Here is a 115,343-nt window from a genome sequence, read left to right as displayed (position 1 = left end):
TATGTCCTTGCATTATTCAGAGTCAGAATGTCTCAGCCACAGATCGTCGTTCATTGGTTTACTCTTTTTGCGTTTCTTTTTGCCTGTTCCTTCAGCTTTTGCCATCGGCTTAATCGCTTCTAGCAGCGCGTCAGTGATCTCTTCATCCACTTCAAACCCTGCTACTTGTTCACGTTCAAGGCGTATCTTGTTCTTTTTTTCAATGACTATAAAGTGATGGTAATCTTCATAATCAATCAGCGACAGCGCCAAACCCACTTCACCAGCACGACCACTTCGACCAATGCGGTGCATGTAATCTGAAGGGCTTCTCGGTAAGTTAAAGTTGATCACCACTGGCAGCTTTTCGATATCAAGACCACGTGCAGCGATGTCTGTTGCAATCAATACCTCTATCTCACCCGCTTTAAAGGCTTCTAACACACGGCTACGTGCCCCTTGTCCTTTGTCACCATGAAACACATCCGCTGCAATACCACGTTTAGCAAGCTTGTCCGCTAGGTGCTCACAGTTGTTTTTTGCATTAACAAAAATAAGGGCTTGTCGCCATTGATGCTCGGTAATCAAATGTGCCAACAACGCCGTTTTTTCACCTTTATTCACGGTAAAAACACGTTGTACTAAAGTACTGCTATCCGCACTTTGCAATTGTATCTCAATCGGATCGGTAAGCAGCTGTTCAGTAAGAGCTTGTACTTGCTCAGGAAACGTCGCTGAAAAGAGTAACGTCTGCTTTTTCGTTGGCAATAGTGCTAATAGTTCAGACAACTCCTCGGTAAAGCCTAAACTTAACATTCGATCCGCTTCATCAAGCACTAAGGTTTTTACTCGATCGAGCTTAACGGCATTACTGGAGATCAAATCGAGCAGACGACCTGGCGTTGCCACCAAAATATCAGTGCCTCCTCGTAGGGCGAGCATTTGGGTATTGGCTGAGACACCACCAAACACGGAGACCGTTTTGATCTCACCATTGAAATGCACCGCATACGATTTAATACTGTCAGCAACTTGTTTGGCGAGCTCACGTGTAGGCACCAAAATCAGATCAGTCACATAGTTACCTTTACTGCTTTTGTTACGTGCTGAATGGTCAAGTTGTTGAAAAAGTTGCTGTAAGAGAGGCAGTGCAAAGCTGGCTGTTTTACCTGAACCTGTATTGGCCCCTGCAATGACGTCACGTCCCGCTAATATGCTTGGAATAACCTTCGCTTGGATTGGCGTAGGCTGTTGATATTCCAACTCAGTTAATCGAGCAAGTAGAGGAGAAATAAGGCCAAGTTCGGTGAAACTGGCAGACATTGTGGCAGAGGTCATGACGATAAAGGGCTCAAAGCTAAGATAATAGCCCGCTATGTTAGCGTATTAAGATAAAAAATACCCCTAATTAAGAGGCACAATTATTGTTGGGATTACAGTACTCCACGTTCCATCTGATCAAGCTCAATCGAATCAAACAGTGCTTGGAAGTTCCCTTCTCCAAACCCGCTGTCATTCTCTCGTTGGATCAGCTCAATGAAGATAGGTCCAAACAGATTTTTAGTGAAAATTTGCAGTAAGTAGGTTTGATCCGCTTGGCTATCGACTAAGATTTGATATTTTTTAATCTTCTCTTTGTCCTCTTTGACCCAAGGTACGCGATCAAAAACCGTTTCATAATATTCAGGAAGTATATTAAGCGTCTGTATCGAAGATTTGTCCAGTTTCTCAACCGATGAGACTAGATCACGACTTAAAAAGGCTAAGTGTTGCACTCCCGGTCCTTTATATTCATCAAGGTACTCATCAATCTGATTATTGTTATCATCTTTTCCTTCATTGATTGGAATACTGAAGGTTTTGCAAGGTGATTGCAGTGCATAAGAGATTAAAGCCGTCTTCTGTCCTTTGATATCAAAGTAACGAACTTCGGTAAAACCAAATACCTCTTTGTAGAAATCAGCCCAATATTGCATGGTGCCTTTTAAGACATTATTGGTCAGGTGGTCTATCGCTAAAAAACCTTTCTCTTCGACATAATTTGGATCCGCTATCTCTTCAAAATCCTCTTCATAGATGGAACCTTTCTCGCCCCAATTATCAATGAAATAGATCAAACTATCACCAATGCCATAAATTGCTGGATAAGGGAGGTCTTTATGAGTCGCATCGCTGGCGGGTTTCGCGCCACGTGTTACAGCAGTATCAAACGCATATTGGGCATCATCAACACGCCATCCCATAGAACAGATAGCTGGACCATGCTGTTTTGCAAATTTATCAGCAAAGCCCCCCTTTTGATTGTTCAACAAGAAGTGAATGTCATTTTGATGATAGTAACTGATCGCTTTATCTTTCAGTTTTTTCGTTTTTGAAAAACCAAAATCGGTAAACACACGATGCATAAATGCAGTGTCTGGGGTGGCGTACTCGGTAAACTCAATTCCGCATAGCCCTAATGGATTATCACTATTCATCTAGTTTTCCTTTCATTCAATAGTAGTATCAGTTGTTACTAGTATTGATGAATTAACGGTGAAATAGTAATTATCGGCCAAAGTAGACACGAACAACTTAGCAACATTTTCGTAACATTAACGGTACGATTTTACAGGTAAGTGATGACATTCTTAATTTGTATTGCGTGCAGCGTGCTCTGGTGACGTTAAGTGTACGAAATGGTTTACATCCCCGTTAAATGACAAAGTCAGTCGGCTCAACATCGATGTCACCATCTTTTAACTCAATCACTTCAATTCGGTTTCTTCCTGAATATTTGGCCTTATAGAGCACTTTATCCGCTGCGGTAATGATCATACTCGGATCGGATCCTTTTTTAGGCGCACAAACACACAGCCCAATACTGATGGTGACAACATCCGACACTTCTGAAAATTTATGTGGGATCTGCAGGTCCTCAATGGCTCGGCGACACATTTTAGCCACAGGCATGGCATTTTCAGTTTCCGCTAAAATCAACGCAAACTCTTCACCACCATAACGCGCCAAAAGGTCACTCGGGCGATGTATTAGTTGGTTCAAACGATGTGCAATGGCTTTTAAACACTCATCACCTTGCGGGTGGCCATAGTGGTCGTTATAAGGCTTAAAGAAATCAACGTCTAACAAAATAAAGGCAATATGACTCTTATTTCTAATCGCTCTTTTCCACTCTTTGCTTAACACTTCATCCATGTACCTGCGGTTAGAGATCCCCGTTAAGCCATCGACTCGGGTTAATATCCTCAGTTGTTTATTCGCTTCGTTCAATTCACAGGTCTTTTTTATCACCACTTTTTGAATCAGAGCTGCTCGATTAACCATGATATAGATGTAGAGAGCAACAAGTCCTGTGAACACAACCCCTACAATAAAGATGGTTTCTGGCAAGATAGTGCGACGGTCACTGACGTATTTAATGGTTGGTTTAGCAATGATGCTCCATTTTCGTCCCCACAACTCTGGTAACTCTTTGCGATAACGAATACTTTTGTGTTTTGCTATTCCGGTGCGGGATTGATAGCTGATTAAATTTTGCGGCTCAGAAACCGTTTCATCCACCAGATCCATATCGATACCTAACGCACTGCCTGATAAAGCTGAGCGTTGAAAAATATCATTAATTCGATATACCCCTATCACAAACCCTCTCAGGTTCTGCTGGCGATGCTTTCCTGTGTCATAACTTCCTCTGTATACAGGATAAAATGCTAAAAAGGCGACCTTAGAATCACGGTCTTGCACCAGAGTGACCTTCTCGGATGCGACCGGTTTTGCTCTGCTTGCCGACTCCTCTAATGATTTAAAGCGGGTCGGATTTGATGCTAGATTAAAACCTACCGCTTTTTCGTTACCAGCATGCGGCTCGATATAATAAACGGGGTAGTACTCTTCGGCATCTTTGGTTGCGACCATTTCTCCGTTTTCTGAACGCTCTGTCAGTTGGTAGTCCGGAAGGTAGATTTGAATTTCATCGATATAGCGTTCTTTGTCTGATGCATGAATCCTAGGAACCCATTCGACAGCATGAATAGAGGGGTGTCTGGTTAAGATGCTTTGCGCTTCTGTCTTAAAACGAGTGTACTTAGCGCTGTCACGCCCCTTAAATAGGATCGCGAGTGAACGCAGAGCTTCAAAATTGAACAGCACTTCTCGATATAATGAGGCGGCTCTTTGATCGACATCTTTACGAAATTCAAGGGTGATAGCTTTCGACTCGGCACTATAAAAAAGAAAGCTACTCACCGTCGTTAACGTCATGCCAACAACTACAACAAAAATGAGAAAAAAACTGATTTTTTTATCTGAAGCCATGAAAACCTTACTCGCAATGACACTATTATTACTATAGCAGTTAATTTGGTACTAGATACCTACTGTACCAGTAATCAAAAGGTTAGGTATAAAAAAAGCCAGTATTTCTACTGGCTTAATGGTTTATTTTATTGTCCTGTAGCTATTCTACTTCGATTGGACCACCAAATGACGTTACTGGCGGAACTTTCCCAGTGAATTTCTCAAAACTGACCAAACAGGTATTTGCACTTGTTGCCTGCGCGAGTTCTGAACTTGGGATATCTTGAGTTAAGGTATTTGGATCGCCATAGGTATCCATTGCGCCTACTTTTTCACTCATCGGCCCATACCATGCCCCCTCTTCGATACGAATAACCCCTTGAGAATAGCTGTCAGTCACCACTGCGCCCGCTAACAGTTGTCCGCGGTCATTAAAGACACGAACCAGATCACCACTCTTGATCCCTTTTGCTTTAGCATCAATCGGGTTGATATAGACAGGCTCACGACCTTTCACAGCGTACGTGGCACGTATCTCTTCCGATTCACACATCTGCGAGTGAAGGCGCTTGTCTGGGTGGCAAGACTGTAACCAGAATGGGTGCTTCTTCGATCCCGGTCCACCATGCGAACGCTCACTTTTCTCAAACCACATTGGGTGACCTTGGCACTGCTCATAACCGAAACGGTCAATCTTACGACTGAAGATCTCGATAAAGCCAGATGGTGTACCCAGTGCATTGATCTCAGGATCTTCGCGGAAATCAGCGTGACGAACCCAAGGTTTACCTTGACCAAAGTCGAGAACACCCAATTTCCAGAATTCCGCAAATTCAGGCATCTCAAACTTGCCTTTGTTCGCAGCACGACAGTCGTCATACAGTGATTTAACCCACTCCATCTCGTCCATACCACGAGTATATTGCTCCTGCTTACCAAAACGGCGTGATAACTCAGTAAAGATATCAAAGTCAGATTTCGACTGGTATAGCGGATCCACCAATTTCTGCATGGCCAATAGACCACGACCAGAATAGGAACCGTAGATATCAATATCGTTACGTTCCCACTGCGTACAAGCTGGTAGCACGATATCAGAGAAACGACAGGTTGCCGTCCAAGCAAAATCAACCGTCACGACCGTTTGCAGCTTTTGGAACGCCAGCTTCATACGGTTGCGATCTTGGTGGTGGTGCCATGGGTTATTTCCACTGATCACCATCATTTTGTAGTCCGGAAGTTTCACTTTAGAACCGTTGTACTTAATCTCTTTACCCGGCTCTAACAGACAATCAACCCAGCGTGCGACAGGAATCGTTCTGCTGTAGCCGTTGAAGTCATTATTATCCCATTTTGGCTTCTGTCCTTGGTCAACGTTTCGAGGGAAACCACCCGGTGCAGCAAAGCCAGTCGATGGGACACCAATACCGCTATAGTGGTGGCCATAAGAGACACCACCGCCTGGAAGACCAATTTGTCCAACCATGGCAGCAAGTACCGCTCCCATCCAGTATGGCTGTTCACCGTGCTCTTGGCGTTGAATACACCAGCCAAATAGAATTTGTGTACGTTCTGCAGCCATCATGCGGGCAAACTGACGGATCTGCTCAGGCGTTACCCCACAAATTTCAGCGGCCCACTCTGGAGTTTTCTCTACTTTATCTTTGGTGGTTCCCAGTACATATGGCATGAAGTCATCAAAACCTAAACAGTAGGTATCAATGAATTTTTTATCGTAAAGATCTTCAGTGTATAGCGTATGAGCCAACGCCAGCATGAAGGGTACATCAGTTTGCGGGTTGATGTAGAAGTGCTCATTCTCTAAATAACGCTGAGTTTTGTTCTTAACCGGATCCACAGAGATAACATTAATCTCACCTTGAGCTACTTTCTCTTTCAGCTGCTCAAGGTATGGGTAAGACTCATGCGTTTCACAGTTCCAACCTACCTGTAGGTTTTTCACTGGATCGGTAGCCCAGAGAATGACGTTTTTACTGTTATCTAGAATCTCAGACCAAGAGGTTCCCTGTGCATAGACTTCCGTTGACCCTAACACATACGGTAAGATCGTTTGACCTGCACCCGTTGAGTAGTCGCCTACTTTAGTAATGAAGTTACCATGCATACCAACAGCACGTTGCATGTGACTGGTGCAGCTGTGGAACTGACCCGTTTGACGCCAGCCAGTTTGACCAGCATGCAACGCCCAAGGGCCATAATCTTTTTGAACTCGCTCAAGTTCACGGTAGAAAAGATCTAACGCTTCATCCCAAGTCACACGAATAAAACGATTGTTACCGCGAGTTTCTCCGCTGTATTTATGCTTCTTTAACCAATCTAAACGAACCATAGGGTAACGAACACGGCTTGGGCTATAGATAATGCCTTTAATACCATTGATCATCTCTGTTGGGTGCTTATCCAACTCTAGCGGCTTAATCTCTTGTACTTTACCCGCATAGATATGGGCACGAAATGCCCCCCAATGTGAACCCGATACTTTCCAGGTACCCGTTGTTTCTGCTGCGTTGGCTTTTGAAGCCATTAATAGACTTGGACCGATAACCGACACAGCACTGGTGGTAGCAACACCTTTTAAAAAACTTCTTCTGCTTATAGACATATTCTGTTTAACTCCATCAATGCTTAGTGTTGGTCAGAGAAATCTGACGAGTGCTTTTGAAGGTACTTCAACACTAACGCTTTACTGTCGGTATCAAAGTTAACGAATGCCATCATACCGTTGAACATACCCGGCCAAGTGTTGGCGTCAAAATGCGCTTCTGCTGGTTGTGTGTGACACACTGAACAGTTGGTTTTGTAAGACTGCTCCGCTTGGTCCCAGATAGGCTGCACATCGCTAAGCAGTGCCTCTTTCTTCATCCAAAGTTTTGCTTGAATACGTTGCCAAGGTAGACCCGTTAAATCATCCTCTTTGGTTTCAAACTTCTCAATAATCGCATCGTTTTGCGCTGTCTCTTTAAGCAGAGAGCCGACGGCAATGTTCAGACCGAAATCTTCTTGAATAACACGGCCGAAACCTTTCAGTTTACGCCAACCTGCTACTTCAACTTCAATGGCATCTTTCGTTTCAGATATCACAGTGACACTTGAGGCTGGGTTCAGTAAACCTGCTTCTACGGTCATTGCTTTATCTTCATATAGTGGAAGATGACGAACACTGACGTAACTTTCACCATCACTGTATTTAGTATTACTGGCCAATTGCTCGAGTTCGCCAATCATGCCTCCAGAGCTGTCCATATCTTTAGGAAGGTGGTGAGCGATACCTTTGTGGCAATCTAAACAGCTTTGATCTCGCTCTTTAGCTTGCTTCATCTGAATACGGGCGGTTGGTTTCATTTTATCGAAATCCATACCATCGTAATCATGACAGTTGCGGCACTCCAAAGATTTGTTGGCACTAAAACGTTCCCACTCATGTTGAGCTAGGATAATACGGCGTTCTTCGAATTTCTCTTGGGTATCAATGCTTCCAACTAGGTGAGCAAACACCTCTTTGCTCGCTTGCATTTTACGCGCAATTTTTGATGTCCACTCGTGTGGAACGTGACAATCAGGGCACGTTGCACGAACACCAGAGCGGTTTTTATCGTGAATGGTACCTGCGTATTCTGGCGCGATATTATCGGCATGGCAGCCTACACAAAACTCTTCGGTGTTAGTGGCTTCAAGCGCGGTGTTAAAACCACCCCAAAAGATGACACCTGCAACGAAGCCGCCAAGAGTTAACACACCTAAACTGATATGGACACTTGGACGAGCAAACGTCTGCCAAGCTTTGACTAAAAAGGATTTCATTATGTTCTCACTTCTAAAATGATTATCAATGTAATAGAGATCAAGTAGGGATTAACCGCCATGCCCAGGAAGCCCGAAGAACAGCTCCTGCATAAACCAGACGGAAAAACCATAAGCGCCAACGACACCAACACTAAGAATGGGGAAGAGGATCACGGTAATGAAAAAGAAGGCACGCCATTCATTGGCGCGTGTTTCAGAAGTTACATTGCTCATTATCTAACCTTTTACTTACGCTTTTATGAAGCGTTTATAGATTTACTAACTCTAAACAGTGGCGTTTAAAATTAACTTTATTCCGTAAATATAGACACCCTGTCCAACTCTTGTCTGTATTTTTAAGAAAAATTAGATAATTCTTATGATAAAAACAGAAACCGCTCATAAATGAGCGGTTTAATTAGTCCTTTATAGCAATTATACCATTAGTTTATAATTTTAGAGGTATGATCTAAATCAACATTCTCGTGATTGATTTTAGCTGTAAATCCTTTCAATCCAACTACATGGACATGCTCTCTGTCTTTAAAGATCTTACGAACTAGCTTATAAGTGGTTCCCTGTTCTGGGCTGATGTTCTCAGGTGCTGCAATCATGAGCTGCATGTCTAAGCGATCACAGAGATCAAACAGCGTAGTGATGGACTTACCATCTAAACGTGCGGCCTCATCCAAGAAGAGTAGACGACATGGAAGCAGTTCTTTACTTCGCAACCGGCGAGATTCTTCTTCCCAACTCTGAATCACCATTAGAAGAATCGATTGACCCGTGCCTATCGCTTCCCCCGTTGAGAGTGCTCCAGACTCGGCCTTTAACCAACCATCTGTGCCACGGTTAACTTCGATACCTAAATCCAAATAGTTACGGTAATCGAGTAACTCTTCACCCAACACTTGTGGAGAGCGTTGCCCTACCTCTATGTGCGGATTCAGACGTTGGAATAACTTAGCCATCGCTTCAGAGAAAGTGAAACGTGCATTGTTAAACAGATCTTGATGCTGTTCACGGTTTTCGGACAGTCCCGCTAATAACGTTAAATGTGTTTCACGGATGTCTACATTCAAACGTACCCCGGTAACTTGACCAAAGCCGATACTTGAAAGCCCTTGGTTTAGCATGCGGATACGGTTCTGCTCGCGCTGGATGGTTTTGCGGATAATCAAAGCTGCACTCTCTGAACTGATAGAGAGGCGGTTCTCACGTTGAGTCAGCTCTTCTGTCAACCTTGCTAGTTCTACTTCCATCTCTTCAATCGCTTCAACCGGATCATCAGTGTGAATGATGTCTTGTCTGATGCGTTCCCGAAGGTGTTGATAGACGGCGATATAGAATAATACTTTGCGTTCAGGTCTCGCATTATCTTCAGATTGACGCAGTGCATCGCGCAGATCATCATTATCTGACACCGCAATTCGTAGCGCCCCTAATGATTTATCCGACATAGACCGCAGCTCACCTGCAGATAAATAAGCCAGTTCGCGGCGATGTAGGCGGCGCTCAACATCATTAGCTCGTGCTAATTTCAACACTGAGCACCAACTCGCTTTGGCGTTCACCACAAATTTGCGATGTTCTTTATACTCTTTTTCTACTTTACGAAGCTGTTTCAGTGTCGATTTGATCTCTAACTCATGTGCCGTATTGCTCTTTTCTATCTCACTACGACGTGCTCTAGAGCTGTGTAGGCGCTGATTTAATTCATCACGCCGCTGCTGAGCACGATCTTGGGCTTGATGATCAGCGTGTACTCCGAGCTCTTGAAGTTCGCGACTAAACTCTTGAATGGTTTCTAACTTGGCTTGATGCGCACTTTTTAACGACGCCATTAACTGGCTGTATTGGCTGTTTTGACTGCGAACCTGTTTTAACTGCGCGCGATTCTGAGTACGAGTGAGCTCGGCCGTTACCAATTTACGTTTAAGCTGTTCATTCAGTTCGCTGCTCTTTCCAACAAGCTCGATGGAATCGGCATAGGTAAAGTGCTGGCGACGTTCAACCACATCAGCAAGTGCAAACAGCTGAGCTTTACGTGTTTTTAACGCCGTTTCCGTATTTCTATAGTTTACTTGCAACGCGTCAAACTGCTCAGGATCGGTATCCAGAGCATGTAATAGGTGCTCAAGTTCCCTCACTGACACTGCGTGCTGTTTGGTGAACTGCTCAGCGTCACTTAAGGTATCGAGCTGGCTCTCTAGCGCTTTAAAACGTAACTCTACAGACTCATCTTCAAGCAGACCAACCACAGGAGCAAGTTTACTGAGCAGAACCAACGCGTCACGACTGGCCACTAACTGACTGCGGTGTTGTTGCTCTTTACTGACAAGTTCACTCATTTGGCGTACGAGTTTACTCTGTTTTTCATACACCGATTTCAATTGTTGCTCGGGATCTGGAGTAAAAGCTAACGCCAAATGGGTTGAGACAAAACGGTTGAAACTCTGATAGAGACGCTGCATTTTTTGTGAATCAAACGCCGCTTTTACAAACCGCTCTGCCACGTCATCATGCTCTTCGCGTAGCAGTTCTAAACGCTGTTCACGCGCGGCACGACCAAAAATAGGTATCTCAGGGAAACGAGAATAGCGAAGCTGACGATCATTGAGATGCACACAAACAGCATCTTCCAGTTCGACCACATCAAACACGCTATCATCAAAAGCATCAACATCCCCTTCGATGACATAAAGATCATCAGGGCAGTCATCCAAGTCCCCCAGTTTTTCTTTAATTCCTTTAAGATCAGATACAATGACCGCATGACGAGCTGGGCCGTACATTGAACTAAAATAGGCAGCATCATCAATGCTTATATCATCATAAATCTCAGATAACAGAACACCGCCTAAAGAGTCTGCAACCCCTTTCAGGCCGGCATCAGCGCTGCCTCCCGGTGCGGCCAAACGTTCAATCTCTCTCTCTAACTCACTCTTTGCAATGGATAAACGATCTTTTTCACTTGATAGTGTTCGCTCTTTTTCTGAGGTGAATTGCAGCTGCGTCATGACTGACTCACTGTCAGGAAGGTCACTGCCACACTGTTCGGTTAACTGTTGTAGACTGTCATTGGCGGCGATCCATGCTGGAGCATGTTGTTGTAACGTCTGGATCTGTTGCTGAAGTTGTTGTTCTTCACGCTTCATATCGCTACGTTGCTCAATGATTGTCTCTTGCGTCTGTTGCAGAGTAGCAACTTTCTCTTCATGACCTGCTTGCTCTTCCGAAAGCTGCCATTCACTGTTGATTTCAATATGAAAGCGTTTGTTATACTCCGCTGAAATTTCTGTCGCTTGTCGAGCGTTTCGAACGGAGCGTTCAAGATCACGGTACTGTGATTTAAGCTGCTCAGCGTGCTCCGTTACCCCTTTAAGCTCTCTGGCTTTGTCAATAATCGCCACCGCAGCCTCTTTCGCTTCTCCACGCTCTATCGAGCCTGTGATCGAAATAATAATCTCTAAACCGCGCTCAAATTGACTTACTGCAGCTGAAGACATGTCAACTTTATGCTTAAGTGCTAATAAGGCATTGGTTTGGATCCCCTCTTGCTGCTTAAACTCCGCTTGAAGCGATCCTACGTTGTCCTGATTTAACTTGTGACCCTCACACAGTTGCTGAGCGTTGTGCAGTGCATTAACCGCTTGTTGATATTGCAATGCTCGAGTCTGCTGTACATCAAGCGCTTGCTGATAATCGGCCAATTGCGTTTTGAGGCTGTCGACCTCCTCTTCACTCATTTGCGACTGTTCTTCGGCGGCAAGAAGTTGCTCTGTCGCCTCTTCAACAATCATCACCTGCTCTTCAAGTCTCTCAGTTAATTCTTCAAGATCCTCTTGGTAACGCTCAACTTTCTCTTGTTGACGCACTGCCGTTTGAACCAGTTGTAAATGGTCAGACGCGGCTTGGTGATCTTGCTCCAGTCCTTCCTCTTGTTCCATCAATTGCTCAAGCTCTGTCTGCCCAACATCGAGTTGAGAGCTGTGAGAAAGCAGGCTGTCACGAGACGCCATTAACTCAACACGATGGCCAAGGGTTCGGTCTAACTTATTGCGGCGCTCGTTAGCATGACGCATGTAGTCTGCGGCCACATAATGGGTTGATTCAGTAATCAGATGTTTAAACAGATCGCGATCTGATTGGGTCACTTTAATCGCTTCAAGCGTCATGCGGTTTTCGCGAAGCGCCGCTTCCATATCTTGAAAGGCCTTTTTCACCCCACCATTCTGTGGCAACAGGTAATCACGCAGTGAACGCGTTATCGCACTAGAGATCCCACCATACAACGAGGCCTCAATTAGGCGATAGAACTTAGAACGATCCGACGTATTTCGAAGTTTTTTCGGCAATACACCAAATTCGAACATCTGCGCATGGTAGTCCGCGACTGAATTAAACGCTTTAAATTGCACGCCTTCATAGTGAGCAACCACCTCTTTCACTTCATTAAGCTGACGGACTCTTGCTTGATTGTTTGATACCGTTTCAATCAGTACTTCCGTGGGTTTCACATGACTGGGTAATCCATGAATCACAAATGGCTTGATATCAACTTTTTTATCTCGTCCCGCCACTTGCTGCAATTTAACAGCAAACAGAATGCGCTGTTTTCTTGAGTTCACAATATCTAATGTGGCGTAACAAGCTCCCGGTTTTAGCTTGCCATGCAGTCCTTTATCTCGTGACGCTTGCGAGCTACCAGCTTCAGTAGTATTTCGAAAGTGAAGTAAGCTCTGATCTGGGATAAGGGTTGTAATAAACGCCGCCATGGTGGTCGATTTACCCGCACCGTTACCACCAGATAGGGTGGTAACAAGGTTATCGATATCAAATGTGCGGGCAAAAAAGCCATTCCAATTGACCATCGTTAATGATTGATATTTACCACGTTCAATCATGCTCATGCTTCACCTTCCACTGCGTTTTTTTCTGTTGTGTCTTCTGCTAAATAGTCTGTCTGTTCAAGCAGATCTAACTGGTCTTCTTGCTCGGCATTCTCTGTTTCGAGCTCATGGTGTAAATCGAGTGTTGATTGGCTGTGCGGTTGCTGATGAACAACCACGGCTTCTCCGTCTCGGATAAGGCGTAATTGCGCATCACGAACATCGTCTCCAATTCTCACATCGGCCCCAAAGCGAAACACCGCTTCACTGATTCTAAATTTTCCATTTTCACCAACCGGCAGTACCATTCCTAATCGGCGTAAGCGGCGTAACGACGTTTTCACTTTGTCGTACAACTTCTCACGATCAAGATCTGATCCGGTGGCACGGTTGGTGACCAATCTCATTAATTTCTTTTCATCAGAGAGTGTTATTAGTTCATCAAATAACTCTTGATTGGTGAAAATACCTTCATGGGCCAATCGCTCTGGGCTTAAGTATAAAAAGCAGAGCACTTTACCCACTAACATATCTAACTCAGCCAATACACTTCGACTGATCAATGAGGTTGAACGTGGACGTAGATAGAAAAACCCTTCTGGTGCTTTGACGAGTTCAGCGTGGTAGCGTTGATAGAAAAGCGCTAATTCACTGTCAAACTCAACTAAAAATCCATGATTATCTAAGTCATCTGTTGAGATATGTCGACCCGCACGTAATAAGCTGTCTAGCTCTGGGAAAAGCGGGTTTGCAATTGCTTGTGCCAGTTTTTCAGGCATGAAATCTTCAATATTTGTCAATGACATTTGCTTGTACCTTCGCACCAAATTTATTAATAGATTGCCAGATTGGCTGTATCGCTTTCAAATCAGACTCGGAATAGCCTAGGCGCACAGCATGATCAATAATAATTCTAGCCAAATCAAAATGTTGGCTTTGTGGGTGCTGGTTTAAGTAATCCTTTAACACCCCACTTAACTCAATAGGAGCACCGGTTAACTTGTGCTGCTCTAACCTCTGCTCAATCTGCAAGGCGAGCTGTTCATTCACCACCGTTAGCTCTTCATACTCAACCTCGTCGGGAAGGATTCCCGTCACCTCTTCATCTCGTAGGATCAACGCATCATCACGCAGGTCTCTGAGTCTTTCCGCATCTGCGTAGGTTAAATACCATGGTGCCTCAAGGTAATCACCGATCGATTGTCTTAATCTTTGGCTAAACGCTCTATTTTTATCCATGTCGATAGCAGTACGAATAAACTTATGAACATGACGGTCATAACCTATCCAGAGATCGATTGCTTGTTGTCCCCAACTGACAATTCGATCCAGCTTCATCTGGAGTGAATAGAGTAAGGTTTCAATAAATTCCAGCTCATTCACACCATAAACGAGTTCTTGGATATCCAAGAGTTGAGTTTGTAGTTGATCACCCGCCGCTTGTAGAGAGTCTTGCAGCTCTCTTAACGTACCAGACGTTTCATTAAGCAGATGTTCACAGCTAGAGATCGCTTCGCGCCAGTTTTGATTAAGCAGCTCGGCGATGTCATTTTTGACCTCTTGCTGCTGTTCGTCCATGACACGTTGGTTCAGATCGATACGGTCGAAAATCTCACCGACGCTGTATTTCAGCACCGCATAGACGTTAGTGCGCCAAAACTGCTCCGACCCACCAGTAGTGGCAGAGTTCACCGCTTTTTGAATCTCGTCAGCCGCCATAGTTAACTGAATCGACAGTTTTAATGTTGAGAACTGACGGTGTCTAACGTAATAATCGGTAATACCAATCGCCAGTGGCGTGAGTCGATAGATACTTGCACCTTCTGTAGACTCACCACTAAAACGGCTAACCAAACGCTGACGAACTAACTCATTAATGGCGTTGTTTGCTCTAAACACTAAGGTGTCATTAGATTGTTCAAACATCTCACTCACGATCTTAAACGCGTCATGCAGCTCGCCTTCGCCGAGTTCTTCGTCATACCTTTCATTACTTAATACTGCGATTGCTAATAGAAATGCCAATCTCTCTGGGGGCAAATTCAATGAGAGATCTTGTTGCTTAACCCAACCAACCATTTCGTCAATGGAGTGATCAGGCATAGCCGTCGAAAACTGACTCATTCTGTTTCCTTTACACACTTATTTGTTATTTTTTATTACTCTCATGCGGCTTTTGAGCCCACACATGAATGTAACGGCCAAGAGACAGATACGGCTCTTGACGACAAAGTTTTTGCTCTAATAACAGCACATCGTCTGCAGTATAATCGCCGTTATACTCCATATTGCCGATATAATCATTAAAGCACCGGATCCCTGATTTTCCTTGAATATCAAACCCTGCGTCTTCAATCCACGAATACACATCTTCAGGTTTTAATCCTTTTTGCGGCTGTAATTTAAACCGTTTTCTATGTGGCATATCATCCAAAACATGCGGAATATTACCGCAGACCACATTCTTGAAAACCAATCCATGGTGGTTGTAAAACATAATGGAGATAACTCCACCAGGTTTAATGTGTTGCAATAAAATATCCAACGCCTCTTTTGGTGAGGCGAGCCACTCCATAACCGCATGAAACAGAACGAGCTCAAAAGGTTCGGAAATATGCTCACTGATCCCTTGTACCGGGCTGTGAATAAACTGATATTGGTTAAGCAGCCCATTTTGCGCAATAGATTGCTGCGCCAACTTAATCATTTCAGAAGAGAGATCACATAACGTAACCTCGTGCCCTCGTGCAGCAAGTTTTTGAGACAATTGCCCTATCCCGCCGCCGGCGTCTAAAATACTTAGGGGTAAGGGTAGGTGCTCTAATTGCGACAGTATTTGCTCAATATCTTGCCAAACAATCGTTTGGCGAATATCACCCTTTTCAGAGCCATAAATGTTTTTGGCAAATTTGTGCGCAATATCGTCGAAATTTCGGTCTATAATCAAGGCAGTTAAGTTATGATGTTCTATTCGGTCGCTTATTGTCTCATATGCTCTGTAGGAATACAGTCTTGTAAGCTCTTTTCGCATTCAATTGATGGATTTTCGGTCTACGTAGTATGTTTGAACTAAAAAAAACGCTCTCTTCACTTCTTATGCCCCTACCAGCACTATTAATTATAGGTATTTTAGGGTTATTACTGCTGTGGTTTACACAGCGAAAAACCATGGCTTCTTGTTTATTGTCGCTCTCAATACTCGGCCTCTTTGTTCTCTCTTTTCAACCCTTCTCTACCAGTATGTTAAAACCACTAGAGAGAGAGTTTCCAACGTTCTTACCTACCGATGAACCTATTGAGTACATTATGGTACTTGGAAATGGCCATGTTGTAGATGATGAAATATCACCAGTCTCAGAATTGAGTCGAGCCGCATTGATGCGTTTAGTCGAAGCGATACGAATTTATCGCATGTACCCAGGGGCAAGATTGATCCTCTCTGGTTACGATGGTGGTTCCAGTGTTAGCCACGCGAGAATGATGGCTAAGGTCGCGTTATCACTTGGCGTAACCAAACAGAGTATCGTTCTTCTTGAAACGGCTAGAGACACTTGGGAAGAGGCTCGTCAAGCGGCAGTATTTGTACAAAATAGTAGAATGGTTCTGGTCACTTCGGCCAGCCATATGCCACGTGCTATGTATGAATTTAGAAGTGCAGGGATCGAGCCTATTCCAGCGCCAACTAACTATCTGGCCCATTCGGCCATCAATCAACCTTGGGAGCGATACTTTCCTAAAGCACTCTACTTAGAGCAATCTGAACGGTATTGGTATGAGAAGCTTGGTCAATGGTGGCAGCAGATGCGTGATTCACTGAGTGATGCCAATGACATGCAGACAGAGGTAGTTGAGATTGCCCCTCAGGCTGACACTGCGAACATCATCACAGAGAGTAATTGATCACTCATCACTGCCAGCCAAATACAAAAAACCAGAGCAAAAGCTCTGGTTTTTTTATGGCATAATCACCTATCGCTGACTAATGATTTGGCACACTTGTGCTAAATCTTCAGGAGTGTCCACACCTGCTGGAGGCGCTTCACTGGCAACCGCAACATGAATTCGCTCTCCATACCATAATACCCTTAGCTGCTCTAAGCATTCGATCTTTTCAAGAACACTCGGCTGCCAATTGATGTAGGTATTAATGAAACCGGCGCGATAAGCGTAAATTCCGACATGTCTTAATAACGGTGAGCTTATCTGAACAGGTTGTTGGGAAAAATTATCACGATCCCAAGGTATCGTTGCGCGACTGAAATAGAGCGCAAATCCCTGTTCATCAGTGACCACTTTCACTGCATTTGGATTAAACACTTCATCCTGATGCTCAATCTCAACTCCTAACGTAGCCATAGGTGCTGAGACAGCAGCCAAATTATCGGCGACTTGACGAATAATAGCGGGTGGAATTAACGGCTCATCACCTTGCACGTTCACCACGATTTGATCGTCGCTGATATTAAATTTTTCGATCACTTCCGCTAAACGTTCAGTTCCAGACTGGTGATCTGGCGAGGTCATGCAGACTTCACCACCAAAGGCGCTAACCACCGACGCTATTCGTTCATCATCAGTAGCAATAATCACTTGCTCTGCTCCAGCTTGGCAAGCTTGCTCGTACACCCACTGGATCATAGGTTTTCCGCAGATATCAGCGAGCGGTTTTCCAGGCAGTCTGCTAGATTGATAACGAGCAGGAATAATGACAGTAAACGACATTATTTAACCTCTTCAGCAGTAAGACGGCGTGCTTCAGGTTCTAACATCACCGGAATGCCCTCTTTGATTGGGTAAGCCAGTCGATCGATATTGCAGATTAACTCTTGATTCTGTTTATTATAGTTGAGTTTACCTTTGCATACCGGACAAGCCACAATTTCAAGTAGACGATGATCCATACTGTTCTTTTACCTCTAATATCCGGTTAATAATTCGTTGTGAGTCTTGTTCAGGTAATACTGCATCAACGGGCAGATACCACCAACTGTTTTTTGCAAAATGTCGACATTTAACGGCATCTTTTTCAGTCATGACTAGGTGTTGTCCATACTGCTCAAGCGCTTCTATTTCTGACTGCTTAAAAGCCTGATGATCAACAAAACCCTGTGTATGTACCACATTAGCTTCTAACCGTTTAAGGGTAGCAAAAAACCGAGGCGGGTGGCCAATACCCGCAAAAGCAACAATCTCATTAAGATCGGTTACTTTCTTTTTCTCGCCTGTTTTCAAATTGATCAACTGACTCGGTGCCAACGTCATTGAGACTTCATCATCGATAGCATCAACGCCATTACAAATTGAAAAATCGACCTCTGCTAAACGGTGTATTCCTTCACGAAGTGGACCCAGTGGAATATGGTGTTGGTTACCAAAACGTCGCTGGCCATCAATAACAATAATTTCGATATCACGCTGCAGAGCGTAATGCTGAAGGCCATCATCAGTAATCACTATATCAACACCCTGTTGTTCTAACAGCTTCACTGCCTCACTTCTCACTGGTGCAACAACGACCGCAGCTTGTGTACGACGTTGGATCAATACTGGCTCATCACCGGCAATATCTGGAGTTGTCTCTTCATTCACAAGGTAGGGATAATAGGGTGCTTTTCCGCCATAGCCACGTGAAGCAACACCAACGTTTAATCCGAGTTGGGATAACGCTTCAACGAGCCAAATCACCACGGGCGTTTTACCATTCCCCCCTGCGGTAATGTTACCGACCACAACCACGGGTACTGATGAGCGGTAAGAGGCCTTTTTTCCACACTGGTAGTCACGGCGCCTACGCACCGCAATGTAACCATACAGCTTACTCAAGGGCCATAACAGTGGCCATAGCAACCAACCTAGTGGGTGATTTTCAAACCAAATTTTCTCTATCATTCGCCAAACTGAATTTTATGTAATTGGGCATAAGCACCGTCTGACTCTATCAGTGCTTGATGATTACCACGCTCGATAATTTCGCCTTCATCGACCACCAATATCTCATCGGCACTCTCAATCGTTGACAGTCGATGTGCAATGACTAGCACGGTACGATCCTTTTGTAGCTCCACCAACGCGGATTGAATCGCTCTTTCCGACTCCGTATCAAGTGCCGAAGTCGCTTCATCCAATACCAATACCGGAGCGTTTCGCAATAGTGCTCGAGCAATGGCCAAACGCTGGCGTTGCCCGCCCGATAAGCTGGCACCATTTTCACCTATCACGGTATCAAAACCAAGGTCCATCTCATTGATGAAACCACTGGCTGAGGCAAGTTCCGCCGCTTTTTCTATCTGCTCGCGACTGTATTGCTCAGTAGCGGCGTACGCAATATTGTTGGCAACCGTATCATTAAACAGGTGTACATTCTGAGAGACCACGGCAAAGTGTTCACGCAAATTAGCTAACTGATACTCTTTTATCTCATGGCCATCCAAGTAGATCCCGCCAGAGTCTAGATCATAAAAGCGAGTGAACAGGTTGGCAATGGTGCTTTTTCCTGAACCTGAGCGCCCAACTAGAGCGACCGTTTTGCCTGAAGGTATATCAAAACTAACGTTACGCAGCGTCGGTGCATCTTTTCCTGCATAAGTGAAGGTAATATCATCCACTTTAATGTCACCTTTAGCTTTCTCAACCGATAATGTGCCACTGTCTTTTTCAGGATCCAAATCCATTAAACCAAACAAGGTACTACACGCAGCCATACCTCGTTGAAATTGAGACGTCACATTAGTCAGTGATTTTAGCGGTTTTAACAGACCAAACATTGCAGAGAAAATCACCGTAAAGGTTCCAGCCGTTAGCTCCGTTTTTATTGAGTCATTGCTGGCTAAAAATAGAACCACGACCAAAGCCACTGAAGCGATCATCTGAATCACGGGGTTAGCTACAGCTTGTGCGGTGACCAACTTCATGGTCTGTTGACGCATCTCGTTACTGACTTTATCAAAACGACCGCTCTCAACGTCTTGTCCGCCGTAACTCAATACCACTTTGTGTCCTTTAAGCATCTGCTCTGATGACGACGTAACATGCCCCATCATATCTTGCATATTTTTACTGATCTTTCTAAATCGTTTAGAGACCACGCCTATAGTGATTGCAACGATAGGGGCGATCACCAACAGCACCAAGGAGAGCTGCCAACTGCTCCAAAACATCAACGTCACCAAGCCAATAATGCTGGCACCTTCACGAACAATAGTCACTAAAGATCCACTGGTTGCCGCGGCAACTTGCTCTGAATCGTAGGTAATTCGTGATAACAGTGAACCGGTTGATTCACGATCAAAAAAACTGACCGGCATTTTCATGAAGTGATTAAACATTTTTCGACGAATTTTCATCACAACATTGCCAGAAACCCAGCTTAAACAGTATGAAGAGACAAAACCACTTGCCCCTCTTACTGCCATCATGCCCATCAGAATAAACGGCATCACTTTCAAAAAATCTGATTCCGCATTACCAAAACCTTCATCAAGCAGAGGCTTTAACAAAGAGATCATGTAGGTATCGCCGGCCGCATTGATGATCAATGCGATGACAGCGACCACAAGCCCTTTTTTATACTCTTTAATAAAAGGCCATAAGCGTTTAAAAGTGGTTAGTGTTGTTTCATCTGTTTGAGTCGACATGAGTTACTTATTTTCTGAAAACAATTTGTCTATTCTACTCCTTATCACCCATCGCGCCAAATAACTTCCGATACCAATTTGCGGCTAACTGCTCTCTGTGCTTAATAATTGTACGCTTCTCTTTGTTATAATGTATTGTGATTTGGCCAGCCTTCGCTGTTTCTACCCACTCCATATTATAGTGCAGGTACTTAGCTTTCACTGTCGACGCGGGCAGTGACCATGGATTGTATTTCGCGACGGATACCACCGCTACTTGAGCACCAATTTGCGTCAGTAACCTATGGGTAGACGAACTTCGGCTACCATGATGCGGAACCAGCAGTAGATCAGCGCGCAATTCCGGGTGATTATTTAGCATTAACATCTCAGAGAGACTGGTGATATCTCCAGTTAACAGGAGCGAGTGAAATGAATCGGATATTTTAATAACGCATGAATGAGGATTATACGCTCTCGTTGTTTCTTTTGGCGGCCACACCACCTGAAAATCAAGACCTTGCCACTGCCACGACTCTCCATCCGTACAGGGTTGATGCTTTCTTTGTTCTTCCCAATCTTGCGGATACTCGCTGCTTTTAATCCACTTAGGCTGCATTACCTCACGGATCGACTGTTCTCCCCCTGCATGGTCATTATCGCTGTGACTAATGATTACTCCCTCTAACTGCTCAATTCCTCGGTGGCGCAAAACTGGAATCACTACACTTTCAGCCATAGACCCCCCTTCCCACGCACTACCTGTATCGTACAAAATAGCCTCCCCTTCCTTTTCAATTATCACCGCCAACCCATGACCGACATCCAATAAATCCAGCCGCCACCCTCGATGCTTATCCTTAGGATACAACGCAATAGTCAGTAGTACGGTGAGCAGAATCGTCACCCGTTTAAATGGCATTAACCACAAAACCAACACCATGATTCCCATCGATGTCACCATACGCAGATAAGTAAAGTTCAATGGCAACCAAGCGCCGCCAGCCAACTCTGCTAACCACCACACGGGAAATAGGGAATGATGGGCTAGGCTCCAGAGAAAAATAGCCACGTTATCTGAAAATAGTGAGACAAAAAGGGCAACAAACACCAGTGGTACCGTCACAAAACTGACCCAGGGCACTGCAATCAGATTAATAATGGGAGAGGCTAAACTAACGCCCCCAAAGTGAGATACCTGTAGAGGGATCAGAAAGAGTGAGAGCGCCAGCTGCAGCAGTACCAGTTTTTTTATTTTCTCAACTAGAACGGAGACCCCCCCTAAATCGGCATCTCCTCTACCTTTACGATAAACACCCAACGTCATAACCAGCAGTAAAACCGCCACTACTGCAAACGTTAACCAAAAACTTAATGACAGAGTTGAAAATGGATTCAGCAGTAAACAACAGAACATAACCACAATAAATAGATACCATTTGGGCCATGACGTTCGATACCAAAGTAAGAGAGCGGCAATCAAACAGGCCATTAATGCTCGCTGTGTCGGAATGGAAAAACCGGCTAACCATGCATAACCCAAAGCAGCACTACACGCTATAATTAAGGGTAACCACGTCAGAAAGGGGGCGGTTGACAGTGATCGCAGTGCGATGCCCAATATCCAGCCAAGAGAGAAGGCCAAACCGATATGCAGACCAGAGATTGCCATCAGGTGGGCTAAACCACTCCGCTGTAATATTGTCCAATGCTCTGCTTGTAACCTGTCTCGTTGACCAAAACTCAACGCCAGCAGTAAAGGGTGAAGTGAAAGAGGCTCCGTCAATTGAACCGTTTTGTCATAGAGATGTTGCCGGTAGGATTGAGACTGACTCAGTAGAGTACCACTAATGATCTTGCCGCTGCCATTGAGCTGATTCGCGACAAAATAACGTTCATTATCAAACCCAGCTTCATTAACACGGCCATACGGGGGTCTGATTGTAACGGAAAATTGCCATCGTTGATTAAGCTTGATTGCGGGTGCTAAAGGAGGCTCAGGCCAATACAGCTTTATCTTGGGCAGCCAACCGATAGGCTGAGGCTGCCCATTAATTTGATTTACAACAAATTTAAATTCAACAGTATGCTTTTTTTCACTTAAAAGGCTGTCCACGACGCCATTTATGATAATATCTTTACCACTAAAGTTTAGTGACTCTGTTTTTACAATGTAACTTTGTCCATTTAGAATAACGATAATAATACCCGTTAACGCGCCTTGAAGAGGCTGGGACCAAGTGATTCGAAACGAGACCAGTATTATCAGAAATAGCAACACTGCCCATTGATACCCAGGCATCTCCGACCAAAACACTGATGATACAATTCCGATAATAGTACCGGTAATAAACAGAGTATTGCCCCGTAAGAGAAGCATCCTCATATGCCTAAAAAGCTAATACAAAGGTTCTTACCTGACCACGAGATGATCAGACGCCAAAAAGCGTTAAGAATTTTTGGTAATATTTTATACAACCCAAATCTGTGGGTATTAAATCGTCGTTCAGCTTCGGGTGCCTTTGCTGTCGGTCTTTTTATGGCGTTTGTTCCTCTTCCAAGCCAGATGATAATGGCTGCAGGTTTAGCCATTATCTGTGGCGTAAATCTACCGCTATCAATGGCCTTAGTCTGGGTCAGTAACCCAATCACCATGCCCATTCTTTTTTACGGTGCGTTTAAAGTCGGTACTTGGTTTATTGACACCCCAAAAGACACCTTCCACTTTGAACTCTCTTGGCATTTTATCACCCATCAGATGAGTCAAATTGCACCACCATTCCTATTGGGCTGCGCCATCAGTGGCGTGACTTGTGCCATTATTGGGTATTTTGGAATTCGCGGACTATGGCGATACTCCGTGGTTAGAAGTTGGAAAAAACGCAGTTTCCGTTAGTCTCTCTACTTTGAATATGTGGAAAGGAAAAAAATGGCTAGCCGCCCCTAAATCTTAGAGGCAGTTCAAATCTCTCTCTTGAATGTTTATATCGCGTACACAACCGGATAGTCATGTTTGGGGTGTTTTGCTACCAGTGTCTGTTGCCCATATACCTGCTCGAGCATTAGTGCGGTTAACGCTGACCAAGGAGTTCCATCGGCCTGGATAGTGCCACTGTTTAACACCACCAGCCTATCAGCATATTGCGCAGCCAAATTGAGATCATGCAGCACAACAATTACCGCCGCTCCCGCTTGTGCCCGTTCGCGAGCAATGGACAGTGTCGTATGTTGATGTGCCAAATCTAACGCGGAAGTCGGTTCATCTAACATCAATATCTGTTTATCCCCAGCTTGGCTTATCTGAGTCAACACTCTGGAAAAATGTACACGCTGCTTCTCTCCCCCTGATAACGTCGGAAATAGCCTATCAGCGAGGTGTTCAACACCAGTCTTGTTCATCATCTCCTCGACTAAATCACTCGAGTTAATGTTCTGTAGCTGTAACGGCATTAAACCTAACTCAACCACTTCTCTTACCGTGAACGAAAAGGTTAAGTTACTGTGTTGCGGCAATACCCCTAAATGCATGGCAAGATCAGCTCGTGACCAATTCGACTCATCATCCCCGAAAAAGCCTAATGAAGCCCCTTTATCTGATGAACAGCTGTGTTCTTTGCACAATATTTTTAATAGCGAACTTTTTCCTGCGCCATTAGGGCCTAGCAGAGCTGTCACTTCTCCAGAATAGAGGTCTAAATCAACCCCATCCAAAAGCGTTCTACCCCCTAACTCTAACTGTAAATTCTTTGCTGAAATAGCTAAAGGCATATCACATGCTCCCACGCTGTTTGAACAGTAAATATAAAAAGAATGGAGCACCAATCAACGCGGTAATAATACCAACAGGCAACTCTGCTGGTGCAACAGCGACACGCGCAACCATATCGGCAAGTGTTAACAGCAGCGCGCCTAAAATAGCTGATAAGGGGATCAACTTTTGATGATCGGGACCTGCAATCATTCTTCCTAGATGAGGAATAACTAACCCGATGAAACCAATCATTCCCGATAGGCTAACCGTAATACCAACTCCTGCAGCAGAAAGGATAATGAGTTGTCGTTTTAGCCGTTGAACGTTAACACCCAAATGACCCGCTTCTGCTTCACCCAGTAACAGGGCATTTAATCCTTTCACATGGCGCATGAAGAGGAAGAATAGAATCACTAAACAGCTCATCGCTAAGTAGATACTAGGCCATGTGGCACCTGCCAGTGACCCCATCGACCAGAGCGAAAGATCTCTAAGCATCTGATCATCTGCAATGAAATTTAAAAACCCAATCCCAGCCCCTGATAGCGCACTGATCGCCACTCCAGCAAGTAGCATGACGGTCACCGACGTACCATATTTACTCGTGCCTAATGTGTAAACTAAAATGGTGGTAAGGGCTCCGCCTAAAAAAGCAAACAGAGGAACCGCGGCAACACTCATTAACAATGGATAGTTCATCGCCACACTCGAAAAAGCCACGATAGCAATCGCAGCTCCTAATGCTGACCCAGCTGAAACGCCAATAATACCTGGCTCTGCCAGCGGGTTTCTAAATAGACCTTGCATAACGGCACCACTCATCGCCAAAATTGCACCGACCGCCATACAGAGTAATGTTCTTGGTAATCTAATTTGATGAATAACCATCTGAATATGTTGAGGCAATTCGCCGGACCATGGTGTAAGGCCTTTAAAACTATCGACGATTGAAATAGACATTGGGCCAACCACAATCGATGAGGCCGCGGTGATGATCAACAGCACTAAACCTAAGAGAGAGACGAAAAGCAATGAGCGTCGGGACTGCATAACATCGAGCCTATAATGATGGGTATAAAATGCGATTTAAGCGCTTCGCTTCAGCCAAGCTCCTTAAGCCTAAGCCACCAACAAGTGCGGTACCATCGATAGCTACGATCGACTTACTTTGTCCTGCTGGGGTTGCTAACAACATAGGCAAAGCTTTTAATACCGCATCAGCTCCGCCCAATGTCTTCCAGCTACGTCCACTGACGAGTATCACATCCGGTTGCATAGTGATCATTGATTCCATGGCTAAGGGCTTGTATGAGTTGATGGATGCCTCTGCCGGATTGATTCCACCTGCCAACGAGATAATTTCATTCGGCGTCGTTTCTCCACCAGCCACGTTGGCTGGCCTCCCCTCATGAATCAATAAAAAGAGAATTTTTTTCTTGTCACTACTGGCTGGTTGGTTGCGTTTCAAAGCGGCAACTTGCGCGTTGACTATCGTTTTAACTTCAACCGCCTGAGTCTGTTTGTGGGTGATAGCTGCCAGTTGGTCAATACGCAGTAATAGACCGTCAACAGTCGGTTCAGTATTAATCACATTTACTTTAATATCCGCTTGTTGTAATAACGTCAAGGTCGACAGTGGCCCCATCTCATCAGAACCTATAATTCGGGTGGGCTTTAGATCCATCAGTCCCTCAACTGAGAGTTGTCGATGATAACCAATCTTAGGTAATACCGTCCCTTCAGGTAGTGTGCTTGTTACATCCACTGCGACTAATTCGTCTTGAGCCTCTAACGCATAAATAAGCTCAGTCACAGCACTACCTGCACTGATCACCCTCTCTTGAGCAACACTATATTGTGCAAACATTATGACTAAACAAGCCACCATCATGTTTATTTTGTTTGTTATGCGCATTATTTCAGCTCCTCTTCCATTAATATTTGTGTTGCTTCAATATGGTTTTTTTGTAAAAAACCAAATAACTGGACCATATGCTGAACTTGCGCAGTTTTATCTGCTCCAATCACAACAGGCACAACAGGTGCCTCTTTGTTTGCAGAGGAGACTCGCTCTAGTAACTGTTTAGTAAAGCTCTCCCAACTATCAAATCGCTCTCCATCCAGCCCCCAATAAGGCGCTTGGGAAAGAATATTAATTGAGATTGAATCGCTGTCTACCACAGTCGTTGACGACTCATCCGTTGAAGGAAGAGCCACTTCCAAAAATTGTAATTTGACCGTGGCTGTTAATAAGAGAAAAACCATCACGATAAAAATAATATCGAGCAGAGGCGTTAAATCGAGTGTTGGCTGGTCTGCAGAAAATTGATCTGTCACTTTTATCATGAGGTACTGCCTAAAGAGACGCCTTCAATCCACAGATTACAACAGTTCATCGCATGCTCTAATTTTCCGACAACACGATCAGCCCAAAGGCCTAACAACTGCGCCGAAGCGATCGCCGGTAATGCAACAATAAGCCCAGCAGCAGTGGTACGCATTGCTACACCTAAACCACTGGCTAAATCATTAGGGGTGATAGCTCCCGTCGATGCCGCTACCGCACGAAACATGTCGATCAACCCTAACACCGTGCCTAATAATCCTAATAACGGTGCAACCACTCCAATCAGAGCAAGCAAACGCAGCCCAGAACGCAATTGATCCCTTTGTTGCTGTAACCACATTCCTGCTGAATCTTCTCGGATTGCTTTGCTGAACTCTCGATGGGCAATAAGCATGGCAATTCCACGGCTTAAACGTCCTCTTTTTTGTTTCAGTTGCCCACTGATTGAATCAAGGTCCGCTTGATTATTTATATCCTGTTTAGCCAGAAGCTTTGTGATGCTTCGATGTCCGACTCTGGTGTGTAGCATCACTTGAACCAAGCGTTCAACAATAATAGTGACCGTAATAGAGGAACAGATGATCAGCGGCCAGGTCATTAAACCTAGCTGCTGTTGAAGGTATATGGTGGTTTCCATGATTAATCCAAATTAAAACGAACAGGTACAAATACTCGATGGGCAATGGCTTGACCATTAATCTTTTGCGGTGAAAATTGCCACTTCTTAATTGCTTTAAGTGCAGCTTTATCTAATATCTTTGCTCCCGAAGAGCTGGTGAGAATTTGTTTGATTTGCTCGCCGTGCTCATTGAGCCAAATTTCATAAGTGGCCGTTCCTTGAACTCCTTTATTGCGAGCTAAGCGTGGGTATTTGGGGGCAATTGGTTTGCTTACAAAAGTGGCCTTTTCTATAACAGGCAATTTTTGGTTCGCACCCGATGATACCGGTCGTGTTGGAGAGTCTTCATCTGACTTTGAAAGTTTCTCAGTTATCACCTTTTTTTTCTTTTCTGCTTTCTTGGTAACGCTTTTATTTTCAGTAACGACGTTTGCTACTTCTTCCTTCACGACTGGTGGACTAACGATTGGCCGCGGTTTCTTGACTGGTGGTTTCTGTTTCTGTACTGGCTTTCTTTTCGTAAGCAACTCTTTATTCAAGACGTTAGCGGTCTGTTTTTTTGACACCTGTTTTTTTGCCTTTAATGGCACCGCTTCGGATTTCTTGGCAGCAGGCGCGACAACAAAATGTAAACTGACACTGGTCGTATTCGCACCTGCAGGCATAGCCATCGCAGTATTTTGCGGTATAGCCCATAAAACCATACTGTGAATACTCAGTGATATAGTTATCGCAATGATATACCGAATAAAATTCACAACGCTATCCCTCTATCCGCTTACCCCTTGTAAGCAACCGGTGCAAAGTATCTCCCAAAATGATAACGAGATCAATTATCATTTGCATTATTATTCGCGGATTATTATCATTGTCACCTACAATATGGCATCGCTTATTAGTAACAATTAGTTTTTACTCAAAAGCGCATAAACAATAGCGTGAACTATGAACAGTCAATTAATTATTGAATCCTTACACCGTGATATTTTAGGTAATAACTCCCCTGACCCACTGCAGTTCGCCTTTAAGCAAAAAAAATCAGCCCATGCTGGGGGAAGTAACATCATGGTTCCTGCAGACTCAGCCGTAAAACAATTCGAACGGGCCTTACAATCGACAACAGCTTCCGATCAACATCGTTGTTTGTACGTTCATATTCCTTTTTGTCGAGTTCGTTGTACCTACTGCAATTTTTTTCAGCACGCCTCTAGCAAAGGTATGATGGCTGACTACTTCTCTGCACTGCTTACCGAACTGCAATGGAAAGCACAACAGAGCTGGACTCAAGCTTCTCCTTTCCATGCCGTTTACATCGGAGGAGGAACCCCCACTGACCTCAGTGCAGAGCAAATAAAAATCTTAGGCAGCACGATACGCTCGCTTTTCCCTTTAACTTCTGACTGTGAATTAACACTTGAAGGACGCATAAACCGTTTTGATGACAAGATGTTTGACCACGCGTTAGAAGGAGGTTTTAACCGCTTTTCCTTTGGTGTCCAAAGCTTTAATACTCAAGTTCGAAGGGCAGCGAAACGCTTAGATGACCGGGAGCCTGTGATTAAAAGGCTGCAACAGTTAGCGAGCACCAATTCGGCACCGATAGTTATCGACCTACTGTACGGCTTACCACACCAAACGATGGAAATATGGCAACAAGATCTGATTGACTTCCTAGAAACAGGGGTGCACGGAGTCGATTTATATCAGTTAATTGAACTGGCTGGGATGCCGATGGAAGGCCTAGTCAAAAACGGTAAACTGCCGCAACCCGCAACGACGGCAGAAAAAGGCCTAATGTTTGAATATGGCGTAGAATTTATGAATAGACATCATATCAATCGCTTAAGTGTCAATCATTGGGCAAACAGTAACCGTGAACGTAGCATCTATAATAGCCTTGCAAAAACAACTGCTGAAGTGCTTCCGGTTGGTTGCGGGGCCGGCGGTAATATTGGTGGATTCAGCATCATGCAACATCGCACTCTCGAGAGTTATATTGATGCAATCACCCAACAGCAACACTCAGTAGCGATGTTATTTAAACAATCACCATCCGCCCATATCCACTCAGCGATCAAAGCCGCTTTTGATCGAGGGGTACTCTCAAAGTCATCCCTCAGAAAAGACGTCGACTTTGACCTGTTTACACACTGCACACCTCTTTTTAAACAATGGCAACAGCACGGTTTGGTGGTAGTTAAACAAGACTATTTAACCCTTACCGTCGCAGGCCAATTTTGGTCAGTCACTTTAGCGCAAAACCTGATCACTGCCATCGATTTACATCACCACAATATGGAGACATCATGCTACCCAAACAACTAGCCGACCAGGTAAAAGAGATGCTAGATAACAACGCCTCTCAACTTCCAAGTTCTATGGCTGAAGAGCTCAACGTCTCAGAAGGTGCCGTTGTATTAGCCTTCCCAAATGACATCATGACCAGAGTGTCAGGAGAACATGCCCAATCACTATTAACGGAAATAGTGCAGTTAGGCCCCGTCACTACCATCATCCATTCTCATGGCTCTATTTTTGAAGTTAAAGCGACGTTCCCAAAAGGAAAACTGGCTCACGGCTATTACAATTTAATGGGCAAAGAGGGGCAACTCGATGGTCATTTACGTTTAGATTTGATCACGGATATTGCCCTTGTAAGTAAGCCTTTTAGAGGGTCTGAGAGTCACTACTTTGGGTTTTTCACTCAACAGGGTGACTCTATGTTTAAAATCTATCTAGGCAGAGACAAAAAACGACAACTGTTTCCTGAACAGATCGAACAATTCAAACAATTTAAAACACAATTTGGAGATATATAAAATGAACAAGGAAGTAAAACAAGAGCGTTTGCAAAACCGTCTTGGTCCAGAAATTAAAGAATTTCGTGATTCCAAAAAGACCTTACAGTTAGCCACCGTTAGTAGTGATGGCAAACCCAATGTCAGTTATAGCCCTTTTGTCCTTTTAGATGATGGTTACTATATTTTAATCTCTGATATTGCACGCCACGCAAGAAATCTATCTGAAAATCCTGCCGTTTCTTTAATGCTAATTGAAGATGAAGAGAGTGCGAAAGTACTTTATGCTCGTAAGCGATTAACCTTTGATGCTATTGCGTCAATGACAGAACGCGACTCACAACAATGGAAAGAAGCTATCTCTGCAATGAGAGTTCGTTTTGGCGATATCATTGATGGTTTGAGTTCGTTAGAAGACTTCAAGTTATTCAAACTCAAACCAATTCAAGGGCTATTTGTGAAAGGTTTTGGCAAGGCGTTCCAAGTGAGTGGTGATGATCTTGTGGATGTTGTTCATCTAGAAAAAGGCCACCAGCGCGTCGAAGAGAAACAAACCTCTTAAACAATACGTAGTTGAGCAAGTGAACCTTGCTCAATCATTCGATTCCGGACACTCCATTGCCATATCTAGAATAAGTAGACTGCCATTAGAGTATTGGCAATAACGCTTACTTTCTCGTTCTTTCGTACTGCTCAGTGTTGATATGGAGGTTGAAAGCACCATAGAGTTATCAGCTGGGCAGCGTACAGTCTCTTCAATCAACATCCTACCTCCATCGGTATAGTGACAAACTCTCACTTCACCTTCAATTGCATAAGCGGTCAATGTTCCCCAAGCGACAACATCTATTGAAATCAAAGTAACCACCAACGCTGAATAAGTCGACATTTTCTGACTCAATGACCATTTCGATCTCTTTCTCACACATCTCACCTTATTTATACACTTCACTTTATATTCTATTGCTGGTTCAGAATACAGTAAAAAGCCCAAGATACTGCTATCTTAGGCTGTTTTTACTTAAATGATCTGATTTTTAGAACTCCCAGGTCAAATCCACGCCCAAATTTACCCCTGCTTGCGCCTTACGATCCAGCCCGCTATTGCCTTCTTTATAACCACTCACATCGTCATATAACCAGTACTGAGCATCAAGAACATTAAAAACACCACCTCGAATCGTCACATCTTTCATTGGCCGTACATAGGCAGTAACATCCACGACAGCATAACCCGCTACATCTTTGATATCATCATCTGCCCAATCATCTTTGCTCGCCACCATATTAACGTTGATTAAACCGCCAAATTTGGCATTTCTCGCATCGTAACCAAACCCTAAGTTGCTGGTTAACGGTGCTACCGTATCAAGGTGATCTCCTGTTTTCTTATCTCGTCCTTCTGTGTATGCAATACTCAGTTTGCTGTACATCCCTTTCGGCGCATTAATCGCTTCATCTAACAACAAGGTAGAACTTAGCTCAACACCGTAGATTTCTGCTTTATCTAGGTTCTCTTTGGTGTAGTGATCTTTACCATTATTTGGTCCTCCAACAATAGTGCCTAGATTCTTAACTGCAATAAAGTCAGAGTAATCATTATAGAAAGCCACTAACTCAATACGCGCTGCGTTCGATTGTAAACGTAGTCCTGTTTCATATGAGATGCTTGACTCCGCTTTTAGATCTGGATTCGCATCAATGACCGAGCCTCGTTCGTACACGTAATAGAGGTCATACACTGTTGGTGCTTTAAATCCTTGACTGATTTGAGCAAAGGCACTCACGTTTTGATTAAAGTGGTACAAGGCACCTAACTTACCTGTAAATGCATCACTTTCACTATCAGGGTACACAGTACTAAAACCAGCATTGGTTTCAGGTTTTGCCTTAAAGGAGTCGTAACGAATACCGGCGGTTAATATCAGGTCATCATCCAGAAGAAATATCTGATCTTGGGCAAAAATTCCCCACTGATCTTGCGTTGCATCCGGCATGTCTGTATGTCCAGGGGCGACCGTTCCTTGATCAAATTTATGGTCTACATTGGTCGTGCTAAAATCATTGGTTTGAAAGCTCATGCCATAAGTGACTTGATGATAACTGCTGTCAAACTCCACCAATTTGTCAAACTGGGCATCAAACTGAATTGAGTTGTCTTGCGCGTTTCTTACACGCATTCTTTTCCCCATTGCAGGGGTCGTATCGAAATTTTCATATTCACTTTCACTCTGCTGAACATTCAATTTCCACACGAGCGTATCAAACCCACTCATATTTGCGGTCCATTCATGCTCCAAACCGATACGTAACCTCTCCGTTTTATCCTTATTATGGTTCTCGGTATAGGTAAAGCCTGGTCCCATAGAAACCCCGTTTTGAGAGAGTTCATCTTCTTCATAGCGATTCTGGTAGTACTCCAGCGTAGCACCAACCCTATGGTTTTCATTGATTTGATAGTAAGCCTTAGCTAAAAGGTTCCCAACTTGTTGATCTCCGGGGTTAGCAGCGCCTCGATCTTTACCATCTATATCAGCGCCATCACTGTGGGTCTGATACTCTTCGCCATCTTTGTATGTGAGCATAACTAAGGTTTCTAACTTATCTTTTCGCATGGCCCATGTACCGGTGGTTTTCACACTGCTATCCACACTGTCATAGCCGGTTTTCACCGCAAATGCGTGTTCATCGCCATCCGTTTTTAATACATCTTCTGGATTTTTGGTGCGCATTAACACCGTTCCCCCTAATGCATCAGATCCATACAAGGTTGAAGATGGCCCTTTATTCACTTCAATGGTTGATAAGGTATCCACTTCTATCGCATTCGGGTATTTACGCTGTTCATTTGCGCCAGGATTGTAAGGAGCTGGTTGCTGAACACCATCCACCATCACTTTCACTCGGCTATCATCCATACCTCGAATATTGAAACCAGAAATGCCGAATCTACCGGAGCCGTTTGCCGTTACACCTGGCGTGTACTTAAGGGCATCCTTCACGTTATTAGCCATGGTATTGTCAATGCTTTCTGAGGACACCGTTGCTATTGAACTGGAGACATCACTGATGTTTTGCTCTGTTCGAGTCGCCGATACGACCACTTCATCAAAGGTAGTGACTTCTTCTGCATGTGCATTTGTTGATAACGCAACAAGAATTGCTGCGGATAAGATAGTGCGGTGATGAGACATCTCTCTTCCCTAATATTGTCATGGGTTATTGATGTCACGCATTATAGATAATACAAATGATAATTACTATCATTTGTATTAAGTTTATTTGTAACAAAAAGCGCTTTAGTTATACAACGCTTAATGTCTTTGTTTTCATTCGTTCAACTAACCATTTCAGATTGAACACTCCCATACAGAGTTTGATAAAGACCGTCTTGTTTTACAAGCTCAATATGCGTACCTGATTGGCTCACTTTGCCATCTTCAAGCACATAAATAATATCGGCCTGTTTCACTGCAGAAAGACGATGAGCCACAATCAGGGTTGTTTTCCCTTCCAGAAAGGTATTGAGTGCAGTATGCAAAGCGTGCTCAGTTGACGTATCCAGTGCTGAGGTCGCTTCATCTAAAATCACGAACTTAGGATTCGTAAGAACCATACGAGCAATGGCGACTCGCTGCCGCTGTCCCCCTGATAAACGAATTCCTTGCCGCCCAAGTTGAGTGTCTAGACCTTCGGTTAACTGCGACATGACGTCGCTTAATTGTGCGACATTGAGTGCCTGCCATAATTGCTCATCACTGTAAGTGACCCCTAACGCTAAGTTATGACGTAACGTATCATTAAACAGTATTGGTTGCTGAAGGACGACGGAGATATTGTCTCTGATAATATCAAAACCAATCTCTTCACTGAGCTCGCCATTAAAACGGATCTCCCCACTCTGTTGATGATACACACCTAATAAAAGCTGTATTAATGTTGATTTACCGCCACCACTGGAGCCAACCAGTGCCACTTTCTTTCCCGCTGGAATGCAAAGTGTCAAATTATTAAGTACTTGGCTCTCTTCGTTATACGAAAAATTAACATCCCTTATCTCAACACTTGCTGAATCATTATGGGTAAATGGATTAACCTTACTTTTCGGTCTGCTTTCCTCTTCAAGTTGCAATAAAGAGTTAATTCGTTTGATCGCGGCCGAAGCACCGTACCATGAGAACTGGATATTCAGCAGCTCTTGTACTGGTGACAACATAAACCACAAGTAACCAAATACCGCAAAGATCTGTCCAATAGTCAAATCACTGTACAGCACCATCAACATCGCAACAGCACGGAACAGTTCAAAACCAAGCAGAAACAGCAGAAAAGAGAAACGACTCGCAGCTTCACTCTGCCACGCGTAGTGATCTGCACTGTCTCTAATCTCATTCGCTTGTGATTTCAGTTCATTTAAAAAGTCTTTTTCTCGATTAGAGGCTCTGAGTTGATAAATACCGTCTAACGTTTCAATTAATCGATTTTGAAACTTTTCAAATGATTGATTCTCGAGTTTTTTTAGGTTCTTAACTCGATTTCCCAATTTACGGGAAAAGTAGACCACGATGGGATTAACCAACAGAATAAACAGCCCTAAACGCCAATCGATCCACAGCAGAATAACCGCTGTACCTAACACGGTTAAAAAACTCACTAAAAAGCGGCTTAACGTACTGCCTAGGAACTTATCAACGGTTTCTATATCGGTAATGATATGTGAGTTAATGCCACCACTACCTCGAGTTTCGTATTGTCGAATACTGATCCTACCCAGCTTATCGATCATTTTTTCACGTACTGAACAGGTGATGGTTTTAGAAACCAATGTAAATTGACGACTTTGTAAAACATTGAGTAGCTGACTTAACGTACGCATCATAATCACGCATAAAAAGATCACTACAATATAATTCTCAGGTTTCTGCCACTGAATTGGCAGCAGTTGATTAAGAAAATCAACCCCACCACTGGGTTTATTTAGCAGCACCTCATCAACCATCAGTGGCAACATGAGCGGTATCGGAACACTGATTAAGGTTGCCAGAACCGCAATCAAGTTCGCAATAATCAAGCGTCGCTTATACCGTTTAGCTTGCTGTATTAACCAGTTCCAATTGATCGTTTCAGGTTTTAGGTTACTCAAAATTTAATTCTGTCCTAGTACAATATGGGATAGTCGTGGTTACTTAGCACTCAGCACAGCGGCTGGTTGCAACTTGCTGGCACGACGAGCTGGATACCAAGTGGCTATCAAGCTTAATATCACGGCGGTCATGGTAACGATGACCACATCATTAATCTGCAGCTGAGAAGGTAAGAAGTCGACAAAATAGATGTCACCTGAGAGAAATTGATGACCAACAAGGCGCTCTATTGCTTTAATCATAGGGGTTAAATTGAGTGCAACTGCACAACCAATCAGAGAGCCGACAATGCTTCCCATCACTCCTGATAATAACCCTTGCCAAATAAAGATTCGCTTAACCAAACCATCAGTCGCGCCCATGGTTCTGAGGATGGCAATATCTGGAGCGCGATCTTTTACCGCCATCATTAATGTGGATACAATATTAAAACTGGCAACACCTATCACCAAGACCATCACCAAATACATAATAGTACGTACTAACTGAATGTCGCGAAATAAGAAGCCATACTGCTGCTCCCAGCTTTTCAAGTAGACGTACACCGGAAGGGTACTCCCAACCTCTCTCACAATTTTTCTAGCCATCAATACATCATCGACCTTTAGTGCAATGCCGGTAACTTGATCGTTCATTTTCATATATTGTTGAGCATCTTGCAGTGGAATTAGCGCTAGCCCATGATCTATTTGACCACCTAATGAGAGCAAGCCGCTCACTTGCAAACGAATACGTTGTGGGGCTTTTAATCGCTTTTGAGCATTCTCGTTAGGGATCAAAGCGGTTACCCAATCTCCTTCTTCCACGCCCAGAACTTTCGCCACACCAGCGCCCAATATCACACGCTTATGTCCACCCTCAAAGCTATTCCAGGCGTTGTCATCAATAAATTGTGGTAACTTAGATACGGTTGATTCTAATTCAGGGTCAACCCCTCTTACTTCAACCGCTTTAAGTTTCGACCCGCGCTCGAGCAGTGCAGTAAATTCAATGTAGGGGGCAGCCGCAATCACTTGTGGATGCTCAATCGCTCTATTTCTCACTGATTGCCAATTAGCAATGGGGGCTTTAACCCCCTCTAGTTCAGCATGCGGGATCACTGATAACACTCGGTTTTGCAGCTCTCTCTCAAACCCATTCATAGCAGAGAGGCCAATAATAATAACCGCGACCCCTATGGTTATCCCCAGTGTCGATGAGATAGAGATGAATGAGACCAACTTATTGCGCTGCTTTGCTCGACTAAAGCGGTTACCAATAAAAAAAGAGAGAGGAGAGAACATAATTAAACGCTCTCCATCATCAGTTCGCCATCTTTCATCTGTAATTGTTTATCCAATTTCTCTGCCAATTCCGTGTCATGGGTGACCACTAAAAAAGCAGTGCCTGATTCACGATTTAGCTCTCTCATTAGCTCGTAAATGTCTAAAGCCGTTTGATGATCTAAGTTACCCGTTGGCTCATCGGCAAGCACTAGGTCAGGCTTATTCACTAGAGCGCGGGCAATAGCCACTCGTTGACGCTCTCCGCCGGAAAGTTCTGATGGTCGATGTTCCAGACGATGGGATAACCCCACTTTGGTAAGCAGCTCGACCGCTCTTTCTCTAGATTGACTTTTCGATACGCCACCGATTAACAGCGGCATGGCTACGTTTTCAACCGCCGAAAAGTCAGCGAGTAAATGGTGAAACTGGTAAACAAATCCAATATGCTTATTGCGAAGTTTAGCCTGTTTGTTGGCACTTAAACTGGTTAAGTTGGTGGTGTTAAAGATCACCTCACCCGCCGATGGCTTATCCAAAGCACCTAAAATATGCAATAAGGTACTTTTTCCGGATCCTGATGAACCGATAATCGCCACCAACTCCCCAGCATTAATAGAAAGATCGACCCCTTTTAACACTTCAGTATCCAGAGCGGCTTCGGTATAGGTTTTACGTACTCCCTGACAAACCAGTAATGGGTTATTCATATCTTAATGCCTCAGCAGGTCTCACCGCAGCCGCGCGATAAGAGGGAAATAGGGTAGCTATTAGGCTTAAAGCAATAGCAAGAATAATGACGGTTAACACTTGAAGCGGCTCAATCATCACCGGCAGCGAACCGCCAACTGTTAACTGAGATAGCCCAAGAGTACCTAAAATCGTATTGATATTCGCGGCGATCAACGAGCCTAATACCCCACCAACAATTGCGCCAATGACCCCACTGCTAGCACCTTGAACCATAAAAATGGCTAACACTTGGTTGCTGGTCATGCCTTGGGTTTTCAAAATTGCCACTTCAGCTTGTTTCTCCATCACAACCATAATGAGGGCAGAGATGATGTTAAATGCAGCCACACCAACAATCAGACCGAGCATTAGCCCCATCATATTCTTCTCCATTTTTACCGCTTGAAACAACTCGCCTCGCTGTTCACGCCAGTCTGACCATATCATGCCATCTGGTAACGGTTGTGAAGCAAGCTCTGTCACTACAAAAGGGTCATCAAAAAAGAGTCGCCAGCCGGTCATCTCACCCGATTTTATCTTCATCAATCTCGCGGCGTCATCGATATGAGTCACTGCCAATACACTGTCTACATCTGAACCGGTACTAAAAAGACCGGCAACAGTGAAGTTTCTCTGACTTGGAATTCGCCCAATAGGGGTGTACTGACTAGCGCTGGTTACCATAAGTCTGACGGTATCCCCTACCCTCACACCTAGGTTACGTGCTAACAAGCGCCCAAGGTAGAGTTGGTAACTCCCCGCTTGCAGCTCTGTGACGCTGTTCGATATGAGATACTGTTGCAGGGGATCATATTGATTAGGATCCATGCCAGTCAGCATTCCGGCAGTCAGTCCATCACTACTTTGAATAACCATTTCGCCCCTTACAATGGGGGCAATATGAGTGACATGGTTGAGCTGAGTCAGCGCGTGAGGAGGGTGTTCTGCTTTGGTCACCGTTAAGCTTTCAGAGGAGACAACAGCTTGAGGAAGCACTCCTAAAATTCGATCTTTCAACTGCATTTCAAAGCCGTTCATCACCGAGAGAACGGTCACAAGTGAGAGTACCCCAATGGTGATTCCAGCGGTTGACATATAAGAGACAAATCGACTAAAGCGGTCGCCTGAACGGCCTCTTAAATACCGCAGTCCAATGAATACTGAGACAGGGTGAAACATTATTTCTCTCATCTACATCATGATTTAATTACTTGAAGCATACCTTTTGAGTCAGTATATTTCTACTAATACCCAACTTACTGATTATTCCTCTCTTTTCTCCTTGCTCAATTGCAGCCACTCCGCGATAATTATCATTATGTTATAAAAGGATTACATCATGGCTCAAGAAGAGTACTTTTCAGTAAGTTACGCATTAGCACTTAATGTGGAGCCTTTAGCTGATAACGAATCATTACCTACTGTTGAGCAGTTCGAGAGAGAGATCCCGCTCCCTTTTCGAGTCGCTAGCGAGTGTGGAAATATTGAACACTCTCTTGAGCTAGATCTAGCGCACCTAAAACGGGAAGAGAACAAAACGTTGATGAACTACTTGGCGAACCAAAATACCAAGCTCAATTTACTGCTCTCTTTTATGCTTTCTCAACAAGATGACAACCGCTTTCGTTATCAGTCCGAGTCTTTTGGTGCCAGTCAGTTTTGTTACAAATCGAATACCGAGTTAAGCGTAGGCACATTAGCACGGGTAAAATTATTTTTAGAACATCCTCCAGCAGCCATATACTGCTATGCTGAAGTCACAACCAGCAAACCCGATGGCGAGCAGTTTTTAACCGAATTGCGTTATCTACATTTAAGTGAGTCTGACCGTGATCTCTTGATCCGTGCAGCTCTATACCAACAGCAGCAGTTACTTAAAAAACGTGCTAATCAACGACTTGAAGATTGACCGATATTTCTAATGCAAAAAAATAACATATTAACACTACCACTACCGTCTAAGGTAGGGGATAACCGTTTTATTGGTAATTTACCGGGCGCTTCTTTGGCCCTTGCGATTGCTGAATTGGCAGACAATAGAGAGAGCTTAATTGTTGTTGCAGTTCCTGATGCGCAAACCGCATTTAGACTGCAGCCAGAAATCGAGCAATTCTCCAATAAAAGTGTGAGCCTGTTTCCAGACTGGGAAACCTTGCCATATGATAATTTTTCGCCCCATCAAGATATCATCTCAGATCGTTTGGCCCGCCTTTACCAGTTACCACAACAAAAAAGTGGTATTCTTTTAGCACCAATCAGTACACTACTGCAGCGTCAGTCGCCTCAATCATTTTTGATTAAACACGCCTTAATGATCAATGTCGGTGATCTGCTCTCGTTAGATAAACTTCGTCTACAACTTGAAAAGTCTGGGTACCTGCATGTTGACCAGGTAATGGGGCATGGTGAGTATGCAAGTCGAGGTTCGATCATCGACCTCTATCCAATGGGTTGTGATCAACCTTACCGAATTGACTTCTTCGATGATGAAATTGATACCATTCGACTTTTTGATCCTGAAAACCAAAGGACCATTGAAGACGTTAAGGCCATCAATTTACTGCCTGCGCATGAATTCCCAACCAGTGAAGAGTCGATTGAAGATTTTCGAATTCGCTGGAGACAACGTTTTGAAGCACGCCGTGAGCCTGAATCTGTCTATCAGCAGATAAGCAAAGGCACCTGGCCCGCGGGTATCGAGTATTGGCAACCCCTATTTTTTGATGAAACCGAAACCTTGTTTGACTATTTTCCTCAAGAGACGCTGTTAGTTACTCATGGCGATCTGGAACAAGCAGCAGATACTTTTTTAGCCGATGCCAATCATCGCTATGAACAGCGAAAAGTGGACCCTCTACGTCCTCTATTACCACCTAATGAGTTGTGGCTCTCTACCCACGACCTATTTGGCGCCTTTAAACAGCTGCCTAAAGTAAAACTCTCCCTAGAGAAAGAGCCAACCAAAGCAGGTCGCTATAATCCAAGCATCTCAGCATTACCTGAGATTGCCATTCAACACCAAGCTAAAGAGCCACTGGCCGATTTTCGTCAGTTTCATGAGAACTTTACGGGAAAAATCATCCTTTCGGTTGAGTCTGAAGGTCGTCGAGAAGCCTTGTTGGAGCTGTTAGCTCGAATAAAATTAAAACCCATCACACAAAACTCTCTGCATGAAGCGGCCACATCAAAACACAAGATCTCACTGATTATTGGCTCAGCAGACCGTGGCTTTGTACTAGATGACCCTCATCTCTGCCTAATTTGTGAAAGTGACCTTCTTGGCGAACGAGTGATTCAACGTCGCCGTCGCAATAACAAAAAAACCATCAACTCAGACACCATTGTTCGTAACCTAGCCGAATTGAAGCCGGGACAACCCGTCGTGCATATTGACCACGGCATTGGTCGTTACACCGGTTTGCAAACTCTAGACGCTGGCGGAATGACCACTGAGTACGTCACACTAGAGTATCAAGGCGGGGCTAAACTTTACGTTCCTGTTGCTTCTCTAAACCTAATTAGCCGTTACTCTGGTGGTTCTGAAGACTCAGCACCGCTACACAAACTGGGTGGGGAAGCGTGGACTAAAGCCCGTAAAAAAGCGGCTGAAAAAGTCCGTGATGTCGCTGCTGAGCTATTAGATGTCTATGCCAAGCGCGCAGTAAAACCAGGATTTAAATTCAAACTGGATCGTGAACAGTACGCCGACTTTACGAGCACCTTCCCGTTTGAAGAGACCCATGACCAAGCATTAGCGATTAATGCGGTCATCTCTGACATGTGTCAAGCCAAAGCCATGGACCGTTTGGTGTGTGGTGATGTGGGATTTGGTAAAACCGAAGTTGCTATGCGCGCAGCATTTATCTGTACCGACAATAACAAGCAGGTCGCCGTATTGGTTCCAACCACTCTACTTGCACAGCAACACTTTGAAAATTTTCGTGACCGCTTTGCGAATCTACCTATCCGCGTTGAAGTACTTTCACGTTTCCAGTCAGCCAAAGATCAAAAGCAGATCCTTGCCGACTCTGCAGCAGGAAAAATTGACATCTTAATTGGCACTCACAAACTGTTGCAAGACACCATTAAGTTCAGCGATCTAGGTCTACTGATTGTTGATGAAGAACACCGCTTTGGAGTACGTCAAAAAGAGAAAGTAAAAGCGATGCGTGCAGACGTTGATATATTAACGTTAACCGCAACCCCGATTCCAAGAACACTTAATATGGCAATGAGTGGTATGCGCGATCTCTCAATCATTGCCACGCCACCAGCAAGACGTTTAGCAATAAAAACGTTTGTGCGTGAGCGCGATGATACGGTTACCCGCGAAGCGATGTTACGTGAAATCATGCGTGGCGGTCAGGTCTATTTCTTACACAACAATGTCGACTCCATTGAAAAAACGGCGGAAGAGTTAACCAAGTTAGTACCAGAAGCGCGCATTACCGTTGCCCATGGCCAGATGAGAGAGCGAGAACTAGAGCGAATTATGTCTGATTTTTACCATCAGCGATTTAATGTTCTAGTCTGTACGACCATCATCGAAACAGGTATTGATGTGCCAACCGCCAATACCATCATAATGGATCGTGCTGACAACCTAGGTTTGGCTCAGTTGCACCAATTAAGAGGTCGTGTTGGCCGTTCTCACCACCAAGCCTATGCTTACCTGTTAACACCACATCCAAAACGAATCACCAAGGATGCCGCGAAGCGCCTTGAAGCGATCGCCTCCCTCGAAGATCTTGGTGCTGGTTTTACTTTAGCCACGCACGATCTAGAGATACGTGGTGCCGGTGAACTATTAGGGGATGGTCAAAGTGGCCAAATCCAATCAGTGGGATTCACGCTCTATATGGAGATGTTAGAACAGGCGGTCGAGGCCCTTAAACAAGGCAAAGAACCCTCTTTAGACGAACTTCTTAGGGAACAAACTGAAGTAGAGCTACGATTACCTGCTTTATTGCCTGAGGACTATATCCCCGACATCAATACTCGACTCTCTCTCTATAAGCGTATAGCAAGTGTGCAGAGCGATGGTGACATTCATGAACTTAAAGTTGAACTCATCGACCGGTTCGGCCTGTTACCTGAAGCGACTCAAAATTTACTAACGCTTGCTCAATTAAAACTGGACGCGGCACAGATGAAGATTCGAAAAATTGAAGCGGGTGAAAAAGGCGGATATATTCAATTTGAACCTAATTCTGACATAAACCCAGGATTTTTGGTTAGTCTGTTACAATCAACACCACCACAATTTGGTCTAGACGGACCAACAAAACTCAAATTTATGAAAAACTTGAGTGATAAAAAAGATAGAATTAAGTTTGTTAGCGATCTACTCGCTCAATTTAATGACAATAGAATTTAATACACGATCGCTTTTGCGGAGCTAAATGTGAAAAAACTGATTTACCTTGTATTGCTGACACTCAGCTTACCCTCTTTTGCTCGTCAATTTGACATTGAGGTGATTATCTTTAAAAGAGATTTAAACCCAGAAGCAATGATGGAACAGTGGCCAAAAATTCTCGACCCAATTAATTTAGACCGAGCTATCTCGTATCGTGACAATCAGATGATGGTAAGAAACGGCGCCGCACTGTTGGCATCGTCAGACTACCAGTTGCAAGCACAATATAATCAATTAAAAAAACACGCGGCATTTACCCCTATGGTCCATGTGGCATGGCGACAAGGCGATCAAGGCCGTTCAAGAGCCCCCGTATTCCATATACAAGCGGGTCAAGACTTCTCTGAAACCTATCTTGCCGATGGCCGCTCAAAAGCTGAAGTCGCTCGTGAACAAGTAGAAGCCGCCGTTGAACTTACTGTTAACGACACCAACTCGCCATTAAGTAATGAACTCGCTTTTGATGAACAAAGCGCGGATGCGCCACTGTATGAGTTAGATGGGCGTTTACAAGTGTACGTTCAGCACTACCTATTCATTGAGACGCAACTTGATCTCAAAAAGCCAGGCCAACGAAAAACAATGCTTGAGAGTGAGCCTGTTGAAATAGAGTCTCCTGAACCGGTGAGTTCAGCCGTATCGACCGGGGTGCAGATTGGCCACTTAGAGGAGATTGCACCTGTCTATAAGATTGAGCAGTATTTGAATACCTATCGCATGGCGCAGAAGCGTAAGATGCGTAGCAGTGAAACGCACTATCTCGATCACCCTCTATTGGGTATAATTATTCAGGTAAGAAGAGTCGCGCAGTAAATCACCAATTGCGGTCAACGATTCAAATAAAGGCCTCGTATCACGAGGCTTTTCAATTTTTCAACGTAATTAACGCAATTATCTCGTCATTCAATTGACTTTTCTGCGCTAACTATTACGATTTCTTTTTTATAGCAAAGCGGTACATCATTATGTCTGAGAATCAAACAGAAGAAACAGTCGAAATTAGCCTTGATCAAGCCTCTCCAGAACTACTTAAGGTTATCGAGTTCGAAGAAGTGCCTCAGGAAATGTTGCAAATGCTACTCTCTGTTCACGAAGTTGCTGAAGAAGCAGTGAGAGAGTCATGGGATGAAATGCCAGCAAGTGCACAAAAAGTACTGGATAACTTTGAGCAGTTCCATGCATTGGTTTCACTAAGCCAAAGCTACGCGGGTGTCGACTTCATGTCAGAGTTTGAAAACGTTCAGTTACCTGAAGGTTTAAGCGATGAAGAGAAAGAGGAACGTCGCTCTATCATGCTCGATCAAGTGCTGCATAACTGTGTAAAAGATATTATTAAACAGCTAAAAGTTGCTCGTCGTAAACCGGGCCTGAAACGTGAGTTTAACGAAATCTTTCAGAAATAAGCCGAAATATTTCAACCATAATTAGCTAACCACTTCGACACTCTCCTCACTCTAAGAGTGTCGAACATTCCTCCTATATTGAGAACCCTATGGCTCGCAAAGTTCGTTACATCTACAAAGGCAAAACTAAAGAGATCCTATTTTCGTTTAGAGAATTTGTTGGTCCACATGAGGCCGCAGCTGCTGAAGAAGGGGTTGATATCTCCGGCTACCACGACATGTTAACCCAAGTCGAAATGGCCTCAACCAGTTTAAAAGCGGTGAAAGATTTCCGTCATAACTACTTTGCAAAATTAGGCTTTGATAACATCGGCTTTGTAAAAGCGGAGAAAAAATAAGCCTGGGTTACTTCAATAACCGTTGCAATATTGAGGGATGGTATGGCCAGATATGATCAAAAATGGCCATCACTTCCGGATTACCAAATTTCGACATGCTTGCAGCGTGGAAGCGGTTTTTATTCTGTTTGATCAGCTCAACATCTTGTATCAGCTCTGTTGAGGGCTTTGAAGCTATAAAATCGGATATCACCAATAAATCTGCATTTTTGTATTTTTCTGTCTTCATGAGATCTATCGCGCTTTGTAACGCAGGCTCAAGATCGGTCCCTCCATGAAAAGAGTAAGCAAGAAAGTCACTCACCTCCCTAAGTCCATTCTGTTTAGTCAGCTCATAAGTGATCTGCTCAGTCGAGAACATGATCACGTAACACTCCCTCTGATTTGCCATCGCTATCTGCATCAACCCATAGGCAAGTGCTTTAGCACACTGCTCAGCAAACCCCTTCATTGAGCCTGAACCATCAATACAGATAATGAACGGCCCTTGCTCTTTTTCAGCATCACTTGATAAAGGCCGTTTGATTTTTACCTTATTCAGTTTTCTCTCTACATCTTTGCTCTGATAGCTCAATAAGCGTTTATCGATAAGGTGCTTATAGAACACGACTTCAAGCTCAGGGTAAGTCAAAAACAGTGCTTCGTTAGGCAGCATTCGATTAAGATCGTCACTTTCATGGATACCAACAATGTCTCCAGTCACGCTGTTGCAGCTCTGTTCACTTAATACCAGCTCTTCTACCATCACTTGCTGGTTGCTTTCACTTTCATTCTGCTCAGTGGCCATTCGCCCAAGTTGATCAGCTATCTGCTGCAGTTTGCTATTTTTTTGTAAGAATTGAGCGTGACTTTTAAGCAGTTTTATATCGGTTTTTGTTAATTTTGTTTTCGACATATTCCAAATTCGAATCCCTGAATCTGAATCCGACTTAGAGTCAATCTCCTCCAATGACTGCATGGTTTCTATCTGCTGATAGAGCTCCCTGATCAATTCCTCTTTATTTGCGTTTAACACCTTCATTTGAATCGATTTAATCTTCTGTTGCAGATGCTCAAACCACTGTTCACAAAAATAAAAAGAGAACATTGGATTACTTAATGCATCAGGCTGACCGACCAGCTTTTTCGCCTTCGAGTAAAAGCCAGACGTCTCCTCAAGTCTGTTTAAAAGCGATGGTATCTGTTTATTAAACGTCTCTTCATTCCATTGTGACGCCTCTTGATAAAGTGCAAACTCTTGCTGGATACTGGATAAACCACTGGCCGATACCATTTTACGTTTAACGGTTCTTTTCCAACCTTTCAGTTGGTCTTTCATGGAGGACTTCAAGTTTGGCTTAGGCCCGAAATAGCGAGATATTTTAGGTATCGACCGAATATCAGCCATGGCATTCTCAATAATACCTGATTCGGCAATCGACATGATCAGCTCAAACTCATGACCTCCTAGCATAGAATAAGTCCTTTATTCGTAATAATTAGTCAAACAGATGACTCGCGTAGAGACCAATTGAATGTATTTCCTTCCATCCTCTACCTTGGTTCTCAATTGTTGAATGCTCCTTTCAATCAATTTTGCCAACTCCATATCAATAAAGCTGTGCGGCAAACTCTCTTGAAAAGCACTTTTTGAATACATCAGCATCTCTTCAACTAATTTTAGTTCAGCTAGCGCATTATCGGCAATATTCTTCCAGTCGCTAATTTTACTTTGACTGGAATTATTCAAACCACTGATCCCGACACTGAGTGAACGATTAGCGGAATCTTTAACCTTTAGCTGGCCTTCACTGTCCAGTTCGAACTGTAATAGGCACAAATCTGGTTTTTCATTTTCATAGCCATGGATCTCAAACGAACCGAGAACAATTTTCTTCTTCAGTTCATCCGCATTAACAAATAGCCAATAACGCTGGTTAGATTCGGTTCCTTGTCGAACAACCTGGCCTTCTAAAATAATCAATCTAACCAAGTCGCTTGAGTGTCCAACCGTGAACCTTTTGGCCGTTTGTAGATCGATATTAATCGACTCTTTTCGTCCAAATCGCGACTTTTCGTTATGTTCCAAATTAACCTGTACCGAAAGCGTGTCTACCATATCATGCTCAATTCTCTGCATACTCTCGGTGGCCATATCAATTTTGGTATTAATCTGTTCCTGATCAAAGGCAGAATGTTGAGCAAATTTAGCAATCACTGCTCTGACTGATTCCCTAGACTCAGGTGTATTCCAAATACAATCTTGTAACAGCAAGATATCCAACGGCGTAATTTGATCTCTGCCATTAAAAAAAGCACTCGCTTTAAGTAGTTTCACCGACTTTTTCCACCGTCTATCTGAAATATACCCTTCACTTGGGTCATTCAGTTCAGCGTTCTTCTTCTCTACCAGCTCTTTTAGTTGGTATAATTTTTCAAAAATTTCAACGCTTAATGGAATATTGTCAAGTTCCTTCTGCCACTCGTGATATTCATTATGGGTAATTGCCAAGCCCGCTGGCAACACCGTTTCTTGATCCGTACCAGTGGTTAACATCGCCCTAAAATTATTTTTATTTTGGATTCGATTAACAAATACTCGAACTAACATTCGATCATATAAAGCATCCAAACCACTATCAGGGTCGGGAAGTTCATTCGACGCGGAGATCAATAAACGCATCGGCACTTTCAACGTTTCATTGCCATTTTTGAACGTTTTCTCATTCACTACGGTTAGTAAGGTATTTAGAATGGCAGGACCCGCTTTCCAAATCTCATCCAAAAAGACCACTTGCGATGTAGGAAGATATCCATCTACCAAGCGTACATAGCGACCGTTATCCTTTAATTCTTGAATCGACAGCGGCCCAAACACCTCTTCAGGGGTTGAGAAGCGCGTCATTAAATATTCAAAATAACTGCTATTATCAAACGCATTAATCAGCCTCTTTGCTATCATACTTTTCGCAATACCTGGAGGGCCGAGTAAAAATACACTTTCACCGCTTAAAGCGGCTAATAAGCAGAGTTTCATTGTATCTTCACGCTCAAATACACCATCTGAAAGTGCTGTAATTAATTTACGAACTCGCTCAGCTAATAGAACGGGGCTTGAACTCATCTATTCTCCTTGTGAATAAATTAAATGTTGTTAATTCACGGTACAGACTTAATGTCTCATGTTGTGTGATCAAAATCATGTACTTTAATTCTGTGGTAACTTTGTTTTCATAAATGAGTTATTAATGGTTATTTAGTATTCAACACTAATCAAATCACAGGTTTATCAATGGATGTATTTAACTGCACACTCCTCTTTCACAGTGTTGCTAAATTTAAAAGCATGTCGAAAGCAGCTGAACACCACTCTCTTAGCCCTTCAGCTGTCACCAAGAGAATCGCATGGCTTGAAGATAAACTCTCTGTACAACTCTTTGTCAGAACGACAAGACAACTTGCACTGACAGAAGCAGGTGAGCAGTATTACGCGAGGACGTTTAAACTAAGTCAGCAGTGGCAGTCGGTCATTGATGAAACCGCAGGATCGGGTAAAAAAAGTAAGGGCAGATTAAGAATTGCGGCTCCACAACCATTAACCAATCGTGTACTGGCTCAGGTCTGCTGTGATTTTCAAAAAGCGTACCCAAATATTTCAATCGAATTGGAAGTCGCTCATTTTCAAGACCTTCCTCTCTCTCATGCTGATATTAGTATCTGTGCTGAATTGGATGGTTTTAACTCAAGCAGTTATATCGGTCGTAAAGCATTCAATATGCACTACCGCCTGTATGCCTCTCCCCTTTATTTACAACATAACCCCACTATTCACTCATTAGACAATCTCCCCGAACACAACTGCCTTTATTATGGTTTAGAGAAGCGAGTGACTTGGAATTTTGATGCCACTCCCATCCACGTCACGGGCAATTTACGAACCAATAACACCGAAGTTCTGATCACAGCTGCAGTTCTGGGGCAAGGTATCGCTTATCTGCCTAATGAGTTGGTCTCTGAAGAGGTAGCAACCAAAAAGCTACTGCCAATCCTAGATCAACATCGAGGTGAAACCATTAGCACCTTCATCTATTACGCAAAACAAGATTACCTTCCGGAAAAAATTAAACTCTTTATCGACTTCTTTAAGAAATCAGTTGCTTGATGATCCCCTTCTTGCTATTAGTTTTATAAATAACGTATTTATCATTTTCACAAGGAACCCGCATGATTGACTTCCGCTCAGATACAGTAACAAGACCAAATCAAAAGATGCGCAGTATCATGGCCAACGCAGAAGTTGGTGATGATGTTTATGGCGATGACCCAACCGTCAATGAACTCGAATCTTGGGCAGCTAATGAATATGGTTTTGAAGCCGCGCTCTTTACCACTTCCGGAACTCAAGCTAACCTACTTGGTTTAATGGCTCATTGTGAACGTGGGGATGAATATCTGTGTGGTCAAACTGCGCATAACTATCGTTTTGAAGCCGGCGGCGCTGCAGTGTTAGGCTCGATCCAACCTCAACCAATTGAAAACAATCCGGATGGAACGATCTGTTTTGATAAACTTCAGGCAGCCATCAAACCTGACGACTCCCATTTTGCCCGAACCAAGCTATTAAGTTTAGAGAACACCACCAACGGTAAAGTGCTACCTATGGCCTATCTTGCACAAGCTCGTGAATTTGTGAATAAGAATGACCTACAGCTTCACCTGGATGGTGCACGTGTTTTTAACGCCGCAGCTGCACTGAATATTCACGTTAAAGAGATTGCGCAATACTTTGACTCCATCACTATCTGTCTTTCTAAAGGATTAGGTGCTCCGGTTGGTTCTCTGTTGCTTGGTGATAAAGCCTTCATCAATAGAGCGCATCGAATTCGAAAAATGTTAGGTGGCGGCATGCGTCAAGCGGGTATCTTAGCTGCTGCGGGTAAGCTCGCATTAACCGACAACGTTGAGCAGTTAACAGTGGATCATCAAAATGCACAGCTTTTGGCGGTTGAGCTATCAAAACTAGAGGGATTCTCGGTCAAACCTGAACGGGTTCAAACCAATATTGTGTTCGCTAAACTCTCAGATAGTATCGATATTAAAACCATTGCCAGAACACTATTGCAAGAGGAGATAGTAATCTCTAGTGGTAACCCTACACGTTTTGTTACTCACCGAGATATCTCACGTGATGATATTTTACACTTCATCGAAAGGCTAAAAAATGTGTGCTGTAATATTGACAGCACACGTCACTAATAGATAGCGTTACACACCTCTTTTAACGTGGATATACGCGTGACTAAGGGGTGAGTAATGTCTTCTGCATCTGGGTTTTGTTGAAAATAGAGAGTTTTCATTCCAGCGTTAATTCCTGCCTGAACCCCTATTGCTGTATCATCGACAAACAGGCATTCATTCACTAATACCCCCATGTTCATAGCAGCAAAGTGGAGTAAATCAGGTTCCGGTTTCCAGCTATTCGTATCAAAAGCACTAAAGGTTTTCCCTTTAAATTGAGGGAGAAGACCTGTTAGCTGAAGGGCATACTCAATTTTACTCACAGGGCCATTTGAGGCGACACATATTTCAATATGTTTATCATCTAGGTAGTGCAGTAACTCATCCACTCCCGGCATCGGCTTCAGATGTGCTTTAAACAGTTTATTGACCTCTTCGCGATAAAGCGGCTCAAGAATATCAATTGAAATAATCACACCCGCCATTTTACATGCTGATTGCAGAATATCGGCAATTTTGCCTCCACAAAAACGAGATTTGCACTCTTCGAGCGAAAGCGTAGCTCCAAATTTATCAAAGACGTTTACAAGCCCTTGGCAACAAAGTGTCTCACTGTCTACGAGTGTTCCATCACAATCAAAAATGATACAGGATATTTGGTTAGCAGTAGCCATGCTGCCCCCTTATTTATATTATCATCAACTACATCTTATATTCTTTATAGTTTTAATGTTCAAAATAAGAATGGACCAATAATCAGGGATCTAACAGGCTGAAATGTGAAATTTGATACGTGTGATATTTTTTTGTTTAAAAATTAGCCACTGCTCACACAAATCTAATTTTTGAGTGAGGCTAACCAGTTTTCTGAGGCTGACGAAGTGACAACTGCTGCACAATTAAGATCGCTCTCTAATTGTAACCTTTGGCATAACTTAACAATAAAGCTTTGTTTATTAATAGTTTTCATATTATTGGCAAACGCAAGATCGCTGATCATTACCGTTTCATTGGTTACATTTGCAACCAAAGCACACGCAGTGGGTCCCCCCTGTTCTATGGCAAGAAACAACTGATAACTCTCGTCTAAAATTATCTGGGTCAGAAACTCAAACACGCTCTCTTTATGGTCAGGCCACTTTTCGGACAGTAACATGGCAAAGCGAATGGTAAGTCTGTGATTATCGATTAAGACGATTTCGTCAGAAAAAGGAGGAAGAGGTAGCGTGTTGAGTATGTCGATATCTAATAGGTAGGTGTCAGTTTCTGTCGCCTCTGTCGCTAGGTAGTAATCTTTACCAATCACACTCTCTTGAGTTGGGTATTGAACGTCCACATGACTCTGCATCCATGACATTTTTTCTAAATATTTCTGTTCAATTAATGTTTGCAACGGTCCACTCCCTGATTTTCGACAGCCAATAAAAAAGGGATGGTTAGCCATCCCTTTTTATTCATCATTCTTACTTATTTATATATGCAAATGCGGTTTCAAAGGCATCTTGCTGATAATGTTTCAGCCCAACCTCTTTTACCTTCACTAACGCTGGCGTTCTTTTTAAACTCTCTTTCATCTCAGCGGCGCTCAGAAGCGTAACATCATAATCAGACATTAATTGAAGCGCACTTTCTAGTTTAAAACCAACGGCTCCGCCTGCAAATTTACCCTTCATCAAACGCTCTTTGATGATCACTTTCTCTACGCCGTAATCTTCCATCAATTTTGCAAATGCAAACTGGAATTCACGAATAGAGTGGGTATCCGATGCATTGTCGATTGACAGTTTTGATACACGACAATTCGGAATATCCATCATCCCGTCAGATTGAGAAAGAAGACAGATAATTGCATCATTCGCTTTCAGTTCTACACCACAAATTTTCATTCTAAATTTACCTAATTTTGCTTGGACTCGAATTATAGGCTAATTTTGACCTGAATTGGCAAATAAATGAAGGCGTCAGTGACTTTTAGTGATATTTGTTATTTTGCCCAAATGTCACAAAAATCAGGTACACACAATGTAGATGAGGGTGATGAGGAGCATCCCGCTAACGTTAACATAATTGCAATAATAAAAATTCTCTGCTTCATCTCAATTCCAGTTGCTGTTTTGCTGTATCGACTTCTCTATATCGACATGGTTAACCATAACTTTACGCTTATCAACACTGCAATGCATAAAATGGGCAAAAAAGCGCGTGTCATCAATAACGTGTTCTTTGTTGCCCCGGCATTTATACAGGAATAAGACAATACCAAGTCGTTCAAAATTGCTATAGTTCATGATGTTAGAATCACATAGATATAAAATTAGGGATTTAAAATGAAAAAACTACTTTTAGCCGTTGGGCTATCAACCCTACTTGTAGGTTGTTCAGACAATGAAGTGGGAGATGTCTCTTTAGGCCTATTTACGACTAAGGACATTAAAATCGAGGTACTTAATGATCCTGTGGTTACTGGTGTAACTTGTCATATGTCTAATGTGGTTGCTGATTTAGATTTTTCTGACCCATCGGATATGGGGATCAGTTGTCGTCAAACTGGTGAAATCACCTCAGAGATGATCAGTCAGATCGATAAGTCTAAAAGTGGTGAGGTGGTTTTCAAAAAATCGAAAAGTATCTTCTTAAAAACACTTAAGATTCGTCGAATCTACGATGCCCAGACCCAATCTTTGCTCTACTTGTCCTACAGTACTAAAGAGACTGAAGGCAGTTACAAACACTCGCTTTCAACGGTACCACTGTGGGATACCAAGGCGTGGGTCGTTCCAGTTCAAGAGTAACGTTGCCCCGACAATACTTTACATTCTGTGAGCTTGTACGACCGCAATTTCAACACGGCGATTACACTGCTTGCCTTTAAGAGTACTGTTACTACACAGCGGCATGTATTCACCAAATCCACGTGAATACAGCTGCTTAGCAGGTAAACTAGCGTCTAAGAAATAACGCCTCACACGATTTGCTCTCTGCTCTGATAAGTGTTGATTCATTAATTTCTCACCACTCTCATCAGCATGACCATCAATAATTAATTCGAGATCATCAAATCGTTCGAACACTTTAGCAAGATTGCTTAACAGTGAGCGTGACTGAGTCGTAAGCTCCGATGACGCCGTATTAAAGTAGAGTTTATCTTCAATCACGATCACTAATCGGTCTTTACTGTCATAACTAAAAGGCACACCTCTAAACTGTAACTCTTCGGCGACCCGTGTTATGCCCTCATTTTTAAGCTCCCCTGACGGGCCAGTTAAATCATACTCTAGCGCTTTGGGAGAAGTACTGTTCTCAATTTCAGGTCTTGGCGGCTCATGCGGTGCGATATCAAGCATAGTGATTTCTGGCATCATGCACCCTGACAGTGATACAACAGTGAAAAGTGGGAGATACTTGTTCATGCCTTTCCTTCTGTACAGTTTAGCCGTCATCCAAATACGGCAAGATAACGATATATAAATAGTATAATGTATAGTTCTTATCTAGTTATCGCCACTACTGGATAAAACTTAAGCTCTCAATATGCGTTAAACAGACTATTTTTCTGTTTGTCTGGAACTTATCTGTTCAAAACCCTTCTAAATCACAAGAAGAGCGTAAATTCTCCATCTCAATTTATCCCTTCCTTTTTACTATTCTCTATCTATTTATGAGTTTTTTATGAACAACCTATCCAAATTTTTACTGCTGCCATTGTTCACTCTGTTATTACTTTCCGGATGCTCTGAGTCAAATCAACCAATAGAAGGGAAACAGTTCTCCCTATTACCGACCGCTATTACGTCTGATTTTCTTGCTCCAGTAACTGAAGTATTCTCTTTATCCTGTGGACACTGCCGGACACTTGAAGCGTTTCTTCCAACCATTAAAAAGCAAATCAATACTGATATAGATAAACTTCACGTCACCTTTAACGATTCAGCTAAAGTGTCTGCGCTGCTCTACTATTCAGCGGTAATGCAACTCAATAAAGTCCCTGAGACCGCCTTTATGGAGCAGTTGTTTAGTGCTGTCCAAGAGAGTGAGGAGCAAACTATCACTCAACAGCAAGCCACAATAGAATTGGTGTTTACTAACCATAACCTTATTAGCCCGTACCAATTCACCAATATTCAACAAAAAGCGCTGCTTCAAATGATTAATAGTGCTGAAAAGATCACTGTTGCAGCCAAAATTAATGCTGTACCTACCTTCATAGTTAATGGAAAATACCAAGTACTGATCTCTGGCCATGAAAATCCAGATGAAATAGCCAATACCATCAACTATCTATTAAATGAATAGTATTACATCAACAGAAAGGAATTGTCAGTGTCAAAAATTATTATTATCGTCGCTTTGTTAGTACTTGCTTACTTCTTCATTCAAAGAATGTCTGGAAATCCAAAATTAGCCGCAGAAAACGTCAAAGCTGGTGAAGCCTTTTTGGCTGAGAACAGCACGAAAGAAGGCGTAATCATTACTGAGTCAGGACTACAGTATTTAGTGATGACTGAAGGCACTGGTGACGTTCACCCAACTGCCAGCAGTAAAGTGACAGTTCACTACCACGGCACTTTATTAGATGGTACGGTTTTCGATAGTTCAGTAGAACGCAATGAACCTATCTCTTTCAAACTAAGCCAAGTAATTAAAGGGTGGACTGAAGGTGTCCAACTGATGGTTGAAGGCGAAAAAGTACGTCTATTTATTCCAAGTAATCTTGCTTACGGCAACAGCTCTGCTGGTGCTATCAAGCCTGGTTCAACCCTTATTTTTGAAGTTGAACTGATTAAGATTGATTAGCCGTTAACCGATTTAAAAGCGCTACTTATCAAAAGTAGCGCTTTTTTTATGTCCTAATTTACAGTGTAAAGCTCTATCTGTTTACTCTAATTGCGGTAAATAGTCGTGCCATACACTCTGTGCGTCTTTCACTGCTTCTTCTCTAGTAATCTCTGCTGATTTCCCTGCAGCCCATAGCACCAAAGTTATTCCAGCCACAACGGTATTGGCAAGCAATTCGAACTTATCAGGTTCTGTGCCCATAACACATTGCTTCGGCTTCGGCAGTTGACTGTTTAGCTTCTCTAACCAATATAATTCCTCAACCCTGTCCGCATCTGCACACCATAAACTCTGACTCACTTTAGGGTTAAACTCACTCTCACCACCCACCCCTTTAAAAGAGACAGTACAAGTACTACTAGCAGCGGGCTGTTGTTTCTGTATAAAGTGCTCAGCTTCGGCGTGCAGCTTTGGAAAACCGGGATGAAAGCTACCACGTAAGGAGATTGCTGAATTAGCAGGGTTTAACATACGGGCGCAGGTATTGATCGGCGTTCTTAATCCATATTCCTGCTGCCAACGAAGCATCTCAACCACTTGAGGTGCATAAACGTCAAGAGGAAGGTAGGCGATCTTACTTTGTTGTAACGCCTGCTGGGCTTGTTCAATTGTATGACAATAAGTTATTCCGACTTTATCAAGGAAATTCGCAGCATGTAGGCGCTTTGTATCCTCTTCGACGTGACCATGAATCAATACTGACGTTCCACTAAGTGCTAATGCTTTTGCCGAATAGAGGTGCCAAGGTGCTCCCTGTAATTCACGTTTCCCAGCATAACATGGCCAATCGACATCAGCGTTTAACTGGCTCAGTGTCGGCGTACATTCAGAAAGGTGTTCTCTTAAGGCTTGAGTAAATCCAGCCACTTCGGCAACGGTTTCATTTTGGACTCGAATTAGCATCATTAACATCGCCATTTTTTCTGTCGGGACTTGGCCTTGCAGATACTCTCTCATCACTTGGTAGGCTTGATCGTAACTAAGTGGCTTTCGACTTCTTTCACCACGACCCACGGTGCGTATACACTCAACAATGGTGCTCATTCTGCTTATATCCCTATTTACTGACTCCGTCTCTCTTCAATATATCCTAACTGGCTCCGATTAAAAATCGGTAAATAGCGTTAGCTCTGCTTTTCCTCAGCTTCAGCAATTAAAATGACATACTCACCAAGCTCTACATAGTCTCCTGGGACAAGTTCAACAATATTCTCAGCACTTTTACCATTAATGAGTAGGTGATATGCCCCAGGCCTTAGCTGATCAAAAATGAATACCCCATCATATTCAACCCAGGTTTCATAAGTCACTCCAGAATAAAGATCTTTTAATTCAACATGTAAACCAGAAGAGACGACAGATTCTTCCTTTTTTTTCAGACTAACGCTTCCCTCGAGCTCAGAAGTAAAAACAACTGGGAATGGGATGTTTTGGATATGCCCAGAGTGGGTAGCAACTGAAAGCGCCGAGTAGTCAGGCAGTAAAAAGGGATCGGAAAGCGACGTATTATCCAAAATAAGCTGATGATCCTTGCTAGTCTGTAAATGCCTCACAAGTAACTTTCCGTTTTCATCTGTTTTCTGCTTACTATTTTTATGTCCCACGAACCTTAAACCTTCGATGGCCACTTCATCTTCATCAAAATAGCCATTTAAGTTATTATCTTCAAATGCTTGCAACATCACAGCTCCACTTGTGACATAGTTCAGCCTATCCACATATAACTCTCCCTCATCAACATCCCACAATAGCGAACTACTCCATCTTAGCTGTGTCCTCCAATCTCCAAGTTCAGTCGCATCTAATGCAAGACGTAATGTGCCAAAGTCTGATGCGTAAGAGACACTGTTTTTGAGGGTATATTGATTGGTTTCACTGGCGTCTAAATAGAGTAACTCTGCCTGATAATTCCATGCTCGTCCAAATGCCACATTGGTATTGAGGCCAATTTTAGTCAATCCCGGAGCATCATTTAACAGAAACTCTGCGTAGGTTCGTAAGTACCAATCAGAATAACGTCCCGAGAGGCTAACAGTATCAATCCAGCGCTGAGTGGCATCGCTCCCTGACATTTGAATCGAGTTATTGATTAACAGTTCGTAGGCACGACTCGACACATTCGCGGTCGCATACCAATTCTGATATCCGTTAGTATTCTCTTGCCAGCGACCAGTGATACCGTAGTTTATCGCCATTGAATCAATTCCACTGTTAAGGCTGACATTGGATTCATACTTACTCAATCCATTGATATTACTCCAACTATTAAAGTCATGGTAACTCACCCAATCCGCTTGCCAATCGACATCAGCGTGGTGGCCTTGTACCGCTGCACTCATGGCATAACCATCGTCACTTTGCGCATAATTGAGCTGCCAATAGGTACTGTCGGTAATAATATCGCTACTTAGGTTAGGGAGTAGCTGCCATTGGTTTTCTGAGGTCTCTTGGCTAGTAAGACCCAGCCCAAACGTTATTGCGTCCAGAGCAGCCCAGTGAGCTCTAGCGTAATACTCTCTTAATTCATCCCTCTCACGCTCAACATATCCACTAATAAGGCCTACGTTACCCTTTTCCATCACTGAGCTATCAAGCATTCGGCTAAAAGATTCGATTTTTTGTTCGCCATTGGGGCCATAGAATCGTAATTGATACTGATTGATCCCAATAAAAAATGGTACTTCCTTAAAACTATAAAGCCCGTCACTGCCTACCCTTTGCAGAGCAACCAAATTACTGTTCCTATATAGTTCAACATCCCAACCAGGAAGGCTCTCTCCACTGACAGTAATACTGCGGATATCATCAGTAAAGCCGTCACCCATTTGTACCGTTCCACCAACGCCCTCATCAGCACTCGATACTAAAGGGAGTGAATGGCTGTTAATTTCACCTATTCGATAGTGCTTCATCCAGTAGTCACTCTGCTCTCGCTCGAGGTAGAAAGTGGTATCCTGCTCACTTGGACCCCAGCTATAATTACCGTAGATACTGTGGCCTAATGCATCGAAACGAGTCTGAAGCGAACCATCACTGTATTGGTCGCGGTGATTATTTTGGTCTAACGCAGAGAAACCAACGTCAATATATAGCGTTGGATCGCCTAAAGCAGCGTATTGATCGGGGAAATGATGATATTGCACCGCTTGATGATTATTTTTATTATTGTATTTTGTTAATTTGGCGTTGCGTTCTCTTATCTGACTAAGCGGGATCCCCTCTGATTCTGCAATTTTTAAGTGCTGCTGGGCCACTTGATAGTGGAAAACTAGACCTAACATCTGTTCAAAGATCGACTGTTCTAAATAGATATCCCAATCATCGAAATAGACCTCACTGTTTGCCGCTTTACAATCCTCATTATTAACGGGAAATTTCATTAAATGGTCACTAAGAACAATGGTATGCTGGGGATCGTTAAACCAGCCCTCTGCAGTTAGATCTTCAATATTAACTTGGATGGGCAGTAATAAAAGTTCAGAGAGAAATTGTAATGGAAAGTAGAGTTTTCCATCCGCCATATAAATAAACAGTTCGTTACTTAATGCTTCCTCTCCATAACTAATTTGAGCAACAACAAATAGATCCTCATTAGCCACATCCGTTGTGTAAGAGTGGCTAACATCATAACAATCGTCTTTTTTTTTGTTTTCACCTGCAGCCTCTGTAATACCCAGTAGAAGCATCAGTAGTAACGTATAAAATGAGAACCAGATTTTTTTTATAATCATCGTTCAGATTAGATCGTTAATTCCATTCTTACTGATTTGGCATTATACAATTTACTATTTTCTGTATACTTTATGAGTAGCTTGGTCCCAGCAGGAAGTGATTTATCTAGCGGTACATTAAACTCTCGCTGTTCTAGTTCAGGATAGATCACTGCATTTTTCACCGTGCCAACTAATTGATTATTTAAAACGGTATAAACTTCAATATCACCATAAGTGCTACGCAATCCAGTTCGATTTAACGTCACCATCACAGATTTTTCTGTTTTTTGGCTTATATTTTCAATAGACAAATCAGCGTCTAACTCGCCTACCCTTAAAATAACTGGAATAGCAATTCTCAAGTACGCCTTAATTGCTAGCGCGACTTTATTACCTTCTTGGTTATCTTGTTTTGGTTTCGTAGTTGGAATTTGGTGAAATACAATATAGCTTCGATACTCCCCTTTAGCCGTATTTTTTGGTAGCCGAAGTGCAAGTCTAACTTGTCCAGCCTCCTCGGGTTTTAATGTAAAACGTCGTGGAGAATATCTTATAAATTTTGAACTGGCTGTTTTTGATTCCCCTTTTGAAATATCGACATATACACCATTTGCTTGCATTCTCTTATCTTCAAAGTAGACATTATAACGAGTCGTTTCTGATGCTTTATTTACCACTGACATAGTGGCACTACGATTCTGATTATCTAATTCAACTCTTGTTGGTACCACTAATAAACTAGCAAAGAGTGAATGACTAAATAGCAAAATTGGGAGAAAGATAAGAGAGAGAGATTTCATTACTGGAGCCTACAACAGGTGCTGAAAGATAACCTGCCGAACACGGCAGGTTGTACTGATTAATAAGTAACTGTCAGGTCGTAAGTTACTGTACTTGAACCGCCAGTAGCCGAAGCACCAACAGTAATATTACCATACACATTTACAGCTAATGTTCCGAGAGCTATGGTATCTGTTGCAGCAACTGCAGGAGCAAAGGTAACATCTGTTGGCTCACCAGCAACGTTCCCAACGGATAAGTTAACCAATCCGTTGTTTCCCGTTACAGTAAATGCGCCTAGAGTCGTTGCATTACCAGTGCCTAAACACAATGTTCCCGTTTCAACGCCAGCACTGTCCATTCCACAACTGCCAGTCGTACTAATATCAATATCGCCAAAGTCCATTGTAGCACCAGCAATAGTCGCTAAAGGAGCAACTAAATTAAAGGTAGCGGATCCTGACGTTACTACCGCCATCGCCGTGCTCGATAATAAAAGTGATGATGCAATAACTGTTTTTATGAGTGTTTTATTAATCATAGTATTTCCCTGTCATTTTATTTATTGAGGTACTACTTGCGTTTAATCCCTATTTATAATCTGGATATAACTTATATAGCATTTAAATTTTGACTATCTACAAAACTTGAAAATAAATTAACACCTGTTTATTTTACATACAAGACAAATACTTTAACAACCTTTATTATTGTGACATTAAATATGGAGTGACATAATAATGACAGTGACAAATAATTGACTACACGACCGATAATTTATTTAAACACAGTTCAAATATCTACATTAAAATACAACATGAAAAACATAATCATGATGTAATAACTCATGTTTACAGACTTACTAACAAATTTTATATATTTATTATTATTTTATACACTGGAGGGTTATGACATCACTAAATTTTAATTTACCTTTATACTTGATACTCTTTATATTACTTCCATGTCACTCTAAAGCCGAAATAATAATTGAAGAGATCCAGCCACTTAAGTTCCCAAGCATCATTAAAAACCTTGGTAGCTCTACCATCGTTTTAGTGAATTGGAAGGGAGGAATAGGAAAAGCAACAAATAGTGACTTCTTCGATCACATTTACCATGCTGGAAAATACAAAATATACTCAGACACTGAAAAAAACATCACGATTAATATCACATCTATCAATAACAATAGCGGAATAAAACTAAAATCATTTAAAGTTCGCTATAAGAATAAAACGTATAAGTCTTTCCCGACCTCAGCACTTAAAAACCCAGGCACTAAAGGAGCAACTATTAAAATTGGAGCGAAAATGGTTGCCAATAAGAACACAACACCTGGTTCAAAGCAGCCACAATACCTCATTCAAATAGATGAGCTGTAAATCCAGTTCATCTATATTGATTAAATTAACAATTAGTGATTGGTAGCGCTTTATTTGCTCCCCACTCACTCCAAGAGCCATCATATAAACTAAGGAAATTAAACCCTAGAATATCTGCAGCTAATAATATAATAGTGGCCGTGACACCAGAGCCACAGCTGGTTATGATTCTTTTGTTTTTATCGATCCCATGTTGAGTAAACACATTATTTAACTCTTCATAATCAATAAAGTGCCCCTCTTTGATTAACTTGGTAAATGGCAAGTTAATCGAATTAGGAATATGACCAGAGCGTAACCCTTCTCTTGGCTCCGCTACCATGCCATGAAACCTAGCGCTTGATCTGGCATCAATAATTTGGTGTTCCGCAATATCAATAGAACCTACAACTTGTTGGGCATTGAACAGAGATTCTGGTATCGGCGCAGCAACAAAATCACCACCACCGTTGGGTTGGCGCAACTGACTTGTCACTTCAAATCCTTGATCAATCCACGCAGGTAAGCCTCCATCAAGCACATAGACATGCTGATGACCCATGCTTTTGAGCATCCACCACACTCTTGGTGCTGAAAAAATACCAACATCATCGTAAACCACCACAGTAGATTCACTATTTATTCCTAACGCTTGCACATTTTGGGTAAACTGTTGACTGCTTGGCATGGTATGAGGAAGTGGACTGGATAAGTCACATATTTTCTTTTCAAAATCAAAAGATAGGCTCGTTGGTATATACACGTCACTTAATTCCCCCGCCTTTCCATTAACAGGGTTAACCATAGTGACATGCAGCAAGGTCACTTTTTCAAGGTTTTGACTCAGCCACTTTGAATTCACTAACGGATGATTCATTCTTTCTCCTTTTCTATTTTTATTATTATCAATTGACCTCTTCAAAATCCCATTTCTCAGTCGGACAATCTCTTAATGACTTTTAACGATAGTAGATTAATCAACAAAAGTAACCAAAATGCGCTCATACCACCGCTCGCGCTCTGTCTCGTAGTTACCTGTTGAGGTTTGGGCTGTACCTTCCCATTGATCACTTGAGTTATCCAATTACGATAATCACTCACCTCAGTAAAGATAGATTGGGCGATAACATCTGGGTCTCCACACAAATTTGAGAGATAGCTTAGAACTCCAATCTGTTTGAGAGCCAATGTATTGGGATTTTTCCATAATAAGGGGCCTCCAGAGTCTCCTTGACACCCTCCACCTTTTAATTGGTTGTTCTGATTAAACTCGCCAACGGTGCAAATCTGTTGAGAGTTGAGAGTAATCCAATAGCTTTTGCACTCTTGGTGGGGGACATATTTGACTTCAACGTGTTGTAAGTTATCGTTGCTGTTTTGCCCACTATGGGTATTCCCATAACCTAGCATGGTATAGAGAGGTGCATTAGTGGATACAGAATTCAGGTCTCTATAGACTATTTCATCACTCTTTGTTGCCAACACTGAAAGCGTCGTATTAACATTGGGTAAGGGTTTTCGCACCTTTAATACAGCTATATCATCGTTCAATCCGTTTTCGATGCGGCCATCATAACTGTCAGGGTAGTAGACATACTCAACCGCAGTACGTTGCAAACTGAAGTAATCACTATCGCTGCTCCCGCCAACACCGATAACTAGGTGTCTATACTCATCAGCATTGTCAACACAGTGTGCAGCTGTAAGCAGATGCCGATTACCTATAATTGTTGCCCCACAGATGAAAATTAATTTACCTTCTGATTGATAGAGCTTAGTCGAGATAATTCGGGCCATAAATGGATAACTACTGTTTGTCGTAGCCGTTCCGTTAACAATATAGGGGGTTATTTTCACCGAGTTTGAAACAGACAGGAAAGGGAAAAGAGAGAGAAGAATGGCCATTATTAGTCGATTAAGCATTTACTCTTCAAATCAGTTGAGGGTTTCATTGAGTATAGAAACCTTCAGGATGAAATGAATTGCATATTCAAGACATACAGACAATCAATTGATTGAAAGTAAGCCTTTTCCTCGGATCACACAGATCAACAGTAGTGGGATTAAGAAACCAACGCCTATTCCGCTGCCACTACTTGAACCGGTGATGCCCGAATAATTTGAAAACTTTGGAGTTTCATTGCCGTTTAATACACTTTGAATCCAGCCATTATAGTCCGCTACTTCAGTAAACACGGCTTGGGTAATCGTACCAGGGTCAACATAGTGTTCACTGCCTATACTTGGAATATCATACTCTAACTCCAAAACGGCAACATCGTGATGGAGACCGTTAGCAACAATACCGTCGTAGTTGTCTGGATAGTAAATATATTTAACTGGGTAGCGAGGGCTTAGTACAAAGTCTTGATCTCTATCACCATCAATGCCGATATAGAGATCATCTTTATAGGCACTTTCATCAACACAATGCGCTGCAGTCAACACATACCGGTTATTGATTAGAGACGCGCCACATAGCGCATATAGACTATTATTAGATTCATAAAGCAAACGTGCCATATATTGATAGTTATTGACAGAAACTGGCGTGCCATTGACGATATATGACGTGATCTCAATCTCTTGCGCTTCTACTACTGTGCTAAGCATACCTAGAGCACAAGCAAGTAACAGCGCAGTATTACCATTTTTCATAACACACGACCTTGCTGGAAACCAACTCAATAGCGTTGTATTAAGTATTGTTCAGCAAGGGTAAGATCACAATCGTAATACCACGTTTTTTTGTATTGTTGACTACCCCTTTGATAACGCTTCAACGGTTTCATATTGATTTCTATTTTGTTTTTATCATTTCATTGCTACATTTCAATAGACTTGTTAATCACCTCAAGGAAGTAAAATGAAATTCAGTAAACTAGGAAGCAGTGGTATCGACGTATCAAGAGTCTGTTTAGGTAGTATGACTTGGGGGTTACAAAACAATCAACAAGAGGCTAACCAGCAGATTGATTATGCACTAAGCCAAGGGATAAACTTCATTGATACGGCTGAAATGTACGCAGTTCCCCCTTCAGCAGACACCTATGGAAAAACCGAAACCATCATTGGTAACTGGATTGAGAACAACCCTGCTCGTCGTCAAGAGATCATTTTAGCCAGCAAAATTTCAGGCCCAGGCATACCGTGGGTTAGAGAGGGTGGCATCATCACCGGTACCGAAGTGATCAATTCGGTGGATGCGTCACTAAAACGGTTGAAAACTGATTATATCGACCTTTATCAGCTTCACTGGCCAAATAGAGTTGGCCCTCATTTTGGCAAGCAGTGGCCTAACCAAATTTCATTTAGTAATGTGAATAGTGCTGAACAAACCGCACAAATGTTAGACATCCTACAAGGATTACAGCACTGCGTTAAAGCTGGAAAAATTCGTTATTGTGGTCTCTCTGACGATACTACCTGGGGCATTAATACTTACCTAAAACTCAGTGAAAAGCATGATTTACCGAGAATGGTGTCAATTCAAAATGAGTTCAGTTTATTACACGCGAAAGATTGGCCTTATTTAATTGAGAACTGTGTACATGAAGATATTGCCTACCTCCCTTGGTCTCCTTTAGCTGGTGGAGCTCTGTCTGGAAAATATCTAAATCAAGCACGCCCAGCAGGCAGCCGCTGGACGTTCATGCAGCGAAATGGCATATACCGGGATACAGAACAATCTCAAGCAGCCATCGCTGACTACGTGAAACTGGCTAAGCAGTCTTCTTTCACTCCATCGCAACTGGCACTCGCTTGGTGTAATCAAGTTGATGGTGTAACGTCGACCATTATTGGCGCCACCAGCATGCCTCAGTTAAAAGAGGACATCAGTGCGTTCTCCATGCCACTTCCAACGGCGTTATTGGATGAGATAAGCGACATATTTAAACGTTATCCAATGCCTTACTAACCATTGAACAAGGACGTCCAGTGCAAACCGATTATCACAAAAAACTCGTACCCGTCATTCGATATTTAGAGAAGAACTTCAATCAACCGTTGAATCTACATGAAGTGGCAGATATTGCTTGTCTGTCTGCCTTTCATTTTCATCGTATCTTCAAGATCGTCACCAATGAGACCTTAGCCGATTATATTCGTCGGCTAAAACTGACCAACGCCGCTCAAACGTTGTTTAATACCCAGCAGAGTGTCACGGAGGTCGCGCTTGATCACGGGTTTTCCAGCTCACAAAGTTTAGCAAAAGCGTTTAAGAACTACTTTGGGTTAACACCTACGGATATAAAGCGTTGCTCTTCATTCGACCAACTCTCGACACTGTTAAAAAACAGCAAGATTGGACACACGTTAAGCAAACAGGGACACGAAAATCCCCCAACAAATACCTACACTGATTTGGCTCATCAACAAAGGAGAGAGCCAATGAAAACCGAACAATTTGAAGCTCGTACATTAGCCTACGTACGAGTTACAGGCCCATATGGGGAGAACTACCAGCCAAATATTGAAAAAATCTATCAATGGGCAGGCGCAAAAAATTTAGCGGGAGGTGAGTCTATTTTTATCTATCATGATAACCCAGACATCACACCTCTGGAAAAGTGTAGAACGGACATCTGTATCTCTGTTCCTAGTAATACCGAGGTAACGAATGGGATTGAATTACAGACATTGCCCGCTGGCGGCTACGCTTCAATCCGAAGAACCGTCACTGATAAGGCACAATATGGTGAGTTTTGGGAAGAGTTGCTAACTGGAATTATTGAATCGGGTCTAGAAACGGATGACCGCCCCTGCTTTGAGCTATACCATAGTTATGATCAACAAACCGATGTCAGCGATGTCAGTTTCTACACCGCAATAAAAGTCTAACGATTAAACACTGTGATACCTGCTATCACAGTGTTTTACCGAGTAAAAGTAAAGAAGAAGTAAAAGGAAAGAAAGGAAAGTGTCTGTCCCATCAAGTCAAGTGATGGCCTTACGAAAGTAAGCGAACGACTCCTATTTCAAGCATCGTTGATCTGTTGTATGAATTTCGCGTCAGCCCTTGAATAACACTGACCATCAACATAAATGCTGCTTTGCAGTAAATACACCCTACGTTTGTTTTTTACGCAATGCGCCTGAACCTGAATTAACGTATTAAGGGGGATGGGCTTGATAAAGCGAACATCAAGTTGCGCCGTCATTGCACAAACATCGCGAGAAAATAGGCAATGCGTCATGGCCGTATCATGCAAAGTCGTAATTGTGCCTCCTTGCATGACACCTTGGTAGCCTTGTACTTTTTCTGTTGATACAATTTCACCTTGCACTCCTCCACTTGGCAATAAAGTAAAGTGAATTGCAGTGTGGTGATTAAAAAAAGGCTGGCAGCAAACTGCGCACTCTTGGTGGTTTTTGGGTGTTTGGATAGACATACAATACCGCTGGGTTAGAGAAAGTCATTGGGCCTAGGCCGAATAATATTAATAAGGTAGAAAGAAAGTGGCGAGACCAAAAATAGAACGAAATATATGCGGTAATGCGCCATACGAATGTTTTAAACCCAACGGAGTGCCACTTTCCAAGCTTAATAAAATTGAGCTGTTAGCCGAAGAACTCGAAGCTTTACGTCTGGCTGATCTAGAATCTCTCAGCCAATTAGAAGCAGCAACTCGTATGGGAGTATCTAGGCAAACTTTTGGTAATATTGTTAAACGTGCACGAGCGAAGGTCGCTCAAAGCTTAGTTCATGGACATGCGTTGATGTTTAATCGCCATTAAGGCTACAACGATTAAAAACATCATAAAGGAGATCAAGTACGTCATTATTTCCGCTCAGATTAAGTGTTCAATTTGAAAATCTTAGTAAGGTGATTCATCGTACTTGGTGAGAGTTTGTTAACGGGTGCTTTCTTGTTTGAAGTCGCCTCGTGATTAGATGATAACAGTATGTCAATGGGGGATGAAAGATCGGAATCATGCCCTGAATAGCAAGTTTTATTTTTCTTAGCTGAAGGACGAGCAAACTCAATTTGAGTAACGGGAGTCAGCTGGCTCACATCAACATTTTCTAAATCGAATCCTCGTGGTACGCTCAATACACAGACATTAAGCTTAAACAAGGTGCTAAGCATATTCGTGCCAATGAGACGAACTAAAACGGCGTCTACTTTATTGTCTTGTAGTGCTTTGCTCCAGTACTTCTTATGAGCACAACAACCCGAAGGTTCTGGTAGTTCGAGGATTCTTTTGATCTTCGTTTCGCTATCCCAAAGCATGATCTGAGGAGCCTTGGAAAAGTGATTAGAAAGCGTGGATTCGCAGCTGGGAATAGCAAATAACATAGTGAACTCCTTTATCTGGTTGATAAAGACACTATACATCTCGTTATTGGCATATGCCAATAACTAATAGTGAAAAATTAGCTTCCATTTAGCGATGGTGATATCGATTACTCCTCAGTGCTCTCCCAAAATAGTTCGATCTCTTGGTAGATACTGTCACTACTCAAGATTGACACGTGGCCTTCGTTGAAACCTATCACTTTGGTTGCTTGCTGTTGGGCTTCATGACGCAACTGGCTAGAGAGCACAATCACTCCATCATTACTTTCAGCATTAATAAGGCCTTTACCATCGTAACCAAACATCAGCAGATGTGGCGGTTTATGGTGTTTCAAATCAAACAGCGTTTGAATAAACTCACTGTCTGGATTTAACTCTCTCCATGCTGGCATGACAACAGGGGAATACTCAACACCACTCTTCGCTGAAGCCACCCCTCCAAACGGAGATGAGATAGAGGTAAAGCTCAAAATACTCTGGCAATTAAGGCCAATTGCACATTGGTTAAGATAATCCTCAACCACTAATCCCCCCATACTGTGAGCAACAATATGAATTTTCTTTACTTTATGTTCCGTCATCTCTTTATGGACCATATTGGCAAGCCCTTTCGACACTAAAGGTAAAGAGATCGACGTAGGGTAATTAAGCACCCAAGCTTGATATCTAGTATCGTCTAACTGTTCAATCAAAGGTTTAAAATCCAATGCTGTCGAATTGATACCATGAACGAAAATAACGGGGATTTTTTGAGGATCGTAAGGTGTTAAAAAGTAGAGTCCTGTGTTTTTCTCTAAGAAAAATTGAATCGGTTGCCACATTCCCATAGTGGCAGATTCTCGCGAAAATCGTTTATCATCTAATGAGGCAAGTTTACCCGTTTCAGACAAAAACAATTGAATATTCAATAACTTTTTTAGCGGCTTATTCACCAGTTGTAGCGGAATATGTTCGGTTTGATATCTCAGCTCAACATTAATAGCCTCATTGGGTGAAAAGTCATCCAAATCCACCATAACGAATTTTTCATTTTCTTGAAACATGAGATCATTGTTGCTGTCTTCAAATATTAATAAGGCACGCGTACTTTGCGCCGCTAATGTGGTGATGTTTTCTCCTCCGATCATCACATCATAGCCATTAATCCAGGAAGCATCAGCATCATTAAGATGCTCAATCAATACCATGCCAGTTCCCGAAGCCCCTGTTACTGATAGGGAGTACTCCACAGACTCATCAGCCAGAAACTCTAGATCAGCCGCTAGATCTCTCAAACTGCTGCAACCAGCTAGATTTATGGTTAACAGAACAGATAGACATAGAAGACACTTTCTCATCACATTCCTTTAAACAGACGTTGTGCGTTACGGCTTACTTTAAGCTTATGATTCTTAAGTATAACGTGCATATTACCTGTAAGATCTTTTTTTACCTTATCGATCGCAGAAACATTAACAATGGTTGATCGGTGGATCAGCCAAAAAAGGTCTGGTTCTAGTTGCTCACTTAACTCTTTTAATGACGTTCTAATAATATATTCATTAAGCAACTCTGAATCACCATCAGCAAGACAGTAGAGAGAGACATATTTATCTTCCGCCTTAAAGTAGAGCACGTCTTTCACTGCAATAAGATGAATCTCTTCTCCTTTACTCGCCTTAATCCACTTTAGCGATTCAACCGTTTTCTGCGTTGTTAGGCTGGCCAATTGATCCATTAACTGTGACATATTCGCCAACTCAGTGTGTTCATGTTTCACACTTTCCGCTAACTTCTCTTGCGCTCTAAGACAAGCTGCAGCTAATCGTTCATCACTGAACGGTTTTAATAAATAATCTAACGCATAGTGTTCAAATGCTTTGACAGCATATTCACTGTACGCCGTCGTAAAAATAATAATGGGTGAATACTGTGAGTCTTTTTGCTCTAGTACTCTTAGCTTTTGAGCGACCTGAACCCCATCTAAGCCCGGCATTCTAATATCTAGAAACAGCACATCCGGTTTTTTATCCACGACTTCTGCCAATGCGGAAGCCCCATCTCCCACAGAAGCGACAATATTCAAGGTTGGCCAAATATCACCAAGCGCTTTGTTAAGGTGCAGTCTCAATAGCGGTTCATCATCAGCAATAATGGCCGTGGCAAATTTTTCTGCCGCATTATTCATCTTGGTCACCCTTAATTGAAGCGCTCTCCAACGCCATTAGCATGGTCTTGGGAAGCGAGATGTTCGCCATCACTCCCCCACTGCACCTCTCTACAATAGAGAGCGTTGCTTTATCTTCACCGCTCAGAGCTGCCAATCGATATCGAATATTATCCAACCCAATACCACTGCCAGTGTGGTTGCCATTTAACTGTAATCCCACTCCATCATCAAGTACTTCAAAATAGAGATTATGTTCAGAATCTGAAATATGGATGGTCACTTCGCCTCCGTCTCGTTTAGGCTCAATGCCATGAAATACCGCGTTTTCCACCAGCGGTTGAATCAGAAGAGGTGGGATCTTTTGTTGAAGATCAACATCGTCATCACAGACTATATTAAACGAAAAACGCGGTCCTAATCGTATGACTTGAATATCTAAATAGGCAGTTAACAGTGTAATTTCATCTGAAATAGACGCCGTTTGTTGTCGCTGTTTACTCAGGTTAGCCCTTAATAACTCGGTAAAGCGGTTCAATAACTTTTTAGCTAGCTCCGGCTCTTCATCGATTAATACATTAAGGTTTGCAAGAGTATTAAACAGAAAGTGTGGTTCTATTTGGCTCTGAAGTTGCCCTAATTGGCTCAGAACAATGGCCTTCTCTTGTTCGGCTTGAATACGCTTTGCCGTTTCAAGGTCTTTTTTAATCCGCATGCTTTGCTCAGAAGTATAAAAATAGTAGTAACACATTGCGCTAAAAAGAAAAGCCAGCAAAAAGACTGGTTTCATCTGTCCAAGCGTTGCGAGCTCGTGACTCTCTTGCATCCAGTAGTATGCATTAATGCTACCCACAGCAATAGCCACAAACAGTGACAGCACTTCAGATCGTGGGCTGGGAATATGAGGAAAACACCTCTCAATCATATGACCAAAAAAGACCGCCGACCAACCATAACCAAAGGAGGTAAATAGATGGATATACAGTTTCCCTGGCCATACGGCATAGGTTGTAAAAGCAACGAATAGGCAAAATATCGAGGTTAATGTCAATGTGCGTATTGTATGATTTTTTTCCTGACTAGCCATTAAAAGCGTCCTTTTGCATTGATCAATACCAACCGGTTGTCCGCGATTTGTTGGTACGCTGAATCATGAGCACCAAATATGAAACGTCCCGCAATTTCAATCGTTTGATGATAGTCTCCTGTATCAAAAAGTAAATACTCAAACCACTGTGTAACGATAACACCCTCATCTTGCGGTGAGTATAAAATATCTAATGTTGGCGTGAGTTCTAACCCTTGTGTATATTGAAATTGATCAAAAGCCGTGCTGTCGAGTGACCAATGAAACATCACATTGTGCTGAACAATATTCGCGTGACTAAACCCCTGTCCATAGGATTTTGCCAGTGACTGCGCCGAAAGCTGATGTTCAAGTGTTAACGATCTTGCTCGATGAATGGCCGCTTCCCACTCACTATCACTCCAAGCCCGGCTATCGTACCAATACTCAACAATCACGCTATTACCCGATGAATTGGCCCACGTTAAACCTAATAGACCCTGTCCAGCATGCTCCTCAGTTTGAAGTGTAACGGGAGTATAGTGATCATCCGTAACATGATATTGAGTAAACTGTTGCTGAAACAAAACAGAAGCATGCAGCTCCCACGCTTCATTTACAACCGTGACCACACTGGCTCCCAACGAGGTCTTTCTCATATTGTCGTAGTAGAGCAACCCTTGCCATTCGCTGCTCTCATCTAGCCAATATCGCCTGACCCCTACACCTTGCTGCTCAACGGTCTGCTCATAGGTCGTTTGTTCCTGCATCACCCACGATGAGTCACTAAACAATAGCGTCCACTCGCCGGATAAATCAAACGAAGAGAGAGAAGCCACTCCCGCCCCCTCTTCAATCTGAATACCAATTGGATTTTGGCGATAGGGCTTAATAATATCCAACGGTCGATAACCATGGCCAACCGCCCAATCTAAACGAACTTTACCCAGTGTCAGTTCAAGTGCTTGATCAAACATCGTAACTTCTTGCTGCCAAAACAGCTCTTGAACAATCACATCGACATCACTGCTCTCTCCATCATGTTGAACATCTCTACTGGTTAAGGCAAATAACCCTAACCAACCGCCATATCTCGCCTCTGCTTGCAGTGATGTATCAAAACGATATCCATCGCTTGAATCCGAGAATAGCGGACTGGATTGCGTCCAATGTTGTCCACCGCTGAGTTGATAGTCCCAATCAATGGACAATTCACTTTCTCTCGCGATTACGCCGTTCGCCATGACTGATGCTGTCAGCAATAGAGGGAACAAAATCCGTAAAATCCATTTCATAACGTATTTCTCACTACAGTCCTGACACCGAGTTTCTCGATAAAAATGCGGGGTTGTAATACTTATCATCTAAGCCTTGTTCAATCACCTCAAGATAATCAATCACCGTCTCCTTTTGCGGTTGAATAGAGTCCTTCAACCTCATCTGAGTCACAGCGGGTTTGCCTTCTCTTTCGCCGCGTTGAAACCACGCCTGTTTGGCCATTTTTCCTGATCGTAAATAGAGGTTGGCTTTAAGTGGGAAATAATCATCACTGTGCAACCAGAGTTCAATTTTTCGATAACTTGCCCCTTTGGTTTTAGCGATTAACTCCAACTTAACACTTGGCTGATCATCGACGGGTTCAGTGAGTAACACCTTGCCTTGATAATCATCACTCCACGTTAATGTCGAAATGTCCCCGATAGACGCCTCTCCCAGCAATTTTTGCATTGGGGTAATGCGGATGGGTCGTCTGCTTTTAGGCATCAATAACCAATAATTATCCCCGAGCATAAGCATCTTTTGTCCCGCTTCTGCTTTGGCTTTAAAAATGACCAAGGATTCACGATTCGGCCGAGTATACACATTGTATTTGCGCGTCTTATTTAGCTCTCCATTTTGATAAAGCGCGACCAAGGACACCACTTTTGATTGCCCTTCAAGCAAACGATATCGGTCTGCTTTGAGTAACATGTGTGTGGCACTATCACTCCCAGAAGCCCAAGTCGGGCTGATTACTAACAGGCTAATGAAAAGCAAAGCGACACTACGACTGATTAATTTATACATAGATTAACGCCTCTATGATCGGTTTTTTCACCCCTTTTCGGGCAGAGAGATAGGCAGCAATCACACAGATCACGGTCACTCCTAAGGTGGCGTATAATGCCAATTCTGGTGAGAATATACTATTAAGTGGGTAACTCTCAGTTCTTCCTGGAGGCGGCGGCATTTGTACATCAACCAGTAACAAAAACAGAGTTAACATTGCACTGCATAATACCCCTACCAGTGAGCCGATCACCGCTAAAAGCGTCGACTCATGAATGAAACTAGTGACGATCTCACTCGGATAACTACCGAGTGCTGACAGAGTACCAATCTCACGAGTTCGCTCTGTAACTGACATGGTCATGGTGTTAAATAACGCCACAAAGACCACTAACCCCATCACCGCTCCCATGATGCTAAAAATCCGGTCATAGAGATTTTTTACCTTCTCATAAAAAAAGGCTCGCTCTGACCAGGGTGTTAAACTCATCTTTTGCAGATCTTCGTATTGCGGTAATACTCCCGATATCCTCTCCATCACCGTTTGGGTCAATTCAGTTTGATAGAGAAACACTGATAAAGTACTGACCTTGTCACTGCCTAATAACTCTTGAGCGGGCTGTATATGCACATAGAGTTGACGCTTATCCATTTCAGGTACGCCAGTCGAGTAAGTTCCCCTTACTTTAAAATCAAAAGCATTGAGCGCCCCATCGGTCGTAGTCGAAAGTAACGTGACCCAGTCACCGACTGATAGCTTCAAGTTTCTTGCTAGGTCTACGCCAAGCATCACTTGAGGTTCACTAGGGTTGTATTGCGTTGAATTAACCGAAGAGAGGGTTTTACCCGAGCGAACATCTAAGAACGGTCCTTTTAAATCAAACTCTCGCTCATTGACCCCCACCCCGACAAAAATACTCGATTTACTCCCATTGGACACTAATCCAGAGAAGTAGACTCGTGGCTGAACTGCTCTCACATCGTCATCGAGAAGTAACCGACTGCTTAACTTACTCGTGTCAGAGAGACCATTGCTCAGCGGCATCTCCTCGTCCGCTTCAAAATAGTTTGGCTGACTGATCGTAATATGACCAATATCCCTGGCCGTTGACTCCTTGAGTGAATGGTATGTGTAGAGCCCAAAACCGCCTGCTGACACTAACGCAAACACCGCAATCGAAACGATCAATACTGACAGCAGACTACGACGTCCATTCCTTAACAAATTGAGCCACGCCATTTTTAACTGGCCCATGACAACGCCTCACTCTCTATCTTTCCATCCACCAGATTAATTCGACGATCACATCGTTGCGCCATTCGAATGTCATGAGTGGCAACAATAAACGTGGTGCCATACTCATGCCCAAGTTCGCGCATCAAATCAATCACGATATTCGCGGTTTTACTGTCTAAACTCGCCGTAGGTTCATCGGCGATAACCAGAGCAGGTCGATGCACCAACGCACGTGCAATCGCGACCCTTTGTTGTTGACCGCCAGAGAGATGGTCAGGTCGATGATGAATGAATTTTTCCAGACCAACTTTACTCAACATCTCAGTAGCTCGCTCAACCTGATCCGATTTTGAGACCTTATTTAATTGCAGTGGATATGCGACATTCTCTAACGCTGTCATCACCGGAATTAAATTGAAACGTTGAAAGATAAACCCCATCTGACTACGCCTCATTTCTGCAGCCGCTATTGCCTCTCTTGGCATCGCCATATTATTAAAAAAGAGTTCTCCCTGGTATTTGGTATCAAGCAGACCAAAGATATTCAATAGTGTGCTTTTCCCCGAACCAGATGGCCCACATAATGCAACCATTTCAGCTCGTTGAATCACACCATAAACGCCGGATAAAGCCGGGACAGATTGAGTACCTAACGAATAACTTTTTTCGATACAATGAAAACGGATCATACGGCCTCCTCCAACACAGCTTGTTGTGCTTTTATCGTAAAAGGGTGATCGCTGTTTTTTTGTTGCATCTGTTGTAACCATCGCGTCGCTTGCGACATATCCTCCGCTCTAAGGGCGGCTATCACACCATAGTAATAAACCCATGCGGTCGCTGAGAAATCATTCTCATTAAATCGACTATCGTTTAAAAGCTCGCCATACAATTCATAGCCACGGTCAAAATGATTAAAAAGGTCAGGCACCGAGGTAAAAGTAGAGGCCGCCATCGCTTTCACTAAATGAGGTTCGAGTAACCCATTTACCCTAGATAACTCAGAGCTTAATTCAGGAGTATGCAATAACAAGGTTAACGCTTTATCCATCCTTGCTAGCCCTCGCTCGGTATACTCCATTTTCTTCCAAGGCATCCAAGCATCTCGGCCAAGCAGAGTTTCAGAGCTGCCCAAATAGATTAAGGTTAGTGGCGTTTTTCCCTCCTCTTTTAACGCAGACAGTAACTGTTGGTGTACCTGTTCAACCGCATCGGCATCTCCTGATGCTCCTTGATTGTAAAGTTCAATCATTGCTTGATTTGGATTGGCGTAGCTCTTGGTTGAAATAACAGTAAAAACCGCTAAAACAAAAATAACAAATATCGGGGTTAAGTATGTGTGTGAAATTTTCATCGACGTTCTCCTTGTTGATGTTGTTATCTTAGTGACAACAGAACAACTGAGCAGAGCATTGCGACGAATGGTAGATAAGGTGGATGAATGGTAGGTGCTGCATCTATTTGATGCAGCAATAACGTTATGTAGACTATTTAATGGTGACAATCTTTCCTGTCAGAGCAACACCTGCAACAAAAGAGCCAGCACCACATTGAAAGGTCTCTTCACTAGAGGTTAGGTTATTTTTATAATTCGACTTTATCTCAACCACCGCATTATGCCCCTCTCTAATCGCTCTCTCTTTCAAAGCAATCATTGCAGATAAAAAGACCCACTGACACGCCTCTTCATCGGATTTATTAAAGGCATTGGTTTTTTTATTTGTTTTCACATTCACATAGTTAGGTTTCGTTTCACCGTGCTTTTGATCGCCAAAATAAAACGCAACGTCACTGCCTAACTTCTCTTTGGCAGCTGCTAGCCCTAGTGCATTTTGGATTGAAAAGCTTAAAACATCATCTCGAGCTTGAACATTTGTACTCACTAAACATAGGTTAACCAACAGCAGTAAAAAGATTTTTTTCACAGTATTTCCTTAATATTTATCGATTTTTAATCTTGATATCATATTACGTTAACGCTCACTCTCATACGATGTTGTTACTCCTGTATTCATTCCCACAATCATTCACTAAGTAAATGAGATATAGATCGCTTTTATATGAATTTGTCATCTTCCATTACACCAATAAAGAGATCTTGATCACTACGGGTTGTTTTTTAGTCGATTACACTGAGTCATCTGTTACTCATTTACTACGAGCACATCATGTCGATATCTATTGCTATTGCCCTTACTACTGCAATCCTTTCTGGGCTTTGGGGTTGGGTTGCTATTTCGTTGGGGCTATTAAGTTGGGCGGGGTTTTTAGGCTGTACCACGTATTTTGCCTCTCCGATAGAGGGCTTAAAAGGGTTAAGGTTAAGCATTATCACCAACCTAAGTGGGGTATTTTGGGCGATGGTGATCATCCAACTCTCCACGCTATTTAGTATTGAAATTTTGGGCTATATCATCACTGCACTGGTGGCTTTTATGATGTGTTTTCAAGCCAATAAATCATGGTTAAATTACATTCCAGGGACTTTTATAGGCTGCTGCGCGACCTTTGCATCCAACGGTAACTGGAAGGTTGTGATCCCTTCTCTACTGCTTGGTGCCATCTTTGGTTACTCAATGAAAGCCTCAGGTTTATGGCTACATAAAAGAGCTAACCAAAACAAAACCACACTGCTGCCACAAAACGATCAATAACCTGACCTAACAACACTCTTCAGAATCTATCAAACAGAGGTTAGGATAGCGTTGAGATAAATCCGCCTCTAATACTTTGATGAACGCGTGAGCCGCAGGCGATAAACTGCGGTTGCGGCGATGCAATAGATAAACAATTCTGTGTAAGCTAACCCCTTTAATTTTAAGTTTATGCAGCTTTTTGTCTGCCAGCTCCTCTTCAATCAAAAACTGCGACACAATGCCAATGCCGACATTTAGCATCACCGATTTCTTCACTGCCTCCATACTGCCTAATACAATTTGAGCTTGAAAAATCACCTTCTCACCATTGGCTTTTTCAAGGTTTGCTTGCAACGAACTCTTCGGGTTGGACAGCAGTAACGTTTGTTGTTGAAGATCTTTAATTGAGATGCCTCCATACCGCACCCACTGATCGAGCTTTGGGTGTTGGTTGGATACAATCACGCATAATTCATCTTCTAAGATCTTCTTACATTCAATTTTTTTGTCATCAAACTGAGTAGGCTGAGAAACAAACCCTAATTCAGCGTCTCCATCAAAGAGCATCTCTTGAATCACATCCCTTGCATATTTAATGCGTGAATCAATACGAATACCTGGAAATTGTTGATGAAAATGTGCCAACACCTCTGGCAGCATATAGGTACCTGGTGTATTGGAACTACAAAGTGATAGATTGCCACTGGTTAAGCCACTCATCGCTTCAAGTTCAGATTTCGATTGTTGCAAAGCGTGCAGTGCTGACTGGCACAAAGGTAATATTTTTTTGCCCTCTTCCGTCAACTCAATATTTCGTCCGACCCGATCAAACAGTTGAACCTTGAAATACTGTTCTAGATTTTTAACTCGCAATGAGATAGTCGCTTGAGTACAGAAACACTGCTCAGCGGCTTGAGTGAAACTTCTCAACTGCGCGATGTTCACAAACGCTTCTAAATTCTCAATCTTCATGACTCAACACTCCTAATTATGTGCGAACACCATTTTCTGCGCTATGGGAAAACCACAAAGGCCGCAACTGAATATCAGAAGCGACCAAAGCACGGTACCACTTTACATCACGCCCCTAATTTAGGCACAACACCAAGCAGATCCATCTGGGTGAAAAATATATCTCGTCCCGTTAAATTGGTTAAAGAACCGTGGTTAACATACCGTTCACCAAAGCCGCTAATCGGCTGTTTTCTTACATCTTCTCCTGCAATAAAAGTAGGCACCGGCGCCCCTGAATGATCCTTTCGGGCACACGGGGTTGAGTGATCACTGGTATAGCTAATATAACATTGTGCTAAATCCAGAGTCTCCAACATGTAACCTACCATTTGATCTAGCTTCTCTGCCATCTCCACTTTTACTAATGGTAAATTATCGTGACCTGCTAAGTCAGGTGCTTTCACGTGCAGTACGACCCAATCATAACCCTCTTTTAGTTTATCTAAAGCAAGGTTGGCCTTGGCTAAAAAATCCGTATCAAACCCTGCCGTGAACTCGGGGCGATGAAACACATCCAACCCTGACATCCTTGCAATTCCTAACACCGTTTTGTCACCCGCAATACAAGCCCCTTTAATACCGTAAATGCTACTGATCTTCGGTGCTTGTATCTGCTTACCAACCCCTCTAAGCAGAATCATATTTGCTGGAAGTTGATGATTATTTTTACGCAGTTGATTGACAGGATGTTTGTCCAAAATTGCATAACATCGCTCTGTCATCTCCCACACACGAATAGCGGTTGCATTGGCGTGCTCTGAATCATCGAGAGCCACTGGAACCACGACTTTACTTCCTTCTTTGGCTGTGCCGGGATCCGTCGTAGTAATCTGTTCAGATAACCCGCCTCCACGCAGTACAACGGCCACACGGTGAGCACTTAGCGCTTTTGCAACCACTAATGTGCCATCACTAAGTATCATGCCATCGATGGCATCAGCTAACTCTTGCGTGCCTTGATTGATTCTCTCAGCGCGCCTATCGATAACGGTAAAATCCTCTGTGACCGTAGCAAAGTTACCTCGAAAGGCAATGTCACCGGGCTCCATGTCTATGCCGGCACCATACGCTTCAATTGGACCTCGACCGGTATAGACTTCATACGGGTCATAGCCAAATATCGCTAAGTGGCCGACATCCGTACCCACCGGGACCCCAGCCTTTACTGGGTGTACATTGCCGAATTCACCTTGAGACGCAAGTGCGGCTAAATAGGGAGTATTGGCGTACTCCAAAGGTGTTTGACCTTTAAGCTCTGGGTTGGGCAGATCGCCCATCCCATCGGCAATGATCAACAGTGCTTGTTTTTTCATGACCACCCCCTAATTAGCAACAGACTTTTGGGCATTAGATGCCGAATCTAGATCATTTAGCACATCACGGCGCTTCCATAACAACGCACCTGATAACAGAATAACCAGTGTCCACATGGTCCACTTAATCGCTGCTGCTGGCTGATAAGTACGGATTCTAAATTCCACCTCACTGCCCGGTTTCAGTTTCTTTTTCACCACATCAACCGTTTTATAACCATCTTGTTCGCCAATAAAGAAGGTCTTTTTCTTTTTTGACCATTCAGGCAATACGACGCCATACAACTCTTTGCCTTGCGGTACACCCAAAGAGCCGACATACTTACCGATCGCAACGGGTGAGCTATTAATAAACTCATAAGAGACACGCTTTACCCCGCCTGGGTGGCTGTATTTCAACTTGGCTTTTTTCTCTTTGTACAGTTTCGTTACATTGAGAGTTTGATTCAAAAGCACAGCAGCATTGGCATTTTTAAATTGATAAACCAACACATCGCGGCCATGAATTTTCTCAACCTTTGCGGTCGAACTATTGAGTATCCCTTTGGTAGCAACTGCCGACAGCACTTTCCCATCTTCATAAGCGGGTAAGAAGATCTGCCCTTGACTATTGGTAACCGCATTCACAATTACCTCAATTTGACCATCGCTTTCTATTGGACGAATGTTCTCATGGTAGGATTCGATCTTACCGAAATCTTCAGCATTGGCGCTCATTGTGGTTGCTGTAATCACTAAAGCGCTCAATAATTTACTAACTGTTTTCATAATCTTTACTCCGTCAATCTCTGACTGTTAAACAATGCCCAAATAAGCAAACCATGTGAATGACGCGGCGAACATGATGCACCACTTCGCCATAAGGGTAAGAACCCCATATAACAGCTGATTGTTCACAGAGAAGTAGCCAGTACTGTAGTAAACCAAGTTAGCTTTACTATGAGGAGGCAGAGTAATGGTATCGGCAATAGTAAAGGCAGCCGGAAGCGCAAGCATCAATGGTGATACACCTGCCGTCTCAGCCAATCCAACTAAAGTCGGAATTAAGATGATGGTACGTACGGTTTTACTGGTAAAGACAAAGTGACTGAAACTTGATATCGCGATGACCACGCCATAGAGCATGGTAAAGCTCATGTCTTGCACACCAAGATTTGAGAATAGACCACTCAGAGCCCAGCTTGCGACGCCGGTTTCACTTAACGACACACCAGCAGCATACGCCCCAGCAGCAAAGACCATTAAGTTCCACGGAATCTTTGCTTCTTTCCAATTCAAGATGCCAATATAAGGCATGAAGAATAGCGAAGCGGCCATAATCGCGACCATTACTAAGCTAAACTGGAAACCAAACATATCTAAATGCCACTTATCACTGGCCCACAGTGAGATGGTTAACAAGAAGATACCCGCGGCTTTTTTCTCTAAAGTAGTAACAGGACCAAGTTCATCATATTGATTTTGAATCTCTTTGATCTCATCGCCACCCTCTTGTTCAGCTTTAGGGCGGAACAGCGCCAGACCAATAAAGAATGAGGCGATCAATGTTAGAATGGCAATCGGTGCAGAAGCAATAAACCACTCGCCCCACGACACTTCAGAGCCTGTAAACTCTTTTAACAGACCAATGGCCAAGATTTGAGGTGCCGTAGCAGTAACAATGGCACTGGTTGAAATATTGTTCGCTTGTAAACTTTGGATACCTAACAACTTACCTAGATTAGCGTTCCCTTTTTCAACCCCATAGGCTTTGGCAACCAAGAGTACAATCGGTAACAGCATCGCTGCACGTGCTGTCGTTGACGGAATGATAAAGGCAACCGTAAAGTTTGCTGCCATTAAAGACATCAGAATGGTTTTCCAGGTTTTACCAAATCGAGTGATGATCGCTAAGGCGATTCTTTTCGCTAATCCACTCTTTTCCATTCCTGAGGTAATGATGAATGCAGACACCATCAACCAAATCACCCCATAACCTAAGGTACCTAATGCATCCTTTTCTGCCCAGCCACCAAATATCGATAGCAAAGCAATGGCAATCATTGATGTTGCATAGTTAGGCAAAGATTCGGTAATCCACAAAATCAATGCAAAGAAAAAGACCGCTAATGACATCTTACCTTCAAAACTGATCCCTTCAGGGGTCGGCATTGAATAGATGGCCATCAGCACAAACATTGCTAACGGTAAGCCGAAGTAGTACATCAGCTTTTCGGTTTTACTTTTACTACTGAGATCTCGAGTTATCGCAACCATCTCAGTCTCCTTATTGTTATTATCCATTATAATTGCCACGTCAATGTGGCTCGTACGTCAAATTGTTGCTCACAATTCACTGGCAAAAATAGTACTAATGACAAAGCTAACAGTTAAATTGGTTTATTTTATGCTAAGGATTGGCAATCTAAATAGGAGAACTCCCCACCCAACAAGAAATAAGATAAGACACTGTATTATAAGTACTTACATGTCAGTTTCGGTGTAAAAGCAGACAATAAAAGGTAAGGTATGAATCAATTTTGATGAAATTATAACTGGGTATTGTGACCTAACTGACAACTGACGCTGAGTGAATTGAGGTTGATATGAAATAGAGTGCCCAACGAATATCCAACAAAAATACATCACCATACTTTTTAATGCATCATTGCCTAATAATCGGTATCATTTATCCTATTAGATTTTATCGTTTAACAGGACATATTCATGAAACTTACTGCTTTGGATCAACCTCTTTTTGACCATCTATATCAAGATATTAAACAGTTCCGATCAACCTTCGATCTCGCGGTTGAAGATCCTGCAAGTTTAGACGATAAAAGCGATACCCTTCACTCTTCTTTAATCATTGAGGAGCTTACTGAGCTGGCTGAAGCAGACTGCAAAGTAGAGCAAGCTGATGCGATTGTTGACTCGGTATATGTATTAATGGGCCGTTTAGTGCAACTTGGCGACCAAAAGGTAGAAGATAACCTCACCATCAGTTATCTTATCGATCTTCTTCTGCATGTTGCTAATAACCGCAACATTGACTTTATCACTTGCTGGGATGAGGTTCACTCTAGCAATATGAGTAAAGTATGCCGCACCGAACAAGAGTACCAAGAGACTGAAGCCTTCTATGCGAATCAAGGTGTTGAACTGATGGCTACAGTAAAAGAGGAATTCATCATCGCTAAGTGTGCTAAGGATGTTGAACTCGCAAACAAAACCGTTCGCCGTGGAAAAGTATTAAAGTCAGTCTACTACCGCCCAGCCGATTTAGACAAACTGGTAAAATAAACACACCATAAACAAAAAGGCTGAACCTCTGTTCAGCCTTTAATAACTTAGACATCCAATGATAAAAAGACTATTGAGTCTGAATATCTACTCTTCGATTACTGGCACGCCCTTGTTCCGTATTATTGTTTTTCAATGGCACGGTTTCCCCTTTTGAGGTCGCAGTGAGCTGCTGATCATCCACTCCTATCTCTTTTAGATAACTCTCCACTTGAGTGGCACGTTTCAGTGCTAAAGAGAAATTGTATTCGGCAGTTCCGGTTGAATCTGTGTGCCCTTCTACGTTATAACGCCCCTGCTCTGAGGCCAGTCGCTCTTTGATCACTTTCAACACATATTTGGACTTGTCGGTTAACTCATGTTGATTAAATTCAAAATAGACTCGCGCTAATGGTCCTGATGCTTTTTTCTGCGCCGTGGCTATCAAATACTCGCTGCATTTTTTTGATAACCCTGCGCTCACCATATGTTGGGTAAGATAAGCCACTTCAGGTGTCTCTTCAATTGCCTGCTCTATCTGATAAAAAGCCCCTTGGTGATGAGAGATCCGCGTTCCCTCTCCGACCGTCACTGTCTGCTCAAACTCTACCTCATTATTACCACAATAGAGTATCAGCGCTTGATCCACCGACATCTTAGTGGGGTAGCTCGCCGCACTGGTTGTGCCAGATAACAGCAGGGTTATCACACCTAACCATATTGATATTTTCATCTCTCTCTCCACTACGTTAGATGGCCAATTTCTTCAGCAATTAACTCTAAAATCTTATCCAATACTTCTTGTTTATTATCCGCACTAAAGACATTTTCAGCCCCAGCGCAATTAATCAATGACGCGTCTGCATTTGCATTATAATCGAATCCTATAATCACCAATTTGGCGGTGATATCTTTGCCTTCAGGCGTAACATCTTGGTTAAGTTCTTCACGAATTTTATCGCAATACCCCATTGAAATAAGCTGGTTGTGATGTGCCTTATGATTATGTCTAATTTCGCGACTGGTCGAGTCTCTTCCATCAGATAACACCACCACTAAACGTTTAGGGTTATCCCCATCACGAACCAATTGAGCCGCTCGAATGATCCCTTGATAGGTTGCTGTCGTACCTCCAGGACTATAACGGTAGAGATCAGTTTCAACACGAGAAAAATTAGACGTGAGCTTTACATCTTTTACTCTTGCACTTGCACGACTCATACAATCCGTTTTTTCAGTGAAAACTTGAGCCAACGTTTTGTTGTAGTTCGGAGTGTATCTCCATTCTCGTCGGTAAGGATCCCAAACACGATCTAAAATTAATTGATCAACATAACAATCTCTTCCTGAACGGTATGAGTTAGTTAATGTACTAAACGGGGCAATGCCTATTTTGCTTTTCTCGGTGTTAATCTGTTGATTAAATTTATCTAGCTCATCTGCTATTAACATTATAATTTCACGCAGTGCTTTATATTTATCTTGTCCAGAACTTCCTAAATCGTTTGTCATTGAACCAGTAAAATCGGCAGCAAACACAATATCTAACGAGTCACTCTGATACTTTCTTGAAGCGGAAAACCCATTCACTTCAAAACTGTCACCAAAGCTTGGATGCACATTATTGCCAGGAAACCAGGGAGTGTGTTCGGTGCTTACCGTGACTCTATATTCAAAATAACGCGAATCTCCATTATTGAGCCCGGCGGTGCAATCTGGCAGATCTTCACACACTAATTTACGCACATTAATACCCGTAATCGAGTTCATGTCCGTCATGTATTGCGACACCACATTGGTCACAATTTCTTGATTTTTACTGCTACCGCTGCCGCTGCCATCGTCGCTATTTTCATCGTTATGCGCCGCAATCGCTAAAGAAGCCACTTCCGACGCATCTCCTATCCTCGCTTTGGTTTGTAAGATGCGGGCACCATCAGAGGCCAGCACAAACAAGCTGAACAGAGCCGGTACGATCATCACAAACAACATGATTGCGTGGCCCGATTGATTGGCTTTTGATGCACTTCGCCTTGTCATTGCTTTTTTCATCTTATCGCCCAATCATAATTGATGAGGAGTTAACCCGAGTGAATCGCTCACCGACCGCTGCACCAAACCAGTTGTCGGTGTCATAACATAAGGTGACCCGATACAAGGAGGCTTGCCGTCCCCAAGAGGTCACTACTGAAACATGGGTAAGCTGACTCAAGAAGTCATTCACATTGCAACGAAGTGTCCCAACATAAAAGCGCACCGCCGCATTGGCCGCACCACTATTGTCAAAGGTCTGCTCCTCAATCAACGCGCCAAAGTCAGATGCCGTGTAACTCTGCATGGTGCGTTGCAGTGAGTTTTCCGCAATCTGATAAATGGCATTGGTTTCAGCGGCTCGGATGCTATAGTCTTCGCCATAAAGCTGGGTACGTTCTTTGACGATACTCACCAGTGAAAAGGACAACCGATCCAGTTTTCCTTTTACTGCCAATTTAATGATCACATCACCGCTAAACACCAATAACATGCTAAAAGCGATGGCTATCAGTGAGAATTCAATACTAAAGGTACCGCGCTGTTTAGATTTGAAATTGATCACGTTCATACTCTTGTATTACGATCGCCTCACGGCTGAACACCGTGGTTTGATCCATAAAGAAACTGAAGATAGATTTAAAGTCATAACTGATACGATAAATTGCAATAGCACTATTGTTGGCATTACCGCACTCTACTGAACGGTTCCCAGCTTCTGGTACACAGTTGTCCACATGACCGACTAAATCCTCGATGGTATTTAAATATTGCACGCTGTAACTAAAATTCTTCCCATCAACAAACCCCTCCCACACTGAGGTGCTACTGCTGATCACTTGGTTAAAAATCACCAGATAATCTGTTTTCTCTACCTTGGCACTGCGTGCCGCCTCTGCAATCGCCAAGTCACTGATAGCCGAAATGTAGGACATGTAACTCATTTCAAGCCACGCTACGCACATCAACCAAAAACTAAAAAATCCGATCACAAATTCAATGGCGACCACACCCCGCTGCCTCTGTCTTCCCTTTCTATTAATAAAGCTCTTCATACCATTCCTACGACTTACGTTTTAACAGTTGAACCTGCGGTGGTACTTCTTTCACTTGGCTTAGATAGTTGAACATCTTAGCGATCTCTTCTGAATTGTACTTAGACGACAAGATGGTATTGGCGTAGGTGTAATCCCCTTTTCTCACCAGTGCCAATACCAAGTTCGATTCGGTCTGATCGTCAGCCTCTCCTTTCAAATAGAGGGGTAACAGGCGATGAATCGCCGTTTGATAATCCTTCTCTAAGATATCAATCACCGCCAGATTATTTTTCACTGTCATGTCATCGTAAAGGTGTACCCTAGCTAAAGTGAAGTAGTGTCTGGCTTGAAAAAACTGACGGTTAGCAGCGTAAATCATACCTATCAAGTTCTCTAATTCAGCGTGATTCTTGGACAGCTCTAATGCCGATTGCGCCTGCCACAGCGCTTGCTGAATATTTCCCTGCTCGTAAAGCGCATGCGCTTCAATTAACAGTACTGGTAGACTTGTTTTCTGTGCATCACTTAAGGTGGATAGGGTAAACAACGCTGATTCAGGATCGCCAGACTGCAAATAGGTGTCCGCTAACTTGATGCGAAGCTCGCTGCTGTCCGCTACCCTGATCTCGGTTTTATAGAGATCAATCAGTTTAGCGTGGTTATTGGTTTGCAATAACAGACTCTCTTTACGTGCAAAATCGGCAAAACGAGCATCAGTACTCGCGCAGCCTACTAGCCAGAGCGTAAAGCAGAGTAGAGTAAGTTTTTTAATCATTGAATAACATCCTCATGATTCCTGGTGCAACAATCAAAATAACGATGGGTAGCATAATGAACAAAATCAGTGGCACTGACATTTTGGCCGACAACTTGCCAATCTTCTCTTCTATCCCAAGCATCTGGACCTCTCTAATGTCGACCGCTAAGGTGATCAACACATGGTATATTGAGGTGCCGTATTTCATGCTCTGTTTTAACGTCATCACGAAGCTGCGTATCTCATTAGTGGGCACATCTCGATACATCTCATCGAGTGCCTTTTCTAAACCGACGATTTTAGAACGCTCATCGGTTCGGGTAATTAATTGGGTCAGATCTCGGTCAAAACCCGCCATCTCTTTACTTAAATAGGAGAGCGCCGCTTCCACCGTCATGCCGGTTTGCACACACACACCAAGCAGATCAAGTAAAAATGGCAACGAATTAGAGAGTTTATTACGTAAGTTTGCAGCCTTTCTGGCGAGGATGGCATCAGGCAAGATCACCGCAATAATCAGCCAAAATGCGACAGCAATCACTCCGCTGCTCATGCCCCAACTCATTTTCTCTGACAAAAAATAGATGGCGATTAAGCCAACCACTAACACAGCATATTTGGCTGGCATATAGTAAGCGGCGTAGGGAAACTTGTAATAACCTGCCGATTCAAACTTCTCTTCCACTTCACTCTTTTCTGCCACCAACAGAGTGGTTAATACTTTACTAACACTGTCACTCCCTACATCATCACTCCCGCCGCTCTGTTCATGATTCAAATAGTGATGATTAGCCCGCTCTTTTTTAATTAGCCTTGATGAAATGGAGATGATGAGTGCCACACTGGCCACGATAAAAATAAGAATGTAAAAAATGAGCTGCCGTGAACTTAATAACGCGTGAATAATCTCCATTACTTCACCCCATTCATCAGTGACCACACAATAGAGATACCAATAAACTCACTGCCCATCACGTAGTAAAGAATGGGTTTACCGGCAGGATCAAACATAACAAATTCATAATTTTCAGGACTTAAAAATTTCAGCATGAACAGAAAGATAAACGGAAGTGAAGCCACAATCTTCGCCGACATTCTGGCCTCAGAAGTCAGAGCATATTTTTTCTTCTCGATGGAGCGGGCATCAAACATCAACCGGTTTAAACGCCCCATCACATCTTTGAGTTGCCCCCCACGACGAATATTAGCGGTCAAAGTGATGACAAAAAAGTGGAACGAGGGATAGGGGAAACGCTCGCACGATTTTCGAAATACCGCTTCAGCGCTCTCTCCGACTTGCAGGCGACTTCCCATCTTTTTGAACTCTTGTCCCACCACCCCTTCGAGTGAATTTCCCACATAGATAATGGCGTGCATTAAGCTCTCCCCAGCAGAAACCGCACTGGTCAGAATATTTAGGGCATCAGGAAATGACTCTTCAAATTGTGTTTTTTCACGTTTGGCTAACCATTTAATGCCAAAATAGATGGCCGATAATAGCGTAAACGGCACCGTATATTGCTCTGGAGCTCTGAGAAATTGCAGGTTTAGAAATTGACCAAAAATGGTAGATACCAATAGAAAAAAGAGAATTTTCAGCAGCGCAAAACGGCCAACTTGTCGCTGGATCTTCTTCCATAAGTGCACCATTCGCTTATGGATATTCTGCTGCTGGAATGATTTCAAATCAATCGCTTGCCTATCCGTCAGCATCGAGTCCACAAACTGTGTCTGATTCATGGTCGCCATATAATCATGACGTTTAGGTTTATAAAACCAGATAAAACAGAGTGCGCAGGCACCGATAATAAGCAATAGCGTGACCATTAGCTCACCTCACTAAATGCCGCATTGAGCTGTTCTTCAAGGCCAAAGAATCGTGATTTCTCGACCAATATGGAACGTTGCATCAGCCCGGCAGTCACAAAGTTACCTTTTACTTTTCCATCGCTACCTTGAGGCTCAGGTTTAAAACGAAATATCTCTTCTAGCACTACATTGCTGCCTTCCAAACCGACCACCTCGGTAATGCTCATCACTTTACGGCTGCCATCGTGTAGTCGACTTATTTGAATCACTAAATCCACCGCACTAACAATCGAGCGTCGTATCGCTTCTAGGGGTAGACTACTGGTTGCCATCATCACCATAGACTCGACCCTCGCTAACGCATCTCTTGGGGTGTTGGCGTGAAGCGTTGACATGGAGCCGTCGTGTCCAGTGTTCATCGCTTGCAGCATCTCAAACGCTTCTGCACCACGGCACTCTCCGACAATGATTCTATCTGGTCGCATACGCAGGGAGTTAATCACCAATTGCCTTTGGTCAATACTGCCATTGCCTTCGATACCTGCCATTCTCGTCTCAAGCCTCACCACATGGGGCTGAAGCAGTCTGAGTTCGGCGGCATCCTCAATGGTCAACACTCGTTCGTTATGGGAGATATACTGCGACAGAGCATTGAGCATAGTCGTTTTTCCAGAGCCAGTACCACCAGAGATTAAGATATTCAATCGACAGTGCGCCGCTATCATCATCACCTGTGACATCTCAAGGCTCATGGCACCAAAACCGACTAATTGTGGAAAGTCGATGCTCTGCTTTTTAAATTTACGAATCGACACTGTGGTGCCATCAATAGCCACTGGAGGGATAACAATGTTAACACGACTGCCATCCGCTAAGCGGGCATCACAGGTCGGTTGGGAGTCATCGACACGGCGCCCCACTCGTGATGCAATACGTTTGGCAATATCGAGAAGTTGTCTTTCATCAATAAAGTTCACCTCTACCTGCTCAACCATTCCCCCACGTTCAATGAACACACTTTCGTGGCCATTGATCATGATGTCCGAAATCGAATCATCATCCATCAATGCTTGCAACGGTCCTAACCCTTGTAATTCATTGACCAAATCTTCGACATAACTTCGTCGAACCACTGAGGGCAGTGATACTTCCTCTTTTTCAACCAGTAGGTCAACGGCGTTACTGAGCTGTTCTGAGAGTTTCTCTTTACTCAGGGTGTTCACCGCCTCCGGCTCAAGGGCATCAAAAATCTGTCCTCGAATACGCACGTACATCTCTTTGGTGCTAGCCATGCTACCTCCTTAACCCTAAGCGGCTTAATAGCCCTTTACTCTTTACTTTTCCTTCTTCACCTAACAGCAGTGAGGTTAATAATTTGACCGCCTGACTCATGCATGAAGAAGATTGATGCAGCCGTTTTTTATCCAAAAGTGCGGCATCTAAGCCCGTCTCAAGTGGGAAAATCACATCAATCGGCTGGCCGATGTACTTCACCACCTCCTCTTGTGAGACGGTGGCGAACTTCTCAGCAATGGTGTAGTTAAGAACAAACAGAACTTTGGCAGAAGTGCCCAGTTTTTTTAGTTTCGATTGCAGCTTACTCGCCTCCCGCAAACTTGAAACGGTTGGCGAAAGCACCATCACAATCGTGTCAAACGTCCGACTGACATGCTCTAAGTCATCCGTACTGCTAGCTGAGCTTGAGTAGTCTTCAATAATGAAATGGCACTGACTAGCCAGCTCACTACTCAAGGCATGGTTATACGACTTAAGATCACACTCCTTCATATCTTCTGATTCCAGCGCCAAAATGGAGAGCATTGAAGTTACTTTTTTAACTAGGCTTTTAGCATACACACTGTCGATGTTGCTGATAGAGTCTGACTTTAGAACCGCTTTTTTCTTAAAATTTCGTAGCCCCATCAAGATATCTAAATTGCCACCTGAATAGTTGTGATCCACCACCACACACGTGCTGTTCTTTTTCTCGCACAGTGAGTAAGCCACTTGCGATGCAATCACACTATTACCCACCCCACCTTTGACACCCCAAAAAGCAATTTTTTTGGCGATTCGGCTCTTACTCAACCCTGCTTTTTTCAGTCTATTTTTTTCAACAGTGCGGATAAAATCCACCAGTTCTTCTTTGCTTACTGGCCAAAACAGGTAGTAAAAACCGAGGGCTTTTAACTGGCGAATGGTCGAGATCGAGTCTTCACTACCAATGATGATCACCGACGCATTGTTAGGAAGCAGGTGACTAATACGCTCTGCGTCTTTTATGATATGCGCACTCTCATTGAGCTCAACCAATACCACTTCAAGCTGCGATTTTTTTACGTGTTCGTTAATGGACTCGTCACTGTTGATCTTAATTCCAGGTTCTTGCATACCATCAAATCGGTACGCTTCTAACACCGATTTTTTACACGCTTCATTTTGATAAAAAAGGACAGAAGTTACCGCACTCTCTTTGGCTTTTTTACTCTGGCCTTTTTTTAAAATATCGACTAAATCCATCATGGCTATTTCTCCCCCACAGGCAGTTGCAGTGCCCGCTCAGGGTTGACCATAGATTGCCAACGTGCTCCGTTTGAAAAACAGCCTTCATCGGTACGCGAGTAGTGACCAATCTTGGTGTATTCACAACGATCCACCAAGACACGGTATTGCGTGATAGTCAGTTGAAAATCGAAACGTTGATCCAATTCAACCAGCTCTTCATTGATCTGAATGCTCTTAGTATCCAGACCCTGTTTTCGTAGCTGTTTTACCGTTTTATTGATTAACGCTTCGCCTAAATCAGATCTCCATACCATACTCATAGGCTGAGTGGTCACTAGATCCCAATGCTGTTCAAGGTACTCCGTCAACTCTTCTTCCGCACGACTCACGTGTTTTGGGTTAATTTTCAGGTTAAGGGTATAGGTGATCGGATACAGGTCAACATCGCTGCCACTTCGCTCTGCCACATGCTCAGCGCAACCAAATAGGAATGAAATCGATAACAGAAGTAACCATCTAACGGTGTGTGTACTAATAAGATTCATCATTTTTTGAATCCTCCAGTCGCTAATATTGGGGAGACATGTTTTGAAGAGGCCTTTTCATAACTGCTGTCAACGGCAAAGAAACGCTGCAAGGTGGTGGTCTTCTCCATCAGTGGCAGTTGAACGTGAGCACTGCTGATCGGCTGAACCAAATTCACCGTCGCAACAATGATCAACTCGGTTTTGGTACGCTCGGTGCCAGTATGTCTAAACAGAGCACCCAGAACCGGAATGTCTCCAGCAAACGGGATTTTACTGATGGTTTCTCTATCTTCAGTGCTTAACAAACCACCCAATACAAAGCTTTGCCCATCACCCAGTTCCACTGTGGTTCTCGCCTTTCGGGTTTTCAGTGCCGCCAAGTTGTATGTTTGATTGGTGTATTGAGAATCAATCGAGCTGACTTCTGGGCTTAACCATAACTTAATCTTATCGTCTCTTAGTACCTTGGCCATCAAATCCAGACGAATACCAAATTCCTTATAGCTAACGTTGGTACCACCATCTAAAATGGTGACGACTGGAAGCTCTCCCCCCACTAAAAAGCTGGCGGTCTCGCCGGAGATCACCGACAAATTAGGCTCAGCCAATACTTGGCCAACGCTGTCATCACCGATGGCGGTCACTACTGAAATGATGTCGCTGGCGGAATACTTGTTGGCTAGATTACGTACAAACACCCCAGGTGTCATGGCAAATACATCGGAATATTTGATGCCGAACTCTTCTAAAAAAGAGTGGGAAACTTCAGCAATAGAGAGCTTTACATTCACCTGTTTGGTGGTAATCACATCAATGTTATTCACCAATCCTTCAAATGACTTTTTTGTCATGAAATCGACCACAATCAGCTCATCATCATTGTTCTTCCAACCCAGGCGCTCTTCGGTTGATTTCTTGCCCATCAACTCGCCCACTAGATTATTGGCGGAGTCTTTTATCTGTTCGGTGGCGACACTTCCCGTCAAGACCACTTGGTCGCCAACATTACGCACTTTGATATCACTGTGTGGAAACGCTAACTCCACTTTTTGTTGGATGACGTGCAGACTACGATTAATGAAAATAGAGTTATTAGATAAAGTTGCACCATCTTTGCCGAATATAATCAAAGTGGTCACACCCACAGAACGGCCAAACACCACCACTTTATTCTGCTCAATCACTTGATAGTCGGCCACCTCCGGTGCGGAAATGAATACTGAGGAGATGTCTTTTTTCACTACGATGGTTCTGGCTTCACCTACATCAAAGGTGAGGCTCGATTGTGCCAACGTAGTGGTTGAACTAATCAATAACCAAATAAGTGAGAGAATTGAATACCATTTCATAACTGCGTTCCTACTTAATGATGGCGGTATCTGCTCGATACTCGGTTATCGCTTTAAAATCGGCCAAGACATCCCCTGAGTTGGCCTCTAACTCATTGCCGACATAGGTTCCCACTGACTTGTGAATCTCGAGTTCAGCAATGCGCTTGGCAATGGTTAAAATACCGACTTGTTTACGGGTGAGTTCCAACACTAAGGTCACCTGATTAGAGGTGATGTTTTGGCGTGAGTCTTCGATATTTTGAACATCAATTTTTAAGACTCTGGCTCCCATCAAAATGGGGGAAACGGACAAGCCTTTATAGGATGAGACACGCTCTTCATTGGCTAATATCTGTTTGGTTGAAGAGAGTGCTAATACATCCACTTCAGAACCATAGGAGATAAATCCGCCGATAATCGAGCTTTGGTTAACCTCAATAACAAAGGGCACTCTATTCTCAGCGATAATCAGATCGACATAGCCATCTTCATTAGGCTGAGTTAATAGCTCTTGAGTCACTGCGGTATCTTGATCGATGTGCGTGTTCCACACCGCATCTTTAATGATCTCAATGTTGACATCGCGGGTAATTCCCAGGCTGAACGCCTCTTTTTCTGGAATGATTTTAATTTGCAGGTCGGAACGAAGCAGTTTTTCACCTATTGGCAGCTCACGTTTTGCAAACCACACTTTATAGCTTTTCTCGGGTTTAGGAGCTGGCTGGATACTCTGGGCAATCTCTTTAGGTAGCAGCAGACCCGATAAACTGTACAGACTCATTAAAATGGCAACAAGGGCTGTTGAAATGATGATTTTTGATCGCATATTACACTCCTACAGCGACGCAGCAATTCCAAACAAACTGCCAATACAGATGGCTACCCCATAAGGAACGCCTTTAATGATCTCTTTTTTGTGACGGTTAACACGTTGATAGACTAAGCAACAAACCGCTATTACTCCTCCACTTAACAACATGATATGCAGACTGGGTACTATGAAGTCAGTGTTAATGGCCAATGAGAATGCGGCCAACAATTTCACATCCCCAGCAGCTACCCAATTAAATGTAAACAACACAAATCCAATCACAACAATAGGCAGTAGATGTTGATAAAAAGAGGTGTTGTTTGTTGATATTAATAATATAAAGCTAAAAAAAGCTATGGATAATACAGTGATATTAGGTATTAATCGGTACCTAACATCACTGTATGAAATGTAAATTGACAGCAGTGTTAACATATAAATACAACTCGTCTCTACATTCCCAATCRTTTTTTTAACTTACTATTTAACGGTATCAGCAGCATTAATATTGGTAGTTACTTTACCCATAGCTGTTTTCAGCGTTGCGCCTAAATCACTATTAAATGCTGCAAGTACTACCGCTGAAATCGCAACACCAATAATGGCGTACTCAATTGCGGTAACACCACGTTGGTCATCTTTAAAGTCCATTAGTGCGATTTTTGCTTGAATGGCTAATTTAGTAATCATGGTCATGTATTCCTTTTCTTTATGTAAAATTTAGGTTTTTAACAAACATGTTTGCTAATGAAAACGATAGTAACCGCAGTGAAAAAATACGCAAATGTCTCACTTATGAGAATTAATATAACTTTATTATATTTTTATTGACATGATAAATACCTAGAAATTCATATGGTTACACCATTAATTATATTAAATCATGTAGGGTAATTCTGACTTTCAAAACTCGATTGTGTTTTTTGAAGCTATGCCGCAAATTCTCATATTATGGTAATGATTCTCATTTCATGCATTTACCCCAGCAATGCTAAGTCGCTTATATATAGAGGTAAATTTAATTATCGTAGACTCTTTGAAAGTAATGACGTTAATATTTTTAATGTAAAACTTGGTAAAAAAAGGAATATCGACTAAGGAAAATTAATTTTAAGGTTTGATTCTTTTTGGGAGGAAGATCTAGATCTTTTGAATAGTGATCCTTTTATAACATTCGATATGAGCTAATTGTCGATAATGAATCACTCTATATTTTTGACAATATATTCTGTTAATACTCAATTGTATATTCTCGGACTTTTAAAATTGTTTATATATATCAGAGAAATAATTACCTATTCATCGAGTAGCACAAAGATGGCTTAATGGTGTAAAAATAGTCGGTTACAGATTCACAATTGTCACGTTATTCTGTAATATGACGTAAAATCAACTTATGCTTCTTACCTAGGAAATAAAAGTAACATTTTATTTCAATCAATTACGGGTAAAGAACAAAAAAACACTCCCAAGGAGTAGTCATGAAAGCTATCGCTACCGGCCCGATCATTGAGCCAACGGAAGGATCTCCTCATAACCGGCTTATCAACACATACTGTTTCATCACGCTATTTTATTTTTCTTATCGATATTAACTAGTTAATTAGATTACAAGTACTTAACGAACCATATTCAATTAGAAGAAATAAAGGAAACACTGTGAATACAAAACTATTAGGCAGTTCATTGATTATTGCAGGCACTGCACTCGGAGCAGGTATGCTGGCAATTCCTATGGTATTGGCTCAGTTTGGCCTACTATCTGGCACACTATTAATGTTGTTAATTTGGCTAGGGACCACTTATGCAGCTCTGCTGTTACTAGAGTCAAGCATCAAAGCCGGTGGCGGATTTAGCATGAACACCATTGCCAAACAGACATTAGGAAAGAACGGACAGATTGTCACCAATCTGCTGTTATACGCTCTGTTGATTTGCCTACTTATGGCCTACATTATTGGTGCTGGCGATCTGCTTCATAAATTACTCACCTCTTTTCACATCTCAATCACCATGACCCAAAGCCAAATCTTATTCACACTGATTGCAGGGTTAGTTGTTGCCGCTGGCACCAATACTATTGATAAAATAAACCGTGCGATGTTTAGCGTTATGATCGTACTACTCGCATTCTCATTGGTTTATATGGCACCGAGTATTTCATTTGATAACTTGCAACAAGTGACCAACAGTAATCGTGCTGACTTGATTAAAACCAGTTCAATCCTATTCACTAGTTTCGGGTTTATGGTCGTCATCCCATCTTTAGTAAATTATAACGAAGGGGCGAGTCATAAGCAGTTACGTAATATGGTAATTGTTGGTTCACTTGTTCCACTTTTTTGCTATTTAATCTGGTTATACGTTGTTGTGGGAAATCTGACCAATGATCAGCTCTCTCATTTTACTAATGTCTCTGATTTATTAGCAGTGCTTTCTACTCAGTATGCTCACATCAGTTCTGTTCTGTCGATATTCACTGGCTTAGCCCTGCTTACTTCTTTCTTAGGTGTGGCAATGGCACTGTTTGACCAAAATTTAGATACGTTTAAACAGAACCGTGTGATTACTTATTGTATCAGTTTTGTTTTGCCGCTGTTTGGGGCACTATTTGCCGCAAACCATTTCTTAGCAGCGCTGAACTACGCCGGGATAATTTTAGTCTTTTTAGCGATATTTATTCCTCTGGCAATGACAATAAAGGTACGTGGCAATCATAAAGGAGTGTCTGATGACCTCCCCCAAGATAATCAAGTCATCTATCAGGCTGAAGGTGGCGCATTAGCACTTATTCTTACGTTTGCATTTGGTTGTTTTCTATTGTCCGCTCAAATAGTATGAGTATGTAATTTTCATAAAAGCCTGAGTGACTCGGGCTTTTATTCTTTCTAGATATTTCATTCATACTATCCATTTATAAATATCACCTTAATATAAATATTTAACTCACATCAACTCGCTATTATTAAATTCATATATAATGCATTATAATAACTGACTGTTAATTTACACCTCAGTTCACAAAGATTAATGATAGTTATAATATTATAGTTTTTGTGCATTATTCTATTTAAAAATAATTGTCGACTATATTGGTAATAAAAATGAGCTGGATTAAAACGATCAGTTACGAACACGCAACTGGCTCACTACGTAAGCTATATGACCGTATCAAAAGCCCAAATAATGGTATTGATAATATGTTGACGGTCCACAGTTTACGACCACATACCATGGAAGCTCACATTACCTTTTCTAAGCAGTTGCTGCACCACCCAATGAACACTATTCCCGCTTGGTTTTTAGAGTCTATTGGTATCTATGTTAGCTACTTAAACGGATGTGATTACTGTTTTGAGTATCACTATAAAGAAATGAAAAGGGTACTCATTAATCAACAGTCAGGAGTAAATTATGCACTTAAAATACGTTCGGCATTAATGAATCATAACTACGACTCAGTATTTCAACGCAAAGAAGCAGCCGCTTTCGATTATGTTTTGAAACTGACCAAAACACCTCATTACATCAATGAGAAAGATGTTATGGCATTAAGAGATAAAGGGTGGAAGGATGGAGAAATATTAGAACTCAACCAAGTAAGTTCCTATTTCTCCTATGCCAATAGGACGGTTAGGGGGTTAGGAGTGAGACAATCAAGCTAAAAGAGACTCAATAAAGCATTTGATAAAATTTCAGCTGCTCCTCATTATCTTGTTTATTTTTTACTTCTATCCAAGGCAGTTCAATTAGCAAATCAACCAGTTCTGTACTGATTCTTTTCTGTTCCAAAAGTGTCTTCTCATTATCTGTTGTTTGTTGTTCTATTTTCATCGAAGAATCTCTGCAGCCAAATCAAAAAATATGCCGTAACATACTTATAATAACTGTAGCACCTGAATCAAAAATGGGACAACTGTAAAACCTATATATCGATCATTGTGTGATTTCACACACGCAACGGTGATGCTTTACACGCTATACGACTGCTGCACCTCTCTTTTTCTTAAATAATTTCAGCTGTGCCAGAATGACACCAACTATCACCATCACTCCACCGATTAGGTGATAGTTGCGAATCTCTTCTCCCAGTATGGCTGCCGCTAATGAGACGGCAAAAACAGGCATAAGATTCATAAACATAGCGCTATTATCCGCACCAATCTTGTCAATCGCTTTTATCCAACACCATGGGGCGATAATTGAAGCGGCAATTGACGCATAGGCCACCACTGAAAATGCACTTTCTGAAATAACATAGCTATCACTACTTAGGAGAAGTGGGAAAAGAAAAACAACCGCAAACATGACCTGCATATAGATCAATTGCCAATTAGAAAGAGGAATCGACCAACGTTTAATTAATACGCCATACAATGCGTACACCAGTGCCGCCACCAGCATAATGCCGTCACCTTGATTAATGGTGCTATGCAAAAAGAACAGTGCATCCCCTTGACCCAACATGAAGGAGAGTCCAGTTAAGGCCACCGTTGCACCAACCAAACTCATTTTAGATAAGCGTTTACCCAATAATGGAACGCTTAAGAAAAGACTAATCAACGGCACTAAAGAGGTGATCAACGCTAAGTTAGACGCGGTGGTCGTTACGGCGGCAAAATACCCTAGCGATTGATGTAAACCCATCCCTAATGACGCTAACACCGCAAGCTTAAGTAAGTACGGCTTAATCACTTGACGGTGCTTTATGACAGATCGAATACAGAAAGGAGTCAGTATGAGAAAGGCAAAAAACCATCGATAAAAACTCATCGCACTGGGTTCAATCACAGAGACCGACATCTTATTGACAATGGAGTTTCCCCCCCATATCAAAACACTGATCAACGGTAATAGATAAATCATTCACATCCCAATAACATAAAGGTTTTGCGCCTTTATAACACAGTTTTATCCTAGTGCTACTGACTAATTAGTTTTTCAATCGTCATTTTATATTTTTCAACACTCTGACCACCAGAGATTAAAAATCGATTATTAAATATCATTGCAGGTACGGTATGAATACCTTGATTCGCAATGCCATTTTGTTCGGTTCGGATTTTTGAAATATAGTGTCCCTCTTCAAGCACTTTGCTTGCAATTTCAACCTCTAATCCCAGTTGTTCGACGATGGTAAGTAAGACATGACGGTCCGACACATCTTTTCGCTGTGAAAAATAGGCATCAAAGAGAGCAACACTCATCTCGGTCTGTTGATCAAATTCAGCCGCCCAAGCAATCAACTGATGAGCATCCAATGTATTATACGTTTTCATCTGATCAAAGAAATTGAACTCAAAGCCTTGTTCTGCGCCTAACTGTGTCCAATTATCCTTCATTGCATTCACGTCAAGTTCACTCATACCATACTTTTCGATAAGATAAGTTTGACGATTAACCCCTTGTACGGTCATTTGAGGATTCAGCTGAAACGGATACCAAGTAATAGCAAAGTTCACGTCGGCTGAAAATGCCTCTGTGGCTTTTAAGAAACGTCGATAACCAATCACACACCATGGGCATACCACATCCGAGATAATAATCACTTCAATGGTTTGTTTTTCTGATTTCTTCCTTGAAAACATTCGGAGATTCCTAAATATAAAAGACGGTTATATAGACCGCCAGAAGGCACTTTTCTTTCATAGTAGTTTATTTTATGATTCTTTGATTGAAAACAATCCATCGTCACGAAAATGTGGATACTATCATCCGTTATTTTTCAGACTACCACCCAACGCAAAGAGACACATGCAACTCAGTATTGGTTTTATACCACCAATATCATCGTTTACTCTCTTCAACAAACCATCGTTTTTGAAGCCAAATATCATAACAACAGTGCTTAGCACTATTGGTGTCGACGACTGTCTGAACACTTCTCTACCTGAATGGACTCATTTTTTACATACTACCTGCCTTTTATACTTAGACAGGTCAACCAAGAGGTAATATGAATACTATCTATTCAATTGGTTCACTCGAATCTTTTCTCATCGCTTTTGCAGTGCTATTTCTAGGGCATATTGTCAATTCAAAGGTGGCCACGCTGCAACGATTTAATATCCCCGAACCCATTGTAGGCGGATTAATTGTGGCTATCATCATTACGTTTTTACACTTTCAAGGAATATCGTTAGCGTTCTCCTTACCTATGCAGAGTACGTTAATGCTTATGTTCTTTAGCACAGTAGGGCTTGCCGCCAGTTATACCCAGCTTTTAAAAGGGGGGGCAAAGGTCTTTCTATTTTTAGGCATCGCATCGCTCTATATCCTATTGCAAAATGGGCTTGGTGTTACCCTAGCTTCCCTGCTAGGTCTAGAACCTATTCTTGGTTTAATTGCGGGTTCAATCACGCTATCAGGCGGTCATGGCACTGGCGCGGCCTGGTCTCAAACCTTCTATGACATGTATGGTATTTCTACCCTTGAGCTAGCGATGGCTGCCGCAACATTTGGTTTAGTAATGGGCGGAATCATTGGCGGGCCGATTGCGCAACGTCTGATTAAAAAGAATAATCTTGAATCAGAATATGGCATTGGCACTAATCATCATGAGGAGTTTCCAGAGCTCGTCACCTATAACGAGAATGAAGAGGATAGGATCACTGCCAAAAAGATCATTGAAACACTCTTTATCTTATTACTGTGTGTTGTCGGTGCAGGTTATGTACACGAAGCGGTTGCTAAGCTTGAAATCAGCTGGCTTCAAATCCCTAACTTTGTCTATGCACTCTTCTTAGGCGTTATCTTCACCAATACCACCGAAGTGACTAAAACCTATAAAGTACACAGTGAAGCGATCGATATTTTAGGTACCGTTGCCCTTTCACTGTTTTTAGCGATGGCTTTGATGAACCTAAAACTGTGGAACATTTTCGACCTCGCATTGCCGTTGCTGGCGATTCTATCCGCTCAAACCGTCATGCTGGCTATCTTCTCCTATTTTGTGACGTTTCGGATCATGGGGGGTACCTATGATGCTGCTATCATTGCAGGGGGACATTGTGGCTTTGGATTAGGAGCGACGCCTACCGCCGTAATGAACATGGGGTCTCTTGTTTCACGTTACGGACCATCACCTCAAGCATTTATGGTAGTACCGATTGTTGGCGCCTTCTTTATCGATATCGTCAACCTCATTATCCTACAGGGTTACATAAGCTTTATCGGTTAACTGCCCGCCGCAATCAATTACGCTCTTTTGCACTTGCAAAAGAGCTTTTTTATTTTCATTCGATTACACTGAATTAACGTTTGCAATTCAAAGTGTTTCCTATGACTGATAATAAACGAATCCTTATCCTTTTTGCTCATCCTTCTCAAGAACGCTCTGAAGTCAATGCTCCTTTATTTGAGCGAGCGAAGCAGCTAGAAAATGTCACCACTGTTGACCTCTATAATGACTACCCCACTTTACGAATCGATGTCGATAAAGAGCAACAACAACTACGAGAGCATGATGTGATCATCTTTTTGTTCCCTCTTTATTGGTATTCCACACCCGCCATTCTTAAAGAGTGGCAAGATCTGGTGCTAGAGTATGGTTTTGCCTATGGCACAGGAGGCGACGCTTTGCATGGAAAAACCTTTATGTGTGCGCTTACTGCCGGAGGTCAAGAATCGGCCTACTGCTCGAAAGGCTACAACCACTTCACCATTAAAGAACTGCTGCAACCTCTGGAACAAACCGCTTCCTTAACGGGCATGTACTACCTTGCACCATTCACCTTATTTAGTGCCCGAACCGCTGTTGAAGACCAACGTTTAGACAGCCACCTCGACCAGTGGGAAAGATTATTAAAGGGGTTAGCCAATAATCAGATCGATTTAGAAAAAGCGGCTCTACTCCCTAAGCTAAGTAGTAATTTTGACTCTATCTTCATACCTCAAGGGGAGAAGGCGTAATGACCACTTACTTCATTCAAGCTTTCATCTATCTCTTTGCCGCTGTGATTGCAGTACCACTAGCCAAACGAGCAGGTTTAGGCTCGGTATTGGGCTACCTCATTGCGGGCGTAGTTATCGGCCCAGTGATAGGCCTTGTGGGTGAAGAGACAAATAGTATCCAACACTTTGCTGAGTTCGGCGTCGTCATGATGCTCTTTTTAGTGGGCTTGGAGCTAGAGCCCAAAATGTTATGGAACATGAAAAACCGACTCATGGGTTTAGGAGGTTTACAGCTAGCCTTAACCACCTTAGCGGTTACCCCTATTGCTATGTTATTCGGATTATCATGGAGCGTGTCACTCACCATAGGGTTGATTTTTGCGCTCTCATCAACTGCTATTGTGCTGCAAACGTTTAGCGAAAAAGGACTCTCTAGATCGGAAGGGGGAAAATCTGCTTTCTCTGTCTTATTATTTCAAGATATTGCGGTGATCCCGATGCTGGCGTTGATTCCTCTGCTCGCACTGCCCGAATTAGTCGAACAAGCCAAAAGCCTTACTTCAGTCGCCGCGGAACACCACCCAGAGTTAAGTTTAGTGGTTGGCCTACCAGGTTGGTCATATGCGTTAGTCGTCATGGCCTCTATCGCCAGTGTCGTCGTTGGCGGTCATTACCTAAGCCGTCCACTGTTTAGTTTTATTGCCAAATCAGGACTACGCGAGATCTTTACCGCCTCTGCACTTATGCTCGTCATTGGTATCGCAGCTTTAATGAGTTTAGTTGGCCTCTCTCCTGCTCTAGGAGCATTCTTAGCGGGTGTGGTATTAGCCAACAGTGAATTTAGACATGAGTTAGAATCCAATATCGAGCCGTTTAAAGGCCTCCTTTTAGGGTTATTCTTTATCACCGTTGGGGCCGGGATCGACTTCTCAATTCTTTTCAATGATTTTGGATTTATCATTTCAGCTACCCTGATCGTTATGATATTAAAAGCGTTGGTACTCTATCTCATCGGTATTATTTTCAAAATTAAAGGCAGCGCTCGCTGGTTGTTTGCTTTAAGTCTGGCTCAAGCGGGGGAATTCGGATTTGTTCTCCTTAGCTTTACGGTACAAAACCATGTTATCCCTACCGATCTTGCCCAAACATTATCCCTCGTTGTCGCACTGTCCATGTTTTTAACACCAGGGCTATTCATCCTGTTTGATAAAGTCATTGTCCCTCGTTTTGAACAGAGTGAAAACGATAGGCAAGCGGACGAAATAGACGAACAAGGAACAGTGATCATTGCCGGTGTGGGCCGTTTTGGTCAAATCGTCAATCGGATGCTTGTGGCTAATGGGGTGAATACCGTTGTTTTAGATCACTCGATCACGCAAATCGAATTACTACGAAGAATTAACACCAAAAGTTACTTTGGTGATGCCACGAACCACCAACTTATTCATACCGCTGGCATTGAAGAAGCTTCTCTCTTTATTGTCGCTATTGACGATCACCCGCGAGCAGTTGAGTTGGTTGAGTACCTCAAACACACTTACCCCAAGTTGACCGTATTAGCCCGTGCGTTTGATAGAGGGCACTCATATCAGTTGAGAAAAGCAGGGGCCGACATCGTCGTTACCGAAACCTACCACTCAGCCCTTGAATTAGGACGTGAAGCTTTAGTTGGGTTAGGCATGCACAAGTTTAAAGCTGAACAACAGAAAGCCATTTTTGATGAAATTGAACTGAAACACAAAGATGAACTGTATCATTTATGGAGTAAAGGATCTGAGGATGATAAATTCACTACGCACTTTCGGGATCTGTTCATGGAACTTGAGAGAGTGTTAGGACATGAAATGAAGTCTGACCGAAGCGATAAACACAGCCTGACTGATCGTGGGTGGACACCTCCACCGAAAGGCTATGCCGACCATATTGAGCAAGAGACACTAGAACCTAAAGCAGAAGATAAGTAGTATTACCCTATTAGAACAGAGCGTTACGAAAAGGATTAACAATGAGCACATTTATTACCCGTTGCCCATCATGCAAAACCAAAAACCGCCTACCAAATGAGAAGGTGTCCGAGTCAGCCACCTGTGGTAAGTGCCAATCAGAGCTATTTGATGGTCAACCCATAGAAGGGACAAGTGAAAACATGGCCGCCATTTTAAACAGCAGCCAGCCTATTGTAATAGATTTTTGGGCACCGTGGTGCAATCCATGTGTCGGTTTTGCTCCCGTATTTTCAGATGTTGCCAAAGAGCGTCATGGAAACGTACGATTTGTCAAAATCGATACGGAAGCACAACAACAACTGGGGGCGCAATATCAGATCCGCAGTATCCCCACTGTGATGGTGTTTAAAAATGGCCAGCGAGTCGACATGATCAACGGAGCTCTCCCTAAAGGACAATTTGATCAGTGGCTTAACCAAGCTCTGTTGAAATAAGAAGTACAGACCATGCATATTACCGAACAGCTTGCCTCGTTGTGGCCAGGATCATCGCAAGATCCATCATTACACTCTCAACTGCAGTGGTTGAACCAACACCATAAGTTCTTTCGCTTCAGTATTGCAAGTGATCACACCCAAGATGAAAGTTTTGACACTTGGTTCGCCTCTTCGTTTGACCCGACGTTGGAACAGTTTGGTTCTATGATGGAAGCCAGACCAGCACTGGCTGCTTCATTATGGCAAAAGTCACTGAACGCCCACCTATTTACAGGCCTAACTGCCCTACGTTTAAAGTTTAATCGAGTGCCACAGCTTTCCGTCTCTAATACCCATATTGCCATTGATAAAAGCTATAAAGTTAAGCAGATCAGTACAGAGGAAACAACTCCTTTTTACTGCTTATCTAACGATCCTCTGGCCAGTAATCCCATATCCATAGTGGTTAGCGACCAGCAAGAGCTAGACAAGAAGTTTGCCGATGTGATTCGCTACTTTGGCATTCGTTTTGAGCCACTATTTCGCGGCCATAAAGTCAATAGTAAACTGTTTTGGGGAAACCTCAGCTTTGCTATTACGTTAACCTTCATGCGTTTGACCGAAAAAGGGATAACCATTAGCGATGCCAATAAGATCAAAAGTCTGGCTCAGGAGTGGTACCAACAACTGCTACCAGAAACTGCTGATCTGAATATCATCGAACAGGTTGATAACCAAACACTCTCAATTCTGTATGTTCGCAGAGACACCTGTTGTCTGAAGTATAAATTAGAAGGAAAAGGGAATTGCGGTACGTGTGGTTTGGTCGATAAACAGCAACAAGATAAAATCTACACAGATAAAATCCCTCAATAGACCCCATCTCAGTACACAACATGATAATCAATAGGGGGTTAGTGACCTCACTAACCCCCTTTTAATAACGTCTATTAAATCAGTTCAAGCTGTTGCATTACCGTACGAATACGCTGTTTATTTGCATCACTGATTGGCAACATTGGCAATCGAACTTCCTCACTACCTATGCCGAGTAAAGAGAGAGCATACTTAGCTCCTGATGGATTGGGCTCAGTAAAAATAGCTTGATGAAGTGGTACTAACTTTTCATGCACTTCCAATGCCTTCTGATAATCACCATCTCGACAAGCTTGATGCATCTCGGCGCACAGTTTTGGCGCTACATTGGCAGTCACTGAAATGCCTCCATTTCCTCCCATTGCGTAATACGCTAGGGTAGTCATATCCTCGCCAGAGAAGTAACTGAACTCTTTGTTGATTAACTCTCTTTCATAGCTGATTCTCGCTAAATCTAAAGAGACATCTTTCACACCAACGACTCTCGGCAATTCTGCTAGGCGAGCCATGGTCTTCGGTGCAATATCAACGGCAGTTCTTGGAGGAATGTTATAGATGATGATTGGTAAATTGGTTTCATCATGCACAAATTTAAAGTGTTGGTACATCCCCTCTTGTGACGGGCGGCTGTAATAACCGGCAACACAGAGAAGGCCGTCAGCCCCTGCTTTTTCGGCTTCTTGCGCGTATTTAAGTGCCTCTATCGGATTATTAGAACCCGCACCAGCAATAACAGGTACACGACCTGCCGCCTCTTCAACGACAATCTGTATCGCTCGGATATGCTCTTCTTCAGTAGCGGTAGCCGACTCCCCAGTCGTTCCCATTGGAACTAACCCTTCAGTACCTTGCTCTATCTGCCAGTTCACTAGGCTGCGTAGCGCTTTTTCATCCACTGAACCGTTTTCAAATGGTGTAACAAGCGCCACATATGATCCTGAAAACATCTCTTTCTCCCTTTAATAAAAAAACCCGGCTACGCTAAGCGGCCGGGTTTTGAAATGCATACTGATAATGATAGACACACAACAACCTAAGCCACCCAGGAAAAACCCGGTTTACTTACTTTATGCTCTGGTTTTCGTTGTGGTGCATACATCATCAATCTAACCTAATAATTATTCATGAAGAAAATATAACATGATTCTACAAACATGAAAGCGATAAATGATAGAAACTTCATTTATCAAATGCTCTTCGCCATGTTAATACCCGTTACCGAAAACCCTATCTCTTCATACAGAGTTAACGCCCGCTTATTATGATAAGCCACTCTCAATTTTATCTGCTTTAAGCCACATTCTGACATTCGTTGTTCTAATTTCAACATCGCCGCACGGCCATAACCTAAGCTACGAAAGGCGTCGAAAATATAAAAATCATTTATAAACACCGACTGATCAGCATGATTTTCTGAATACCACAGATAGCCAACATGCTTCGAATCATAAATATCGGACGTTTCAATACACAACAGATGCACCCCATCCGGTATTTCATCATCTGGAAAACTCTGCAAGAGGGATTGTTTTGCCTGTATCAGAGAGTTTTCGAGTGTGTGTCCATAATTTGCTGCAATCTCATTGGCGTAATCATTAATAAAGTAATCGCGAAAACCGGCAAACTCATCATTGCGTATTGTTCGTAAAATAATCATCACTCAACCTATATATCTGACGGATAGACAACACCAGTCAATTTTCGAACCTCAGTTATCACTTTGGCGGTTAACAGAGATCGTGCCACTGATGTCGTATCCATTTCACCAGCTTGGATCTGCTGAGCAAAAAAAACAGCTTCATACTGCATACTGTTTTCCACTGAATCCACGGTTAACTCTTGCGTTTGTCCACCACGAGGGTTCCAATACACATTATAACACTGAGAAATATGGTTGATGGTCAAACTCCCCTCTTCGCCTTGGATCTCACTTGGCAAAATGGAGTCGGATACTTTGGAGTGGTTAATGACGGCATCAAAACCGTCATAAGACAAAATAACACTGCCTTGAGCATCAACCCCAGTATCCAGCAGTGAAGCTGAGGCTTGAATACGCTGAGGTTCTCCAAACAGCGCGATGGAAGATGCAATACAATAATACCCGATGTCCATCACGGAGCCATTTGAAAACGACGGATTAAACGTGTTTGGGTTCTCCCCGTTTAGATACTTTTGATATCGAGAAGAGTACTGACAATAACTGATGGTCGCTTTTCGAATAGTCCCTAATCGAGGTAAGTTCTGTTTAATTACGGAAAAATTAGGAAGGTAAGGCGTTTTAAAGGCTTCAAAAAGCACCACACCACTCTCGTCAGCAACACGATACATCTCTTGTACTTCAGTAAAGTTAGACCCTAAGGGCTTTTCGCAAATGACATGTTTACCTGCTTTTAGAAGCAGGATGGCTTGCTGGCAGTGCAGTGAGTTTGGGCTAGCGATATAAACCGCATCTACCTTTTCGCTCTGCGCTAATGCCGTAAGGTCATCAAAACAAATCACGGATTCATGGTGTTTTGAAAATTCAATCGCGCGGCTTAATTGACGAGAATAAACAGCAGTAAGGCGCATCAACTTACTGTTATGTGCGCCTTCAACAAAGCTTTCAGTAATCCAATTTGTTCCTATCACAGCAAAGTTAATCATGTTGTTTCCTTATTATAAAACAAAAAATGCCAGCAACTCGCCAGCATTTCTATTCATTTATTAGGTTCCGCTTATTGCAACAACTCGTGATCTTCCGGCAGCAATCGGGTTATCCATAAAATTAATTTGTGTTTCATATTAGGGCCATCTTCTTTATCAATAGCCAGAGGAGTAATTTGCTTATATTGAACCATTAAACGGTAAACGACTTCGACTTTGTCTTTTGAAGAGATTGAAGATTCTGATGCTCGATACCCTTGCTGAGTTGCAAACGCTAAGCCTAGTTGCAATGCATGTTTGAGAAGTTTCGTATCGTTTTTATTCTTCATTTGTCACCCTTTCTACTAACCGTGATGTTAGGTTTACATTAACACGAATTATTAAAGGCTAAGAGGTTTTTTTATCTGAATGAGTAAGGTAAAACGAGAAGGTATTATTGAAGGATTTAACAATGGTGCACTGTTTAGCACACCATCATTGACTAATCATTTACGATTATTTTGTTGCTGATTTAATTTTAACGTTTGATTGGTGGAACCAAAAACGTTTTCTGCCAGTTGTACGGGCCATAAATATACCACTCTATGTAAATTACAAGGGCAGCAAACTCGACCAACCTAATGGATCGAACATACATCAAGAGAAGTTGAATTTCGATCGTTGATCATTTCACTGCATACGATTTTCGCAAAACATTGCGACAACTGAAATGTTGAATTATTAAGCACAATAAAGAAGATAGGGAAACGCTAAAGACAAAAACAGTTACGAAGATGTGTTAGAGGTTGTTTCTATGATTCATTTCTTTTCATTAATAACTCTGTATTTCAGAGTGACCAAGATAATAGCACTTCACAATTAAAAGTACAGAGAAATTCATGTTTTTTTATAAAACAATATGTTGTGACCAAATTGTCTTACACTTATTATAATTCTTTGATGTTATCAAGTATGGTATATATTTAAATACAATAATGAACTCAGTAGATTAAAGATATTTTCCATACTTGGAGGAATAAAGCCGTTGATGAGTAATAGAACTACCAGTGAAAAAGTCATTCGTCATCTGTATGAGATCACAAACAGTTTCAAACAAGGTTTTGATTACCAAATAGATGAATTACTAAGAATGGGCCTTGAAAGGCTCAATTTAGATATTGGTATTCTTTCCAATATCAAAGGTTCAACCTATACAGTCAATCGGTGTGTTGTACCTGAAGGTGTTGAAATGAAGCCTGGTGACCAGTTCACCTTAGAAGGAACTTACTGTAGCCTCACTTGCCAATCAAATAGCCCTATTGCGGTTGAACATGTTGGGGAAGATATTAGGTACAAGCATCACCCAGCCTACGAGTCGTTTGGTTTAGAGTCCTACATTGGGATCCCTATTTACTGCCATGATGAGTTTTATGGCACTCTCAACTTTTCAAGTGCAGAGCCTTACGATCGTCAGTTTTCTCAAGCCGATATAGATGTCTTAGAGTTAATGGCTTCATGGATTGGTGTAGAGCTCGCCCGTAGAAAACAAGAGCAGACTTTAGAAGAATTAAACCAAAAACTAAAACACCAAGCCCTACATGACAGTTTAACCAATATTGCTAATAGACGTGGCATGTTTAAACATCTTAATAAAGATCTCAATCGCCTTATCCGAAATGATGGATATGGTTATATTGCCATTATAGATATCGACTTTTTTAAACGAATTAACGACACTTATGGTCATCAAGTAGGTGACGATGTATTAGCTGAGATTGGAAATTGCTTAAAACTATCAATTCGAAATTATGATTTTGTCGCCCGTTTAGGCGGAGAGGAGTTTCTACTATGGTTACCCGATACGGGTGTGGGACAAGAGCACGCAGTGATTAAGCGTATCATTGACAATATTGCCCAGATAGAAATCACCGATGAACCCATTACGGTATCCATTGGTGCTTGTTCTTTCTCATTTAAAAATCAATCCAGTGTTCAAACCAATCCGATGGTCAATGAGCTTATCTCTACCGCAGATGAAGCACTATACAGCGCGAAAGAGAGCGGTAGAAACTGTGTCAAAGTCGTTCAGGTTAGCTACTAAATATCCTTTAGCATCTGCTCTTCAAACTGAACTTCAGATAGTGTTAAGTGATTATTCACTATCTGATTTTCTAGCTTTTCAAGCTCTTTCTCTGTCGAAGACAAGGTCATCGTATTATTGTCTAATTGGTATACCTGCTTTAAAGATTTATAATAGAAAACCAACACAATCAATGCATTAATATCATTAAGTTCTGCTTTTTCCTTCACTTTAGACAGCTTTCTATAAATTTTATTCTGCAGTTGTTTTAAACGCCAAACATAATAGATATCCGCCATGAAGGGGCTCTCTTTTATTCGATTCAATACACTCACACAGAGCACCAATGCAAATACAACTCCCATCAGATTAAGATGAAAATTACCTGTGGACTCAGAACTATCAACAGGCTCGGCACCAAACAGGGCAATTAAGAGTGTACCGAATAACAGAGCGAGAATGGATAGACTGGCGACAAATGACACAATAACTCTGTTTATCCGTGATCTATAAACCGACTTTTCAACCTCTTTCATTTTCATGATGTAATCGTTCCTAAATACCTATGTAACGCTATTCTAACTTACCTAGCTTAATGTAGCGACAATATGGCATAGTTAACGTATACCGTTAATTTGGATGCTTTTTATGACTACTTCCCATTGCTCTTCATCTTCTTTACTGCCTCTTCTTATGCAACAAAGAGAAGCCTATGAACAGACCCCCTACCCGACACTATCCTCTCGGTTAACGAAACTACAGCAATTGAAATCAGCGATTATCGCTAATCAGGATCAACTGGTTGAAGCTTTACATCTGGATTATGGGCAACGCTCTTTCCATGACTCGATGATTTCTGACATTATGCCTTGTATAAACAGTATCAACTATACCGTCAAACAACTTAAAAAGTGGATGAAGCCTAGCCGTCGCCATGCCGGTCTCCTACTAATGCCAGCCAAAGTAAGCGTTTATTATCAACCTCTTGGTGTTGTCGGCATTATTGTTCCTTGGAACTTCCCGATCATACTCTCTATTGGCCCTCTCATCACCGCATTGGCTGCTGGCAACCGTGCAATGCTGAAACTTTCTGAGTTTACTCCGCATACAAACGTAGTGATCAAAATGGTGTTAACGTCAATCTTTGATGAAACGGAAGTAATAGCGGTTGAAGGGGAAGCAAACGTAGCCGCAGAGTTCTCTTCCCTATCTTTTGACCACCTATTGTTCACAGGTTCGACTTCTGTTGGGAAGTTGGTTATGAAAGCCGCTGCTGATAACTTGACGCCCGTTACCCTTGAGCTAGGTGGAAAATCGCCAGTCATTATTGATGACGAAATCGCACTAGATACTGCCGTTGAGCGTTTAATTTATGGCAAATGTTTAAATTCAGGCCAGATATGCATCGCACCAGATTACGTGTTACTGCCTCACCACAAAATAGAGGCTTTTGTTCACGCCTATAAACAAAAATTTTCAGCTATGTATGGTTCCGTAACAGACAATGCCGATTACAGTGCCATCATTAATACCCGTCAATTTGATCGTCTATCGACACTGCTTAGTGATGCTCAAAATAAGGGCGCAACGATCATTTCAGCGAATAGCGAACAAACAGATAACTCCAGTCGAAAAATGCCTACTCAGTTGGTCTGCGATGTCGACGATAGCATGCTATTAATGCAGGATGAGATATTTGGCCCTGTTTTACCTATCGTAGGTTACGACACACTGGATGATGCTATTGAGTATGTAAATCGCCGGCCACGCCCACTGGCATTATACATCATGAGTTTTGACTCAAAGGTACAGCAAAAAATCATCCATACCACCCACTCTGGCGGTATCTGTATTAATGACTCGATATTACACATTGCCGCTGATGATGCTCCATTTGGTGGTATTGGACCATCAGGTATGGGGCACTATCATGGCAAAGAGGGCTTTTTAACCTTAAGTCATGCCAAAACCGTCCTGACACGTGGAAAAATAAATACCGGTAAAATCATTCACCCTCCATACCATCGATTTCACCAGTGGTTCCTAAGATTCTTTGTCCGATAAAGTCAATCACATATACGCCAAATGTGCATATAAGTAATTGCAAACGTTCCATATTACGAACTCTTTGCAAACAAAAAACTGGGGGATATTCGACTCACAACTGTTGAAATAATAACTATTTATTCATCACCTCACCCTTAGGTTTATAAAATTAAATATGCCAATCCGTTCTTTTGAAAGTTGTTGAGTTCACAGATATACACTATCTTTTTGATATAAAAACAATATTTTCTAGGGGATGTTTATGGCTATGACTAGAGCCCCAGTTCGTTGGCAGGACACGATTCAACTTCGCTTCACCCTTGGCATGATGTTTTTTTTCATCACCATGATAATTACCATCATTTTAGTGATTCACCTTATCGCTAAGGATATCTTGATTGAGAATAATCGATCTCTTATTCGAGAGTCTGGCGATCATATCGTTACTGAGTTATCCAGACAGTTAAGCGTCGCTGAAACCTTAACTCGCTCTTTAGCTCGAGTCGGTAAAAATTTGCCTAAAGACCCTAGTTTGATGAGAAATATCATTCCTGAAATGCTCAATTTAAGCGGGTATCAAAGCTTTATTGCGGGCGGTGGTATCTGGCCAGAGCCTGGATTATATGTCGAAGGTGTTGAACGTCGTAGTTTTTTTTGGGGCCGGGACAAACAAGGCAAGTTGAAGTACTTTGATCAATACAATCACCCCGACGGTAATGGTTACCATAACGAAGAGTGGTATGTTCCAGCCAGATACAGTCGTCAGGGTCAATGTGTCTGGTCAAAATCGTACACAGATCCCTATTCATTTGAACCCATGGCCACCTGTACCGTTGCCATGTTCGATGAGTTCACTTTTCAGGGCAACGCAACGTTAGACATTAAACTCAGTGGTCTTGATCGCTACTTAAAAAAAGCCAGTGCTTCCCTTGGCGGCTACGCCTTTGCCGTTGACCGTAATAATACATTTCTTTCATATCCAGATAAAAAAATGAGCAAAATGTTTGTCAGAGGGGAGAATAATACCCAAATAGAGAATTTCATCACTGCAGAAGAGTTGGCTAAGCGGAGTCCTGAATTCAAACCATTCAATAACATATTGCAAGAAATAAACCAGAATATTGTCTCTCTTACCTCCGAAACTGAAAAACAATTTTCAAAACAGTTGGCAGATGAGAGCTATCAAATATCTCTAAGCGAAGCCTCTCTCATAGCCGCTAATATGTCATCACTGCCTAACAGTACTGTTCTGGTTCCAAGCCAAATATCTCAAGTCTTATTTCAAAATGACCTCATTTTACATGAACCCGTTTTAGTCTCGGTATTTCTAATGCCTGAAACCTTATGGAAGGTCATAATTGTCTCACCACAGCGAATGGCAACCGACAGCGCCCAAGATGTGATTAACCTACTGATTTTCTCATTGGTCACTATGATGTGTATTAGTGGCGGCATTGGTTTTCTCTTTTTCCGCAGCCGATTAATCAAACCTATGTACACCGTTGTCTCTCAGCTGCAACAGTATCGTTCAAATAACTCGACGACTGAAAATAAATTGCTGGATGACAGCCGCCCCGATGAGTTTGGTCTGTTAGCGTTTCACTTCAATCAATCCACGATTGAAATCAGCCAAAACAATCGTGATTTACAGCGCCAAATAAAGGAAAAAAAACAGGTCGAGTGCCAACTTCGCTACCTTGCCCTGCATGATCCGTTAACTGGATTGCCCAATAGAACACTGTTTCAAGATAGGCTGCAACAAGCGGTCAGTATGGCTAAGCGTGGACAGCATAAGTTTGCCGTCTGTTTCATGGATCTTGATAACTTCAAAATGATAAATGACACGCTGGGGCATGAAGTGGGTGATGAACTACTCAAACGTGTTTCACAACGTATCACCCAAGTCGAGAGAGAAGTCGATACCGTTGCGCGTTTAGGTGGCGATGAGTTTGCCCTGATCATCAATAAAATCACTTGCAATGATGATGTTGTCAATATATCTCAACGTATTATGGAGAGCATTCACCAACCAATAAAGATCGACAGCAATGATATTCAAATTGGTACCAGCATTGGTATCACCATCTACCCTGATGACGCCCTTGATGCGAAGAAACTGCTACGAAATGCCGATATAGCTATGTATCAAGCGAAAGAGGATGGTCGCAATATTACCCGATTCTTTGTCGGCGAAATGAATACGCTACTACAGAACCGAAAACAGATCCAAATCGATCTGCAATCTTCAATCGCCAATAATGATTTTGAACTCTACTATCAACCCATTTTTGATATAAAAACCATGGAGCTCATTAGTTTTGAAGCCCTCATTCGTTGGCACCATCCAGAAAGAGGAATGATACCACCGGATCAATTTATCCCGATTGCCGAACAGAGTGGGCTTATCAATGAGTTAGGTACTTGGGTATTAAATGAAACTTGTCGTCAGATAAAAATCTTTAACCAAAATGGAATATTCCCATCACGTATTGCTGTGAATATTTCCCCAGTGCAGTTTAGACGAGCGAATTTCTTGGAAGAGACTTTAGATATCTTAAACACTCAAGGAGTAGCCAGTAACCTAATTGAACTTGAGATCACTGAAGGAATGGTCATGCACGATGTTAATCAAGCAACAGTAACGATGCAAAATCTCTCAGATGCGGGCTTCTCACTCTCAATTGATGATTTTGGTACGGGTTACTCATCACTCAGCTACCTTAAACGTTTCCCGATTAAAAAAGTAAAAATTGACCGCAGTTTTATTACTGACCTAGAAACTGATACCGATAATCGAGCCATCACCATTGCCATTATTCAAATGGGGCACTCTCTTGGCTTAAATGTATTAGCCGAAGGGGTAGAAAGTAAAGCTCAGCTCTCTTTTTTAGAGCAACAACAGTGCGACCTCGTTCAGGGTTATTATAGTGGGAAACCGATGCCTGCTTCTAAAGTCATTCAGAGATTTTCACCCGCAAGCGATCAAGGTTTTACACCATTGGAGCCTGATGGCTACTCTTACTGACTAAACAGTAGTAAGAGTTAATAGGCGTACTGGTCCAGTGATGAGGTCTCGATCAACGTGATCAGTTGATGCAACGATGAGGTAGTTGAATCGATTAATTGAGAGTTATAAAACAGGGTTGGAATGTTACCATTTGGGTCTAACCACGCTTGATAATTGACCAATACTCGACCTGAATCGAGCTGTTGTAGCGTCCAAGTTGATTTTGCTTCAGTCACTCGAACATATTGCCCATTTATTGGGTATCTTTTAGGGCACGCCGTCACTTGAATTCGGATGGTTTTAGGGGAAAAGTAAGTGTCCACGCAAGTGATTATCTCTCTATTTGTCAGAGGCCATGGGCTGTTGATGACTGAACGTATAAGAAACTGATTATTTGAGTACATTTCCAACGTTTCAATATCATCAAGATAGTCAAACCATTGTGTGGTTAATTCCAGATCAGAGACCACTCGAAAAACTAATTGCAGTGGCTGTTCAGTGGTAAATTGAGCTTCTACCTGATTGTAGTCGCTTTGTGGGTACTGATTGAGTTCAATAGTAAAGTCAGCATCTTGCCACCGTTTATCGGCTTGTTCTTGCTGAACGGAAGAACAGCCCACCGCACTCAATAGCCATACAACAACGGCTAAGCCTCGCACAATATTCACTCTATGCTCACTCACACATCACCCATTAAATATTATGAAACAGCAGCTCAACTCTGAACGTTATACTTGCTTCTGACTCTCTAGCAAGTTCCTCTTCTTTACTCCAATTATAGGCGGGAGTAATTTCGTAAAACAGCCATTTTCTTAAGTAGTTATGACGATAACTCACTGAAAGATGGGTATTATCGATATAGTGCTCCGGGCGATTCGTGCCAGACAAGCTAGCTCGGTAACTCAAGGCTTGTTTTGGTGAGATATAGTGATAGAAGGTAAAACCAGATCCTATTTTCCAACCTTTAATATCATCTTCATAAGTAGCAAAGTTTGCCCACCTCAACAGATATTTTTTGCTAAATGAGTGGTCAATATCAATTTGAGTGGATTCACCGGTCACTTTCTTCTTTTGATATACCTTTTGAGTCACACGTGCACTCGTTTGGGACGTAAGTGGATAAGTATACTGATATCGAGCTGCAATGCTCGGTCGCAGACTCGCTTTAATATTAAAACTGCTCCTTCCTTTCGCATACCAATCATATCGTAGACCGAAATCATTTTCCCCATCTTCAATACTTGAGGGAAATAGATCAAGCAGAGAGTCTTCATCATCAGGTTCAAACACCACTTTTAATTTTTTAGTGACTTTTGGTAGATGAAAACGCGCTTTGAACTTAGTCGTATATTGATAGCCCTCCCTCTCAACCCAAGCAAAATCATTACTCCAACGAACAATAGTCCCTGCTCTAGCATCCTCTTGAACGCGATCATCCACAAAAAAGCTATCAAACCAAATCGCGGGCTGACAGAATTTGGTATTTAGATAATGAAAAGCTTGATCCAGCCTTCCTGTTTCATCGGATTGGCTATTACAGACATCACTTTCAGCTGATTCAGCCAATGATAAAGGTGAGATAAAAACCAGCAGAAAGGAGAAATTTTTAATGATTGGTAACATCCTGTCACTCTTGATTGTATTAACAATATGAATAGTATCACTGAATGAATTCACTGGCTGATATTTATAAAAAGTGGCTACAGTTTGGCATCCTTTTCAAAACAGAATTCAATAATTATGGGCCAACATACGTGATAGCGATCCATCTCCTCCCAGTAAGAGCAGGCACTATAAAGATCCCCTTCTAAATCTGATTGGAAACTAGCATGGCGCTGCTGATAATGCTCTATTGTTTTAAGTTGTTGAACAAAGTTAATGAGTTTACTTGACTCACAACGCCTACCTTCAACGTCTAAAGCAATACAGGTCATCTCAGAGAGCAAACCTCGAATGGCTTGTGGGGCGTTACCTTCAGGTGCGATAAAGTAGAACTTATCCATACGATTAACTAAACCTCTTTTCTAGTAAGACATCTGGTAAGTATAAAGCCAAATACCCTGTTCGCTTTTCGTCACTGTCACATTGCCCTTTGTAACTGGAATATACGAAGATTCAATCGGTGTGATGATCAATCCTTTTTCTTGAGTACTGTTTTTAAATAGCACTACCATGCAGTTGGCTTGCGAGGTATAAATACGAATGGGGTTGAGCAATTGCAGTTGCTCTATCTCTTTGCATGATTTTCTACACTCAAA

The 115,343-nt window shown here is 42.5% G+C and carries 113 protein-coding genes (1 of these 113 only partly in view); 32 read left to right on the top strand and 81 right to left on the bottom strand.

Annotation, left to right across the window (positions count from 1 at the left end):
* Nucleotides 1-12: 12 nt before the first annotated feature.
* From L4C32_RS01710 to cmoM, 10 genes are all read right to left on the bottom strand, one after another.
* On the bottom strand, nucleotides 13-1,317 hold the full coding sequence (locus L4C32_RS01710) for a DEAD/DEAH box helicase (protein ID WP_428195125.1): 1,305 nt from the start codon (nucleotides 1,315-1,317) through the stop codon (nucleotides 13-15).
* A gap of 95 nt (nucleotides 1,318-1,412) precedes the next feature.
* On the bottom strand, nucleotides 1,413-2,456 hold the full coding sequence (gene hppD, locus L4C32_RS01705) for a 4-hydroxyphenylpyruvate dioxygenase (protein ID WP_428195124.1): 1,044 nt from the start codon (nucleotides 2,454-2,456) through the stop codon (nucleotides 1,413-1,415).
* Between the two features lie 217 nt (nucleotides 2,457-2,673).
* The gene (locus L4C32_RS01700) at nucleotides 2,674-4,293 is read right to left on the bottom strand and encodes a CHASE domain-containing protein (RefSeq protein ID WP_428195123.1); all 1,620 of its coding nucleotides are present in this window, start codon (nucleotides 4,291-4,293) and stop codon (nucleotides 2,674-2,676) included.
* A 142-nt stretch (nucleotides 4,294-4,435) separates the two neighbouring features.
* Nucleotides 4,436-6,898, bottom strand: a complete 2,463-nt coding sequence (torA, locus tag L4C32_RS01695; protein ID WP_428195122.1) for a trimethylamine-N-oxide reductase TorA — start codon at nucleotides 6,896-6,898, stop codon at nucleotides 4,436-4,438.
* A 23-nt stretch (nucleotides 6,899-6,921) separates the two neighbouring features.
* On the bottom strand, nucleotides 6,922-8,097 hold the full coding sequence (gene torC / locus L4C32_RS01690) for a pentaheme c-type cytochrome TorC (protein WP_428195121.1): 1,176 nt from the start codon (nucleotides 8,095-8,097) through the stop codon (nucleotides 6,922-6,924).
* 51 nt (nucleotides 8,098-8,148) lie between these two features.
* Entirely contained in the window at nucleotides 8,149-8,313 is a 165-nt protein-coding gene (gene torE / locus L4C32_RS01685; protein ID WP_428195120.1) for a trimethylamine N-oxide reductase system protein TorE, read from the bottom strand.
* A 209-nt stretch (nucleotides 8,314-8,522) separates the two neighbouring features.
* Nucleotides 8,523-12,992, bottom strand: a complete 4,470-nt coding sequence (mukB, locus tag L4C32_RS01680; protein WP_428195119.1) for a chromosome partition protein MukB — start codon at nucleotides 12,990-12,992, stop codon at nucleotides 8,523-8,525.
* Nucleotides 12,989-13,777 carry a chromosome partition protein MukE gene (mukE, locus tag L4C32_RS01675; RefSeq protein ID WP_428195118.1) on the bottom strand — a complete coding sequence of 263 codons (789 nt, stop codon included), beginning with the start codon at nucleotides 13,775-13,777 and terminating at the stop codon, nucleotides 12,989-12,991. The genes mukB and mukE overlap by 4 nt, the downstream gene beginning before the upstream one ends.
* On the bottom strand, nucleotides 13,758-15,095 hold the full coding sequence (gene mukF / locus L4C32_RS01670) for a chromosome partition protein MukF (protein ID WP_428195117.1): 1,338 nt from the start codon (nucleotides 15,093-15,095) through the stop codon (nucleotides 13,758-13,760). The genes mukE and mukF overlap by 20 nt, the downstream gene beginning before the upstream one ends.
* A gap of 25 nt (nucleotides 15,096-15,120) precedes the next feature.
* Complete coding sequence (gene cmoM, locus L4C32_RS01665) at nucleotides 15,121-15,918, bottom strand: tRNA uridine 5-oxyacetic acid(34) methyltransferase CmoM (protein ID WP_428195116.1); 798 nt, start codon at nucleotides 15,916-15,918, stop codon at nucleotides 15,121-15,123.
* 113 nt (nucleotides 15,919-16,031) lie between these two features.
* On the opposite strand from cmoM, the gene elyC reads away from it, so the two are divergent.
* Entirely contained in the window at nucleotides 16,032-16,871 is an 840-nt protein-coding gene (gene elyC / locus L4C32_RS01660; protein ID WP_428195115.1) for an envelope biogenesis factor ElyC, read from the top strand.
* Between the two features lie 69 nt (nucleotides 16,872-16,940).
* Here elyC and kdsB read toward each other — a convergent pair whose 3' ends face one another.
* From kdsB to L4C32_RS01635, 5 genes are read right to left on the bottom strand one after another with little or no spacing between them, the layout of a single operon-like run.
* On the bottom strand, nucleotides 16,941-17,693 hold the full coding sequence (gene kdsB / locus L4C32_RS01655; RefSeq protein ID WP_428195114.1) for a 3-deoxy-manno-octulosonate cytidylyltransferase: 753 nt from the start codon (nucleotides 17,691-17,693) through the stop codon (nucleotides 16,941-16,943).
* Nucleotides 17,693-17,872: a Trm112 family protein gene (locus L4C32_RS01650; protein WP_428195113.1), complete on the bottom strand. Its 180-nt coding sequence runs from the start codon at nucleotides 17,870-17,872 to the stop codon at nucleotides 17,693-17,695. Before L4C32_RS01650 ends, kdsB begins: the two co-directional genes overlap by 1 nt.
* On the bottom strand, nucleotides 17,853-18,860 hold the full coding sequence (lpxK, locus tag L4C32_RS01645) for a tetraacyldisaccharide 4'-kinase (protein WP_428195112.1): 1,008 nt from the start codon (nucleotides 18,858-18,860) through the stop codon (nucleotides 17,853-17,855). The genes L4C32_RS01650 and lpxK overlap by 20 nt, the downstream gene beginning before the upstream one ends.
* Nucleotides 18,857-20,605, bottom strand: coding sequence for a lipid A ABC transporter ATP-binding protein/permease MsbA (gene msbA / locus L4C32_RS01640; protein ID WP_428195111.1), 1,749 nt, complete (start codon nucleotides 20,603-20,605; stop codon nucleotides 18,857-18,859). Before msbA ends, lpxK begins: the two co-directional genes overlap by 4 nt.
* Nucleotides 20,606-20,639: 34 nt before the next feature.
* Entirely contained in the window at nucleotides 20,640-22,964 is a 2,325-nt protein-coding gene (locus L4C32_RS01635; RefSeq protein WP_428195110.1) for a DNA internalization-related competence protein ComEC/Rec2, read from the bottom strand.
* Between the two features lie 6 nt (nucleotides 22,965-22,970).
* Here L4C32_RS01635 and L4C32_RS01630 point away from each other — a divergent pair, with 6 nt between their 5' ends.
* On the top strand, nucleotides 22,971-23,480 hold the full coding sequence (locus tag L4C32_RS01630; RefSeq protein WP_428195109.1) for a DUF2062 domain-containing protein: 510 nt from the start codon (nucleotides 22,971-22,973) through the stop codon (nucleotides 23,478-23,480).
* Between the two features lie 86 nt (nucleotides 23,481-23,566).
* Here the strand turns inward: L4C32_RS01630 and L4C32_RS01625 are convergent, their stop codons facing one another.
* Genes L4C32_RS01625 through L4C32_RS01600 form a run of 6 tightly spaced genes read right to left on the bottom strand, consistent with a single transcriptional unit; the run spans nucleotide 23,567 to nucleotide 28,005 of the window.
* Nucleotides 23,567-24,352, bottom strand: a complete 786-nt coding sequence (locus L4C32_RS01625; RefSeq protein ID WP_428195108.1) for a heme ABC transporter ATP-binding protein — start codon at nucleotides 24,350-24,352, stop codon at nucleotides 23,567-23,569.
* A 1-nt stretch (nucleotide 24,353) separates the two neighbouring features.
* On the bottom strand, nucleotides 24,354-25,385 hold the full coding sequence (locus tag L4C32_RS01620; RefSeq protein ID WP_428195107.1) for a FecCD family ABC transporter permease: 1,032 nt from the start codon (nucleotides 25,383-25,385) through the stop codon (nucleotides 24,354-24,356).
* Nucleotides 25,386-25,395: 10 nt separating this feature from the next.
* On the bottom strand, nucleotides 25,396-26,226 hold the full coding sequence (locus L4C32_RS01615) for a heme/hemin ABC transporter substrate-binding protein (RefSeq protein ID WP_428195140.1): 831 nt from the start codon (nucleotides 26,224-26,226) through the stop codon (nucleotides 25,396-25,398).
* 23 nt (nucleotides 26,227-26,249) lie between these two features.
* The gene (locus L4C32_RS01610) at nucleotides 26,250-26,681 is read right to left on the bottom strand and encodes an ExbD/TolR family protein (protein WP_428195106.1); all 432 of its coding nucleotides are present in this window, start codon (nucleotides 26,679-26,681) and stop codon (nucleotides 26,250-26,252) included.
* Complete coding sequence (locus tag L4C32_RS01605) at nucleotides 26,678-27,319, bottom strand: MotA/TolQ/ExbB proton channel family protein (protein WP_428195105.1); 642 nt, start codon at nucleotides 27,317-27,319, stop codon at nucleotides 26,678-26,680. Before L4C32_RS01605 ends, L4C32_RS01610 begins: the two co-directional genes overlap by 4 nt.
* Nucleotides 27,320-27,321: 2 nt before the next feature.
* Nucleotides 27,322-28,005 carry an energy transducer TonB gene (locus tag L4C32_RS01600; protein ID WP_428195104.1) on the bottom strand — a complete coding sequence of 228 codons (684 nt, stop codon included), beginning with the start codon at nucleotides 28,003-28,005 and terminating at the stop codon, nucleotides 27,322-27,324.
* A gap of 241 nt (nucleotides 28,006-28,246) precedes the next feature.
* On the opposite strand from L4C32_RS01600, the gene hutW reads away from it, so the two are divergent.
* Genes hutW through hutZ form a run of 3 tightly spaced genes read left to right on the top strand, consistent with a single transcriptional unit; the run spans nucleotide 28,247 to nucleotide 30,661 of the window.
* A complete protein-coding gene (hutW, locus tag L4C32_RS01595) occupies nucleotides 28,247-29,626 on the top strand; it encodes a heme anaerobic degradation radical SAM methyltransferase ChuW/HutW (RefSeq protein WP_428195103.1) in 1,380 nt (459 codons plus the stop codon).
* Complete coding sequence (gene hutX / locus L4C32_RS01590) at nucleotides 29,608-30,120, top strand: heme utilization cystosolic carrier protein HutX (protein WP_428195102.1); 513 nt, start codon at nucleotides 29,608-29,610, stop codon at nucleotides 30,118-30,120. The genes hutW and hutX overlap by 19 nt, the downstream gene beginning before the upstream one ends.
* 1 nt (nucleotide 30,121) lies before the next feature.
* Nucleotides 30,122-30,661 carry a heme utilization protein HutZ gene (gene hutZ, locus L4C32_RS01585; RefSeq protein WP_428195101.1) on the top strand — a complete coding sequence of 180 codons (540 nt, stop codon included), beginning with the start codon at nucleotides 30,122-30,124 and terminating at the stop codon, nucleotides 30,659-30,661.
* Nucleotides 30,662-30,691: 30 nt separating this feature from the next.
* Here the strand turns inward: hutZ and L4C32_RS01580 are convergent, their stop codons facing one another.
* From L4C32_RS01580 to lolC, 6 genes are all read right to left on the bottom strand, one after another.
* Nucleotides 30,692-31,024, bottom strand: a complete 333-nt coding sequence (locus L4C32_RS01580; protein WP_428195100.1) for a hypothetical protein — start codon at nucleotides 31,022-31,024, stop codon at nucleotides 30,692-30,694.
* A 112-nt stretch (nucleotides 31,025-31,136) separates the two neighbouring features.
* Nucleotides 31,137-33,293 carry a TonB-dependent hemoglobin/transferrin/lactoferrin family receptor gene (locus L4C32_RS01575; RefSeq protein ID WP_428195099.1) on the bottom strand — a complete coding sequence of 719 codons (2,157 nt, stop codon included), beginning with the start codon at nucleotides 33,291-33,293 and terminating at the stop codon, nucleotides 31,137-31,139.
* A gap of 143 nt (nucleotides 33,294-33,436) precedes the next feature.
* Nucleotides 33,437-35,242 carry an ABC transporter ATP-binding protein gene (locus L4C32_RS01570; RefSeq protein ID WP_428195098.1) on the bottom strand — a complete coding sequence of 602 codons (1,806 nt, stop codon included), beginning with the start codon at nucleotides 35,240-35,242 and terminating at the stop codon, nucleotides 33,437-33,439.
* 39 nt (nucleotides 35,243-35,281) lie between these two features.
* Nucleotides 35,282-36,526 carry a lipoprotein-releasing ABC transporter permease subunit LolE gene (gene lolE / locus L4C32_RS01565; RefSeq protein WP_428195097.1) on the bottom strand — a complete coding sequence of 415 codons (1,245 nt, stop codon included), beginning with the start codon at nucleotides 36,524-36,526 and terminating at the stop codon, nucleotides 35,282-35,284.
* Between the two features lie 2 nt (nucleotides 36,527-36,528).
* Complete coding sequence (gene lolD, locus L4C32_RS01560) at nucleotides 36,529-37,215, bottom strand: lipoprotein-releasing ABC transporter ATP-binding protein LolD (RefSeq protein ID WP_428195096.1); 687 nt, start codon at nucleotides 37,213-37,215, stop codon at nucleotides 36,529-36,531.
* On the bottom strand, nucleotides 37,208-38,416 hold the full coding sequence (gene lolC / locus L4C32_RS01555) for a lipoprotein-releasing ABC transporter permease subunit LolC (protein ID WP_428195095.1): 1,209 nt from the start codon (nucleotides 38,414-38,416) through the stop codon (nucleotides 37,208-37,210). The genes lolD and lolC overlap by 8 nt, the downstream gene beginning before the upstream one ends.
* A 160-nt stretch (nucleotides 38,417-38,576) precedes the next feature.
* Between lolC and L4C32_RS01550 the strand changes: the two genes are divergently transcribed.
* From L4C32_RS01550 to L4C32_RS01530, 5 genes are all read left to right on the top strand, one after another.
* On the top strand, nucleotides 38,577-39,146 hold the full coding sequence (locus tag L4C32_RS01550) for a PilZ domain-containing protein (protein WP_428195094.1): 570 nt from the start codon (nucleotides 38,577-38,579) through the stop codon (nucleotides 39,144-39,146).
* Between the two features lie 12 nt (nucleotides 39,147-39,158).
* Nucleotides 39,159-42,614 (top strand): transcription-repair coupling factor, encoded by a 3,456-nt coding sequence (mfd, locus tag L4C32_RS01545; RefSeq protein WP_428195093.1) that lies wholly within the window; start codon nucleotides 39,159-39,161, stop codon nucleotides 42,612-42,614.
* Between the two features lie 27 nt (nucleotides 42,615-42,641).
* Complete coding sequence (locus L4C32_RS01540) at nucleotides 42,642-43,469, top strand: peptidoglycan binding protein CsiV (protein WP_428195092.1); 828 nt, start codon at nucleotides 42,642-42,644, stop codon at nucleotides 43,467-43,469.
* A 152-nt stretch (nucleotides 43,470-43,621) separates the two neighbouring features.
* Nucleotides 43,622-44,059, top strand: coding sequence for a DUF3069 domain-containing protein (locus tag L4C32_RS01535; protein ID WP_428195091.1), 438 nt, complete (start codon nucleotides 43,622-43,624; stop codon nucleotides 44,057-44,059).
* Between the two features lie 89 nt (nucleotides 44,060-44,148).
* On the top strand, nucleotides 44,149-44,397 hold the full coding sequence (locus tag L4C32_RS01530; protein WP_428195090.1) for a DUF2960 family protein: 249 nt from the start codon (nucleotides 44,149-44,151) through the stop codon (nucleotides 44,395-44,397).
* Between the two features lie 7 nt (nucleotides 44,398-44,404).
* Here L4C32_RS01530 and viaA read toward each other — a convergent pair whose 3' ends face one another.
* Together viaA and L4C32_RS01520 are read right to left on the bottom strand one after the other, a co-directional pair.
* Nucleotides 44,405-45,850, bottom strand: coding sequence for an ATPase RavA stimulator ViaA (viaA, locus tag L4C32_RS01525; RefSeq protein ID WP_428195089.1), 1,446 nt, complete (start codon nucleotides 45,848-45,850; stop codon nucleotides 44,405-44,407).
* Between the two features lie 12 nt (nucleotides 45,851-45,862).
* The gene (locus L4C32_RS01520) at nucleotides 45,863-47,500 is read right to left on the bottom strand and encodes an ATPase RavA domain-containing protein (protein ID WP_428195088.1); all 1,638 of its coding nucleotides are present in this window, start codon (nucleotides 47,498-47,500) and stop codon (nucleotides 45,863-45,865) included.
* Nucleotides 47,501-47,668: 168 nt separating this feature from the next.
* Here L4C32_RS01520 and L4C32_RS01515 point away from each other — a divergent pair, with 168 nt between their 5' ends.
* Together L4C32_RS01515 and ltaE are read left to right on the top strand one after the other, a co-directional pair.
* Nucleotides 47,669-48,538, top strand: a complete 870-nt coding sequence (locus tag L4C32_RS01515; protein WP_428195087.1) for a LysR family transcriptional regulator — start codon at nucleotides 47,669-47,671, stop codon at nucleotides 48,536-48,538.
* Between the two features lie 65 nt (nucleotides 48,539-48,603).
* Complete coding sequence (ltaE, locus tag L4C32_RS01510; protein WP_428195139.1) at nucleotides 48,604-49,632, top strand: low-specificity L-threonine aldolase; 1,029 nt, start codon at nucleotides 48,604-48,606, stop codon at nucleotides 49,630-49,632.
* On the opposite strand, the gene yieH is transcribed toward ltaE, so the two are convergent.
* The 3 genes from yieH to L4C32_RS01495 all read right to left on the bottom strand — a co-directional run bounded on the left by yieH (nucleotide 49,629) and on the right by L4C32_RS01495 (nucleotide 51,500).
* Entirely contained in the window at nucleotides 49,629-50,288 is a 660-nt protein-coding gene (gene yieH, locus L4C32_RS01505) for a 6-phosphogluconate phosphatase (RefSeq protein WP_428195086.1), read from the bottom strand. The two genes, ltaE and yieH, sit on opposite strands and share 4 nt — an antisense overlap.
* A 164-nt stretch (nucleotides 50,289-50,452) precedes the next feature.
* Nucleotides 50,453-51,007, bottom strand: coding sequence for a hypothetical protein (locus L4C32_RS01500; RefSeq protein ID WP_428195085.1), 555 nt, complete (start codon nucleotides 51,005-51,007; stop codon nucleotides 50,453-50,455).
* 70 nt (nucleotides 51,008-51,077) lie between these two features.
* Nucleotides 51,078-51,500 (bottom strand): DUF3010 family protein, encoded by a 423-nt coding sequence (locus L4C32_RS01495; RefSeq protein WP_428195084.1) that lies wholly within the window; start codon nucleotides 51,498-51,500, stop codon nucleotides 51,078-51,080.
* 78 nt (nucleotides 51,501-51,578) lie between these two features.
* On the opposite strand from L4C32_RS01495, the gene L4C32_RS01490 reads away from it, so the two are divergent.
* Together L4C32_RS01490 and L4C32_RS01485 are read left to right on the top strand one after the other, a co-directional pair.
* Complete coding sequence (locus tag L4C32_RS01490; protein WP_428195083.1) at nucleotides 51,579-51,866, top strand: hypothetical protein; 288 nt, start codon at nucleotides 51,579-51,581, stop codon at nucleotides 51,864-51,866.
* Nucleotides 51,867-51,941: 75 nt separating this feature from the next.
* Nucleotides 51,942-52,406, top strand: a complete 465-nt coding sequence (locus L4C32_RS01485; RefSeq protein WP_428195082.1) for a CreA family protein — start codon at nucleotides 51,942-51,944, stop codon at nucleotides 52,404-52,406.
* Nucleotides 52,407-52,424: 18 nt separating this feature from the next.
* Here L4C32_RS01485 and L4C32_RS01480 read toward each other — a convergent pair whose 3' ends face one another.
* Entirely contained in the window at nucleotides 52,425-53,024 is a 600-nt protein-coding gene (locus tag L4C32_RS01480; RefSeq protein WP_428195081.1) for an OmpA family protein, read from the bottom strand.
* Nucleotides 53,025-53,283: 259 nt separating this feature from the next.
* Here L4C32_RS01480 and L4C32_RS01475 point away from each other — a divergent pair, with 259 nt between their 5' ends.
* Together L4C32_RS01475 and bamJ are read left to right on the top strand one after the other, a co-directional pair.
* Entirely contained in the window at nucleotides 53,284-53,907 is a 624-nt protein-coding gene (locus L4C32_RS01475; protein WP_428195080.1) for a thiol:disulfide interchange protein DsbA/DsbL, read from the top strand.
* 27 nt (nucleotides 53,908-53,934) lie between these two features.
* Nucleotides 53,935-54,408 carry a BamJ family beta-barrel-assembly machinery protein gene (gene bamJ, locus L4C32_RS01470; protein WP_428195079.1) on the top strand — a complete coding sequence of 158 codons (474 nt, stop codon included), beginning with the start codon at nucleotides 53,935-53,937 and terminating at the stop codon, nucleotides 54,406-54,408.
* Between the two features lie 81 nt (nucleotides 54,409-54,489).
* Here bamJ and L4C32_RS01465 read toward each other — a convergent pair whose 3' ends face one another.
* The 4 genes from L4C32_RS01465 to L4C32_RS01450 all read right to left on the bottom strand — a co-directional run bounded on the left by L4C32_RS01465 (nucleotide 54,490) and on the right by L4C32_RS01450 (nucleotide 59,484).
* On the bottom strand, nucleotides 54,490-55,494 hold the full coding sequence (locus L4C32_RS01465) for a glycosyl transferase family protein (RefSeq protein ID WP_428195078.1): 1,005 nt from the start codon (nucleotides 55,492-55,494) through the stop codon (nucleotides 54,490-54,492).
* Nucleotides 55,495-55,574: 80 nt separating this feature from the next.
* Complete coding sequence (locus L4C32_RS01460) at nucleotides 55,575-58,181, bottom strand: hypothetical protein (protein WP_428195077.1); 2,607 nt, start codon at nucleotides 58,179-58,181, stop codon at nucleotides 55,575-55,577.
* 8 nt (nucleotides 58,182-58,189) lie between these two features.
* A complete protein-coding gene (locus L4C32_RS01455; protein WP_428195076.1) occupies nucleotides 58,190-58,963 on the bottom strand; it encodes a fimbrial biogenesis chaperone in 774 nt (257 codons plus the stop codon).
* Between the two features lie 59 nt (nucleotides 58,964-59,022).
* Nucleotides 59,023-59,484 carry a hypothetical protein gene (locus L4C32_RS01450; protein ID WP_428195075.1) on the bottom strand — a complete coding sequence of 154 codons (462 nt, stop codon included), beginning with the start codon at nucleotides 59,482-59,484 and terminating at the stop codon, nucleotides 59,023-59,025.
* Between the two features lie 367 nt (nucleotides 59,485-59,851).
* Here L4C32_RS01450 and L4C32_RS01445 point away from each other — a divergent pair, with 367 nt between their 5' ends.
* Entirely contained in the window at nucleotides 59,852-60,328 is a 477-nt protein-coding gene (locus L4C32_RS01445) for a hypothetical protein (protein ID WP_428195074.1), read from the top strand.
* 25 nt (nucleotides 60,329-60,353) lie between these two features.
* Here L4C32_RS01445 and L4C32_RS01440 read toward each other — a convergent pair whose 3' ends face one another.
* The 3 genes from L4C32_RS01440 to L4C32_RS01430 form a co-directional block, all read right to left on the bottom strand.
* Nucleotides 60,354-61,184 carry a sulfurtransferase gene (locus L4C32_RS01440; RefSeq protein ID WP_428195073.1) on the bottom strand — a complete coding sequence of 277 codons (831 nt, stop codon included), beginning with the start codon at nucleotides 61,182-61,184 and terminating at the stop codon, nucleotides 60,354-60,356.
* A gap of 56 nt (nucleotides 61,185-61,240) precedes the next feature.
* Nucleotides 61,241-62,230, bottom strand: coding sequence for a S1 family peptidase (locus L4C32_RS01435; RefSeq protein ID WP_428195072.1), 990 nt, complete (start codon nucleotides 62,228-62,230; stop codon nucleotides 61,241-61,243).
* Between the two features lie 84 nt (nucleotides 62,231-62,314).
* A complete protein-coding gene (locus L4C32_RS01430; protein WP_428195071.1) occupies nucleotides 62,315-62,965 on the bottom strand; it encodes a trypsin-like serine protease in 651 nt (216 codons plus the stop codon).
* Nucleotides 62,966-63,173: 208 nt separating this feature from the next.
* On the opposite strand from L4C32_RS01430, the gene L4C32_RS01425 reads away from it, so the two are divergent.
* Nucleotides 63,174-64,226, top strand: coding sequence for an aldo/keto reductase (locus L4C32_RS01425; protein WP_428195070.1), 1,053 nt, complete (start codon nucleotides 63,174-63,176; stop codon nucleotides 64,224-64,226).
* Between the two features lie 20 nt (nucleotides 64,227-64,246).
* Nucleotides 64,247-65,149, top strand: a complete 903-nt coding sequence (locus L4C32_RS01420; protein WP_428195069.1) for an AraC family transcriptional regulator — start codon at nucleotides 64,247-64,249, stop codon at nucleotides 65,147-65,149.
* Nucleotides 65,150-65,286: 137 nt separating this feature from the next.
* Here L4C32_RS01420 and L4C32_RS01415 read toward each other — a convergent pair whose 3' ends face one another.
* Nucleotides 65,287-65,700, bottom strand: coding sequence for a PaaI family thioesterase (locus L4C32_RS01415; RefSeq protein ID WP_428195068.1), 414 nt, complete (start codon nucleotides 65,698-65,700; stop codon nucleotides 65,287-65,289).
* Between the two features lie 67 nt (nucleotides 65,701-65,767).
* Here L4C32_RS01415 and L4C32_RS01410 point away from each other — a divergent pair, with 67 nt between their 5' ends.
* Nucleotides 65,768-66,046, top strand: a complete 279-nt coding sequence (locus tag L4C32_RS01410; RefSeq protein WP_428195067.1) for a DUF134 domain-containing protein — start codon at nucleotides 65,768-65,770, stop codon at nucleotides 66,044-66,046.
* A gap of 59 nt (nucleotides 66,047-66,105) precedes the next feature.
* Here L4C32_RS01410 and L4C32_RS01405 read toward each other — a convergent pair whose 3' ends face one another.
* From L4C32_RS01405 to L4C32_RS01360, 10 genes are all read right to left on the bottom strand, one after another.
* Nucleotides 66,106-66,609: a NifB/NifX family molybdenum-iron cluster-binding protein gene (locus tag L4C32_RS01405; RefSeq protein WP_428195066.1), complete on the bottom strand. Its 504-nt coding sequence runs from the start codon at nucleotides 66,607-66,609 to the stop codon at nucleotides 66,106-66,108.
* A 107-nt stretch (nucleotides 66,610-66,716) separates the two neighbouring features.
* Nucleotides 66,717-67,946, bottom strand: a complete 1,230-nt coding sequence (locus L4C32_RS01400; RefSeq protein WP_428195065.1) for an esterase/lipase family protein — start codon at nucleotides 67,944-67,946, stop codon at nucleotides 66,717-66,719.
* Entirely contained in the window at nucleotides 67,946-68,776 is an 831-nt protein-coding gene (locus L4C32_RS01395; protein WP_428195064.1) for a LytR/AlgR family response regulator transcription factor, read from the bottom strand. Before L4C32_RS01395 ends, L4C32_RS01400 begins: the two co-directional genes overlap by 1 nt.
* Nucleotides 68,769-69,842, bottom strand: coding sequence for a sensor histidine kinase (locus L4C32_RS01390; RefSeq protein WP_428195063.1), 1,074 nt, complete (start codon nucleotides 69,840-69,842; stop codon nucleotides 68,769-68,771). Before L4C32_RS01390 ends, L4C32_RS01395 begins: the two co-directional genes overlap by 8 nt.
* Complete coding sequence (locus L4C32_RS01385) at nucleotides 69,842-71,116, bottom strand: hypothetical protein (protein ID WP_428195062.1); 1,275 nt, start codon at nucleotides 71,114-71,116, stop codon at nucleotides 69,842-69,844. Before L4C32_RS01385 ends, L4C32_RS01390 begins: the two co-directional genes overlap by 1 nt.
* Nucleotides 71,117-71,129: 13 nt before the next feature.
* On the bottom strand, nucleotides 71,130-71,888 hold the full coding sequence (locus tag L4C32_RS01380; protein WP_428195061.1) for an outer membrane lipoprotein-sorting protein: 759 nt from the start codon (nucleotides 71,886-71,888) through the stop codon (nucleotides 71,130-71,132).
* A complete protein-coding gene (locus L4C32_RS01375) occupies nucleotides 71,881-73,125 on the bottom strand; it encodes an ABC transporter permease (protein WP_428195060.1) in 1,245 nt (414 codons plus the stop codon). The genes L4C32_RS01380 and L4C32_RS01375 overlap by 8 nt, the downstream gene beginning before the upstream one ends.
* Nucleotides 73,113-73,796 carry an ABC transporter ATP-binding protein gene (locus L4C32_RS01370; protein ID WP_428195059.1) on the bottom strand — a complete coding sequence of 228 codons (684 nt, stop codon included), beginning with the start codon at nucleotides 73,794-73,796 and terminating at the stop codon, nucleotides 73,113-73,115. The genes L4C32_RS01375 and L4C32_RS01370 overlap by 13 nt, the downstream gene beginning before the upstream one ends.
* Nucleotides 73,793-74,461, bottom strand: coding sequence for a hypothetical protein (locus tag L4C32_RS01365; protein ID WP_428195058.1), 669 nt, complete (start codon nucleotides 74,459-74,461; stop codon nucleotides 73,793-73,795). The genes L4C32_RS01370 and L4C32_RS01365 overlap by 4 nt, the downstream gene beginning before the upstream one ends.
* A gap of 133 nt (nucleotides 74,462-74,594) precedes the next feature.
* Entirely contained in the window at nucleotides 74,595-75,032 is a 438-nt protein-coding gene (locus tag L4C32_RS01360) for an excinuclease (protein WP_428195057.1), read from the bottom strand.
* Nucleotides 75,033-75,275: 243 nt separating this feature from the next.
* On the opposite strand from L4C32_RS01360, the gene L4C32_RS01355 reads away from it, so the two are divergent.
* Nucleotides 75,276-75,761 (top strand): DUF1097 domain-containing protein, encoded by a 486-nt coding sequence (locus L4C32_RS01355; protein ID WP_428195056.1) that lies wholly within the window; start codon nucleotides 75,276-75,278, stop codon nucleotides 75,759-75,761.
* Between the two features lie 6 nt (nucleotides 75,762-75,767).
* Here L4C32_RS01355 and L4C32_RS01350 read toward each other — a convergent pair whose 3' ends face one another.
* The 4 genes from L4C32_RS01350 to L4C32_RS01335 all read right to left on the bottom strand — a co-directional run bounded on the left by L4C32_RS01350 (nucleotide 75,768) and on the right by L4C32_RS01335 (nucleotide 80,326).
* Nucleotides 75,768-76,715 carry a LysR family transcriptional regulator gene (locus L4C32_RS01350; protein WP_428195055.1) on the bottom strand — a complete coding sequence of 316 codons (948 nt, stop codon included), beginning with the start codon at nucleotides 76,713-76,715 and terminating at the stop codon, nucleotides 75,768-75,770.
* A gap of 107 nt (nucleotides 76,716-76,822) precedes the next feature.
* Nucleotides 76,823-78,070 (bottom strand): 2,3-bisphosphoglycerate-independent phosphoglycerate mutase, encoded by a 1,248-nt coding sequence (gene apgM, locus L4C32_RS01345; RefSeq protein WP_428195054.1) that lies wholly within the window; start codon nucleotides 78,068-78,070, stop codon nucleotides 76,823-76,825.
* A 9-nt stretch (nucleotides 78,071-78,079) separates the two neighbouring features.
* Complete coding sequence (locus L4C32_RS01340; RefSeq protein WP_428195053.1) at nucleotides 78,080-78,838, bottom strand: hypothetical protein; 759 nt, start codon at nucleotides 78,836-78,838, stop codon at nucleotides 78,080-78,082.
* Between the two features lie 27 nt (nucleotides 78,839-78,865).
* A complete protein-coding gene (locus tag L4C32_RS01335) occupies nucleotides 78,866-80,326 on the bottom strand; it encodes an SLC13 family permease (RefSeq protein WP_428195052.1) in 1,461 nt (486 codons plus the stop codon).
* A gap of 450 nt (nucleotides 80,327-80,776) precedes the next feature.
* On the opposite strand from L4C32_RS01335, the gene L4C32_RS01330 reads away from it, so the two are divergent.
* On the top strand, nucleotides 80,777-81,352 hold the full coding sequence (locus tag L4C32_RS01330) for a nucleoside triphosphate pyrophosphohydrolase family protein (protein WP_428195051.1): 576 nt from the start codon (nucleotides 80,777-80,779) through the stop codon (nucleotides 81,350-81,352).
* 70 nt (nucleotides 81,353-81,422) lie between these two features.
* Here the strand turns inward: L4C32_RS01330 and L4C32_RS01325 are convergent, their stop codons facing one another.
* The 14 genes from L4C32_RS01325 to L4C32_RS01260 are packed head-to-tail and all read right to left on the bottom strand — an operon-like array spanning nucleotide 81,423 to nucleotide 92,829.
* The gene (locus tag L4C32_RS01325) at nucleotides 81,423-82,064 is read right to left on the bottom strand and encodes an OmpA family protein (protein ID WP_428195050.1); all 642 of its coding nucleotides are present in this window, start codon (nucleotides 82,062-82,064) and stop codon (nucleotides 81,423-81,425) included.
* Between the two features lie 11 nt (nucleotides 82,065-82,075).
* Nucleotides 82,076-83,383, bottom strand: coding sequence for a pilus assembly protein (locus L4C32_RS01320; protein WP_428195049.1), 1,308 nt, complete (start codon nucleotides 83,381-83,383; stop codon nucleotides 82,076-82,078).
* A 1-nt stretch (nucleotide 83,384) separates the two neighbouring features.
* Complete coding sequence (gene tadF / locus L4C32_RS01315; protein ID WP_428195048.1) at nucleotides 83,385-83,933, bottom strand: tight adherence pilus pseudopilin TadF; 549 nt, start codon at nucleotides 83,931-83,933, stop codon at nucleotides 83,385-83,387.
* A complete protein-coding gene (locus L4C32_RS01310) occupies nucleotides 83,908-84,417 on the bottom strand; it encodes a TadE/TadG family type IV pilus assembly protein (RefSeq protein WP_428195047.1) in 510 nt (169 codons plus the stop codon). Before L4C32_RS01310 ends, tadF begins: the two co-directional genes overlap by 26 nt.
* A gap of 7 nt (nucleotides 84,418-84,424) precedes the next feature.
* The gene (locus tag L4C32_RS01305) at nucleotides 84,425-85,174 is read right to left on the bottom strand and encodes a tetratricopeptide repeat protein (protein ID WP_428195046.1); all 750 of its coding nucleotides are present in this window, start codon (nucleotides 85,172-85,174) and stop codon (nucleotides 84,425-84,427) included.
* Complete coding sequence (locus L4C32_RS01300) at nucleotides 85,167-86,069, bottom strand: type II secretion system F family protein (protein WP_428195045.1); 903 nt, start codon at nucleotides 86,067-86,069, stop codon at nucleotides 85,167-85,169. Before L4C32_RS01300 ends, L4C32_RS01305 begins: the two co-directional genes overlap by 8 nt.
* Nucleotides 86,069-86,983, bottom strand: a complete 915-nt coding sequence (locus L4C32_RS01295) for a type II secretion system F family protein (RefSeq protein WP_428195044.1) — start codon at nucleotides 86,981-86,983, stop codon at nucleotides 86,069-86,071. Before L4C32_RS01295 ends, L4C32_RS01300 begins: the two co-directional genes overlap by 1 nt.
* Entirely contained in the window at nucleotides 86,983-88,257 is a 1,275-nt protein-coding gene (locus L4C32_RS01290) for a TadA family conjugal transfer-associated ATPase (RefSeq protein WP_428195043.1), read from the bottom strand. Before L4C32_RS01290 ends, L4C32_RS01295 begins: the two co-directional genes overlap by 1 nt.
* 1 nt (nucleotide 88,258) lies before the next feature.
* Complete coding sequence (locus L4C32_RS01285; protein WP_428195042.1) at nucleotides 88,259-89,488, bottom strand: CpaE/TadZ family protein; 1,230 nt, start codon at nucleotides 89,486-89,488, stop codon at nucleotides 88,259-88,261.
* Between the two features lie 2 nt (nucleotides 89,489-89,490).
* On the bottom strand, nucleotides 89,491-90,018 hold the full coding sequence (locus tag L4C32_RS01280) for a hypothetical protein (protein WP_428195041.1): 528 nt from the start codon (nucleotides 90,016-90,018) through the stop codon (nucleotides 89,491-89,493).
* Nucleotides 90,015-91,346 (bottom strand): type II and III secretion system protein family protein, encoded by a 1,332-nt coding sequence (locus tag L4C32_RS01275; protein ID WP_428195040.1) that lies wholly within the window; start codon nucleotides 91,344-91,346, stop codon nucleotides 90,015-90,017. Before L4C32_RS01275 ends, L4C32_RS01280 begins: the two co-directional genes overlap by 4 nt.
* A gap of 10 nt (nucleotides 91,347-91,356) precedes the next feature.
* A complete protein-coding gene (gene cpaB, locus L4C32_RS01270; protein WP_428195039.1) occupies nucleotides 91,357-92,154 on the bottom strand; it encodes a Flp pilus assembly protein CpaB in 798 nt (265 codons plus the stop codon).
* Nucleotides 92,155-92,163: 9 nt separating this feature from the next.
* Nucleotides 92,164-92,574 carry an A24 family peptidase gene (locus L4C32_RS01265; protein ID WP_428195038.1) on the bottom strand — a complete coding sequence of 137 codons (411 nt, stop codon included), beginning with the start codon at nucleotides 92,572-92,574 and terminating at the stop codon, nucleotides 92,164-92,166.
* 45 nt (nucleotides 92,575-92,619) lie between these two features.
* Entirely contained in the window at nucleotides 92,620-92,829 is a 210-nt protein-coding gene (locus tag L4C32_RS01260) for a Flp family type IVb pilin (RefSeq protein ID WP_428195037.1), read from the bottom strand.
* Between the two features lie 969 nt (nucleotides 92,830-93,798).
* Here L4C32_RS01260 and L4C32_RS01255 point away from each other — a divergent pair.
* A complete protein-coding gene (locus L4C32_RS01255) occupies nucleotides 93,799-94,980 on the top strand; it encodes an amino acid permease (RefSeq protein WP_428195036.1) in 1,182 nt (393 codons plus the stop codon).
* Between the two features lie 263 nt (nucleotides 94,981-95,243).
* On the top strand, nucleotides 95,244-95,804 hold the full coding sequence (locus L4C32_RS01250) for a carboxymuconolactone decarboxylase family protein (protein WP_428195035.1): 561 nt from the start codon (nucleotides 95,244-95,246) through the stop codon (nucleotides 95,802-95,804).
* Nucleotides 95,805-95,811: 7 nt separating this feature from the next.
* Here the strand turns inward: L4C32_RS01250 and L4C32_RS01245 are convergent, their stop codons facing one another.
* The 3 genes from L4C32_RS01245 to L4C32_RS01235 form a co-directional block, all read right to left on the bottom strand.
* The gene (locus L4C32_RS01245; protein ID WP_428195034.1) at nucleotides 95,812-95,973 is read right to left on the bottom strand and encodes a hypothetical protein; all 162 of its coding nucleotides are present in this window, start codon (nucleotides 95,971-95,973) and stop codon (nucleotides 95,812-95,814) included.
* Nucleotides 95,974-96,117: 144 nt separating this feature from the next.
* Entirely contained in the window at nucleotides 96,118-97,005 is an 888-nt protein-coding gene (locus L4C32_RS01240; RefSeq protein WP_428195033.1) for a DMT family transporter, read from the bottom strand.
* A 56-nt stretch (nucleotides 97,006-97,061) separates the two neighbouring features.
* Nucleotides 97,062-97,727: a DsbA family oxidoreductase gene (locus tag L4C32_RS01235; RefSeq protein ID WP_428195032.1), complete on the bottom strand. Its 666-nt coding sequence runs from the start codon at nucleotides 97,725-97,727 to the stop codon at nucleotides 97,062-97,064.
* A gap of 368 nt (nucleotides 97,728-98,095) precedes the next feature.
* Between L4C32_RS01235 and gltS the strand changes: the two genes are divergently transcribed.
* The 5 genes from gltS (at nucleotide 98,096) to L4C32_RS01210 (ending at nucleotide 103,330) form a co-directional block, all read left to right on the top strand.
* Nucleotides 98,096-99,319 carry a sodium/glutamate symporter gene (gene gltS / locus L4C32_RS01230; protein WP_428195031.1) on the top strand — a complete coding sequence of 408 codons (1,224 nt, stop codon included), beginning with the start codon at nucleotides 98,096-98,098 and terminating at the stop codon, nucleotides 99,317-99,319.
* A 101-nt stretch (nucleotides 99,320-99,420) separates the two neighbouring features.
* Nucleotides 99,421-100,050 (top strand): NAD(P)H-dependent oxidoreductase, encoded by a 630-nt coding sequence (locus L4C32_RS01225; RefSeq protein WP_428195030.1) that lies wholly within the window; start codon nucleotides 99,421-99,423, stop codon nucleotides 100,048-100,050.
* Nucleotides 100,050-101,996 (top strand): monovalent cation:proton antiporter-2 (CPA2) family protein, encoded by a 1,947-nt coding sequence (locus L4C32_RS01220; RefSeq protein ID WP_428195029.1) that lies wholly within the window; start codon nucleotides 100,050-100,052, stop codon nucleotides 101,994-101,996. Before L4C32_RS01225 ends, L4C32_RS01220 begins: the two co-directional genes overlap by 1 nt.
* A 41-nt stretch (nucleotides 101,997-102,037) precedes the next feature.
* On the top strand, nucleotides 102,038-102,472 hold the full coding sequence (gene trxC, locus L4C32_RS01215) for a thioredoxin TrxC (RefSeq protein ID WP_428195028.1): 435 nt from the start codon (nucleotides 102,038-102,040) through the stop codon (nucleotides 102,470-102,472).
* 12 nt (nucleotides 102,473-102,484) lie between these two features.
* Nucleotides 102,485-103,330: a (2Fe-2S)-binding protein gene (locus L4C32_RS01210; protein WP_428195027.1), complete on the top strand. Its 846-nt coding sequence runs from the start codon at nucleotides 102,485-102,487 to the stop codon at nucleotides 103,328-103,330.
* A gap of 74 nt (nucleotides 103,331-103,404) precedes the next feature.
* On the opposite strand, the gene dapA is transcribed toward L4C32_RS01210, so the two are convergent.
* From dapA to L4C32_RS01190, 4 genes are all read right to left on the bottom strand, one after another.
* A complete protein-coding gene (gene dapA / locus L4C32_RS01205) occupies nucleotides 103,405-104,277 on the bottom strand; it encodes a 4-hydroxy-tetrahydrodipicolinate synthase (protein ID WP_428195026.1) in 873 nt (290 codons plus the stop codon).
* Nucleotides 104,278-104,516: 239 nt separating this feature from the next.
* Complete coding sequence (locus L4C32_RS01200) at nucleotides 104,517-104,987, bottom strand: GNAT family N-acetyltransferase (protein ID WP_428195025.1); 471 nt, start codon at nucleotides 104,985-104,987, stop codon at nucleotides 104,517-104,519.
* An 8-nt stretch (nucleotides 104,988-104,995) separates the two neighbouring features.
* Nucleotides 104,996-105,973 carry a Gfo/Idh/MocA family protein gene (locus L4C32_RS01195; protein ID WP_428195024.1) on the bottom strand — a complete coding sequence of 326 codons (978 nt, stop codon included), beginning with the start codon at nucleotides 105,971-105,973 and terminating at the stop codon, nucleotides 104,996-104,998.
* A gap of 71 nt (nucleotides 105,974-106,044) precedes the next feature.
* Nucleotides 106,045-106,302, bottom strand: coding sequence for a DUF5062 family protein (locus L4C32_RS01190; protein ID WP_428195023.1), 258 nt, complete (start codon nucleotides 106,300-106,302; stop codon nucleotides 106,045-106,047).
* Nucleotides 106,303-107,000: 698 nt separating this feature from the next.
* On the opposite strand from L4C32_RS01190, the gene L4C32_RS01185 reads away from it, so the two are divergent.
* A complete protein-coding gene (locus L4C32_RS01185; protein WP_428195022.1) occupies nucleotides 107,001-108,053 on the top strand; it encodes a sensor domain-containing diguanylate cyclase in 1,053 nt (350 codons plus the stop codon).
* Here L4C32_RS01185 and L4C32_RS01180 read toward each other — a convergent pair.
* The gene (locus L4C32_RS01180) at nucleotides 108,050-108,574 is read right to left on the bottom strand and encodes a DUF3087 domain-containing protein (protein ID WP_428195021.1); all 525 of its coding nucleotides are present in this window, start codon (nucleotides 108,572-108,574) and stop codon (nucleotides 108,050-108,052) included. The two genes, L4C32_RS01185 and L4C32_RS01180, sit on opposite strands and share 4 nt — an antisense overlap.
* Before the next feature lie 106 nt (nucleotides 108,575-108,680).
* Here L4C32_RS01180 and L4C32_RS01175 point away from each other — a divergent pair, with 106 nt between their 5' ends.
* Together L4C32_RS01175 and L4C32_RS01170 are read left to right on the top strand one after the other, a co-directional pair.
* Nucleotides 108,681-110,096 carry a coniferyl aldehyde dehydrogenase gene (locus L4C32_RS01175; protein WP_428195020.1) on the top strand — a complete coding sequence of 472 codons (1,416 nt, stop codon included), beginning with the start codon at nucleotides 108,681-108,683 and terminating at the stop codon, nucleotides 110,094-110,096.
* 244 nt (nucleotides 110,097-110,340) lie between these two features.
* Nucleotides 110,341-113,103: a bifunctional diguanylate cyclase/phosphodiesterase gene (locus L4C32_RS01170; protein ID WP_428195019.1), complete on the top strand. Its 2,763-nt coding sequence runs from the start codon at nucleotides 110,341-110,343 to the stop codon at nucleotides 113,101-113,103.
* A 17-nt stretch (nucleotides 113,104-113,120) separates the two neighbouring features.
* Here the strand turns inward: L4C32_RS01170 and L4C32_RS01165 are convergent, their stop codons facing one another.
* The 4 genes from L4C32_RS01165 to L4C32_RS01150 form a co-directional block, all read right to left on the bottom strand.
* Nucleotides 113,121-113,768, bottom strand: a complete 648-nt coding sequence (locus tag L4C32_RS01165) for an SRPBCC family protein (RefSeq protein WP_428195018.1) — start codon at nucleotides 113,766-113,768, stop codon at nucleotides 113,121-113,123.
* Nucleotides 113,769-113,778: 10 nt separating this feature from the next.
* Nucleotides 113,779-114,708 carry a hypothetical protein gene (locus tag L4C32_RS01160; protein ID WP_428195017.1) on the bottom strand — a complete coding sequence of 310 codons (930 nt, stop codon included), beginning with the start codon at nucleotides 114,706-114,708 and terminating at the stop codon, nucleotides 113,779-113,781.
* Nucleotides 114,709-114,785: 77 nt separating this feature from the next.
* A complete protein-coding gene (locus L4C32_RS01155; RefSeq protein WP_428195016.1) occupies nucleotides 114,786-115,088 on the bottom strand; it encodes a hypothetical protein in 303 nt (100 codons plus the stop codon).
* Between the two features lie 21 nt (nucleotides 115,089-115,109).
* On the bottom strand, nucleotides 115,110-115,343 hold the 3' portion of the coding sequence (locus L4C32_RS01150) for a hypothetical protein (RefSeq protein ID WP_428195015.1). The gene runs 87 nt beyond the window's last position; only the last 234 of its 321 coding nucleotides appear in the window; its start codon lies beyond the right edge, outside the window — the gene reads right to left on this strand; its stop codon occupies nucleotides 115,110-115,112.

Source organism: Aliivibrio kagoshimensis (genome assembly GCF_050337105.1).
In the GTDB taxonomy this organism is placed as follows: domain Bacteria; phylum Pseudomonadota; class Gammaproteobacteria; order Enterobacterales; family Vibrionaceae; genus Aliivibrio_A; species Aliivibrio_A kagoshimensis.
Note: the sequence above shows the minus strand (reverse complement) of the source record. Positions and strands in the feature narration are given on the sequence as shown.

What these genes read in the sequence shown, in the direction of transcription:
- L4C32_RS01710 (WP_428195125.1), bottom strand. Translation starts at nt 1,317, where the DNA reads ATGACCTCTGCCACAATGTCTGCCAGTTTCACCGAACTTGGCCTTATT.
- hppD (WP_428195124.1), bottom strand. Translation starts at nt 2,456, where the DNA reads ATGAATAGTGATAATCCATTAGGGCTATGCGGAATTGAGTTTACCGAG.
- L4C32_RS01700 (WP_428195123.1), bottom strand. Translation starts at nt 4,293, where the DNA reads ATGGCTTCAGATAAAAAAATCAGTTTTTTTCTCATTTTTGTTGTAGTT.
- torA (WP_428195122.1), bottom strand. Translation starts at nt 6,898, where the DNA reads ATGTCTATAAGCAGAAGAAGTTTTTTAAAAGGTGTTGCTACCACCAGT.
- torC (WP_428195121.1), bottom strand. Translation starts at nt 8,097, where the DNA reads ATGAAATCCTTTTTAGTCAAAGCTTGGCAGACGTTTGCTCGTCCAAGT.
- torE (WP_428195120.1), bottom strand. Translation starts at nt 8,313, where the DNA reads ATGAGCAATGTAACTTCTGAAACACGCGCCAATGAATGGCGTGCCTTC.
- mukB (WP_428195119.1), bottom strand. Translation starts at nt 12,992, where the DNA reads ATGAGCATGATTGAACGTGGTAAATATCAATCATTAACGATGGTCAAT.
- mukE (WP_428195118.1), bottom strand. Translation starts at nt 13,777, where the DNA reads ATGTCATTGACAAATATTGAAGATTTCATGCCTGAAAAACTGGCACAA.
- mukF (WP_428195117.1), bottom strand. Translation starts at nt 15,095, where the DNA reads ATGAGTCAGTTTTCGACGGCTATGCCTGATCACTCCATTGACGAAATG.
- elyC (WP_428195115.1), top strand. Translation starts at nt 16,032, where the DNA reads ATGTTTGAACTAAAAAAAACGCTCTCTTCACTTCTTATGCCCCTACCA.
- kdsB (WP_428195114.1), bottom strand. Translation starts at nt 17,693, where the DNA reads ATGTCGTTTACTGTCATTATTCCTGCTCGTTATCAATCTAGCAGACTG.
- L4C32_RS01650 (WP_428195113.1), bottom strand. Translation starts at nt 17,872, where the DNA reads ATGGATCATCGTCTACTTGAAATTGTGGCTTGTCCGGTATGCAAAGGT.
- lpxK (WP_428195112.1), bottom strand. Translation starts at nt 18,860, where the DNA reads ATGATAGAGAAAATTTGGTTTGAAAATCACCCACTAGGTTGGTTGCTA.
- msbA (WP_428195111.1), bottom strand. Translation starts at nt 20,605, where the DNA reads ATGTCGACTCAAACAGATGAAACAACACTAACCACTTTTAAACGCTTA.
- L4C32_RS01635 (WP_428195110.1), bottom strand. Translation starts at nt 22,964, where the DNA reads ATGCTTCTCTTACGGGGCAATACTCTGTTTATTACCGGTACTATTATC.
- L4C32_RS01630 (WP_428195109.1), top strand. Translation starts at nt 22,971, where the DNA reads ATGCCTAAAAAGCTAATACAAAGGTTCTTACCTGACCACGAGATGATC.
- L4C32_RS01625 (WP_428195108.1), bottom strand. Translation starts at nt 24,352, where the DNA reads ATGCCTTTAGCTATTTCAGCAAAGAATTTACAGTTAGAGTTAGGGGGT.
- L4C32_RS01620 (WP_428195107.1), bottom strand. Translation starts at nt 25,385, where the DNA reads ATGCAGTCCCGACGCTCATTGCTTTTCGTCTCTCTCTTAGGTTTAGTG.
- L4C32_RS01615 (WP_428195140.1), bottom strand. Translation starts at nt 26,226, where the DNA reads ATGATGGTGGCTTGTTTAGTCATAATGTTTGCACAATATAGTGTTGCT.
- L4C32_RS01610 (WP_428195106.1), bottom strand. Translation starts at nt 26,681, where the DNA reads ATGATAAAAGTGACAGATCAATTTTCTGCAGACCAGCCAACACTCGAT.
- L4C32_RS01605 (WP_428195105.1), bottom strand. Translation starts at nt 27,319, where the DNA reads ATGGAAACCACCATATACCTTCAACAGCAGCTAGGTTTAATGACCTGG.
- L4C32_RS01600 (WP_428195104.1), bottom strand. Translation starts at nt 28,005, where the DNA reads ATGGTTTTATGGGCTATACCGCAAAATACTGCGATGGCTATGCCTGCA.
- hutW (WP_428195103.1), top strand. Translation starts at nt 28,247, where the DNA reads ATGAACAGTCAATTAATTATTGAATCCTTACACCGTGATATTTTAGGT.
- hutX (WP_428195102.1), top strand. Translation starts at nt 29,608, where the DNA reads ATGCTACCCAAACAACTAGCCGACCAGGTAAAAGAGATGCTAGATAAC.
- hutZ (WP_428195101.1), top strand. Translation starts at nt 30,122, where the DNA reads ATGAACAAGGAAGTAAAACAAGAGCGTTTGCAAAACCGTCTTGGTCCA.
- L4C32_RS01575 (WP_428195099.1), bottom strand. Translation starts at nt 33,293, where the DNA reads ATGTCTCATCACCGCACTATCTTATCCGCAGCAATTCTTGTTGCGTTA.
- lolE (WP_428195097.1), bottom strand. Translation starts at nt 36,526, where the DNA reads ATGTTCTCTCCTCTCTCTTTTTTTATTGGTAACCGCTTTAGTCGAGCA.
- lolD (WP_428195096.1), bottom strand. Translation starts at nt 37,215, where the DNA reads ATGAATAACCCATTACTGGTTTGTCAGGGAGTACGTAAAACCTATACC.
- lolC (WP_428195095.1), bottom strand. Translation starts at nt 38,416, where the DNA reads ATGTTTCACCCTGTCTCAGTATTCATTGGACTGCGGTATTTAAGAGGC.
- L4C32_RS01550 (WP_428195094.1), top strand. Translation starts at nt 38,577, where the DNA reads ATGGCTCAAGAAGAGTACTTTTCAGTAAGTTACGCATTAGCACTTAAT.
- mfd (WP_428195093.1), top strand. Translation starts at nt 39,159, where the DNA reads ATGCAAAAAAATAACATATTAACACTACCACTACCGTCTAAGGTAGGG.
- L4C32_RS01535 (WP_428195091.1), top strand. Translation starts at nt 43,622, where the DNA reads ATGTCTGAGAATCAAACAGAAGAAACAGTCGAAATTAGCCTTGATCAA.
- L4C32_RS01530 (WP_428195090.1), top strand. Translation starts at nt 44,149, where the DNA reads ATGGCTCGCAAAGTTCGTTACATCTACAAAGGCAAAACTAAAGAGATC.
- viaA (WP_428195089.1), bottom strand. Translation starts at nt 45,850, where the DNA reads ATGCTAGGAGGTCATGAGTTTGAGCTGATCATGTCGATTGCCGAATCA.
- L4C32_RS01520 (WP_428195088.1), bottom strand. Translation starts at nt 47,500, where the DNA reads ATGAGTTCAAGCCCCGTTCTATTAGCTGAGCGAGTTCGTAAATTAATT.
- L4C32_RS01515 (WP_428195087.1), top strand. Translation starts at nt 47,669, where the DNA reads ATGGATGTATTTAACTGCACACTCCTCTTTCACAGTGTTGCTAAATTT.
- yieH (WP_428195086.1), bottom strand. Translation starts at nt 50,288, where the DNA reads ATGGCTACTGCTAACCAAATATCCTGTATCATTTTTGATTGTGATGGA.
- L4C32_RS01495 (WP_428195084.1), bottom strand. Translation starts at nt 51,500, where the DNA reads ATGAAAATTTGTGGTGTAGAACTGAAAGCGAATGATGCAATTATCTGT.
- L4C32_RS01485 (WP_428195082.1), top strand. Translation starts at nt 51,942, where the DNA reads ATGAAAAAACTACTTTTAGCCGTTGGGCTATCAACCCTACTTGTAGGT.
- L4C32_RS01480 (WP_428195081.1), bottom strand. Translation starts at nt 53,024, where the DNA reads ATGAACAAGTATCTCCCACTTTTCACTGTTGTATCACTGTCAGGGTGC.
- L4C32_RS01475 (WP_428195080.1), top strand. Translation starts at nt 53,284, where the DNA reads ATGAACAACCTATCCAAATTTTTACTGCTGCCATTGTTCACTCTGTTA.
- L4C32_RS01465 (WP_428195078.1), bottom strand. Translation starts at nt 55,494, where the DNA reads ATGAGCACCATTGTTGAGTGTATACGCACCGTGGGTCGTGGTGAAAGA.
- L4C32_RS01460 (WP_428195077.1), bottom strand. Translation starts at nt 58,181, where the DNA reads ATGATTATAAAAAAAATCTGGTTCTCATTTTATACGTTACTACTGATG.
- L4C32_RS01455 (WP_428195076.1), bottom strand. Translation starts at nt 58,963, where the DNA reads ATGAAATCTCTCTCTCTTATCTTTCTCCCAATTTTGCTATTTAGTCAT.
- L4C32_RS01450 (WP_428195075.1), bottom strand. Translation starts at nt 59,484, where the DNA reads ATGATTAATAAAACACTCATAAAAACAGTTATTGCATCATCACTTTTA.
- L4C32_RS01445 (WP_428195074.1), top strand. Translation starts at nt 59,852, where the DNA reads ATGACATCACTAAATTTTAATTTACCTTTATACTTGATACTCTTTATA.
- L4C32_RS01440 (WP_428195073.1), bottom strand. Translation starts at nt 61,184, where the DNA reads ATGAATCATCCGTTAGTGAATTCAAAGTGGCTGAGTCAAAACCTTGAA.
- L4C32_RS01435 (WP_428195072.1), bottom strand. Translation starts at nt 62,230, where the DNA reads ATGCTTAATCGACTAATAATGGCCATTCTTCTCTCTCTTTTCCCTTTC.
- L4C32_RS01430 (WP_428195071.1), bottom strand. Translation starts at nt 62,965, where the DNA reads ATGAAAAATGGTAATACTGCGCTGTTACTTGCTTGTGCTCTAGGTATG.
- L4C32_RS01425 (WP_428195070.1), top strand. Translation starts at nt 63,174, where the DNA reads ATGAAATTCAGTAAACTAGGAAGCAGTGGTATCGACGTATCAAGAGTC.
- L4C32_RS01415 (WP_428195068.1), bottom strand. Translation starts at nt 65,700, where the DNA reads ATGTCTATCCAAACACCCAAAAACCACCAAGAGTGCGCAGTTTGCTGC.
- L4C32_RS01405 (WP_428195066.1), bottom strand. Translation starts at nt 66,609, where the DNA reads ATGTTATTTGCTATTCCCAGCTGCGAATCCACGCTTTCTAATCACTTT.
- L4C32_RS01400 (WP_428195065.1), bottom strand. Translation starts at nt 67,946, where the DNA reads ATGAGAAAGTGTCTTCTATGTCTATCTGTTCTGTTAACCATAAATCTA.
- L4C32_RS01395 (WP_428195064.1), bottom strand. Translation starts at nt 68,776, where the DNA reads ATGAATAATGCGGCAGAAAAATTTGCCACGGCCATTATTGCTGATGAT.
- L4C32_RS01390 (WP_428195063.1), bottom strand. Translation starts at nt 69,842, where the DNA reads ATGGCTAGTCAGGAAAAAAATCATACAATACGCACATTGACATTAACC.
- L4C32_RS01385 (WP_428195062.1), bottom strand. Translation starts at nt 71,116, where the DNA reads ATGAAATGGATTTTACGGATTTTGTTCCCTCTATTGCTGACAGCATCA.
- L4C32_RS01380 (WP_428195061.1), bottom strand. Translation starts at nt 71,888, where the DNA reads ATGTATAAATTAATCAGTCGTAGTGTCGCTTTGCTTTTCATTAGCCTG.
- L4C32_RS01375 (WP_428195060.1), bottom strand. Translation starts at nt 73,125, where the DNA reads ATGGGCCAGTTAAAAATGGCGTGGCTCAATTTGTTAAGGAATGGACGT.
- L4C32_RS01370 (WP_428195059.1), bottom strand. Translation starts at nt 73,796, where the DNA reads ATGATCCGTTTTCATTGTATCGAAAAAAGTTATTCGTTAGGTACTCAA.
- L4C32_RS01365 (WP_428195058.1), bottom strand. Translation starts at nt 74,461, where the DNA reads ATGAAAATTTCACACACATACTTAACCCCGATATTTGTTATTTTTGTT.
- L4C32_RS01355 (WP_428195056.1), top strand. Translation starts at nt 75,276, where the DNA reads ATGTCGATATCTATTGCTATTGCCCTTACTACTGCAATCCTTTCTGGG.
- L4C32_RS01350 (WP_428195055.1), bottom strand. Translation starts at nt 76,715, where the DNA reads ATGAAGATTGAGAATTTAGAAGCGTTTGTGAACATCGCGCAGTTGAGA.
- apgM (WP_428195054.1), bottom strand. Translation starts at nt 78,070, where the DNA reads ATGAAAAAACAAGCACTGTTGATCATTGCCGATGGGATGGGCGATCTG.
- L4C32_RS01340 (WP_428195053.1), bottom strand. Translation starts at nt 78,838, where the DNA reads ATGAAAACAGTTAGTAAATTATTGAGCGCTTTAGTGATTACAGCAACC.
- L4C32_RS01335 (WP_428195052.1), bottom strand. Translation starts at nt 80,326, where the DNA reads ATGGTTGCGATAACTCGAGATCTCAGTAGTAAAAGTAAAACCGAAAAG.
- L4C32_RS01330 (WP_428195051.1), top strand. Translation starts at nt 80,777, where the DNA reads ATGAAACTTACTGCTTTGGATCAACCTCTTTTTGACCATCTATATCAA.
- L4C32_RS01325 (WP_428195050.1), bottom strand. Translation starts at nt 82,064, where the DNA reads ATGAAAATATCAATATGGTTAGGTGTGATAACCCTGCTGTTATCTGGC.
- L4C32_RS01320 (WP_428195049.1), bottom strand. Translation starts at nt 83,383, where the DNA reads ATGAAAAAAGCAATGACAAGGCGAAGTGCATCAAAAGCCAATCAATCG.
- tadF (WP_428195048.1), bottom strand. Translation starts at nt 83,933, where the DNA reads ATGAACGTGATCAATTTCAAATCTAAACAGCGCGGTACCTTTAGTATT.
- L4C32_RS01310 (WP_428195047.1), bottom strand. Translation starts at nt 84,417, where the DNA reads ATGAAGAGCTTTATTAATAGAAAGGGAAGACAGAGGCAGCGGGGTGTG.
- L4C32_RS01305 (WP_428195046.1), bottom strand. Translation starts at nt 85,174, where the DNA reads ATGATTAAAAAACTTACTCTACTCTGCTTTACGCTCTGGCTAGTAGGC.
- L4C32_RS01300 (WP_428195045.1), bottom strand. Translation starts at nt 86,069, where the DNA reads ATGGAGATTATTCACGCGTTATTAAGTTCACGGCAGCTCATTTTTTAC.
- L4C32_RS01295 (WP_428195044.1), bottom strand. Translation starts at nt 86,983, where the DNA reads ATGGTCACGCTATTGCTTATTATCGGTGCCTGCGCACTCTGTTTTATC.
- L4C32_RS01290 (WP_428195043.1), bottom strand. Translation starts at nt 88,257, where the DNA reads ATGGCTAGCACCAAAGAGATGTACGTGCGTATTCGAGGACAGATTTTT.
- L4C32_RS01285 (WP_428195042.1), bottom strand. Translation starts at nt 89,488, where the DNA reads ATGATGGATTTAGTCGATATTTTAAAAAAAGGCCAGAGTAAAAAAGCC.
- L4C32_RS01280 (WP_428195041.1), bottom strand. Translation starts at nt 90,018, where the DNA reads ATGATGAATCTTATTAGTACACACACCGTTAGATGGTTACTTCTGTTA.
- L4C32_RS01275 (WP_428195040.1), bottom strand. Translation starts at nt 91,346, where the DNA reads ATGAAATGGTATTCAATTCTCTCACTTATTTGGTTATTGATTAGTTCA.
- cpaB (WP_428195039.1), bottom strand. Translation starts at nt 92,154, where the DNA reads ATGCGATCAAAAATCATCATTTCAACAGCCCTTGTTGCCATTTTAATG.
- L4C32_RS01265 (WP_428195038.1), bottom strand. Translation starts at nt 92,574, where the DNA reads ATGTTAACACTGCTGTCAATTTACATTTCATACAGTGATGTTAGGTAC.
- L4C32_RS01260 (WP_428195037.1), bottom strand. Translation starts at nt 92,829, where the DNA reads ATGATTACTAAATTAGCCATTCAAGCAAAAATCGCACTAATGGACTTT.
- L4C32_RS01250 (WP_428195035.1), top strand. Translation starts at nt 95,244, where the DNA reads ATGAGCTGGATTAAAACGATCAGTTACGAACACGCAACTGGCTCACTA.
- L4C32_RS01245 (WP_428195034.1), bottom strand. Translation starts at nt 95,973, where the DNA reads ATGAAAATAGAACAACAAACAACAGATAATGAGAAGACACTTTTGGAA.
- L4C32_RS01240 (WP_428195033.1), bottom strand. Translation starts at nt 97,005, where the DNA reads ATGATTTATCTATTACCGTTGATCAGTGTTTTGATATGGGGGGGAAAC.
- L4C32_RS01235 (WP_428195032.1), bottom strand. Translation starts at nt 97,727, where the DNA reads ATGTTTTCAAGGAAGAAATCAGAAAAACAAACCATTGAAGTGATTATT.
- gltS (WP_428195031.1), top strand. Translation starts at nt 98,096, where the DNA reads ATGAATACTATCTATTCAATTGGTTCACTCGAATCTTTTCTCATCGCT.
- L4C32_RS01225 (WP_428195030.1), top strand. Translation starts at nt 99,421, where the DNA reads ATGACTGATAATAAACGAATCCTTATCCTTTTTGCTCATCCTTCTCAA.
- L4C32_RS01220 (WP_428195029.1), top strand. Translation starts at nt 100,050, where the DNA reads ATGACCACTTACTTCATTCAAGCTTTCATCTATCTCTTTGCCGCTGTG.
- trxC (WP_428195028.1), top strand. Translation starts at nt 102,038, where the DNA reads ATGAGCACATTTATTACCCGTTGCCCATCATGCAAAACCAAAAACCGC.
- L4C32_RS01210 (WP_428195027.1), top strand. Translation starts at nt 102,485, where the DNA reads ATGCATATTACCGAACAGCTTGCCTCGTTGTGGCCAGGATCATCGCAA.
- dapA (WP_428195026.1), bottom strand. Translation starts at nt 104,277, where the DNA reads ATGTTTTCAGGATCATATGTGGCGCTTGTTACACCATTTGAAAACGGT.
- L4C32_RS01200 (WP_428195025.1), bottom strand. Translation starts at nt 104,987, where the DNA reads ATGATTATTTTACGAACAATACGCAATGATGAGTTTGCCGGTTTTCGC.
- L4C32_RS01195 (WP_428195024.1), bottom strand. Translation starts at nt 105,973, where the DNA reads ATGATTAACTTTGCTGTGATAGGAACAAATTGGATTACTGAAAGCTTT.
- L4C32_RS01190 (WP_428195023.1), bottom strand. Translation starts at nt 106,302, where the DNA reads ATGAAGAATAAAAACGATACGAAACTTCTCAAACATGCATTGCAACTA.
- L4C32_RS01185 (WP_428195022.1), top strand. Translation starts at nt 107,001, where the DNA reads ATGAGTAATAGAACTACCAGTGAAAAAGTCATTCGTCATCTGTATGAG.
- L4C32_RS01180 (WP_428195021.1), bottom strand. Translation starts at nt 108,574, where the DNA reads ATGAAAATGAAAGAGGTTGAAAAGTCGGTTTATAGATCACGGATAAAC.
- L4C32_RS01175 (WP_428195020.1), top strand. Translation starts at nt 108,681, where the DNA reads ATGACTACTTCCCATTGCTCTTCATCTTCTTTACTGCCTCTTCTTATG.
- L4C32_RS01170 (WP_428195019.1), top strand. Translation starts at nt 110,341, where the DNA reads ATGGCTATGACTAGAGCCCCAGTTCGTTGGCAGGACACGATTCAACTT.
- L4C32_RS01160 (WP_428195017.1), bottom strand. Translation starts at nt 114,708, where the DNA reads ATGTTACCAATCATTAAAAATTTCTCCTTTCTGCTGGTTTTTATCTCA.
- L4C32_RS01155 (WP_428195016.1), bottom strand. Translation starts at nt 115,088, where the DNA reads ATGGATAAGTTCTACTTTATCGCACCTGAAGGTAACGCCCCACAAGCC.